Here is an 87,409-nt window from a genome sequence, read left to right on the forward strand (position 1 = left end):
GCCGAGGTGGTGCGGCGTTACCGGCTGATGCTGGTGCGGGGCGCCAGCCGGTTGCGGGCCGTCGAGGCGCCGCCGGTCACGCGGCGGCATCGGGCGACGGCGGGCGATGTGGTGGTTGACCGCTTTCGCCAGCCCTATGCCAATTTCTTCGCCATCGAAGAATACGATCTGCGTTATCGCCGCTTTGACGGTCGCATGAGTGAACAGATCAACCGCGCGGTCTTTGTCTCGGGCGATGCGGTGACGGTGCTGCCCTATGATCCCGTGCGCGACCGGGTGCTGCTGATCGAACAGTTCCGCGCCGGTCCCTACGGGCGGGGCGATCCGCAGCCCTGGCTGCTGGAGGCCATCGCAGGACGCATCGACCCGGACGAGACGCCGGAACAGGCCGCCCGGCGTGAGGCGGTGGAAGAAGCGGGCCTGCATCTGGGCGCGCTGGAGAAAGTGGGCGCCTATTACCCTTCGCCGGGGGCAAAAAGCGAATACCTCTATTCCTATGTTGCGCTTTGCGATCTGCCCGACGGGGTGGAGGGCGTGTTTGGCGTCGAGGGCGAGGCGGAAGATATCCGCGGCCATCTGGTCGGCTTCAAGGAATTCATGGCGCTGGTCACCTCGGGTGAGGTGGACAACGGGCCGCTGCTGGTGACGGCGCTTTGGTTGCAGCGCGAAAGGGCGCGGCTGCGCGGGGCTTAGCCCGGTGGCGGATCAGGGGCCGTAGATGCGCTGCTCGGGCGGGGTTTCCGCCAGAAGTGTATCGAGGATGGCCAGAAACGCCGCCTCGGCCCGGTTCCGTCGTGCGCGCGGGTTGCGGGCCAGATAGACGTCGATGGCGGGCGGATCGTCCTGCGGCGGCAGGCGCCACAGGCGCCCGGCGCGCAGATCCTCCTCCACCACATGCAACGGCAAAGGCCCGATGCCGAGGCCCGCAAGGATCATCCGCCGCACCTCCTCCAGATGGGTGGACTGGCCGACCGGGCCGGAAAGCCCGGCCCGCTGGCGCAGTTCAGTCACGGCGGCCAGCGCATCGCCCATCCGATCGGTCTGGAAACTGACGGCGGTGTGGCCCGCGAGGTCCGCCAGTGTCAGGCCGGACCGGGCATAAAGCGGGTGCGGCGGCCCGCAGAACAGACCGAAGAACTCGCGATAGAACACTTCGGTTTGCAGATCGCTGCGCGGATCGGTCATCAGACAGATGGCAAGGCTGGCCTGGCCCTCGGCCAGTCGTGTCAGCGCCTCGCGTGAGGGCAGGATGTCGATGGACAGCGTGGCCCTGGGGTGGGCCGCGTGAAACCGGCGCAAAGCCGCGTCCAGCAGGGGCGAGACAACATGCGAGGCCAGTGCCAGCGTGACCTCGCCCGCCACTGCGCCCGAGGCTTCTGCCATCGCCTCGGCCCCGCGCAGGATGGCGGCGCGCACGGCCTGCGCCTCGGCCAGCAGGGCCATGCCCTCGGGCGTCAGGGTGAAACTGCCCGCGCTGCGGTCGATCAGCCGGTGGCCGGTGCGTTCCTCCAGCCGTTTCAGCGCCTGGCTGACCGAGGGTTGCTTCAGCCCCAACCTTTCGCCCGCCCGCGTTACCGACCCGGCCTCTGCCAGCGCGAGAAAGACCCGCAGCAGGTTCCAATCGAGGTCACGGGCGAGCTTTTCGGCGGGGCTGAGACGCATGTCATTCACTGTATCAATGATGCGGATTAAAACAATCCATTTGGAGAATGCGGTGCCATGCGCCATCCTCAGGGTGAACCTCGCCCGGAGACTGATGATGAGCCACCTGTTCTACCTTTCCACTGCTGCGCGGCCCGTGCTGGACCGTGCCGAAGGGATCTACATGTGGGATACTTCCGGGCGGCGGTTCATTGACGGATCGTCGGGCGCGATGGTCAGCAATATCGGCCATTCCAACCCTGCCGTTCTGGCTGCGATGCGGGCGCAGATGGACAAATCCACCTTCGGCTACCGGCTGCATTTCGAAACCGAACCGGGTGAGCAACTGGCCGCAAAGGTTGCCGCGCTCAGCCCGGAGGGGATGGAGAAGGTATTCTTCGTCTCCGGCGGGTCGGAGGCTGTGGAAAGCGCGATGAAGCTCGCCCGGCAATATGCGGTGGTCACCGGGGAGGCAAGCCGGTGGAAAGTGATCTCGCGCTTCCCGTCCTATCACGGATCGACGCTGGGGGCGCTGTCGGTGACGGGGTACGATCCGCTGACCGATCCGTTCCGCCCGATGATGGTGGAGATGCCGAAGATCCCCGCGCCGCGCGCCTATCTTGACGGTCTGGACATGGATAACCCCGCCACCGGCGCGCATTACGCGGCGATGCTGGAGGACCGCATTCTGTCCGAGGGGCCAGAGACAGTGCTGGCCTTCATCCACGAACCCGTCGGCGGCGCCTCGACCGGCGCGCTGGTGCCGCCCGCGGGCTATATGCAGGCGGTGCGCGCGATCTGCGACAAATACGGTGTGCTGCTGATCCATGACGAGGTGATGAGCGGCGGCGGCCGCGTCGGCACCTTCCTTGGCGGCGACCTTTGGGGCGTGGCCCCGGATATCATTGCGATTTCAAAGGGTTTCGGTGCGGGCTATGCGCCGCTTGGTGCCATGATCGCGCAGGATCGCATCGTGCAGGCGGTGCAGGATGCGGGCGGTTTCCTGCACGGCCATACCTATGCCGGCAATCCGCTGGCCTGCACGGCGGGCCTTGCCGTGCTGACCGAGATTGAGCGGCAGGATATGATGGGCAACGCGAGCAAGGTGGGGGCTGTTCTGAAACAACGCCTGAAGAACCTGATGCAACGCTATGGCTTCATTGGTGATGTGCGGGGTGAGGGGCTGTTGCTGGCCTTCGAGTTTGTTGCCGGTCGCGAAACAATGGCGCCACTGCCGCGCGAAATGAAGGCCTTCGATGATCTGGTCGAACGTGCCTATGCCGAGGGGCTGATCATCTATTCCCGCCGCACGCGCGGTGGTTATGAGGGTGACCATTTCCTCGTTTGCCCGCCGATGATCACGACCGAGGCACAGGTGGACGAGATCATGGAGAAACTGACCCGTGCGCTGGATGGGTTCGCGGATGCTCATGCGGGAGCATTGGCATGAAGATCATCATCTCCTGCGCTATCACCGGCTCGATCCACACACCCAGCATGTCGCCCTATCTGCCGTTCCGGGCCGAGGATATTGCGGCGGAGGCAATCGGCGCGGCCAAGGCGGGTGCTGCGATCCTGCACCTGCACGCCCGTGACCCCGAGACGGGCCGGCCCTCTGCCTCCCCGGTGCATTGGCAAGGCTTTCTGCCTGCGATTTCAAACGCCTGCGATGCCGTTCTCAACATGACCACCGGCGGCTCGGCAGTCATGACGCTGGATCAGCGGCTGGAAGCGCCACTGACTTTCGCGCCGGAAATGTGCAGTCTCAACATGGGGTCGATGAATTTCGCGCTTTATCCCATGGCTGCGAAACCCCGCGACTGGCGGTTCGACTGGGAAGAGCCGTTCCTGCGCACCTCCGACGATCTGGTGTTCAAGAACACCCCGCGCGACATCGCAGGCGTCTTGCAGCGCATGGGCACCGAACGCGGCGCAAGGTTCGAGTTTGAATGCTATGACGTAAGCCACCTTCACATGCTGCGCCACTTCGTTGACCGCGGGCTGGTTGACGGGCCGATCTTCCTGCAATTTGTCATGGGCGTTCTGGGTGGTATCGCGCCAGAACCCGAGCATCTGATCCACCTGCACCAGACAGCGCAGAAACTGTTTCCGAAGTTCGAATGGTCGGTGCTGGCGGCGGGACGGCGGCAGATGGAATTCGCCGCTATCGCGGCGGCGATGGGCGGGCATGTCCGCGTCGGGTTGGAGGACAACCTTTACCTCTCGAAAGGCGTACTGGCGAAATCCAACGCCGAACAGGTTGAAAAGGTGCGCGGCATTGTCGAGGCGCTGGGCCGCAGTCCCGCCACGCCCGACGAGGCGCGCGCACTGCTGGGCCTGAAGGGACGGCAGGTCTACGCATGATCCGCGCCGCGACGGTTGAAGATGCCGCAAGGGTCATGGCGGGTCTGCAAGCTCTGGCCGCCGACATGGGTGATCCGTTCCGCACGACCGGGGCGCAGGTGGCTACCGCCCTTGCCAGCGGTGCGATCCGTGCCGAGCTGGCCGATCACGGCCTAGCGCTCTGGTCGCCGTTCCTTTCCACCACGCGGGGGCGGATGGGGGCCTATGTCTCTGACCTCTGGGTCGGGGCAGAGGCGCGCGGGCAGGGGCTGGGCCGCCAGTTGCTTGCCGCCGTTCGTAACCGGGCCGAGGCAGAATTCGGGGCCAGCTTCCTGCGCCTTGCCGTCTATGACGATAATCCGCGTGCGCGGGTCTTCTATGACCGGCTGGGGTTCACCCCGAAAGCCGATGAAATCTGGCTGACGCTGGAAGGCGCGGCCCTGGAGGCAGTATGAAAGCGTTTCTCGATGACCGGCAGGTCGGGCATGACCCGCAGATGTTCATGGCAAACGGCACGCGCCTGCCGAACCCGGAAAAGCCCGAACGCATCGCAGTGCTGAAAGCCGGGGCCGAGGCGGCAGGCGCCCGCTTCGCGCCACCGCGCGATTTCGGCATGGGGCCGCTGGCGGCGGTGCATACGGCCGAATACCTCGCCTTCCTGCAAACCATCCACCCGCGCTGGAAACGGATCGAGGGTGCGGCGGACGAGGTCATTCCGAATATCCACCCTGACCGCCGCAGCGCCAATTATCCGAAATCCGCCGTGGGGCAAGCTGGATGGCATCAGGCCGATACCGCCTGTCCCATCGCCGCTGGCACATGGGAGGCGGCCTATTGGTCGGCCCAGACCGCGCTGAGCGGTGCTGAATCCGTGCTCGCAGGTGAAACCACCTATGCGCTCTGCCGCCCGCCGGGGCATCACGCCTTTGCCGATCTGGCGGGGGGCTTTTGTTTCCTCAACAATTCCGGCATTGCCGCTGAATGGCTGCTGCGCAAGGGCCTGCGCCCGGCGATCCTTGATGTTGACGTGCACCACGGCAATGGCACCCAGGGCATGTTCTATCACCGCCGCGACGTGCTGACCGTCAGCCTGCACGCCGACCCTGACCGCTTCTATCCGTTCTTCTGGGGCGCCGCGCAGGAACGCGGCGAAGGCGAGGGGCTGGGCTACAATCTCAACCTTCCGCTTCCGCGCGGCACGGGCGACGCCGATTACCGCGCGGCTCTTGCCACGGCGCTGGCCCGCATCCACGCTTTCGGCGCGGATGTCATCGTTATTGCCCTGGGCCTCGACGGCCATGAGGATGACCCTTTTCAGGGCCTGAAGATCACCACCGAAGGCTTCACCCGCATCGCGGCCGACATCGCCGCCACCGGCCTGCGCCTCCTCGTGGTGCAGGAAGGCGGCTACCTGCAACCGAAGCTGGGCGCCAATCTGACCGCCTTCCTCAAGGGCCTTGCCTGAGCTTTCATCCTGGCGAAAATGTCTCGGGTGTGAGCCTCGCAGGCGGGAGGGGACGGGCAGTCCCCCTGGGCATATTGACACGGTCGTCGGGGCCAGATCCGCGGCAGCCGGCACGAGGGGGCTCGATGCCCCCGAGGGCCGGGCCCCTTGCCGGCAGCGGTCAAATATTGCCGAAAACTTGGGCGATGCGACAGATTTGAATTTCCTGACAGGAAGAATATTTGACACATAGGGCAGAATCTCTTTAGCTATCAGGCAACGAGGGCCAGAGCGGCCCCGCGCACCAGCAAGGAGAGCCATATGTCCAAACGTGTCGCCGTGATCGGAGCCGGGCCTTCGGGTCTTGCCATGCTCCGCGCCTTCCAGTCCGCCAAGGCCAAAGGGGCGGATATCCCCGAAGTCGTCTGTTTCGAGAAGCAGGGCAACTGGGGCGGGCTGTGGAACTACACCTGGCGCACGGGACTTGATGAGCATGGCGAGCCGGTGCATTGCTCGATGTATCGCTACCTCTGGTCGAACGGCCCGAAAGAGGGTCTCGAATTCGCCGACTATTCCTTTGAGGAACATTTCGGCAAGCAGATCGCCAGCTATCCGCCGCGCGCCGTGCTGTTCGACTATATCGAGGGCCGGGTGAAGAAGGCTGGCGTGCGCGACTGGATCCGCTTCAACACCACGATCCGCATGGTGCGCTATGACGAGGCGAAGGGCACCTTCACCGTCACCGCGCATGATCTGGAAAACGACCGGATGTATGACGAGGAATTCGACAATGTGGTCGTGGCCTCAGGCCATTTCTCGGTGCCGAATGTGCCGGAATATCCGGGGTTCGACAAGTTCAACGGCCGCGTTCTGCATGCCCATGACTTCCGCGACGCGCGCGAATTCGCGGGCAAGGATCTTCTGCTGCTGGGGTCGAGCTATTCGGCCGAGGATATCGGTTCGCAATGCTGGAAATATGGTGCGAAGTCGATCACGGTCGCCTATCGCAACGCGCCGATGGGCTTCAAATGGCCCGAAAACTGGAAGGAAGTGCCGAAGCTGGAGCGGGTGGATGAAACCACCGCCTATTTCGCCGATGGCACATCCAGGAAAGTCGATGCGATCATCCTCTGCACCGGCTACAAGCACCACTTCCCGTTCCTGCCGGATGACCTGCGCCTGAAAACCGCGAACCGGCTGGCGGCGGCTGACCTCTACAAGGGCGTGGTCTGGGTGAACAATCCGAAGATGTTCTACGTCGGCATGCAGGACCAGTGGTTCACCTTCAATATGTTCGACGCCCAGGCCTGGTGGGTGCGCGATGCCATCATGGGCCGCATCGCCGTGCCGACCGACAAGGCCACGATGCTGAAGGATGTCGAGGCGCGCGTGGCCGGCGAGGATGCCGGTCAGGATGCGCATGACGCGATCCATTATCAGGGCGATTACGTCAAGGAACTGATCGCCGAGACCGATTACCCGTCCTTTGATGTGGACGGCGCCTGCGAGGCCTTCTTCGAGTGGAAGGACCACAAGAAGGAAGACATCATGGGCTTCCGCAATCACGCCTATCGCTCGGTCATCACCGGCTCCATGGCGCCTGTCCACCATACGCCCTGGAAGGATGCGCTGGAGGACAGCATGGAAAGTTATCTGCGGAACTGAACCCCCTTTCACCCGCAGAACTGGACCCCGGAGGCAGCTCCGGGGTTTTCTTTTGCGCTGTCCTGAAACCGGGTGCCGGCCCACGGGGCATCGAGCCCCGTGGGCCGGCATTGCCATGGCCTGCGGATCCGGCGGTGCGGTAATCCGGCCGGTGTGGTGGTGGGGAGGGAGGCGTTTTGAGTATTTGGGCAAGAAGCAAGGGGCGGGGGCGTCTGGCGGGGCGTTTGGCTGGGCTGTGGAAATGACTGCGGCCCCGGCAGGGTGCCGGGGCCGGAGACAGGTTTTGCGCGGGATCAGACGTCCAGCGTGTTCTCGTGTTCCCAGCGCGAGAAATGCGAGACGAAGCTGTTCCATTCCTGCTGCTTCAGCTTCAGATAGGCGGAAGAAAACTCCTCGCCCATCATCGATTTCAGCGTCTTGTCCTTGTCGTATTCGCGCAGCGCATCGAGCAGGTTCAGTGGCAGTTTCGGCGCGCCTTTCACGGTATGGCCCTGCTGATACATGTCGATGTCGTAGCGACGCCCCGGATCGGCATTGGTGCGCACACCGTCCAGACCGGCGGCAAGGATGATCGCCTGCATCAGATAGGGGTTTGCGGCGCCATCGGGCAGGCGCAGCTCGAACCGGCCGGGGCCGGGGACACGCACCATATGGGTGCGGTTGTTGCCGGTCCAGGTGACGGTGTTCGGCGCCCAGGTCGCGCCCGAGGAGGTGCGCGGCGCGTTGATGCGTTTGTAGCTGTTCACCGTCGGGTTGCAGATCGCGGCCAGCGCCGAGGCGTGCTTCATGATGCCGCCGAGGAAGTGGCGGCCCTGATCGCTGAGGCCCAGTTCCTTGCTGTTATCAGCGAAGGCGTTCTTCTTGCCGTCGAGGCTCCAGACCGAGATATGGGCATGGCAGCCCGAGCCGGTCAGGCCCTTGAAGGGTTTCGGCATGAAGGTGGCGCGCAGACCGTGCTTTTCGGCCACCGATTTCAGCATGAACTTGAAGAAGCTGTGCTTGTCGGCGGTGGCGAGCACGTCATCGTATTTCCAGTTCATCTCGAACTGGCCGATCGCATCCTCGTGGTCGTTCTGGTAGGCTTCCCAGCCGAGTTCCAGCATGTAGTCGCAGACTTCGGCGATCACATCGTAGCGGCGCATGACCGCCTGCTGGTCGTAGCAGGGCTTTTCCGCGGTATCCCACGGGTCCGAGATCTGGTCGCCTTCCGGGGTCAGCAGGAAGAACTCCGGCTCGACCCCGGTCTTGACGCGCAGGCCTTCCTTGGCGGCCTCGTCGACCAGACGGCGCAGCACGTTGCGCGGGGCCTGGGCAAGCGGCTTGCCTTCCATCACGCAATTGGCGGGAACCCAGGCGACTTCGCGCCGCCAGGGCAACTGGATGACCGCCTCGGGGTCGGGGACCGCCATCATGTCGGGATGGGCGGGGGTCAGGTCCAGCCAAGTGGCGAAGCCGGCAAAGCCGGCTCCGTCTTCAGCCATGTCATTGATCGCCTGCGCCGGAACGAGCTTGGCCCGTTGCCCTCCGAAGAGGTCGGTGTAGGAGATCATGAAATACTTGACGCCCTTGTCCTTTGCCCATTTGGCAAGGTCTTTCACCATCATTTAACTCCCTGTTCTATCTTTTTATTCTCAGAAGCCGCCGTTGCGGCCGGGGATCCAGCTGGTCCCGGCCAGCGGCACGCCTGCCATGGCGGCGGATTCGATCGTCAGTGCACAGAGATCCTCGGGTTCGAGGTTGTGCAGATGGTTCTTGCCGCAGGCGCGGGCGATGGTCTGGGCTTCCAGCGTCATCACCTTGAGATAGTTCTTAAGCCGGCGCCCCCCTAGGATCGGGTCGAACCGCTTGAAGAGGTCCGGGTCCTGGGTGGTGATCCCGGCGGGATCCTTGCCCTCGTGCCAGTCGTCATAGGCACCGGCGGTGGTGCCAAGCTTCTGATACTCGGCCTCCAGCGCCGGGTCGTTGTCGCCCAGGGCCACAAGGGCCGCGGTGCCGATGGCGACGGCATCAGCGCCCAGCGCCATGGCTTTGGCCACATCGGCGCCGGTGCGGATGCCGCCGGAGACGATGAGCTGCACTTTGCGGTGCATACCGAGGTCTTGCAGGGCCTTCACCGCCTGCGGGATGCAGGCGAGGATCGGCATGCCGACGTTTTCGATGAACACGTCCTGCGTGGCGGCGGTGCCGCCCTGCATGCCGTCCAGCACCACGACATCGGCCCCGGCCTTCACGGCCAGCGCGGTGTCATAATAAGGGCGGGCGCCGCCGACCTTCACATAGATCGGTTTCTCCCATTCGGTGATCTCGCGGATCTCAAGGATCTTGATCTCCAGATCATCCGGCCCGGTCCAGTCGGGGTGGCGGCAGGCCGAGCGCTGGTCGATGCCCTTGGGCAGGTTGCGCATCATGGCCACGCGGTCGGAGATTTTCTGGCCCAGCAGCATGCCGCCGCCGCCGGGCTTCGCGCCCTGACCCACCACGACCTCGATCGCATCGGCGCGGCGCAGGTCGTCGGGGTTCATGCCATAGCGCGAGGGCAGGTATTGATAAACCAGCGTTTTCGAATGCCCGCGCTCTTCCTCCGTCATGCCACCGTCGCCGGTGGTGGTCGAGGTGCCGGCCTCGCTGGCGCCACGGCCAAGCGCCTCTTTCGCCGGACCCGACAGGGCGCCGAAGCTCATGCCCGCAATGGTGATCGGGATGTCGAGGTGGATCGGCTTCTTGGCGAAACGGGTGCCGAGCCAGATGTCGGTGGCGCATTTCTCGCGGTAGCCTTCCAGCGGATAGCGCGAGATCGAAGCGCCGAGGAACAGCAGGTCGTCGAAATGCGGCAGGCGCCGTTTGGAGCCGCCGCCCCGGATGTCATAGATGCCGGTGGCCGCGGCGCGGCGGATTTCGGCGTTCACATCGTTGGAGAAGGTCCAGCTCTGCTTGGGCGGGGTATGCGGAAAATCGGTCATTCTGGCGCCTCAGTAGGCCGACGCATTGTCGACGTTGAAATTGTAGAGCTTGCGGGCAGAGCCGTAGCGCTTGAACTCTTCGGGTTTGGCCAGATGATCGGCCTCGCCGCGCTTCAGCAGGTCGGCCAGAAGCTCCAGATGTTCGGGGCGCATCTCTTTCTCGATGCAGTCGGCGCCCAGCGATTTCACACTGCCGCGCACGAAAAGACGGGCCTCGTAGAGCGAGTCTCCCAGCGCGTCCCCGGCATCGCCCAGCACGACCAGATTGCCCGATTGCGCCATGAAGCAGGACATGTGGCCGATGTTGCCATGCACCACGATGTCGATGCCTTTCATCGAGATGCCGCAGCGCGAGGCCGCATTGCCCTTGATGACCAGCAGGCCGCCGCGGCCGGTGGCACCGGCATATTGCGAGGCGTCGCCATCCACGATGACGGTGCCCGACATCATGTTTTCGGCAACGCCGGGGCCGACAGAGCCCTTCACCCGCACGGTCGCCTGCTTGTTCATACCGGCACAGTAATAGCCGGTCGAACCTTTCACCGTCACGTCGATGGGGGCATCCAGCCCCACCGCGATGGCATGTGAACCCTTGGGGTTCACGATTTCCCATTCGGTCTGGTTGGTGGTGCCGTTCAGGCCGTGAAGCGTCTGGTTCAGCGCGCGCAGGCCCTGCGCGGCGAGGTCGAATGTCTGCATGTTCAGCGTTCCCAGAAGTAGACGGTGGCGGGTTCCGGTTCCCAGACACGGGCATTGTCGATGCCCGGCAGGTTGACCAGCGCGCGATATTCGGAACCGAAAGCGACATACTGATCGGTTTCGGCCATGACGGCGGGCTTGCAGGCAATCGGGTCGCGCACGACGCCGAAGCCGTCCTTGGTGCCCACGACGAAGGTGAAGAAGCCGTCCAGATCGTCGAGACCCGATTCCAGCGCCTGACCGAGGTTCTGGCCTTCCTTCAGCTTGTGGCTGACATAGGCGGCGGCGACTTCGGTGTCGTTCTGCGTCTCGAAGGTCATGCCCTGGCGGATCAGCTCGCGGCGCAGGCCGTTGTGGTTGGACAGCGAGCCATTGTGCACGAGGCACTGGTCAGACCCGGTCGAGAACGGGTGCGCGCCCATGGTGGTCACGGCCGATTCGGTGGCCATGCGGGTGTGCCCGATGCCATGGGTGCCCTGCATGTGGGCCACGTCGAAGCGGGCGGCCACATCCTTGGGCAGGCCGACTTCCTTGTAGATTTCAATGCCTTCACCGGCGCTCATCACCTTCACATTCGGGGCGATGTCGCGGATTGCATGGCGCGCCGCTTCCAGCCGGTCGGAGGGCAGATCCAGCACCGCATGGGTGTCTTTCTGCGCAAGCCGGACATGGCTTCCGATAGCCTTGCCCAGCTTGTCGGCCAGATCCGCGAAATCGCGGTCGGGATCGGCCGATTGCACGGTGAGTTTGGCATGGCCATCCTTCCCGCGCGAATAGATCGCGATGCCGGCGCTGTCAGGCCCGCGATCCGTCATGGTGATGAGCATATCCGTCAGGAGTTCGCCAAGCCGGGGCTCCAGCTTGGGGTCCTTCAGGAACAGTCCGACAATACCGCACATGGTGTCGACTCCTTGATGGGCGAATTTCCATCACGCTAGCACCGGATTTTTCACCTTTCAACTGGTAAGAAACAAATTTTCATCCGGGGGAATGAAGGGCGGAAATGGCAAGATTGTCGTCGCATTCACCGCCCTGAAATCCAGTGATTGATCAATTTTTGGGCGTTGTTCGCATCTGTCGATGGTTTTCTTGACAGAATGTCGCAGGGAGTGTTTCCTCGTGGAAAAAATAATTGCCGGACAGAAAAGCTCGCCCCGCGCGACCGGCGCTTGAAAGGGGAAAAACAGGGAGGAATTGACGTGTCTGATCTGACGAGACGGATCGAGACCATGCACCGTCGCGACGTGATGGTTGCCTGGGCTTTCGTTCTGGGACTTTGGTTCTCCATCATCTTTGTGGCGCTGGCCACCTGGGCGCTGGCCCCCACGGGCGGTGCGCGTATCACTCTTCTGATCGGCGGTGCCATCGTGCTGCTGTTCAATACCGCTGCCATCCTCGCCATGCTGCGCCATTACCGCGAGGACCGCGATTTCATGTACGGGCTGGACATCAAGTTCCTTGATGCCGCCCGCGATGCGAAGGGGCGTTAAGACATGGCGCGTTATACCCCCCCGACGCAGGGCAAGCTTGGCCAGATCATCGACGTGATCGTGCTGCTGATCATGGCCATCGGTGCGCTTTACATCCCGCTGTGGATGGGGCTGGCCGGATCTGCCGTGACCTCGACGGCAGTCGAGAATCCGACCTGGGAAAGCCTTGGCCAGAACGAGACCATGGTGGCGCAGTGGGAAAAGCTCGGCTTCGCCGATGCCGCCTCTGCCGCCGAGATGATCACCGCACGATTCGACTACAGCTTCTCCGTCGGGGCGCTGCTGGCGATGATCGTGGTCATCGTGGGCTATTACGCGATCCTGCTGCGGTTTTCCGAAAAGGAATACCGCGAGGTGATCGCCGAGAAGTTCGAGGAATAAGCGATGGATCTTTGGGACGTTCTTGAACTTGCAGCCTGGGGCGCCTCGGCGCTGTTCGGGCTGTTCATCGTGATCGACTGGATCAGGACCGACAGTACCTATTCGGAAGACATGCTGACTTCCTCCCGCGAAGGCGAGCTGGAGGCCATGACCGAAGAAAGCCACCGGGGGTAACATGGCACAGACGGATACAACCGAACACGTTGGCCTTGCCCGGGTGCTGGGCCCGGCCCATGTCTGGGCGCTGGGGGTCGGCATCGTTCTCGTCGGCGAATACATGGGCTGGAACTTTGCCGTCGGCAAAGGCGGGGCCTATGCGGCGCTGATGGCCTGCTGGTTCGCGGGCATTCTTTATACCTGTGTCGCCATGATCGATTCGGAGGTGACATCGACCGTCGCCGCCGCCGGCGGGCAGTATACTCAAGCGAAACACATCGTCGGGCCGCTGATGGCCTTCAACGTCGGCCTTTACCTCGTCTTCGCCTATACGATGCTGGAAGCCGCAAATGCGATCACGGTGGGTTTCCTCGTCGATACCGTCGCCACGATGAGCGGGCACGAGGGCGGGCTGGATCAGCGGCCCTTCATCATTCTCGCGATCATGTTCCTTGCATGGCTGAACTATCGCGGCGTGCTGGCGACGCTGACCTTCAACCTTGTCATCACCGCCATCGCCTTCACCGCCATTATCATCCTCTTCCTCAGCACCTCGGGCATTCTGGGTGTGGGCGAGATGAATCACGCGGCGCTGATGTCGGGGCAGGCGGCCATGCCCTATGGCTGGCTTGGCGTGCTGGCGGCGATGCACTTCGGCCTGTGGTATTACCTCGGGATCGAGGGCACCACCCAGGCCGCCGAGGAAGTGCGCAGCCCCGCACGTGCGCTGCCCTTCGGCACGCTGGCGGGGGTGATGACGCTGGCCATCGCCGCCACGCTGACATGGTATGTCTGCGCGGGTCTGATGCCGTGGGAATACCTTGGCCAGTCGGGCGTGCCGCTGTTCGACGCGGCGCGACTGTCGGGGTCGACCTTCCTGATGGTGCTTCTGGGAATCGGCACGCTGTTTGCCACGCTGGCCTCGGCCAACGGCTGCATCAATGATGCCAGCCGCGCATGGTTCGCCATGGGGCGCGACAAGTATCTGCCGGGCTGGTTCGGCGCGGTGCATCCGAAATACCGCACGCCCTATCGCGCGATCATCTTCCTTGTGCCAATCGCCCTGATCTTCGCGCTGGGGGCGCCGCTGGATCAGGTGATCACCTTCTCGATCCTGTCGGGGCTGCTGGAATACACCTTCATGCCGCTGAACATCATCCTGTTCCGCCGCAAATGGCCGCTCGACACCATCAAGCGGGGCTATGAACATCCGTTCCATCCGCTGCCTGCCATGGTGCTGCTGGGGCTTTGCGGTCTGGCCTTCTTTGCAGTGTTCCTTGGCTATGGCACGCAGCTGGTGGCGATGATCGTGTTCTATATCGTCGTGTCGCTGTGGTTCCACTTCTGGCGCTACCGCTTCGTCAACCGGGGGGCGCAGTTCACCATGCCCTGGCCGAAGCCGCGGGGGTACTGATGGCGCTGGGACTTCTGGTTCTGGCACTGGGCGGGGGGCTGGTCTGGCTGGCCCTCCGTCTGCGCGCCGCCGCCTCTGTCCGCGCAGCCACGCGGGCAGGGTATTTCGATGCCGTCCTGCCGGGGCTTGAGGGCGCGCGGCGGGGCAGGGCACCCACCGGCTTTCCCCGTGTAGCAGGCCGGATGGGCGGGCTTGAGCTGGACCTTCAGGTCGTGCCTGACAGCCTGACCTTCCGCAAACTGCCCGCGCTGTGGCTTCTGGTTACCGCGCTGGAGCCGCTGCCGCTGTCGCAGCGCATCCATCTGATGACCCGTCCGCGCGGGGTGGAGCCTTTCTCCAACATCGCGCGCCTTCCGGTGCAGACGGCTCTGCCGCCCGGATTTCCGGCCGATGCCATGCTGAAAAGCGAGGCACCGCTGACTGCGGACGAGGCCGCCCTGCTGCGCCTGCATCTGGATCTGTTCGATGATCCGCGTGTGAAGGAACTGGTTCTCGCGCCGGAGGGGCTGCGGATCGTCTGGCTGGCCGACGAGGCGGAGCGTGGCCGCTATCTGCTGTTCCGCGAGGCCGAACTCGGGCAGGAGCCGCTGGCGCCGCACGCCCTCTCGCCCCTTGTGGCGCGGCTGCGGGCAATCCGGGCCGATATCCTGCGCGAAGGGATGCGGAAATGCGCCTGACCCCGCCGCCGCCCGAGCCGCGCAAGGTGTTGGCCGCCGCCATCGTGCTTCCAGGGGCGGGGCAGGTCTGGAACGGCGAGCCGCAGCGCGGGCTGATTTTTCTGTTCTTCATCTTTCTTCTGGGCGGCTTCACGGCCTTCACCGCCGGACCCGACATCTCCTTTGTCGGCCGCTTTGCCGGCGGTTTTTTCGTCTGGGCCATGGCGATCATGGATGCCTATCGCCGCGCGCGGATTCGATTCGAGATCTGGCGCCATGCCAACCGGCAGGCTACCGCCGCGCGCGCAGGTGCCGAAACCGCATCATAGGACAATCCCGCTGCCGTTTTTTCGGGCGTGCCATTGCTGCGCGCCTCACGCGCTTGGCGAGTCGAAGAAAAAAATTTTCATCTAAAGCAAAAAACGCTTTGTGCGGCGGTCGGGGTGCGACAATCTGTGCAAACCGCGCGGCCGGGCAGGGAGCTGCCCGCCGGATCGGACGAAAGTCGATACCGCCCCGCATCGGGGCGGCTGCTTACAGGAACCGGCCGAAGGATCGCACGCAAGATGCGAGGCGCCGGGGCGAAACAGGGAACAGGGAGTATTCTCATGGCTCAGGAGAAAGGCTCGGGCGAACTCGTTCGGGCACTTGACTGGAAAGGCGCCTTCTGGGTGGCGGCAGGTGTGCCGCCGCTGGTGCTGTTTTCCATCGGCGGGATTGCAGGCGTGGCCGGTAAGGCGGCTTTCGTCGTCTGGATGATCTCGATGGTGATGGGCTTTCTGCAAAGCTTCACCTACGCGGAAATGGCCGGCATGTTCGGCAACAAATCGGGCGGGGCCTCCGTCTACGGGGCAACGGCGTGGCTGCGCTATTCCAAGCTGATTGCGCCCTTGTCGGTGTGGTGCAACTGGTTTGCATGGTCGCCGGTGCTGTCGCTGGGCTGTGCCATCGCGGCAGGCTACATCCTCAACGCGCTGTTCCCCATTCCCGCGGCAGACAGCCAGGTCGTGCTGGACTGGATGGCCGCGAATGCGGGCAAGACGGCGGAGGATGCGGTTGCCGCACTGACGCCTGCGCTCCGCAACTGGGAAGCCTTCAGCATCGGCATTCCGGGGCTGGGCAATCTGCACTTCAACTCGACCTTCGTGATCGGTGTGATCCTCATGCTGATCATCTTCGCGATCCAGCACAAGGGCATCGCCTCGACTGCGAAATCGCAGAAGGTGATGGCGCTGATCGTGCTGATCCCGCTTCTGCTGGTGGGCCTTGTGCCGATCCTGACCGGCGCGATCGACAGCATGAACGTCACCAACATCGTGCCGCCGACCGCCGCCTATTCGGGCGAGGATGGCGCCTGGGATATCGGTGGCTGGACGCTGTTCCTGGGGGCCATGTATATCGCCGCCTGGTCGACCTACGGCTTTGAAACCGCCGTCTGCTACACGGCCGAGTTCAAGGACCCGAGGACCGATACCTTCCGCGCGATCTTCTATTCCGGTCTGCTGTGCATCGTGTTCTTCTTCATGATCCCCTTCGCCTTCCAGGGCGTCCTGGGCACCAGTGGCATGCTGGCACCGGGGATCGTGGATGGCACCGGTATCGGCGAGGCGCTGGGGGGCATGGTCGGCGGGGGCCGCGTGGTGACGCAGATCTTCGTGATCCTGATGATCCTCGCGCTGTTCCTGGCCATCATGACCGCCATGGCGGGGTCTTCGCGGACGCTCTATCAGGGCTCGCGCGATGGCTGGCTGCCGCGCTATCTGGGGCATGTGAACGAGCACGGCGCGCCGACCAGCGCGATGTGGACCGACCTTGGCTTCAACGTCTTCCTTCTGGCGCTGGCCTCGGATGCGACGGGCTATTTCTACGTCCTCGCCATCTCGAACGTAGGCTACATCACCTTCAACTTCCTGAACCTGAACGCGGGCTGGATTCACCGGATCGACTCGGGTCACATGGAACGCCCGTGGAAGGCGCCGACCCTGCTGATCGGGGTGAACACCTGCCTTGCCTTCGTGAACGCGCTGTTCCTTGGGGCCGGGGCGAAGGTCTGGGGCTACTCCAATGCCCTGATCTCGGGTGCCATCTTCGCGGCGCTGATTCTGCCGGTGTTCTGGTTCCGCCATTACGTTCAGGACGGCGGCAAGTTCCCGAAGGAAGCCTACGAGGATCTGGGTCTGGCCGAGGGCGAACTGGGCGAGCGCAAGGCGGGGATACTGCCCTATGTCGCCCTGATCGCCGGGGTCTGCGTGGTGCTGTGGGCCAACTGGTTCTTCCAGCTGCCTGAATAAGCGGCAGGCATGTCTGCGGGAAGGCGGGGCGGTTGCCCCGCCTTTTCCATTTCCGACCTGTTCAGGGGCAGCCGACAGGAAAATTACCTAGCAGGAAAGTTTTTTGCACAAGATTGTTGATTTTGGGGGCGAGTCGGTTTCAACTGTTGCCAACCATCAAGAACAGGCTCTGACAGGAGGACTGCATGACCAATTCGTGGCGTTTCTCGACGCTCGCCGACCGGCACCGCGCGCTCGGCTCCAACCTTGAAGACTGGAGCGGGATGGGCACCGCCTGGTCCTATGAAAAAGGCGACCCGGATGCCGAATACATGGCCATCCGCACCAAGGCCGGACTCATGGATGTGTCGGGCCTGAAGAAGGTCCATATCACCGGCTCGGCAGCCAGCCATGTGATCGAACGCGCGACCACCCGGAACGTCGAAAAGATCATGCCCGGCCGGTCCGTCTATGCGACCATGCTGAACGACGGCGGCAAGTTCGTCGACGACTGCGTGATCTACCGCACCGGCCCGAATGCCTTCATGGTGGTGCATGGCTCCGGTCAGGGGCACGAACAGCTGACCATGGCCGCCACCGGCCGCGATGTCGCGATCCGCTTTGATGACAACCTGCACGACCTGTCGCTGCAGGGCCCGCTGGCGGTGGACTATCTGGAAAAGCATGTGCCGGGTATTCGCCAGCTTGGCTACTTCAGCCATATGCAGACCTCGCTGTTCGGCAAGCCCGCGATGATCTCGCGCACCGGCTACACCGGCGAGCGCGGGTATGAGCTGTTCGTGCGCGGGCAGGATGCGCCGATGGTCTGGGATCGCATTCTGGAAGAAGGCGCCGACATGGGGATCATCCCCTGCCGGTTCACCACGCTGGATATGCTGCGGACCGAAAGCTACCTGCTGTTCTTCCCCTATGACAATTCCGAGATGTATCCGTTCGACGACCAGCCGGGCGGTGATACACTGTGGGAACTGGGGCTGGACTTCACCGTCTCGCCGGGCAAGCAGGGCTTCCGGGGGGCGGAAGAACATTACCGCCTGAAGGGCAAGGAGCGCTTCAAGATCTGGGGTCTGAAGCTGGAAGGCAAGAACGTCCCCGGCAATGGTGCGCCGGTCTATCGTGGCAGCCAGAAGGTTGGTGTCGTGACGCAGGCGATGTATTCGCCGCTGAACGACTGGACGGTGGCCATCGCCCGTCTGCCGGTCGATTGCGCCAATGAAGGGACGAAGCTGACCGTCAACTGCGCCACCCATGGCGAGATCGGGGCGACGACCCATTCGATGCCGTTCTTCGATCCCGACAAGAAGCGCCGCACCGCGAAGGGCTGAACCCCGGTATCCCCCCGGCTCCTCCGGCGTCAGGCGCGAACGGCGCCGGCGGAGCCTCCGGCGGGGATATTTGGCCCAAGGTAAAAGCAGCAGGTGAAGACACACATGAGCAAGACCGATTTCGGACCTTCGATCAAGTCACGCCCCGTCTATGGCGTGCTGTCGCCGCGTCCCGGCTCCAGCCATCTGATCGTGGCGGACGGCGAGGGCGGTGCGGCGGTGGAGGCGCTGTTCGCGCAGGCGCCCGAGATGAAAGCGAAAGCGCATCTGATCTATATCCCCGGCGCCAATGGCACCGACATGAGCACGGCGATGGCCGCCCTGGGCGCCGGACAGTATAACCGCGCGCCGACCTATGCCTCGGTCCGTTCCCGCATCGTCAAGGTGCTGGGCGACGGCCATATGGGCCTGCAGGTCTATGCGACCGGCACCGAAAGCCTGATGGGGCAGGTGCAGCGCGACGCGATGGAGGCCGGGCTGCCGCATGACGCGGTGCAGACCGAACATCGCGGCTCGCTGGCCCGGCGGGTGCAATGCGTGCATTGCAAGGGCATCACCGAGAATGTGACGACCGATCCCTTCGTCTGTTCGCATTGCGGGCTGAACCTTTTCGTGCGCGACCATTACTCGCGCCGTCTGGCCGCCTTTCAGGGCGTGAACATCGACGCGGAAGACCCCGGTGAGGTTCCGCCTGCCGAGGAGCGTTTCAAATGAGTGTGGGGGCAGCGAAAATTCCGGTCGTCGTGACCGAGGTGGTCGAGGTCAACAGCCTGATCAAACGCTTCCGCTTCGTGCGCGAGGACGGCGGGCAGATGCCCGGCTTTTCCGGCGGCGCGCATACGGTGGTGGAAATGGACGATGCCGGAACCCGGCGTCTGAACCCCTATTCGCTGATGTCCGATCCGGGCGACCGTTCGGGCTATGAAATCTCGGTCCGGCGCGACGATACGGGGCGGGGCGGTTCGGCCTATATGCACCGCGAGGTGCGGCCGGGGATGAAGATGCTGATTTCCCCGCCGGTGAACCTGTTCGGGCTGGATCTGCGGGCGAAGAAACATCTGATGATCGCGGGCGGCATCGGTATCACGCCGTTCCTCGCGCAGATGGCGCAGCTTGATGCGATGGGCGCGCGGTTCGAACTGCATTACGCCGCCCGCGACCGCGAGCTGGGCGCCTATATGCCGGAGCTTTCGGCGCGCTATGGCGACCGGGTGCACCGCTATTATGATGCCGAGGGGCAGGCGATTGATCTGACCACATTGCTGGCCGGGCAGCCGCTGGGTACGCATCTTTACGTCTGCGGCCCGAAGGGCATGATCGGCTGGGTTCTGAAAACCGCCGCCGATCTGGGCTGGCCTGCCGGGGCGGTGCATTCCGAGGAATTCCTCGCCCCGCCCGTCGGCGTGCCTTTCACCGTGGAACTGGCGGTCAGCGGCAAGACCATCACCGTCGGCGCCGCGCAATCGCTGCTGGAAGCCATCGAGGCGGCCGGGGTCGATGCACCCTATCTGTGCCGGGGCGGGGCCTGTGGCCAGTGTGAAACCCATGTCATCGCCTGCGAGGGCGAGATCGAGCACAACGACCATTGGCTGACCGATGACCAGAAGGCGGGCTGCCGCCATATCATGCCCTGCGTCTCGCGCTTCAAGGGCGCGAAGCTTGTGCTGGAACGCTAGGAGACCGCGATGAGCCTCGACGATTTCTTCCACGATGAGACCTTCTTCGGCGATTACACCTTCAAGAACTCGCCGCGCGCCATCAAGCGCTTTCCCTTCCCGTTCCCCGAAGACGACTACATGTATTCGGTGAACATGGAGCCGCATGTGCCGGGCCGTCCCGGCTCGGTCTTCGAACATACGTTCGATGTGGACGAGCATTATGTGGCCGAGATGCGCGACCGCGCCCGCGTGTTGCGCGACGATCCGCTGCGCTGCCAGTCGCTGCCGCATATGACGCTGGCGGGCTGGGATCTGCTGGAGCTGATCATGGAAAGCTTCGCGCGGGATTATCCGCAGTGGTTTTCGCTGACGAAGAACGGCAATCAGTGGCACTGGATCAACCGGCCGCTGAACATCGACCAGAAGTTCACCTTCCTCGACGAATCCACGCTGCCCTGTGGGCCGATGGAATACATCACCCGGCAGGCGCAGGGCGATTTCACGCTTCAGGACCAGCGTAACGACAATCTGTGGATCGAGGCGGGCATGGTGACGACCCAGGCCGACTGGAGCCTGGATTTCGACATCGGGATGAGCTTTCACGAATGGCACGCGCCGGTTCCGAAGGCGCATGAGATGGGCGTGTTCGACCGGGCGCTGAAATTCCTGCTGCAACTTCAGCATGGTGCGCCGGTGCGGCGCTTCAACTGGACCATGACGGTCGATCCGCTGCTGGACACCAGCCCCGAGAATTATCCCAAATGGGGGCCGGGCAAGACGACGCTGACGAAGGACAACATCGGCCAGCGTCAGCATCTGCGGGTGGAATTGCAGACGCTGTTCCGGCTGCCGCGCTCGAATGCCATTGCCTTCCCGATCCGCTGCTATCTGTGCAGCTTCGAGGATCTGGTGACGCAGCCGAAATGGGCGCGCCGCCTGCACCGCGTCGTGCGTGACCTGCCGGATGAGCTGGCGACCTACAAGGGCTTCATCCGCAACCGGCCGCTGATGGTGGATTACCTGTCGCAGTTCGACGACGGCGCGCCGACCTCGCCGGGCTGGTGGCCCGACGAGTAAGGCTGCCTCAGGGCTGCGGGTAAGAGATGACCGACAGATAGCGGGCCGGCAGTTTCACCAGAACCTCCGGCCCGTGTGGGGCATCGGCATCGAAGAACAGACTGTCGCCGGGCTGCATGTGGAACAGCTGGTCGCCGTGGCGATACATCACCTCGCCTTCCAGCATGTACAGCAGCTCCACGCCGTCATGCTGGAAAGTGGGGAAGGTGTCGGATTCCTCGGTCAGCGTGATCAGATAGGGTTCGACCAGAACCCCCGAGGAATTGGAGCCGATATGGCCGAGGAGATTGTACTGATGCCCCGCACGGGTGCCGCGCCGCTCGATCTCGATATGGTCGCCGGCCTTCACATGCTGGACCTCGCGGCGTTCCTCGAACCGGCGGAAGAAGCTGGTGATCGGGGTGGAAAAGGCGTGGCTGAGAATTTGCAGCGTGGTCAGAGAGGGCGAGGTGATGCCATTCTCGATCTTCGACAGCATGCCGATGGACAACCCGGTGACCTGAGCCAGATCGGCGACGGTCATCCCCTGCTGGCGGCGGAAGGCGCGGACCTCGCGGCCGATGGCGGCCTCAAGGTTGCGGTCGGCCACTTCGCGCAGACGGTGCGGGTCTTGTTCGAAGGCGGGCTTGAGCCGGGCCAGGGCCGCGGCACCGTTGCTGTCGGGCAGGGCGTGTTCGTCGGGGGTTTCCGTGGAACTGTCAGTCATCAGGCACCTTCTACGAATAACGGCTGGTTTCACTATAGTGAAAAAATCATGGGTTCAACGAAAATAATGAGGGCATGATGGCACAAGCTGCGGTTCCGGCCCGACTGGGCTTTCTGCTGATGGAGGGCTTTCCGATGGCCTGCCTGACCTCGGCCATTGAACCCCTGCGCGCGGCGAATGAAATCACCGGGCGGCGCGAGTTCCAGTGGCGGCTGGTGGGCGAGGACGGCACGCCCGTCCGGTCATCGGCCGAGGTGCGGTTTGATCCCGACATGGCGCTGGCCGATGCCGAGGGCTTAGATTACCTGATGGTGCTGGCAAGCCCCACTTCGCGGTTTGAAAATCCGCGCCGGGCCTACGGGCAGCTGCGCTGGCTGGATCGGTCGGGGATCGTGCTGGGTGGCTTTTCCGGCGGGATCTTTCCGCTGGCAAGATCCGGGTTGATGGAGGGCTACCGCTGTTCGGTCCACTGGTGCTACGAGGCGGCGTTCAAGGCGGAATTCCCCGAGATCACAGCCAGCGGCAGCGCCATCCTGCGCGACCGGCGCCGCTATACCGTATCGGGCGCGGGGGCGGTGTTCGACCTGATGCTGCGGCTGATCGAGGAGCGGCTGGGCCGTGACGCGATGACCGAGGTGGCTTGCTGGTTCCAGCATCCCTTCGTGCGGGACGAGGACGCCAGCCAGAAGGTGCCGGTGGCAAAGCTTGGCGGCACCGATGACATGCTGCCCGGCCCGATCCGGGAGGCGATCCGCATCTTCGCGGAACATATCGAAGACCCGATCCAGATTTCCGATGTGGCTTCGGCGGTGGATCTGTCGGAACGGCATCTGGAGCGTTGCTTCAAACAGGCGACAGGGCAAAGCCCGCTGAAATACTATCGCCTGATGCGGTTGAAGAAGGCGCGGCAGCGGGTGCTTTATTCTACCGATACCATCACCGAGATTGCGCAGAGTGTGGGCTACGCCAGTTCCACCCCCATGGCGCGGCATTATGCGGAGGCTTTCGGGGTGAACCCGCATGACGAGCGGCGCCGGCTGAACGGGCTGCGCGGTCTGGCAGGGGCCATGCCGCCGCGCGACTGAACGTTGTTAAATTGAGCGCGGCCCGGTGGGCCGCGCGCGCCTGCGTCTCGCCGACCGGGCTGCGACCGGATCGGCTCGGGCGTGCCTCCGGCGGGGATATTTATGCCAGGATAAAGGTCACTCTGGGGTGCGGTTGACCAGCGCCGTGGCCGCGCGGCGCAAGGCTGCACGGATGCGGTCCACGCCTGCGCCGCCATGGCCGCAATCGGCAAGGGCGCGGTCCATCAGCGCCAGCCAGTCTTCGGCATCGCCCGCCGTGATCGGCACATGGTCGTGCAAAAGCCGCAGGTTCATGTGGCCGTGCTTTTCCATGTAATGTTTCCGGCCCCCGAGGAAGCCGGACAGGAAGTTCACCTGTTCCTCGCGCACATGTGCAAGGCCATGGCCCTGAAAGTGCATCGACATGATCCGCGCGCCCTGGGGATCGGTTTCGATCAGATCGTAGAAGCGGTTGACGAGGCGCTTGAGCGCCTCCTCTCCGCCAAGATCATCCAGGGGCGTGCGCATCGCCGTCAGCTTTGCGGGCGGGTTTTCTTGGGGTCGTAATGGCTCAGCGGCACGATCACCGCGGGCAGGCGCTTCTGCTGCCCGTCGAGCTTGCCGACCTCGACCTCGGTGCCGACCGCCGCATGAGCGACATCGACGCGGGCGAGGGCGATGTTCTTGCCCAAGAGTGGTGAACGCATGGACGAGGTGACGACACCGACCTGCGCGCGGCCAACATGGATGCAGTCGCCATGGCCGACATCGACATTCGAGTCGATGTCGAGACCGACGAATTTGTGGATCGGGTGCTCCTTGCGGCGGATCAGCGCCTCGCGGCCGATGAAATCATCCTGCTTGGATTTCAGCGGCACGGTGAAGCCGATCCCGGCTTCGAACGGGTCCGTCTGGTCGCTGAAATCATAGCCGGCGAAGATCAGCCCGGCCTCGATGCGCACCATATCCAGCGCGCCAAGGCCCATGGGACGCAGGCCGAGGTCGGCGCCATGTTCCCAGACCGCATCCCAGACGGCGGCGCCGTCTTTCGGGTGGCAGAAGATTTCAAAGCCGAGCTCGCCCGTATAGCCGGTACGCGAAACCACGACCGGGGCGCCGTCGGGGCCGCCGATCCGGGCGACCGTGAAGCGGAACCAGCCGAGTTCCTGCACCGTCGGCTGATGCGGCGGGGTCCAGATGAAGCGGCTGAGGATTTCGCGGCTGTTCGGGCCCTGAACGGCGAGGTTGTGCAACTGGTCGGTTGAGGACCGGATCATGACCTGAAGGCCCAGCTTTTCGGCCTGTTCACGCAGCCAGACCCCACCGTAATCATCGCCGCCGATCCAGCGGAACTGATCGCGGCCCAGACGGAACAGGGTGCCGTCGTCGATCATGCCGCCATGTTCATAGCACATGGCGGAATAGACCACCTGACCGACGCTGAGTTTCTTCACGTCGCGCGTCAGCGTCCACTGCATCAGCGCCTCGGCGTCGGGGCCGGTGACCTCAAACTTGCGGAGCGGCGACAGATCCAGCACCACCGCCTTTTCGCGGCAGGCCCAGTATTCTTCCAGCGTGCCGTTGGACGAGAATACCTGCGGCAGCCAGTAGCCCTTGTATTCGATCATGTGCCGGGTTTTCGCCTCGGTGCGGGCGTGGAAGGCGGTTTCCTTGGTCATGCGCGGCTCCGCGTCGGGGGTCGGTCGATAGGCGATGGCGCGGCTGAACTTTTCCTTGCCGTCATAGGTACGGACATGGATGTCGGTCAGGTTCCAGCCATTTGCGGGGGAGGTATCATCGGGGCAGGCGGACGAGACGCAGACGATATCGGTCAGCGCCCGGAACAGGACGTAGTCGCCCGGACGGCTCCACGGTTCGTCCGAGATCAGCACGCCATGGGCGTCGATCGCGGTGTTGAAGAACAGGTTCACCGCCATCCAGCCGGGGCGCGCCGTCACGCCATAGGGCGAAAGCGCGCCGTTGAAATTGTCAGAGCAGTTCACATGGCCCGGATAGCCGATGTCGTCATAGTATTTCGAGGCGCAGGCCATGGCGAAGGCATCGTGGCGGCCGCAGGTATCCTGCACCACCTCGATCAGCGGCAGCCAGTCCTGATCGTAGTATTTGGCATGCAGGCCGGGCATCGAATAGGCATGGCCCATCAGCGTGCGCGAGGTGGTCACGTCCAGCGCATGTTCCAGCCCCTTGTCGAGCTTGCGGGCCGAAAAGCACTGGAAATCCGTGCATTGGCGGCCATCGACATCAAGGATCTGGATATAGTCGCCTGCCTTCACGAAATAAGCCTGCGCGGTGGCGGATTTCACCCGAAGGTCCAGCACCGGATCGGCCAGCGGATCGGGCAGGTCAAATCCCGGTGCACGTTTCAGGCTGCTGCGGCGCAGGGTGACGACAATGGGCGTCGCGGTATCCTGTTCGCCCGGAACCATCGCGGTGCCAGGGGCTGCGACGATCAGCACACCGTCGGCCTGTGCCGTAAAGGTTTCCTCGGTTCCTGCCGGGGTGTCGGTGCCGAAAAGTTGCACGGCACCGGCTTTCGTCAGGTCGATGCCACGGCGTTCGATCCCCAGACGCAACCCGCCCATACCCGAACCGCTGCCTGTCAGCAGCGCCTTCAGCCCGCGTGCATCAGAATTGGCGGTCGCGCCAATCAGGCCGGCGTCTATGCGGCCCCGGCTGTCAGCGGCCACCAGCTCGGCCACCTGACCGCCCTCGGGGTTCTGAACCGTGATCCTGTCGCCGGTGACGACGGGGATGAGCCAGGCACCCATGCCCGGAATTTCGTGCCGTTCCTCGCCACTTTGCGCCCGCACGTTCAGGGGCGTCAGGATGCGCGAGGGGCGCGGCGGGCCGGGGCGGACTTGCGGATAGGTGTCGAGCATGAGAGCCTCCTGTCTCGCGGGGGCGATTGCCGTTCTGGAAAATAAGTTTATCCTGAGGAAATCTTTTCGCAAGCCTGCAATCTGCCCGTTCGCAGCTTTTTCCACCATAGCCGGAGGCGGGGATGGCGTCACTTCTGTTCGGTCTGGTCGCGGCCCTGTGCTGGGGCCTGCATGATTTTCTGGTCCGCAAGGTCAGCCAGACCGCCCCGGCGACCACGCTTCTGGTGCTGGTTCTGCTGTTTGGCACGCTGTTTCTGGCGCCTTTCGCCATGATCGAGTCGCATCCGGCGGGGGCGATGCGCGGAATGGGCTTTGCCATCGGGTCGGGGGCAGCTTTCGTCATGGCCTCGCTGGGGCTGTATCGTGCCTTTGCCATCGGGCCGGTCGGGCTCGTGGCGCCGATCTGTGGTGCCTATCCTTTGGGCAGTCTGGCGCTGGCCATGGCCGGGGGGCGCACGGTTTCGGGGTCGGAATGGCTGGCGGTACTGCTGGTGGTGGCGGGAATCGCACTGGTGGCAGGGCAGGGCGGCAGTCATGGCGCGGCTGCGGCAGGCGGGCGGAGGCAGGCGATTCTCTGGGCGCTGATGGGGGCGGCCGGATTCGCGCTGACCTTTCATCTGGGCCAGACCGCCGCGCGCGTGATGGGGGAACTGAGTGCGACGCTGATCGCGCGTATCGTGGCGCTGGTGCTGGTGTCGGCGGCGCTGGTCGTGCGGGGCCAGAGCCTCGCGCCCGCCTTGCCGAAATGGCGTGTCCTGGCCCTGATGGGCGCGCTGGATGTGGCGGCGCTGGGGCTGGTGCTGGCGTCGGGCGGCCTGACACATCCTGAATATGCGGCGGTGTCCTCGTCGCTGTTCGGGGTGGTCACCATTCTGCTGGCCTGGCGCTTCCTCGGGGAAAGGCTTGGCCCGGTGCAGGGCGCAGGGGTGGCGGTGGTCTTCGCCGGAATAGCCCTTTTGGGGGCGGGGTGATCGCCTGTCTATTCTGAAAGGGCCGATGTCGGAAACGGATGAGGTATTCGGCGCGTGCGGCGCGATAGTTGCGGCAGGCACCAAGGAGATCCCAATGTTCGGAACAGGGCGCTATTCGGGCTGGCGCGTGGTGAAAGAAGCCTTGACGGGTCACAAGGGTTGGGGGCCGGCATGGCGCGACCCGGAACCGCAGGCCGCATATGACTACATCATCATCGGCGGCGGCGGGCATGGCCTTGCCACAGCCTATTATCTGGCCAAGGAGTTCCGGCAGGCGCGCATTGCCGTGCTGGAAAAGGGCTATCTGGGCGGCGGCAACGTCGGGCGGAACACCACGATCATCCGGTCGAATTATCTGCTGGACGGCAACGAACCCTTCTATGAGTTCAGCCTGAAACTGTGGGAGGGGCTGGAGCAGGACTTCAACTTCAACGCCATGGTCAGCCAGCGCGGGATCATCAACCTGATCCACACCGATGCGCAGCGCGATGCCTTCACCCGGCGCGGCAATGCGATGATCCTGAACGGCGCCGATGCGGAGCTGCTGGACCGCGAACAGGTCCGCGCCATGTATCCGTTCCTGAATTTCAACAATGCCCGCTTCCCCATCAAGGGTGCGCTGATGCAGCGCCGGGGCGGCACGGTGCGCCATGACGCGGTCGCCTGGGGCTATGCCCGCGGGGCGGATTCATGCGGCGTCGACCTCATCCAGAACTGCGAGGTCACCGGCATCCGCACCGAACATGGCCGCGTCACCGGCGTCGACACCACCCGCGGCTTCATTGGCGCGAAAAAGGTGGGTGTGGCGGTTGCCGGCAATTCCTCGCGCGTGATGGCGCATGTGGGGATGCGGCTGCCGATGGAAAGCCATGTGCTGCAGGCCTTCGTGTCAGAGGGGCTGAAGCCGCTCATCGACGGGGTGATGACCTATGGCGCCGGGCATTTCTATGTCAGCCAGTCCGACAAGGGCGGTCTTGTTTTCGGCGGCGACATCGATGGCTACAACACCTATGCGCAGCGCGGCAACATGCCCGTGGTGGAGGATGTGGCCGAAGGCGGCATGAGCCTGATCCCGATGATCGGCCGGGCGCGGCTGTTGCGCACCTGGGGTGGCATCATGGACATGTCGATGGACGGCTCGCCCATCATCGACAAGACCGACATCGAGGGGCTCTATTTCAACGGTGGCTGGTGCTACGGCGGCTTCAAGGCCACGCCGGCCTCGGGCTGGTGCTTCGCGCATCTGCTGGCAACCGACCGCCCGCATGAAACCGCCACGGCCTATCGGTTTGATCGCTTCCGCAAGGGGCTGATGATCGACGAAAAGGGCCAGGGCGCCCAGCCGAACCTGCACTGAGGACCGATCCATGATCATCAACCATCCGATCCTCGGGCCACGCGACTCGCAGGAATTCGTCTATCTGGGGGATGCGGCGCTGATCGACCGGCCTGATGGGCTGGCCGAAGGCGCGCTGGATACCTTCCACGACTATCTTTACCTGCGCGACAACCCGGCAGGGCTGCACCGTGAGCTTTGGTATCACGAACAGGGCGACCGTTCGTGGCTTGTGGTCACGCGCAACACGCTGACGCATGAGATCACGCAAGTGGAACTGGCCCGCGATGTGGCCCGCGCGCGGGGGCGCAGCAAATGACCCAATCGAACCGCATTCCCGGCGGTCAGATCGACCGCTCGCGCAGCCTGAGCTTCACCTTCGACGGCGTGACCTATCAGGGCCACCCCGGCGACACGCTGGCCTCGGCCCTGCTGGCCAATGGCCAGCGCCTGATGGGGCGCAGCTTCAAATATCACCGTCCGCGCGGTCCCATCTCGGCCGGTTCCGAAGAGCCCAACGCGCTGGTGGAACTGCGCGGCGGTGCCCGGCGCGAGCCGAACACCCGCGCCACGGTGGTGGAACTGTTCGACGGCCTGAGTGCCGAGAGCCAGAACCGCTGGCCCAGCCTGAAATTCGACGCCATGGCGGTGAATGACCGGCTGTCGAATTTCTTCACCGCCGGGTTCTATTACAAGACCTTCATGTGGCCCAAGGCGTTCTGGGAAAAGCTTTACGAGCCGATCATCCGCCGTGCCGCCGGTCTGGGCAGTCTGTCGCGTGAGGAAGACCCTGATCAATATGACAAGGGCTTCCTGCATTGCGATCTGCTGATCATCGGTGCCGGGCCTGCCGGTCTGATGGCCGCGCTGACCGCCGGTCGCGCAGGCGCGCGGGTTATCCTTGCGGATGAGGATTTCCGCATGGGCGGCCGCCTGAATGCCGAAACGCATGAGGTTGGCGGGCTTACGGGTGCCGACTGGGCCGCGCAGGCGGTGGCGGAACTGCGCAGCATGGCGAATGTGCGCATGATGCCGCGCACCACGATCATCGGCGCCATGGACCACGGTATCTATGCGGCGGTGGAACGCGTGTCGGATCACCTGCCCGTGCCGCTGCCAGGCAAGCCGCGCCAGATCCTTTGGCGGATCTATTCGCGTCGCGCCATTCTTGCAGGCGGCGCCACCGAACGCCCCATCGCGTTTGAGAATAACGACCGCCCCGGCATCCTGCTGGCCGGATCGCTGCGCGCTTATGCGAACCGCTGGGGTGTCGCCGTCGGGCGCCGGGTCGCTGTCTTCACCAACAATGATGACGGGCTGCGCACGGCCTCTGACCTCAAGGCCAAGGGGATGGAGGTCCGCGTGATCGACGCCCGCAAGGGCGAAGAGGTGGTCGATACCGCCGGTCGTCTGGGGCTTTCCTCGGTCACTATCCGCAGCGGCGGGAGGACCGAAACCTTCGCCTGCGAGGCGCTGGCGGTTTCGGGGGGCTGGAACCCCAACGTCAACATCGCTTCGCACCATCGCGGTCGCCCGGTCTGGAATGACACCATCGCGGCCTTCGTGCCGGGGCAGGGCGATATTCCGGGGCTGGAGGCGGCAGGCGCCGCCGCAGGCCGCTTCTCGACCCGCGCGGCGCTGGAAACCGGCGCAGCGGCGGCCGAAGGCGCGCTGGCCGATCTGGGCCGCAGCGCCCCCGCCCGTGATTTGCCGACGGCCGAGGACGGCCCCTATGCCATCACGCCGAAATGGTATGTCGGCGGTGGCAAGGGCCGGGCCTGGATCGACCAGCAGAACGACGTGACGCTGAAAGATGTGAAGCTCGCGCATCAGGAAAACTACACCTCGGTCGAGCATCTGAAGCGCTACACCACGCTGGGCATGGCGACCGATCAGGGCAAGACCGGCAATGTGCTGGGCCTTGCGGTGATGGCGAGCCTCACCGGCAAGTCGATCCCGCAGACCGGGACCACGGTCTATCGCCCACCCTATACGCCGGTTGCCATGGGCACGCTGGCGGGCCGCTCTCGCGGGCAGGAGTTCAAGCCCAAGCGTCTGACCCCCAGCCACAAATGGGCCAGCGAACAGGGCGCGGTCTTTGTCGAGGTCGGCCAATGGCTGCGCGCGCAATGGCTGCCGCGTGCAGGCGAAACCCAATGGCGCGAAAGCGTGGACCGCGAGGTTCTGGCGACGCGCAAATCGGTCGGCATCTGCGACGTGACCACGCTCGGCAAGATCGACATTCAGGGCACCGATGCCGGGGCCTTTCTCGACAAGGTCTATGCCAATACCTTCAGCACGCTGGCCGTCGGCAAATGTCGCTATGGGCTGATGCTGCGCGAGGATGGCATCGTCTATGACGACGGCACCACGGCGCGGCTGGGGCAGAATGAATATGTGATGACCACCACCACCGCCAATGCGGTTCTGGTGTTCCGCAATCTCGAATATGCCCGGCAGTGCCTCTATCCCGACATGGATGTGCAGCTGATTTCCACCACCGAGGCCTGGGCGCAGTTCTCGGTCGCCGGGCCGAATGCGCGCAAGCTGCTGCAAAAGCTGGTGGATCAGGACATCTCGGATGCGGAACTGCCCTATATGGGGTGCCGCGAGATCACGGTTTGCGGCGGGCTGCGGGCGCGGATCTTCCGCATCAGCTTCTCCGGGGAACTGGCCTATGAAATCGCGGTGCCGACCCGTTATGGCGATGCGCTGATCCGCGAGCTGGTGGAACAGGGCCGCGAATTCGACGCCGTTGTCTATGGCACCGAGGCGCTCGGTGTCATGCGGGTCGAAAAGGGCCACGTCGCAGGGAACGAGCTGAACGGCCAGTCCACCGCGCTGAACATGGGTCTGGGCAAGATGGTGTCGAAGAAGAAAGACAGCATCGGCATGGTGCTGAGCCAGCGCGAGGGCATGAATGACCCGAACGGCTATCGTCTGGTTGGTGTGAAGCCCGTCGATCCGGCGCAGAAGCTGACCGCTGGCAGCCATTTCCTCGAGAAAGGCGCCGCGCCGGTGATTGCCAATGATCTGGGCTGGCTGACGTCAGTGGTTTATTCGCCGCATCTGGGCTGTTCCATCGCGCTTGGCTACCTGAAGAAGGGCGACGAGCGGCGCGGCCAGCGCCTGCGCGCGGCCAACCTGCTGGCAGGGGCCGAGGTCGAGGTCGAAATCGTGAGCCCGCATTTCTTTGACCCGGAAGGAGAGCGTCTCCGTGGCTGAGCATCGTCTGAAACCCCTCTGCCCGCTGGGGGGCACCAGCCCGGCGCGGGCCGTCTTCGGCCCGGTCACGCTGGCCGAGGTTGTGGATGTGGCGCTGGCATCGGTTTCGGCCCGTCAGGGGCGGTCTGCCGAAGTTGCCGCCGCCGCTGCGGGGGCCGGCATCCCGCTGCCCGGCCCCGGCCGCTTCGAGGCCCGTGCGCCTTTCGCCGCCTTCTGGCTGTCGCCCGAAAGCTGGATGATCGAGGCGCCCTTCGCCACGCATGAGGATAGTCGCGCGGCCCTGCTGCCGGTGTTCGGCGATGCGGCCTCGATCACCGAACAGACCGATGCCTGGGTGCGTATCGACGTGACCGGCGAGGATCTGCCCGCGCTGTTCGAGCGGTTGTGCAATGTCGATCTGGCCACCGCGCCGGATGGCGCCGCGACCCGCGCCATGCTGGAGCATATGGGGGTCTATGTGGTGAAGCGCGGGGCCGCGCAGGTCAGCGTGATCGGGGCGCGATCCTCGGCCGCCGCCCTGTGGCACGCGCTGGACACCGCCGCGCATTCGGTGTTCTGAACGGCTTCGCGGCCCCTCCGGGGGCCGCGCGCAAATCTTTTGTGGAAAAGATTTGCAAATTTCTTCAGGAAGAAATTTGCGCCTGGCCCCGGCGGCGCAGCAGGTAAATATCCATGATCCAGCCATGTGCGGCGCGGGCTTCGGCGCGGGCGGCAATGATGCGTGGGCCAGCGTCAGCCAGCGGGCCGCTGTCGGTGATCTGGATGTGCATACCCGCATAGCCCGCCCACCAGATCTGTATGCCTTCCGGCGGCAGGCTCTGGAAGGAACATTCGCCGTCCAGCATCACCACACAGGTATCGACGCCGGCCGGAAAGCCGGTTTCGCGCAATTGGCGCCCGGTGGTGATGGTGACGGGGCCGTCGATCTCGTTCAGCGGGATGGCCTGGGCGGCGGTCAGCGCCTGGATTGAGGTAATGCCGGGGATGACCTCGATGTCCGGGCGCGGGTTCAGCCGGGTGGCGATGCGCAGGGTGCTGTCGTAAAGCGAGGGGTCACCCCAGACCAGCAGCGCGACGCGCGTCGCGCCGGGGTGGGCCGCGATACTGTCCACCCAGCGGGCGGCGATGGCATCATGCCAGTCTTCGACCCTTTGGCGGTAATCGGCAGTTGCGGCGTCTCGCGTCGGATAGTCGAATTCGGCAATGCGGGTCGCGGGGTTTTCCAGCACCTCGGCGAGGATCTCGCGCCGGAGGTCGGCCAGATCGGCCTTCGCGCTGCCCTTGCGCGGCAAGAGGATCAGATCAGCGCGGTTCAGCGCGCGGATGGCTTGGCGCGTCAGGTGGTCGGGATTGCCGCTGCCAATTCCGACGAGGCTGAGGTGAAGGGTCATGGTCGCTCGGTCAAAGAGGCCGCCGCCCGGCTTTGGGCGGCGGCAGAAAGATCAGGCGGCGGCGTGCAGGCGTTGGGTCACAAGGCCGGAACCCGCAAGGCCCTTGATGGCCTTGGCGGCTGCCAGAACAGCCAGATCCACCAGCGGTTCCACCGCGACGACCAGCATGTAGGCGGCCCCGAAGGTCGAGACCTGCGCCATGGCCTCGGCGCTGAAGCCCATGCCGTAGAAAGCCCAGAAGGCGACCCAGGCGACGATGCCCGCCTGATAGGCGGTCGACAGCGCCAGCGCCTGCCCGTAGCGCAGATCGACATAGGCAGTGCCGGGGGCGATGACGCGCCGCGCCAGTGCCTGAAGGCCGAACAGTGGCACCAGCAGGGTGGTGACGTTCATCCCGTATTGCGGCAGGTCGAAGGGGGCGAAGAACATCCCCTGGATCAGCAGGCCAAGCGCCAGCCCGATGGCCGCCGGAGCGGCGCCGAACAGCAGGAACAGGGTCGATCCAAGGATGAGATGCACCTCGGATACGCCGACGGGCACATGGGGAAGCACCTCGAAGAAGGTGAAGGTGGCGGCGGTGGCCAGCACGCTGCGCGCCAGCAGTGACACTGCACCCTGTTCGCGGATCGCGGCAAAAGCGATTTTCAGCGTGTAAAGCCCGGCGGTGGCGGCGGTGGCGGCACCAAGCATCAGCTTGGCCCCGGAAACGAGGCCCGGTTCGATATGCATGATCTGTCTCCTCTGGCCGTCACACCCGACGGCCGTGGTTTCGGTTCATGCAAGGCCGGTCTCCTGGCTTGCGGGTCGTGGCGCGTCCCGGCCTTCCCGGTGCCGCAGGGACACCAGTGGCGGATGGGGGCGCTCTCCGCTCACAGTCGCGGGGGCGGCCGGGGCTTTGGGCGCCTGACTGGGTTCGCCCTTCCCCGTTCCCGATTGAGTCCGGTGCTTGGCACCTGATGGACACCTTGCCGCCTCGTTCTGTGGCGAAAGGGCGCTTGCGTCAAGCGGGCTTTGCGACGGTCTGGCGCGCTTTGCGACGGGCGGGCGGGGCCGGGGCGGTTGCGGGCCGCGCGGGCTTGGGGCAAAACGGGGGCATGGACCTGTTCGAAGACCCCCAGCCCCAGCAGGGCAACCAGCCCGAATATACCGTGTCGGAGCTTTCCGGCGCAGTGAAACGCATGATTGAAGGCGAATTTGGCCTTGTCCGCGTGCGGGGCGAGATCGGGCGAGTCTCGCGCCCGTCCTCGGGGCATATGTATTTCGACCTGAAGGATGACCGTTCGGTCATTGCCGCCGTCTCCTGGAAGGGGCAGGTGGCACGGATGCAGGTGCGCCCTGAAGAGGGGATGGAGGTCGTGGCCACCGGCCGGATGACCACCTTTCCGGGCCAGTCGAAATACCAGCTGATTGTCGAGGATGTGGCCCCCGCAGGGGCCGGTGCCCTGATGGCCATGCTGGAAAAGCGCCGCGCCGCCTTGCAGGCCGAGGGGCTGTTTGACCCCGCGCGCAAAAAGCCTGTCCCTTATCTGCCCGGCGTGATCGGGGTGGTCACATCGCCCTCGGGTGCGGTGATCCGCGACATCCTGCACCGGCTGCGCGACCGCTTTCCCCGCCATGTCCTGATCTGGCCGGTGGCGGTCCAGGGGGAGAAATGCGCAGCCGAGGTGGCGGCGGCCATTCGTGGCTTCAACGCGATCGAACCCGGCGGCCCGGTGCCGCGGCCCGATCTGCTGATCGTGGCGCGGGGCGGTGGCTCTCTGGAGGATCTGTGGGGATTCAACGAGGAAATCGTGGTGCGGGCGGCGGCGGCCAGCCGCATTCCGCTGATTTCCGCCGTGGGGCACGAAACCGACACCACGCTGATCGACTTCGCGGCTGACCGCCGGGCGCCAACGCCGACCGCCGCCGCAGAGATGGCGGTGCCGGTGCGGCTGGACCTGCTGGCCGCTGTCGATGGCTTCGGGGCGCGTCTCAGCCGGGCGATGGCGCAGGAGGCCGAGCGGCGGCGGGTGCGGCTGTCCGATCTGGGCCGGGCGCTGCCCCGGCTCGACATGCTGCTGGGCGGGCCGGGCCAGCGATTCGACGCGGTGGTGCAACGGCTGGGCGGTGCGCTGGGGCTGATGGTCACCCGCAAGCGGGGCGCCTACGAGGCGCGTGCCGGGCGCCTGCGTCCCGAGGCGCTGCGCGCCCTGATCTCGGGCCGGGCCGAGCGGCTGCAGGTGCTGACTGCCCGCGCGGATACGGCAATGGAGCGGCGGCAGGAGCGTAGCCATGCGGGCCTCGATAAATGGGCCTCACGGCTCGCGCCCGCGCTGGCGCGTCTGCTGTCCGGAGCCAAAACCCAGATTGCCCGCGACCGGGATCGTCTGGGCGTTCTGGCAAGCCGGCTGGAAACCGCACCTGCACAACGGTTGGCCCGCGCCACAGAACGGCTGGACGGGCTGGAGCGGATGCGGAAGACGCTGGGCTATCAGGCGACACTGGCGCGGGGCTATGCCGTCGTACGGGCCGGAGGCGCCGTCATCACCAGTGCCGAACTTGCCCGCGAGGCCGCCGCGCTGGAGATCGAGTTCCGCGATGGCCGCGTCACGACCGGCCCCGGCACCTCCGTGGCGCCATCCGCCGAAGGCCCCCTGCGCACCCCCCGCAAGCCCCGTTCCCGCGAGGAGGGGCCGGATCAGGGCAGCCTGTTCTGACGCACAGCTCGCCGGACGGCCCCGGCAACCCCCGGGCCGATGGGCGCAGGGAGGACTCCGGAGCATCTTGCGCGAGGGGCCGGAGGCTGGAGGCGCGTACAGCCGCATCTGACGGCGCAGATGATGTGACCGCGCCCGACGGCATCAATCCTGCTGGCCTGGCACCGCAGGCCCTTAAGCCTAACTTCCGCAGACTTCAGAGCCACAAAAGCCTCCTTGCGGGGGCTTTGTATGTAGCTGAAATCCTAGGGATTTTTGGCTCCGGCGGTAGGGATCGAACCTACGACCAATTGATTAACAGTATCCAGCAGCGCGACCCGACGCAGCCCTATGCAGCCTGACGCAGCCCTACAGCTTGCGGAAAAATAAGCGATTTCAGTTGCTTGGCCGATGTGATAAGCCCTAAGCAGCATTTCGCAGGACGACCGCTGGTGCTGTTGATCTGCTTATGAGGAGCTGCCGACATGCCCGATCCGACCCGCAAACACCCGCCCCTGAAGCTCACGAAGGGGTATATCGACAAAGTCACGCCCGGACCCGCTGACGAACTGCACTGGGACACGGACGTGAAGGGCTTTGGCCTTCGCGTGACCCCCACACGCAAGCTGACGTTCATCGTGCAGGGGCGCGTCGGAGGTGTGGGGACCGCTGCCCGCATCACCATCGGGCCTTACGGCGTCTTCACTGTGGACCAAGCCCGCGAGGTGGCGCGCGAACACCTGCGGTCGATGCGCATGGGGGTTGACCCTCGCGAGGTGAAGAAGCAGCAGGAGGCAGAGCGCCAGCAGAAGGTGACCGAGGGGGTCACGTTGAAGCAGGTCTATGACAGCTATGTTACCTGCGCCCGCGTCACGTCATCTCGCAGGCACAGCTTCGAGGGATGTTCTGATGATCGTGAACGCGTGCCTGCTGTCGGCCTTGGTGATCGTCGCCCCGTTCTCCGCCGTCGCCCTGTTCATGGGCTGGCGACTGTATCAGCGCCTCGACGCTGCTGCGTCAGCACTGGCGAAACTCGCATCGCGCGACACGTGACACGTCGGAGCGGTACCGCGCGTCTCCGACGCGGAGAGAGCGCTATACCGATGCGATAAGCGCATCCACAAATGCCGATTTGACCGCGAGGAAGGGGATTGTCCGGTCATCATCATTTGGTCCCCTGACGATTACGCCAACGACCTTTCCCGAAAACAGCACCGGGCCGCCACTCATTCCTTCGTAGGTGCCCGACAGCAAGGCGATCACGTTGTCAGATGTGGCGGGCGTGCCGTCGAAGGTTTGCCGCGAGAACCCGGTTACCTCAGTGTCGCGGATCGTCAGGGACGAGCTGTCCAGATTCGAAGGATAGCCCGCAGCCTGCACCGCAGATCGGATGCCGAGCGCGGTAGCTTCGGCTGTAGAGGCCATTTGCAGAGTGGCTGCGGGATTGAATGCGGGCAACCGAGTTCGTAGCCGAATTAGCGCAAGGTCGTTGTGATCGTCGCGGGCAACCGCGTCCGCTTCCATTGCGAACGCCGGGCTTTGTCGCGGGAAGATGCGCAGATTTGGTCCGAGGCAATGTGCGCAGGTCACAAACAGGTTCTCGGCGACGGCGAAGCAAGTGCCCACTGATCCACCATCTGTTTCATTTTCGAGATACCAAACGGCAGCATTTAGAACGTCACTATCCTCGACTAAGGGGATCGAAAATTGTTGGCCCGAACACAATGCGTTGAACCTCGCGGCTAGGCCACGGAAGACCTGATCGGTTGATCCTTTTACCTGCCGAATGAACTCAATTTTTCCTCGGACCACCCACTCGAAGTTCGTAGCCTCCTGTTCCGGCAACCGACCCCTATCTGGGCGCTTCTCGTTGAAGTGCCGAGCCGATGCCGCCGCGTAGCCATTGAACTCCCAGTCATGAAGCATCGCCCTGACATCGCGAACAAACTTGCGCTTGACGTTGACTTTCTCATTCACAACCAGACCTGTGACTTCCTGTTGAAAGGCGAGGCCCAGCAGGCGCGTCTTTGCGTGGTTAATTCTAAATCCGTTATCCTCAATCATCTGCTGACAGGTGTCGGACAGAATAAACTCGTCATGGCTGTCGGGGTTTGCAAGACGTCCGATTGGCGCGGGAAAGGTCCTGCGATTGGATGAGATGGTGATGTCGTCGGCGTATCGCGTGTAAGTGCATCCAAGTTGCCTGCAAAACCTAGCCAACTCAGCATCGAGTTTGTCTGAAACGATGTTTGCAAGTATTGGCGATAGCGCGGCTCCCGGCATCAGGACATGTGTTGTTCGAAGACTGCCGTCGACCTCCTTTTCAGTTTGAAAGCAAGCGATGTGAGCGATGAACTGAGCAATCTCCTCTGGGTAGTTATACGGCGGAGCCATCAAGCGCCCGCGAACGCGCCCGAAGTGAATGGTCTCGAAGTAGTCTTCTAGGTCAATGTTTAGGACCCAACGCTTGCCGACGTGTTGTCGGGCATTGCTCACGATGCTACGTTGATGCCCGCCGACAAAACCGTGGACGTGGGCACGGGGACGATAGTCGCTTTCGACAAGGCGCAGGATGTCACGCTGCAACTTGAGAAGCGCAATACGCGGTGCGCAAATACGTCGTGTCCCGCCGCTCTTCTTCGGTATGGTGAATTCTTTGTATCGCGCACCCGGGGCAAGGCCGTAAGCGATGTAGACAAATCTTCTCCGATAATTCCGACGAAGCGCAAAGGCTATTTGTCTAAGGTTGGCAAAAGGCTTTAATGACATGGGTGCATCAACGACCTACAATCTCGCATTCCCAACATCGCGGGAATTTCGCAATTCCGTAACAGCATGTAGCGGGGCGAGTTGAAAGTAACCTTCTCGCAGGTGTCGCAGGTAACACAACACTTGGTTGATTGCAGGCCGCTGATGCTCCGTTGGGCTTACACGCATAGATTGCCGACGGCAACATCATTGCGATTGCACGAAGGCAGGAACGCCCGCGACGATGCGCGGGCGCTCGTGATCGTGTTGCGTTCGGATCAGCCGAGGATGCATTCCTCAAGCTTCATGCCTTTCGGCAGCGTGACGAAGTATTTGTCGCCGTCGACCCGCGTGCCGTAGCCAAGCTGCCGCCAGAACACGCGACGCGCTGCCGACGCAGCCGACTTCGACCACGCAGTTTCATCTTCGCGACGGCACAGCGCGTCGATCTCGTCGGCGGTCGCGCCTGCGACGAGGGCGATCAGGAGTTTGGCGCGCTTCGTGCCCGCCTTCACCTTTTTCACCTCGCGCTTCGGCGAGTGGATCGTATCCTTTGGCGCACGCTTCCGCTTTGGCGCAACGACGGCGCTCTGCGCTCTGCGCATCAGCGCTGTGAGCCTGCACGTCGACGACAACCGCATCAACCGTCGCGGCAAGGTCGGACTTGGTTAGGTTCATAGTCATGTCGTTCTCCGTTGATCAGCGCGCGGCGACTCCCGCCGCCCTGTGTCGACATGGCAGCACCCACCCAAATGGATGTCCCGAAGAGAAGGGCATCATGAGCACGGCAAACCCGTTCGACTCCCGGAATTCCGCGCAGTAGGGTTCCCGAAACGATTTGTTGAGGGAGAACAGCGGGATGGCGCTACACGATGAAGTCGCGAAATTGAGGGCGCAGCGCGGTGGTATGCCGAACGCATTGCAGGGTGTGACGAAGGACAAGATCAGGGCCGTGCTGCAATACCTTGATCTCGGCACGAACAATGATCTGGTCGACGGCGTCTTTGCGCTGCTCGACGACGAAACGGATAGCTGGTTCGCGAAGCCGCCTGCTGGGGCGAAGATTGCTGACGGCGCGACCACGGCGCACCTCGGCTGCCACGTCGGAATCCTGCAACGCGGCGCTGGGAAACTTGACCGCGAAGGCCGCGACTACTGGATCAAGCCGCTTCGCGATCTGGGCGGCATCGAAGCGATCACGTTGCAGGACGGCGAGTTCGTTGCGGGCCATGTGAAAGCGAAGTCGCCAAACTCGAGTTACCGCCTGAACGAGGCGCTGAAGGCGATCCTGAAGGCACCGGATGGCCAATGGCAGGGGATGTTGGCTGAATGGGCGCGGGACGATGTTGCGCGTGAGCGTCGCGCGTTCCAAGCCGAAATGGCGGAGGCCGCCAGAGCCTTGATCGACTCGGGCCACGGCCACCTGATCAAAGCCAGCGTCGAGAACTACGCGCCGCGCTTCCTGCCCGGATACCAACTGCTCTACGTCGACGATGCGGACGGCGACCGAATCTCGGACGCCGAGCGCGCGAAGATGGCGGCTGCGGGCGTCGACCTAACCTTGGGCGACGCGATGCCCGACGCGCTGTTCTGGCACCCGCAGACGGACCATCTGTGGGTGATCGAGGCGGTGACGAGCGACGGCGAGGTGGACGCGCACAAGGTCGTGCAGTTGACTGGGCTGGCCGAACGCTACGGCAAATCCGGCGTTGGCTTCACGACGACCTATCGCACGTGGAAGGAGGCGGCTGCGCGCCAAGGAAAGCACAAGAACGTCGCCTACGACACGTTCATCTGGATTCAGGAAGACCCAGCGAAGCAGTTCAAGGTGACGGGCTAGAACAGGTCCTCGACCGTTGTCTCGCCGCGTCCGAGCGCTTCGAGTTGCTCACGGTTCGGGTAGTGCAGGTTGCGCAGGTCGGTCGCGTTGACCTGCGTATGCCCTGAGAAGATGCGGAAATACTGATCGACCGCTTCCGAGTTCAGGAACGCCGCGAGGCCGCGAGCGAGGTCGATGGACAAGCCTGCGCCGTTCTCGTGGAAGTAGTTCAGGTGGTTCTCGAAGCCCGCTCTGCCGCCGTCGTAGATCGACGCGACGAGGCGACGCTTTTCTTCCTTTGCCGAGAAGCGCTTCGTCAGGACGTAAATTCCTGCGGGCGTGATCAGGCTCTCCGTATCGGCGCAGTCGGCCAGCGCGTTGTGCTTTCGGAAGTCGGGAATGGGCCAGCGGATTCCGCCGTCGTGGAAGTGCTGCGGGTAGATCAGCGGCACGGTGTCGTCACCGGGATCCTTTCGCAGGTGTTCGGTCGCGCGGAAATCGACGACGCGTCCGGTCGACACCTTGATCCGAAGATCAGCGAGGGTGCAGGGCAGCGCCTGGACGCGTGCCGCAAGGCCGTCGCCGACAACAGGCAGTCGGATGAAGGCATGACGATCATTCGGGCGCACGATCTCCGTGAAGGGGACGACACGCGCCTCGGTCTGATCGGTCGAGAGCAGAACATCGTCCTGCGTCCCGCCTTTGCGCACGCGGAAGATCATGTTCTCCTGCAACACGTCGTCGTCCTTGAAGGATGAGCGCCTAGACTCGAACACATGCAGTGCCGATATTGCCGAACCGGCGAGAAGCAGGCGGCGGAACGGTTCGTAATAGGACCCGTTGCAGAAGGAGCGCGGCGTGATGGCGACGAGTTCGCCGCCGTCCTCCATCTGGCCCAGCGCGACGGCGACGAAGGCGGTGTAGAGGTTCACCGTTTCGATCCCGAGCGACCTCAGCGCCAGACGCCATTCAGACGCCTGATTGATCTTGCCATAGGGCGGATTCAGGATGGCGCAATTGAAGGTTCTATTCTGGTGCAGCAGCGGTTCGGCTGAGTGCAGCACGTAATCGTCGCGGATCACCTCGCTGGTGAACTTCACGCCTTCGGCGGCGCATCGTTCGGCGCAGGCGGCGAGCGTTTCGTCGAGGATCGTGGCAAGCTGATCGTCGACTTCGTAGCACGTCACATCAATCGACTTGGGCTTCGCATTGCGCGAAAGCGCCTTTGTGACGAACGCCGCTGTCAGCGCGCCCATGCCCGCACCTGCGTCCAGCAGGCGAACGTGCTCGGGCAACTCGTCGAACATGTCGCCCATAAAGGACGCGATCCGGCCCGGCGTCATGAATTGCCCGAGTTTCGACCGACGCTTCGGATCGAGTGTCGGTGAGATTTCGAGGCGGGTCTGGTCGATGGATTCGATGAGCACGAGTTCTTCCTTTGTTTCGCTCATCATTGCATCGACACGGCGAAGTGCCAAGCGTTCGCAGCAGAGCGCGGAGCGCCGCGCTCGCTGTCGTCTTGCGCGTGCAGGGTGCGCGCGGCGTCAGGCTGTCAGAGACGACGCGGAAGGAAGACGACGAGGGCGGGTTCACCGACAACCGCAAGCTGACGGTCGCCGACATTGTGCGCAATAAGTTGGTGGAGATGGTTCACGCGGGGCAAGACTCGTTCATCAGCCGATCAGGTCGCCGTCGGAATCCGGCGTCACGGTCACGAGGCCCTTTTTCACGAGCGAGGCGAGAACGCCCTTTTTCTGCGCGGTCGTCATGTCGCCCACCTTGCGGTCGTCGAGCCAGACCCAAGTGGACAGGTCGGACGGCTGCTGCGCCTGCATCGGCGCGCCGTTCAGTGGCGTGTTCTCGCAGTGGGCGAAGGCAACCAGCAGGTGGTGTTCGGCGGCGGTGATCTTCTTGGTGTCGGTCATCTGTGTCACTCCGTTGATGCGTCAGTGCTTCTGACCTTCATTCATCTCGCATCCGTTCCCGGCGGCGATCAACCGGGGATGCGTGGGGTGAGATGTTGTTTGTTTGAGACACCTTAGCAGGTTGACTCGGTGGTCGCCCGATAGGAGAACAAGGCTGTCGCATTTCTGAGGGGCAACATGACGAAGTATCTTGCTGGCATTGAAAACCCGAACTCGATCATCACCCCCATTCTGTCTGCCGTTCGATTTCCCGAGGTTTTGGCGGATTGCCACGCTAAATACGCGGACGATATTGCGCTCTTTCAGAAGCTGATTGCGGGATCAGAAAGCAGCGCCCACTTGCTCGATCAGATCAGATCCAGCAGCATTCCCGGCCCAAACCGCATGTCGCTTCTAAAGATGTTCCGGCGCTGCGTTTCGCCCGTGCTGGATACCGAAATGACAAAAAAGATCAGCAAGGTTTCGACCGCCGATCTCGTTGCGGCCTACGGGGCGACTTTTAAACCCATCGAAAAGCTGAAAGAGCAGTTCGCGCATCTGCCTCCAGAACACCTTGCGACACTTGCGGCTTTGGTGGGGGAGTATGACACGCGCGGGCAGTCAGGTTATGAACTGACGGAGTTGTTCTTCGACTGGTTTGACGAAGCCTTCAAGGGCGTCCTGACAATTGAAGGTCCGCGTCGTGCAGGGCGCGATGTTGAATTAAGCACGGTCTTTACTGACTTCGTCGGCAACTATCCCTGTGACTTCGTCATTCGGACGGTCGAGGATAAGCCCCTTGTGCTTGCCGTTGGGTTTGCGCGCTACGACGCGACACGGGGCGGAGCGCAATCGGATGACCGAACAGGCGGGAATCTCTACAAGGTCGCCAAAGCCAAAGAGTATTCGGCGGCGTCTGGGAACACTTTTCGGGTAATCTTCTTGGCCGACGGTCCCGGCCTCGTCCACAAAGATACATGGGAGGAAGCCTGCGCAATCGACGGCGAGTGGGATGGTGCGGTTCGGGTGACGACGCTCAAACTTGCCGCCGAGCGCGTCACCCATGCCTGGCTGTCGGGTGTGACAGGGGCGGAACCATCAGCCGTTGGCGAAGCTCTGAGCCTCTAGAAGACCATCTTCCGAAAGTTCGGCATCCGCAAAAACCGTGAACTGGCTGCGTTCACGGGCCTTCGGGGGAGGCGCAGGCTCATCGGTGAACAAGGACGCCTGCGGGGTATCGCTCTTGCGGGCGACATAGTCACCCATTCGCTCTGACCCGTGGCGCAGCCGCTTCGTTGCGGCGGCAAGGGCGACAAAGGACTCGTCCATGCCGAGCCAGCGGCGGCCTAGTTGGTCAGCCGCGTCTAGGGTAGTTCCCGAGCCACAGAACGGATCGACGACCAAATCGCCGGGGTTGCTGCTTGCCCCCACGATCATCTTGAGCATGTCGAGATTCTTCTCGGTCGGATAGCCCGTGACTTCAATACTTTGGTGGTGTGCATCCCGAAAGCTGTCCCAGTTGTCAGTGTAGGGAATGGCTTTGTCGCTGGTGAAGTAAACCTTGCGGCGCGGGTTTCCCGTCTTCGACCAGTGAATGAAGCCGTCCTTGTCCAACTGTTCGAGTTTTGCAGGTGCGTACTGCCAATGTTTGCCCGGAGGTGGGTTCATGTCGCGCCATGGCTGACCTGTTTCGCCATTCCGTGTCCCGGGAGCGTGGACGGGGACGAGCTTGTATCGCCCTCGTGCATCGAACCTGGGATATTCCTTGTCGATCCATTCGCCACTTGGTTGTTGTCCCGGCTGATTCCAGACGTAGGCGGCCGACTTCGTATAAAACAACAGGTAGTCGTGAAGGTTGGCATATTGGTTGGTTGTGAAGTTTTTTGAACTGCACTTGCGCCGAGAAATAATGTTTCGGAAGTTTCGCTCTCCGAATATCTCGTCCATCACAACTTTCAGGTGCGCAAGCATTTGGTGGCCGATGTGGAGGTAGATCGAACCATCTTCGGTCAGGCACTCGCGCGCGAGGATTAGCCGCCGCCGCATAAACTCAACGTATGTGGCGGTCGAGCGGTCGTCTTTGTAGGCGTGCTGTAGGCCGCGCGATTGGAAGTCGAGTCCCGTGTTGTAGGGTGGGTCCAAATAGATCAGCCGCGCGCGGTGAGACGATGCGGCGAGCGCGGCAAGGCCGCCGAGGTTGTCGCAAAGCGCGATTCCGTTCGGTTCGATGTGCGTTGCCTGCCACCCACCATTCCGCCAGCATACCAGCGGTGCAGGGTGCAGGGCGCGAACCTGATCGACTTGGGCGCGCCCCTCGTAAGAGAAACCGATTGCGGCGGTAGCGGACGGCATCGGGAGTTCGCTGCGATGAGGCACGGATGCGGTCTGTGCCTCTGGGCTTAAGCGTTCGCTTGCGTTGATCCCTGTTGCCACTTGGATTCTCCATTTTTTTGGTAACCAGACTACAACATGTAGCGCCGCCCGATGCGTTCGTAAACTATCCATTCGAGGGCAACAGGAACGCATCAAGGGATACCCGTGTTTAAACGGCGAGGCGTCTGCGTTGCAAAAGCGTTGCAAAATGCCCTGAAAACGACAAAAGCCGCCCTGCGAGGCGGCCTTTATCGTGTTGTAATCTCTACGAGATTTTGGCTCCGGCGGTAGGGATCGAACCTACGACCAATTGATTAACAGGCATCGAAAACGTCCCTTTCCGATAGCTTCCGAAAGCTGCAAAAAGCCTCATAAGTATCTGATAAAAAATATAAAACCCATATTGCGGTTGCCCTGCTTCTCCCCCATATTCGTCGGTAACACCCCCAGTTTTGCCTACTAAAATCCTACTTGCTCGGGGCACCGATGCCGAAGCTGACCGCCCAGTTTGTCCGAGACCTCCCCCTGTCCGATGCGGGTCAGGTGCTGGTGATCGACGACGCGTTGCCCGGCTTCGGCGTCAGGGTCGGGGCGCTGTCCAAGTCCTATTTCGCTGAGGGTCGGGTGAAGGGGCGAACCCGCCGCGTGACCCTTGGGCGGGCGGATACCATCACTTTAAACGAGGCCCGCAAGCTGGCGATGAAGGCCCTTGCCGAGATGGCCGATGGCAAGGACCGCAACGCCGAACTCAAGCTGCAACGTGCGAAACTGATCACGCTCGGGCAGGCGGTGAAGGGCTGGCTCTCCGACCCGTGCAGGCAACCCGGCGCTGGCATTTGAGACCTTGGCTGAGGCTGGGGTCGCGCCGACACTGCTTGCCATCGTGCGGGAGAACTTCACTAAGACGGTGACGATGCTCGCCCCCTTTGTCGCGCTCCTGTCGCTGGAAAACGGTGTGGTCGCAACCGGGGTTGCCGATGATCCGACCCCGGTTGAAACCCGGATCGACGGGGTGCCATCTTGGGCCTTCGACATGTATACGCGCCCCGGTCGCGCAGCCCTTGGGCGGCTGATCCTGCGAAATGCAGGCTTGGTGACATGGGCCGGGGCCTTCCTGCCCCGCACCGACCGGGTGAGGGCGGCAGGCGAATTGCTGTTCCGCCTCGAAGGCCAGTGCCTGCACCGCCATGCCAGCGGCCCGCTGTCTGCATCCTTGCGCCAGCGGTGGGAAACCGAATGCGCGGGGATGACCCCGGAAGCCCTCGCCTTCGGCATGGTCGCCCTCAGGGATGCGATGCCCGAACTGAACGCGATCCGGGCGCAGGTCGTGGCGGAGGGCGTGAAATGAACGGCCTGATCCTCACCCGGCATAATCCCTTCTTATCCCGGCCCACAAAGGCCGAGATTGCCCCCGCCGAGGCCGATGCAGCGGTCGAGCATTTCATCCGCGAAAGCCTGTCGGAGAACACGCGGGCGGCCTATCGCGCTGATCTGGCCCACTTCACCGGATGGGGCGGGGAACTGCCCGCCACGGCTGATCTGGTCGCCCGCTATCTGGCCGATCATGCAGACACGCTGGCCCCCGCCAGCCTTGCGCGGCGTGTGGCGACGCTCAGCAAGGTTCACGCGGCGAACGATTGGCCCAACCCTTGCCAAAGCGAGGTGGTCCGCGCCACGCTGCGGGGGATCAGGCGGGTGAAAGGCACCGCCCAAGACCAAGCCCGCCCTCTACTGCGTGAAGACCTGTTCCTGATCCTCGACGCCTTGGATGACGATGCCCGCGCCCAGCGTGACCGGGCGCTGCTGCTGATCGGCTGGGCCGGGGGCTTTCGGTCGTCGGAACTGGTGGGGCTGGACTGGTCCGATGTCGAAGAGGTCCGCGAGGGGCTGGTCCTTAACCTGCGGCGATCCAAGACCGACCAGATGGGCCATGGCCGCAAGATCGGCGTCCCCCTTGGCCGCACCCGACACTGCCCGGTTGCCGCCCTTGCCGCATGGCTCAAGGCCAGCGGTGGCGATGACGGCCCGCTCTTCCGGCCTGTGGATCGCCACGGCCATATCCAGCCCGACCGCCTGCGCAGCGATGCCGTCTCCACCATCCTGCGCGACCGCCTCACCGTGGCAGGGATCGACCCCGAGGGCTACTCGGGCCACAGCCTGCGCGCAGGCCTCGCCACCAGCGCGATCAAGGCTGGGGTGCCAACCTACAAGGTCCGAGCACAGACCGGTCATGCCTCGGACCTGATGCTAGCCCGCTATCTAAGGGATGCGGGGATGTTCGACGGCAACGCGGCGGGGGCGTTGTTGTGATTGCCACCTGCGTGTCGCCACACGAAAAGCCAAAGTTGCGGTGCGTTTGGTCTGGAAGTTGTGTTGGACTTGCCGATAGACTGGGGGAGTTGCGAGAATTCGAAGTAGGGGGCAGGTTTGGCGAGCAAGGAGGCTACAGCCAGGATCAAGATCAATCGTCTGCTCGATGATGCTGGATGGCGCTTTTTTGACAATGCCAACGGCCCTGCCAACATTGTTCTGGAACCGAATGTCAAGATTTCGCAGCGTGATCTTGATGCGCTTGGCGCGGACCTTGAAAAAACCACGAACGGATTTGTCGATTTCCTGCTTCTCGATGGGCGCGGCAAGCCGCTGATTGTGTTGGAAGCCAAGTCGGAAGATAAAAATCCGCTGTCCGCCAAAGAACAGGCGCGGAAGTATGCCCGATCACAGAACGCTCGCTTCGTCATTCTGAGCAACGGGAACATCCATTACCTTTGGGATTTGGAGCAAGGAAATCCTGTAGTGATCTCCAAGTTCCCAAGCCCCAAGGAAATTGGGAACCATTATGCCTTTACGCCAAACGCGGAACGTCTGGCGGGTGAACAGGTAGGGCTTGACTACATCGCGCTCACCCAGATGCCTTCCTACACGCAAGAAGCCGCATGGAAGGTCGAAGCGGAGCGCCCTTCGTTCATTGAAAAGAATAAGTTGCGGTTTCTGCGGCGCTATCAGCAGCGCGCAATTGAGCGGGTTCAAGAGGATGCCTTGAAGGGCTCGACCCGCTTTCTGTTCGAAATGGCAACGGGCACCGGAAAGACGCTGACCTCGGCAGCGCTTATCAAGCTGTTTCTAAAGACCGGGAACGCGAAGCGTGTTTTGTTTCTCGTGGATCGTCTGGAATTGGAAGTTCAGGCTGATAAGGCATTCAAGGCCTATCTCAAGAACGATTTCACTTCGGTCGTCTACAAGGAACAGAAGGACGATTGGCGAAAGGCTGATATCGTCGTTACCACCGTTCAGTCGCTGTTGTTCAATGACAAGTATCGCCGCCTCTTTGCGCCCTCTGATTTCGATTTGGTGATTTCAGACGAGGCCCACCGTTCGATTGGCGGCAATGCGCGAGCAGTGTTTGAGTATTTCATCGGCTACAAGCTTGGCCTGACGGCGACCCCTAAGGATTATCTCAAGCAATCCAGCAGCCAAGCATCTGAACGCGATCCGCGAGAAACAGAGCGGCGCATGATGCTGGACACTTACAAGACCTTCGGCTGCACATCTGGCGAACCCACCTATCGCTATTCGCTGATTGACGGCGTGCGAGATGGGTTCCTGATCAACCCCTATGTCGTGGATGCCCGCACGACCGTTACCACGCAGCTTTTGTCAGATCAGGGTTTTGTCATCACCACGACCGACGCTGACGGTAACGAGCTTGAAGAAGCCTTTGCAGGGCGTGATTTCGAAAAGAAGTTCTTTGCCGAACCGACGAACCGGGCATTCTGCAAGACCCTTCTGCAACATGGGCTGCGCGATCCGATCTCGGGCGAGTTTGGCAAGACCATCGCATTCGCCGTCAGCCAGAACCACGCGGCCAAGGTCGCCCAAATCCTGAACGAGATGGCCGATCAGCTCTGGCCGGGTCGTTACAAGTCAGATTTCGCCATGCAGGTGACAATCCATGTCGCCGACGCGCAGAAGATGACTGTGAATTTCGCCAACAATAACCTCGGCGGGCATAGCGGTTTTGTCGAGAACTACCGGACCAGCAGGGCGCGTGTCTGCGTCACCGTTGGCATGATGACCACAGGCTATGACGCGCCGGACATCCTGAACCTCGCCCTCATGCGCCCGATCTTTTCGCCGTCCGACTTCGTGCAGATCAAGGGGCGGGGCACCCGAAAGCACAACTTCACCGAAGAAATGTTCGACCCAGCGCAAAAGGCCGCGCTGGGGGAGGTCAAGAAGACCGCCTTCCGCCTCTTCGACTTTTTCGCCAACTGCGAATATTTCGAAGAGACCTTCGACTACGACGAGGAAATCAGTCTGCCCGCACCGCCCACCATGCCCTTGTCCACGGGCGGTGACGGCGGGGATGGGCAAACGACCGTCACGGGCGGGATCGGCACCTACGAGCATTTCGACCCCGATGATGTGGTCAGCCAGGTAGAGACCCAGATCGGCAAAGACGGGATGCGGATCGACCGCGAACTGTTCCGCAAGTTTGAAGACGCTGCCCGTTCTGATACGACGCTGGCCGATCTCGTTGCCGCCCAGAACTGGGAGGCCGCAGCCCGCCACGTCATCGAAGAAATCTTCGACAAGCCGAGCGAGTTCTACACCCTTGAAAAGCTGCGCCGCGCTGCGGGGGTGGATCGCCGCATCTCGGTGCGCGAACTGATCGATAAAGCGTTTGGCTTCATCCCCGGCTTCAAGAGCAAGGCGGAGCTGATCGAAGACGAGTTTCAGAAATTCCTCGCCGATCAGAAGCCCGAAGAGGCCGACCGCATCCGCGAAATGCGGTATTTCTTCGAGGCCTACATCCGCGACGCCAATGTCCGCGCCAAGATCGACGCTGGTCACTTCGCCGATCTGAACGTAAATCCCACCTTCACAACCCGCGACCTCAAAGAGGTTCCCGCGCCGTGGCGCAAGCGTATCCCCGAATACATCAAGGACTACGTGTCCCTGAACCCGTTCCTTTGAAAGTCCCCCATGCTCGACACTGACACCAAGCGCCGCATCGACACCTGCCGGGATATCCTTGTGGGCAAGGTTCCCGACCCGAAAAGCCAGGTCGAACAGATCACCATCGCGCTGATCTACAAGTTCATGGACGACATGGACCTTGAGGCGGAAGAACTCGGCGGCGAGCGGCGGTTTTTCACGAAGGATTACGAGCGGTATCGCTGGGCGAAACTCGTCGCCCCCGGCGTGTCAGGCCAAGACATGCTCAACACCTATTCGGAAGCCCTGACCAAAATGGTCGAGAACGAGGGGCTGCCGAAGCTCTTCCGCGATATCTTCCGCAACGCCTATCTTCCCTACCGTGACCCCGAAACGCTCCGGGCCTTCCTGCGCGAGATCAACAGCTTCACCTATGACCACAGCGAAAAGCTGGGCGACGCCTTCGAATACCTGCTTTCCGTGCTGGGCAGCCAAGGCGACGCGGGCCAGTTCCGCACACCCCGCCACATCATCGACTTCATGGTGGAAATCATCGACCCGCAGAAGACCGAGGTCATCATGGACCCCGCCTGTGGCACGGCAGGCTTCCTGATCTCGGCTTACAAGCACATCCTGAAACAGAACTCGACCGGGGTGGTGAACAGCAACGGCACGGCGACCGAGGGCGACGCCGCCGAGCAGGCGCTTGAAAGCCCCATGCGCTATCCGGGCGATCTGTTGCAGCCTGACGACCGCGCCCGCCTTGCCCGCAACATCAAGGGCTATGACATCTCGCCCGACATGGTGCGCCTGTCGCTGGTGAACCTTTACCTGCACGGCTTTGCTGACCCGAAGGTCGAGGAATACGACACCCTGACATCCGAAGACAAATGGACCGAAATGGCCGATGTCATCCTCGCCAACCCGCCTTTCATGTCGCCAAAAGGCGGGATCAAACCGCATACCCGCTTTCAGGTGCAGTCGAAACGCAGCGAAGTGCTGTTTGTCGATTACATCGCCGAACACCTGACGCCGAACGGTCGCGCCGCCATCGTCGTGCCCGAGGGCATCATCTTCCAAAGCCAAAGCGCTTATGTGGCCCTGCGCAAGATGCTGGTGGAAAATCACCTTGCCGCCGTCATCTCGCTGCCCGCAGGCGTGTTCAACCCCTACTCCGGCGTGAAGACCTCGATCCTGATCCTTGATCGGGCCGTGGCGAAGGCCAGCCAGCATGTTGCCTTCTTCAAGATTGAGAACGATGGCTTCGCTCTTGGCGCGCAGCGCAAGGCGGTGAAAGGCTCGCAACTGGCGCAGGTGAAGGCCGAGCTTGGGGCTTGGTTGCAGGCCGCACGGGCGGGGTTTGGTGAGGGGCTGGAAAGCAGCCTCGGCAGCGCGGTGGAGCGGTCCGAAATCCGTAGGGATGCAGACTACAACTTATCCGCCGAGCGCTACCGAAAGGTGACGAAGTCTGAAACAGCATTCCCGCTAACCCCCCTAGGTGAACTGTGCGAACTTGTGAGGGGAGTTGTCTTTTCACGCGAGGATGAAGTCGCCTCTGGCGGCGTTGCCGTTCTGCGAGCCAACAATATCGACAGGGCTACTCAGTCGATTATCTTGGATGATGTTAAGCTGGTTCAGCCCAAAGCTGATTTCTCCGAACAAAGGAAGCTCAGAGCTGGTGACATTTTCATATGCTTGGCCAGCGGAAGCAAAGACCACATCGGGAAGGTGGCGTTCGTCGAAGCTGACACGGAGTATTACTTCGGCGGCTTCATGGGTGCTGTTCGTTGCAATGCCGAAAAGCTTCTTCCGCAGTATTTGTATCGGTTGCTGACTGATGGTCGATTTAACAGCTTTCTCGGCCAACAGATCGCCGGGGCGAATATCAATAACCTCGGAAGCGGTTTGCTGTATCGTTACGAAATCCCCCTCCCGCCGCTTGAGGTGCAGCGCGAGATTGTGGCCGAGGTCGAGGGCTATCAGCGCGTCATCGACGGTGCCCACGCCGTCCTCGACAACTACCGCCCCCACATCCCGGTTGATGCTGAATGGCCGGTGGTCGAAATGGGCGGGATTGCCGAGTTCAAGAATGGATTGAACTTCACGCGAAGCGAGGACGGTGAACCCTTGCGCATCGTGGGCGTCAGCGATTTTCAATCCAACTGGCTGGTTCAGAGCGACAGCCTGTCATCGGTCCAACTCGATGCTCCGGTCGGGCCTGATTACCTTTTGCGACCTGGGGACGTGGTGTTCGTTCGTTCAAACGGAAATCCCGATCTTGTTGGCAGGTCAATGCTCGTGCCCGATGACATCGGGCGGGCGTCGTTCTCGGGCTTCACGATCCGTGCCCGGTTCGACACAACACAAGCAAACCCGCGCTACCTTGCCCATTTCTTCAAGACGCCGGTTTTCGCAGACCACATGAAGACAACCGGGCAGGGCGCAAGCATTAGGAACCTGTCACAAGGCATTCTTGCCGAGTTGAAGGTTCCGCTGCCCGATCTTGAGACCCAAGCCGCTATCGCCGCAGAAATCGAAGCCGAGCAAGCCCTCGTGGGCGGCAACCGCGAGCTGATCGCCCGCTTCGAGAAAAAGATCGACGCCGCCATCGCCCGCGTCTGGGGCGAGGCCAAGGGCGAGGGTTGAACCTGATGGACGAGGCACTGGAACTTGGCACTTATTTGCCGCAGTCCTTTGCGAGTGCGGACGAACAGAAATACCTAGATTTCCTATGGTCGGCTTTTCAGACCAACTACGAGGCCGAACGCTACGAGTTCGCCAGCCTCGCCTTTCATCTGCTCTATATGAGCTTCGTCAGCTTCTCGATCTGGCAGATCAGGTTGGCCCGGCCACAGCAGTTCGCCATGGCGATGGTCGGTTTTCGGTCCGAAGACGAAGGGAAGTTGATGGAGTGCGAGAACCCCTTCAAGTTCTACGACAAGTTGAAGGAAAGCCAAATATTCCGGTTTCTGAAACTGATTGGCTGCACGAATGAACAAGTCGGTGAGTTCTCCAAGTTCGTGAAGCGCCGCAACAAGATCGCTCACCCTACCGGCAACGTCTTCTTCAACGACCAAGCCGCCATCGACGCCGAGATCGCGGAGATGATGAAGGAAGTGCGCAACATCGAGGCCCACATGGAGCCGGTCATCGTGGAGCTTTATCGCCGCTTCTTGGCTGACAGCGCAGACGCTGAGACAAGGGAATACGCAGAACCGGGTGACGAGGTCACTGCAAACCTTGTTCATGCGAACTATATGTCTGCCGCCGATCTCGTGTTTTGCCGGGGCTTCGATATCGAGACTTTGAGCGATGAGCCGGGTTTCGAAGAGATGCAGGCACTCCACGCAGCCCTAGTCGAGACATATTCAGACGAGGAGGCCGAGGCCGCATGACATCCCTATATGCCATCGCTGACGGCAAGCTGCGCCCAGCGGTTCGCCGCGCTCTGAGCAAGGAAAGCATGATCGAGGATTGGGTCGCCGCTGATCCCGCGCTTCTCGGTCTCGACGCGCTGGTCATCGGGCGGCAGGTGCCTACCGATCATGGGAAGTTCATCGACCTGCTGGCGATGGATGCCACGGGCGGGCTGGTGATTATCGAACTGAAGAAGGACCGCACCCCACGCGAGATCGTGGCGCAGGTGCTTGATTATGCCTCGTGGGTCCGCACCCTGACGACCCCCGAGATTTATGAACGTGCCGAAAAGTATCTGGGCACCCGGCTGGTCACAGCCTTCCGGGAACGGTTCGGCGAGGGCATCCCGGAACGGCTGAACGCCAGCCATTCCATGCTGATCGTTGCCAGCGAGCTTGATCCCGCATCGCGCCGGATCGTCGAGTATCTATCGGAAGAGCACGGCGTGGCGATCAACACGGTCTTCTTTAACGTATTTGAAGCAGACGGGCGCGAATGGCTGACCACCGATTTTCTGCTAGATCAGGAAGCAGTCGAAGAGCGATCCGAGCGCAAGGTCCGCGCCCCGTGGTCGGGCTATTTTTTCGTCAATGCTGGCCTTGGTGAACACCGCTCATGGACCGACATGCGCCGCTATGGCTTTGTTTCAGCCGGTGGAGGGGAGTTCTATACGAAGCGGTTGCAGCAATTGAGCGTCGGCGACGAGGTGTTCGTTTACAACAAGGGCAACGGCTATATCGGCCACGGTGTCGTCACGAGCGAGGCGGTGCCCGCATCTGAGTTCATGACAGCGGACGGCCCCCTTTTCGATCAACCGCTGGCCGAACCCCGGTTCAAAAGGGCAGGTGAACCAGCGGAACAAGCGGAGCACGCGGTCGGGATCGAATGGCGCAAAACTGTCGAGATCAATCAAGCCAAGTGGTTCAAGGGTGGGTTTGCCAATCAGAACATCGTTTGCAAGCTGCGTGACGAGGCAACTGTGGATTTTCTGTTGGCGGAGTTCGGAGTTGAAAAGCGGGCATGAATTTCGGCGCGGTGACGGTTTGGACTGGGAAACGGAGCTTCTAGGCGCACGAAATTGACGCAATTTTTTGGCGACTATGTTGGAAGAGGCGACCGCCGCCGTCTTAAGCCGCCTCCTTTTGTACGATATGGTGCCCGATCTGCTCCGCTGTATTGAACTGCCGCAGGATTAGCTTCAATTCGTCGGCTTGCTGCAAAAGGCCCTTGTACTCGGTTTCAAGGTTTTCATATTGTTTGTCAGTGACCTGGGGATCATCCGGTCGCGGCACTTGTATCATCAATTCATGGGAGCGCCCAGCTTGAGCAGCGTCGCGCTCTCTGTCGATTTTGAGGTCCCAAAGTCGCTGTTTGATGTTTCCAACCGCAGGGGCAAGGCGACCCGCTGTCAGCGTTGCAAAGTTGGCTACAAGTCTGCGCCCCTTGTAGTCAATTTCTACTTCGTGGGCCGCAGAGCGTCTGCGTCTTTTTTTGCCTGCGGCAATTCGTGCATTGAAGTACTGGGCTATTTCCAAGTTTTTGCTCGAAACGTGCTTTAGGACTAGCTGCGGCAAGCGATCTTCTGATTTCCCAGATTTTTGGGATGCGGCAACCATAAGATCGGGTTTTGCGACAACCTCGAACGAAGCGTCGGCATCGTAGAGCGAAGAAAGTACCCTCATCCAATCTCTCGCGATCTCTGATAGGCTCGAACCTTCAGCCTCGCGCAGTTCTCCAAGAGCGACGCCACTCAGCAAGCCTTTGGGCTGCAATAGGGCTTCAATGCCACGCTCTACGAGGTCGTGCTTAAGGGCTTTCTCGGCAAGCTCCACCGCAAATAGCACTCCGTCAGCTCGGGATGAATATAGGCAACCCAATCTGTTCAAAGCATTTGCCATTTCTAGATGATAGCCATCTTCGTTCGCTACGGCACAGCCAATTACCAACCGCTCATAGGAACCTGAAATTGGGGCAAGCAATACCGGAGACCATTTCGCAAACACATGCTGCGAAAAGGATGGGAACGTTTCTGTATCGAGTTCAATACTCATCATGGTATCAATACCGGCACGCCAAGGGCGTCCCTCGCGTGTTTTGGTACATGCTGCACGCGTTTCATCAAGAAGTCCTTAAGTGCTTGGGCCGCAGAAGGGGATAGCAATTTGTCCACAGCGCCATCAACGACCGCTTGATCGACGGGCACCGCGGCAATCTTTGTGGCGAATAGTGCTGCATCGCGCCCTTTTTCACTCTTTTGTGTAGGGCTAAGTTTACCAGTAAGCCACTCTGACAACCGGTGTCTGTATGCCCGGATGGGGTCTAAGTCCTGAGGTTGCCAAAGCGGCCCAGTGAACGCATGGCCATGGTCTATCAGCCAGATGTTCGCAGGTCCGTCAATCAGAAGGTTGCCTTGATGTCGATCAGTGTTGGCGATCCAAGCATCGAAAGCATATAGATTTCCGAGGCTTATCCAGTCCTTAAGAACGTTCACCAAAATCGCCTCAACCAGCCCGCCCCCTGCGTTCACCTGCTGAGCAAGATTTGGCGTACCTACATCCTCACTGACAAACAGGAGGTGGCCTGTACCATTTGCCAGCGGGCACATCTTAGCGGACAGCGTCCCGAGTGGGGCAAATCCAAGATAGGGTGTTGGCACCGGCAGGCCCAACTCACGCCCAAGAGCTGCCGCCAATAGTTCGTTCACAAGTTGCTGAATGTTGAGGTCCTTTAGCACCCCATGACGTCGAGACTGGTCCGGCAGCAGGAACATGCCTCTGTAGGTCTCGTTAACGTTATTGGCCGAAAAAGGTACTGCGCCTTGGAGTATGCGAACTTGGCCGATGGCTGGCATGGATACCGAAAATTTGATGCTACAGTTCAAGGTACGACGAAATTTCTGTTCTATCAACAGTTGAGAACGGCGCTCATGATGCGCGGTCCTCGCTTGCTGGCTGTGTTTCTTGGCAAAGTGTACCTCCTCCACTGCCCACTAGTGACATCACGCGCACAAGGGGCAGTCAGCGGCGGTGGCGGGCTTCCCTACACAATCCTTCACGAACTGGCCAAGCCCGCTGTCGGGGCGTCCTTTGGCGTCTTCTGCTTTTCAGATGACCTGCGGCGAGGTGGCAGCGTCAGGACAACCGAGCGGGATCGCACCTTGGCAGTCTCACTTCGGCCCGGTTTGGCACTCGACCGCTGTGTGAGCCTTCAGGCAAATCGGGGCAGGTTGCCTACTATCTGCCTATTCGCGCCAAACGCCCCAAGGGCCACCCTCGCAGGATGGCTGGCAACTTCTTGCTTTTCTTGGGATTTTTGGCTCCAGCGGTAGGGATCGAACCTACGACCAATTGATTAACAGTCAATATTCATGGACTAACGGGGCCTCACGATCAAAAACTATCGCACCTTCATAGATGCCTTGTTTTGCAAGGAAAAATGCCTCATGTTAGGGCAAGTTCCTAACGCGGGGTAACGGGCCTTATCGGGCAAATCTGTTACCCCGGCGTTACCCCGGAGGACAAATTGACCATGGCAAAGGCACTGACACCCAAGGGCGTTGAAGCGGCGAAACCGGACCCGGACAAGCGGCGCGAGATGGCCGACCCGGCTTTGTCCGGCCTCTATCTTGTGATCCAGCCGAGTGGCGCGAAGTCCTGGGCGCTGCGCTATCGGTTCGGTGGTAAGCCTGCCAAGCTGACCCTCGGGCGCTGGCCGCTGATGGGGCTGGCCGAGGCGCGGGCGGCGGCATCCGAGGCAATCGACAAGATCGAGCGGGGAAAGAACCCGGCGATTGAGAAGAAAGAGACCAAGGCGGCAAAGCTGGAGGCGCAGTTATCCGACCGGGACAAGATCAAGACCTTGATCGGCCAGTTCGACAAGCGGCACCTGTCCAGCCTGAAAAGCGGGCGCGTGGTGCGGCGCGAGCTGGACAGGCATGTTGTCAGTGAGTGGGGCGAGCGGGACATTCACGAAATCACCAAGCGCGACGTGATCGACCTCTTGGACGGCATCGCGGATAGCGGGCGCGTGGTGACGGCGAACCGGGTTCGGGCCTATCTCAACAAGTTCCTGAATTGGGTGGTGGAGCGGGATATCCTGCCCCTGTCACCGGCAACGGGCGTCAAGCCGGTGGCGAAAGAGTCCAGCCGCGACCGGGTGTTGACGGATGATGAAATCCGCTGGTTCTGGCAGGCTTGCGAGGCCGAGGGCTTCCCGTGGGGGCCTCTCGGCAAGGTGCTACTGCTGACCGGGCAGCGGTTGAACGAGGCGGCGCAAATCACCGAGGGCGAAATCCGGGGCGATCTGTGGCACCTGTCGGCGGATCGGACAAAGAACGGGCGGGCGCATGACGTGCCCCTGTCGGATGCGGTGCGAGCGGTTCTCGGCGCGGTGGAGCGGATCGAGGGGAAGCCGGGCTTCATCTTCACGACGACCGGCACGACCCCGGTTAGTGGGTTCTTCAAGGCGCGGGCACATCTGGCCGAGGCGATGGAGCGGCTTGCGGCAGAGGAACGCGGCGAGGCGGTGGAAATCCCGCGCTGGACCTTTCACGATCTGCGCAGGACGGCGGCAACCGGCATGGCCCGGCTCGGCATCCCCGTGCGCATCACAGAGGCGGTGCTCAACCATGTGAGCGGCACCGGCGGCGGTATCGTCGCGGTATATCAGCGGCACGACTATGCGGACGAAAAGCGGCAGGCGCTCGAGGCTTGGGGTCGGTTCGTGCTGTCGCTGGTGGAAGGCCAGCCCGACAACGTGGTGCGGCTGGAAGGGGTGCGGTGATGCACGACGATCCGGCCTTTGACGTGATTATGCGGCATTTGAACCTCAACGAAGATCAGGCTTATGTTTGGGTGGACTACATTGCGAAGCTGACCTACGGCGACGATCCGCGAATCTTCGATCTGAAACGTGATATTGAAAATCTGGAAAACCTTGATCGAGCGTTGAACGCGGTTCTTGCGGCATTGGATTTTTCGGCAATGACCCAAGCGGCCCGTGACACATTAGGTTTTCGGATGATCTGGGGGCCGTTTTCCGACGAGCTGATTGCACGATCAGGGCAGAAATCCGAAACCTTTAGCGAGGAATTTCACTCATACCCCGAAAGAGTCGGGAAAAAGGCCAGCGGTGCTTTGCAAGCCTTGGAGGACAATATTCAGCCAATTCGGGATGCGATCCAGTCCACCAAACGACACATTGAGAAATCGTCGCGCGCTCGGAAAGGGACGGGACGTATCAACTTCAAGGGTATCCAGCTTGTCAACTCTGCCCGCGATGTCTGGCGTCTTTCGACTGGAAACGATGCGCCGAGAAAGTCGCTGAATCCAGCTTCCCGCTTCGGAAAGTTTCTGTGCGATCTGTTCGAGGCGTTCGAGATTGAAGGCGACCCTAGAGCGGCGTTCCGGGCATGGGCTGCTACGCAATGAAGGGATCGACGTGCACACTTGCACCGGAAAAAGCCGATCAAGTGTGCACGACCTGAAAGCCGATCTGTGAATATTGGGTATCACGTTCTAACAAGAGGCGTGATGCTATGGAAAACAAGCTGATATCCGCAAATGCGGTGCGCGACCTGTGCGGCGGCGTGTCTGACATGACCCTGTGGCGCTGGCTCAATGACCCCTATCTGGCCTTCCCGAAGGCGGTTTACATCGGCAAGCGGCGCTATTTCCGCGAGGCTGAAATCTCTGCATGGATCGAGGCGCAGGCCGAGGCATCGCGGGGTGCCGCATAATGACCTCGGAAAGCGAAACCCCCGGCGCGGCTGGCACCGCGACCGAGGGCGAATTTGAAACCGGGCAGGTTCCGCCGATAGAATACCGTATCCGCAAGGAATGGGCAAACGCGGCGTGGTTCGCGCTCGACCATTGCGACCCGCAAGACGTGGCCCATATCTGCGCGACCTGCCTTGCCGAGCTGGAAACCGGCGGGCCTGTCATGGGCGATTTGTTGGGCACCGTGACGGGGGATGCGTTGTTCTGGGCCGATTGTGCCCCGGCGCATGAGCTGGTGGCCTATGGCACGGCGGCGCTTGACCGGCTGCGCGGCCTGGCGCTCGGGCTGGATACCCGCAAGCGGCTGTTTGCCCGGCTTTGGGGAACCTTCGATCCGAAGGACCGGCAAGCCTTCCTGACGCGCGTTGATGCCGAGGGCCGGTTCCTGCGCAGGGGGGCGGCATGAACGTTCATCACGACCCCTTTGCCGATCTGCCCCCGGCGGATGACATGCCCCCGGATGATCGGTTCGGCCCGCCGCATAACCCTTTCCTCGAGGATGCCGTGCCCCGTGCATCGCGCTTCTTCCCGGCCTCGGAATGGTCAGGCAAGCCGGTTCCCCCGCGCGAATGGCTGGTGCGCGATCTGGTGCCTTTGCGCACCGTGACCCTTCTCGGCGGTGACGGCGGCACCGGGAAATCGCTTCTGGCGCTGCAACTGGCCTATGCGGTGGCGACCGGCGGCGCATGGCTCGGGCGTGGCGTGGCGGGCGGCGGCGCGCTGTTCATCTCTGCCGAGGATGACGAGGCCGAGCTTCACCGGCGGCTTGCCGATGTGGTGCAGGCCAGTGGCGGCAGCTTTGACGAGCTGGACCGGCTGACCCTGCGCAGCCTTGCGGGCGAGGATGCCTTGCTTGCCATGCTGGACCGATCCGGCGGGGTGCTGCTGGCCTCGGCGCTGTTCCATGAAATCGAAAAGCGCATAGCCGAGGAAAACCCGGCGCTGGTGGTGCTGGACACCCTGGCCGATCTGTTCCCCGGCAATGAAAACGACCGGGCGCAGGCGCGGCAATTTGTCGGGCTGTTGCGCGGGCTGGCGATCAAGCATGAGTGCGCCTTGTTGCTGCTGTCGCACCCGTCACTCTCGGGCTTGAATAGCGGCAGCGGCACAAGCGGCTCGACCGCCTGGAACAACTCTGTTCGCTCTCGGCTCTATCTCGAGCGTGTCATTCAGGACGGATACGAGGCCAACCCGGATGCTCGGTTGCTCTCGACAAAGAAATCCAACTACGGGCGCAACGGCGGCGAAATCAGCGTGACATGGCAAGGCGGTGTTTTCGTGGCCGATGCCCCGGAAACCGGCCTCGACCGCATGGCAGCGGGTGCCAAGGCCGAGCGGGTGTTCCTCAAGCTGCTGGGCCTTCTGGCAGCGCAAGGGCGGCGCGTGAACACCGGGGGTGGGCAGACCTATGCGCCAACCGTGTTTTCAAATCACCCCGAGGCCGAGGGCGTGAACAAGCGTGGCTTTCGTTCTGCGATGGAAACCTTGCTGGCAGCGGGCAAGATCAGGCTGGCCGAGGATGGCCCGCCCTCGAAACGGCGGCAATTTCTGGAAGCGGTTGAATGACGTTCCGACCGCTTCCAACCCCTTTCCAACCCCCTTCCAACCCCTGTTCCTTCCAACCCCCATACCCCTATGCGCTGTCGCACCCGCTTGACGCGGGGCTGCGCACTCCATGCGCGTTAGGTGAAGTGATAAAGTGATATAGTTATCAATTGTTTGCGCCTGATTTATCATGCGGCGCATGGATGTGTTCGACCTTCTTTCCGATGCCAAGGCTCATGCGCGTGTCGATCATCACGACGACGACGCGGGCATTGTGCTGATGCTCTCGGCGGCGGCGGCTGATGTGGCAGCGGCGGCAGAGTATGACTTGCCCGAGGATGCGAACGACCTTCCCGCCGATCTGCGCTTTGCGATCATCGACCAAGTGGCCTTGCTCTATGATGCGCGCGGCGGTGACACTGACCGGCCCGTGGGCCTGTCGCTGGCCGCAAGCCGGATCGTCGCTCGATATCGCGGGGTGCGCATGTGTCCTGCCAATCCGTGACCGGCCTCGGGCATCGCATGATGCAGACAGACCTTTTCGGTTCTGGTCCCAATGCCCCCGGTTCAGGGTGGCAGGGGACCGGCGGTCGGACTGTTGCTTTCTCTCTCCTGGAAAAAATCCGGGGGAAAACTGCGGCAGATCGGGCGATGGCCTTCCTCGAGCTGTTGCACATTCCCGAGGGCAAGAAAGCGGGCACCCCTCTGCGGCTGGCCGAGTTTCAGCGCAAATTCGTTCGCGGCGCTCTGGCCGATGGCGTCATGGTGGCCTGTCTGTCGATCGGGCGCGGCAATGCGAAAACGGCGCTCTCGGCGGGGCTGGCGCTCGGCGCGCTGGTCGGTGTCTGGGACGATCAGCCCAAGCGGGAAATCCTGTTCGCAGCCCGGAACCGGGATCAGGCGAAAACCGCCTTCGGGTTCCTTGTCGGTTTCATCGAGGGCTTGCCCGAGGAAGATCGGGCGCAATTCACGATCCGGCGCGGCTCCAAGCTCGAGGTGGAGTTTGAAGGCAACGGCGGCGGGCTGGCCCGCGTCATTGCGGCGGATGGCAAGTCGGTTCTGGGTGGTGCCCCGACACTGGCCTTGATGGATGAACGGGCGGCATGGGAACGCGACAAGGGCGACAACCTGGAAAACGCGATCCTCTCGGGCCTCGGCAAGCGCGATGGCCGCGCGCTGATTATCTCGACCTCGGCACCGGATGACGCGAACACCTTTTCCCGATGGCTGGATGAACCCCCGCCGGGAACGTATGTGCAGGAACACCGGCCCGCGTTCGGGCTTCCCGCCGATGATCTGGCATCGCTACTCGAGGCCAATCCCGGCGCGACCGAAGGCATCGGCGCGACCCCTGACTGGCTGGTGGCGCAGGCTCGGCGCGCGATTGCGCGGGGCGGTTCGGCGCTCTCGAGCTTTCGCAACCTGAATCGGAATGAGCGGATCAGCTCCGAAGATCGTTCGGTGCTGGTGACGGTTGACGAATGGCTGTCGGCAGAGGTTTCCCCCGATCAGCTTCCCGAGCGGGCCGGGCCTTGTGTCCTGGGTGTTGACCTCGGCGGTTCCCGTTCCATGAGTGCCGCGGCCTTCTATTGGCCCGACACTGGCAGGCTCGAGGCGCTGGGCACATTCCCGGCAATCCCTTCTCTTGCGGATCGTGGCGCGGCGGATGGCGTCTCCGACCGCTATGTGCAGATGAACGACCGGGGCGAGCTTTCGGTGATGGGCGAGGCAACCGTGCCCCCCGGCCCGTGGCTGGCCGAGATCGTGCGGCACCTGGACGGGGCCGAGGTGGCTTGCATCGTGGGCGACCGATTCCGCCATGCCGAGTTTTCCGAGGCGATGCAGGCGGCGGGCCTTGCGCGGGTTCCGTTCGTTTGGCGCGGGTTCGGGTGGAAGGACGGTTCCGAGGATATCGAGCGGTTCCGGCGGGCCTTGTTCGACGGCGAGATTGTCGTTGCCCCTTCCATGCTTCTGCGCTCGGCGTTTTCGGATGCGATCACGCTGGTTGACCCTGCGGGCAATCACAAGCTGGCGAAGGCGCGTTCGCTGGGCCGGATCGACGCGGCGGCGGCAACCGTGCTGGCCGTTGCGCAGGGTGCCCGGATGAAGGCGGCACCGGCCCGAAAGGTCAGGATGGCATGGCTATGAGCGGCGCAGCCAAACTTGACCGGCGGGTGCAATTCCAGCGGCAGATTATCGGGGATGATGGCTTCGGCAATGTCATCGTGGGATGGGCCGATCACGGTTCCCCCGTCTCGGCATCGCGCACCGATGTTTCGGACACGGAAAAGGCGACGGCGGGCAGCATAGAGGCCAGTCTGTTGTCGCGGTGCGTGGTGCGCTCGACCGGCCTCACCCGCGATCTGGACCCGAAAGACCGCCTGACCCAAGGCGGGCTGACCTGGAACATTCTCGGGATCAAGGAAGCCAAGGACGGGCGGCACCGCTTTCTCGAAATCACGGCGAGGGCGCGCACCGATGGCTAGAACCCGCAAGGACTTTGCCCGCTATTCGCGGCCCGTGCTGAAAACCCGGCGCTGGCAAGTGCTGCGGCACCAAATCCTCGAGCGTGACGGCTGGAAATGCCGGTGCTGCGGCGAACGGCGGCGGCTCGAGGTGGATCACGTCCAGCCGGTGCGCAATGCCCCGGAACGGGCGTTCGATCCGGCGAACCTGCAAGTTCTTTGCGCGGGCTGTCACACCCGCAAAACCCGTATCGAGTGCGGGCACAAGCCCCCCGATCCAAAGCGCCAAGCGTGGCGCGAAGCTGTTGCCGATCTGGCGGCGGAAACCGAAACCCCGGCGATGGAGTAAGACATGCTGGACTCTGTGAAGATTGCCAAACGGCAAAGCGAAATCCGCCAAGGGCTTGCGGCTCTGGCGGGCAAGGACAAACCGACCGAGGATGAAGTGCGCCAGATGGGCGACCTTGACCGGGAATATCAGACCAATGAAACCCGCTATCGCGCGGCGCTGGTGGCCGAGGATGGCGAGCGGCGCGAGGCGGGCCGGGATCTGGAAACCCGCTCCGATGTGCAATGGCGCGAGCTGGTGCAGGGCTTCGAGCTGCGGCAAGCGGTGCTGTCGCTGGACGAGGGCAAGGCGCTGTCGGGCAAGACCGCCGAAGTGGTGCAGGAATTGCGCAACGCGGGCGGATATCGTGGCATCCCGGTTCCGCTTCTGGCGCTCGAGCAACGGGCGGGCGAAACGATTGCCTCGGGCACCCCGGACCCGCTGCAAACCCGCCCGATCATTGATCGGCTGTTCCCGGCCTCTGTCGCGGCGCAGATGGGCGTTCAGCTCATCACCGTGGGCAGCGGGGCGATTGAATGGCCGGTGACGACCTCGGCGGTGACGGCGGGCTGGGCCGATGGCGAGCTTGCCAATGTGGCCGGGCCGACCGTCTATGCGACGACCGACAAGGCGCTGAAACCGGAACAAACCCTCGGCATCCATATGCGGATCAGCCGCAAGGCCATGATGCAGTCGGGCGATGCTCTGGAATCTGCAATCCGGCGCGACATGGCCGGGACCATGCAAGCCGAGCTGGACAAGGCGATTTTCCTCGGCACCGGGGCGAACGGGCAACCCCTCGGCGTCATTCCGGGCGCTGCGACCTACGGCATCACCTCGACCGATGCGGCGGGTTCCGCGTCCTGGGCGGCTCTGCGGGCGGCTGTGGTGCGGTTCATGACCGCCAATGCGGCGGCAGGGCCGGGCGCGGTGCGCGCACTGATCCGGCCCGAGCTGTGGAGCTTCCTTGACGGCGTGGAAGCCTTTACCGGCTCGGGCGTGACGGAATGGGACCGCGTGAAAGCGCAGATCGGCAGCGTGGTGCAGACGACAAATGCGCTTGCGGCACCGGCTGGTGGCCCGCCGCTGGAAACCCAAGTGCTGCTGACGACCAATGCGGGCGGCGTTGCCCCGGCCTTCGTCGGCATCTGGGGGGCGTTCGATCTGATCCGCGACCCGTATTCCGATGCGCAATCCGGCGGGCTTCGGCTCACGGCATTGACGACCGCTGACGTGACTGTGGCGCGCGGTTCGCAGCTCGAGCTTGTAACCGGGCTGGAGCTGGGCTGATGCTCTGGGGCGGCAACCTTGGCGCTCTGGACGTTCGCAGCGAGGGCGGGGAAACCCGCCTTCGCGCGAGCTTCCCCTATGGTGCGCAAACCGAGCTGGCACCGGGGCGGCATGAGGTTATCGCCCCTCGGGCCTTCGCAGACCGGATCGACGCGGGCGAGGATATTCACCTGCTGTTCGGCCATAGCTTTGACAAGCCTCTTGCCTCACGGGCGGCGGGCACCCTGACCTTGGCCGACACTGACGCGGCGCTTGTCCTGGAAGCCCGGATCGACGGCGGCACGTCCTGGGCGCGCGATTTTTTGGCGGCTCATGCAAGTGGCCTGATCCGGGGCTTGTCGCCTGGGTTCCGCGTCCAGCCGGGCGGGGAACGGATCGAGCGGCGCGGCGCGGACTATCTGCGCACCGTCATGCGCGCGGCGCTGTTCGAGCTTTCGGCAGTCACCCGGCCCGCCTATCCGCAAGCGCAGATCGAAGCGCGGGCATGGGAAACGCACCAAGACCGGCAACCCCTGTGCGGTGCGCAGTATGCCTTGAATCGGTGGAGGGCATGACATGGGGCTGATCGACCTTTTCCGGCGCAAGCCGGTGGAAACCCGCTCGAGCGGCACCGGCTACACGGCGCAGATCATGGCGGCGCGGCAATCCTTCATCACCGGGGCCTCTGGCCTTGGCGAATTGACCTCGGCGGTTCAATCCTGCGTCACCCTCTGGGAAGGCGGCTTGTCGCTGGCCGATGTGAAGGGCACCGACCTGTTGACCCGGCGGGCACTGGCAATCACGGCCCGCGCTCTGGCCTTGCGGGGCGAGGCGGTGTTCCTGATCCGCGACAAGCTCATTGCGGCCTCTGACTGGGATGTGACGACCCGCAACGGCGATCCGCGATCCTACCGGCTGCAAATCTCCGAGGCGGGCGGCGGGCGATCCGAAATCGCGCTGGCCGGTGAAGTGCTGCACTTTCGTATCGGCACCGATGCCGTGATGCCTTGGGCGGGTTCTGCCCCCCTGCGGCGTTCGCAACTCTCGGCGCAATTGCTGGCCGAAGTGGAAACGGCGATCCGCGATGTGTTCCGCGATGCGCCCCTCGGCAGTCAGATCGTTCCCGTTCCCGAAGGCTCGGCGGATGACATGGACGGCTTGCGGCGTTCATTCATCGGGCGGCGCGGCTCGGCAATCGTGATCGAGGGCGTGGCGCAGGCTGTCGGCGCGGGGATGCACCCGCAACTCGGCAAGGGACCGGATCAGCTTTCACCCGATCTGTCGCGCACCCTGGCCGACAAGTTCCTGACCGAAGCCAAGGGCGCGATTTATTCCGCTTTCGGCATCCTGCCCGGCCTGCAAAACCCCGCGACAACCGGGCCGATGGTGCGCGAGGCGCAGCGGCATCTTGCGCAGCTCATTTTGCAGCCGATTGCCGGGCAGATGGCCGAGGAAGCCTCGGAAAAGCTCGGCGGGCCTGTCCAGATCGACGTTGTGCGACCGATGCAGGCTTTCGACGCGGGCGGCAAGGCGCGGGCGCTGGCAACGATGGTGGCGGCACTGGCGCAGGCAAAGGAAGCCGGGATCGAGGGCGCGACCCTGCAAGACGCGCTGGCCTTCATTGATTGGGCGGATGAATGACCATGACCAAGGATGACCTGAAACCCGGCGATCTGGTGCAGCTCAAGAGCGGCGGGCCGGTGATGACCTATGAGGGGGAAGCCCTATACGGGGATGCGCTTTGCTGCTGGTTCGACGGCGGAAAGCGGATGCGCGAAGGCTTCACCTATGCGGCCTTGAAGCGGGCCGAGTAGCCCGATTCATCTGCGGCGCTGGGCGTGTTTTCCCGGCTTCGATCCGTTACCCCAAATGTTACCCCGGACCAAACGAGAAAAGCCCCCTTGCGGGGGCTTGCTCGTAAATCTCTGTATTGTCAGGGATTTTTGGCTCCGGCGGTAGGGATCGAACCTACGACCAATTGATTAACAGTCAACTGCTCTACCGCTGAGCTACGCCGGAACACGAGGCGGTGTATAGCTTCGGGTTTCGGGGGTCGCAAGAGGGGTATTGCAGAAAAATGACGGGGTTGGAGCAGAAAGTTTTTCGGGGCCGATGTGTGGCGTTCTCGGATGGGTCAGGCGCTGGTCAGGAGCGGGTGAAGGTCGCGGAATGCAGCGTGGGCCGGTCGGCTGTGATCTGCTTTCTGTGAGACAGATCAATGAGATGCGCCAGAAGGTTGCGGCGGGCTGCGGGCTGGAGGGCGGGGGATACGTCGCTGTAGACCCGTGCCGTCAGCGCATCGAGGCCGGCGGGACCCTGGGTCAGGGCCTCCAGAATGGCGGTTTCGCGGGCGCGGCGATGGGTGGTCAGTTCGGAAAGGCGCGCGGCGGGGGTCTCGACGGGCAGCCCATGCGCCGACAGAAACCGCCGCCAGGGCCGCGCGGCCAGACGGTCGAGCGAAGCCATGTAATCGGTCATATCGCCTTCGGGGGGCGAGACCAGCGAGGGCGCCCAACCCATGACGTGATCGCCGGTGAACAGCAGCGCGTCCAGCGCGAAGGCCAGGTGGCCCGCCATATGGCCGGGCGTATGCAGAACCTCCAGCTGCCAGTCTCCACCCGGGATGAAGTCACCATCCGCCAGTTGCACGTCGGGGGTAAAGCCGGTGTCGATGCCCTCGCCGCCGCCCAATCCGGTGATTCCCGCCATGCGGGGCGACAGGCCGGTGCCAGCCGGGCCGAATCCCAGCACCGGGGCGCCTGTCGCCTCGGCCAGCGGCCGCGCCAGCGGCGAATGGTCAAGGTGCGGATGGGTCACGAGGATATGGCTGACCCGCTCGCCGGGGGCGAGGGCGGCCAGAATCGCCGTCAGATGTTCGGGCAGGGCGGGGCCGGGGTCGATCACCGCCACCGCGCCCTCACCGATAATGTAGGTATTGGTTCCCCAATGCGTCATGGGCGAGGGGTTGGGGGCCAGCACCATCCTGACCCCGGCCTCGGGGCGGATTACCTCGCCGGGTGTCCATGGCTGCATTGTCGCTCTCCTCTTTCGCGGGGCGCGGGCTGCGGCTAGGCTGGGCGGCATGAGCTTTCGCCTGAAATCCATCCTGCCCCGTGGCCTTTACGGCCGCACGCTGCTGATCCTGATCGTGCCCATCGTCACGATCCAGCTTGTCGTGTCCATAGCCTTCATCCAGCGGCATTTCGAACGGGTGACTTTGCAGATGACCGGCGGGATCGCCGTGGAGCTGCGTCTGGTGCTGGACCGGATGGCCGCAGGTGACCGGGCCGGGGCCGAAATGGTGGCGTCGGAACTGGGGTTTGGTCTGGGTCCGGCGGCACCGCCGCTGGAGGGGCTGCGCTACGATGCGCTGGATCTTTCCGGGCGCGTGGTGGCCGAAACCCTGCGTGATGAGGTGCCGGGGTTTCTGGGCGCCGATCTGACGCGCGAAAGCGGCCGCGTGATCGCAGATTTAGCCACGCCTGACGGGCCGGTGCGGGTGGTGATCGACCGGCGCCGCACCTCGGCCACCAATCCGCATCAGCTTCTGGTGCTGATGATCGTCACCTCGGCTGTGATGACACTGATTTCCTATCTGTTCCTGCGCAACCAGATCGCACCGATCAAGCGGCTGGCGCAGGCGGCTGAGGCGTTCGGCAAGGGCCAGCACATCCCCTATCGTCCGCGCGGGGCGACCGAGGTGCGGGCGGCGGGGGCGGCGTTTCTGGATATGCGGGCGCGGATCGAACGCTCGATCGAAAGCCGGACGCGGATGCTGTCGGGGGTCAGCCACGACCTGCGCACGCCGCTTACGCGGCTGAAGCTGGGCCTGTCGATGCTCCCCGAAGATGACGAGACCGATGCGCTGCTGGGCGATGTGGCCGAGATGCAGCGGCTGGTGGATGAGTTTCTGGCCTTCGCGCGGGGCGATGCCACCGAAGAGACCGAGGCGGTTGACCTGCCGGCCCTGCTGCGGCGTGTGGCCGACAATGCTGAACGCGGCGGGCAGCGGGTGGAACTGCGGGGATGCGACGGCTCGCTGACGCTTCGGCTGCGGCCGCAGGCGGTGACGCGGGCTATCGAGAACCTGTTGAGCAATGCCGCCCGCTTTGGCACCCGTGCGCGGCTGAGCCTGCTTGTTGGCGAGCGCAGCGCGCGCATCGTGGTCGAGGATGACGGGCCGGGCATTCCGATGGAGCGGCGTGACGAGGCGGTGCAGCCCTTCGCCCGGCTGGACGGCGCGCGCGACCCCAATCGCGGCGGCGGCGTGGGTCTTGGCCTGTCGATTGCCGCCGATGTCGCGCGCAGCCATGGCGGCGCGCTGCGTCTGGGAGAAAGCGAGGATCTGGGCGGGCTGAAGGCCGAACTCGCGCTGGCGCGCTGAGGCTCAGCGCGGCAGGGCAAGCTCCAGCACCCAGGCCGAACGTGTGCCCTGCGCCAGCCCCAAAGCGGCCTCGGTCACGCGCGGGTCCAGCAGATTGGCGCGATGGCCGGGCGAGTTCATCCAGAAGGCCACCAGCCGGTCGGGCGCCTCATCAAAGCCGTAGCCGGTATTTTCCGATGCGCGCCGCGGTGCATAGCCATAGCGGTGCAGCCGGGTCTGAAGCGTCGCGCCATCCGATCCGGTATGCGAATAGCTTCCACGCGCGGCATTGTCACAGGCATGGGCCTGCGCGACCTGCCGCAGCCGGGAGGAAGGCTTCAGACGGCCCAGACCACGCGCCGCGCGCAGGGCATTGACCTGCGCCAGAATCCGCGCCTCGTCGGCAGTGGCGCCCTGTGGTCGGGGACAACTGGCGCTGGCCGGGGCAGGGCCTGCCACGACAGTTGTCTTCCCGCGGGAGGCGGGGACCGGAATCACCACGCAGCCCGCGAGCAGGGCAGCGGCCAGCACGGCCAGGGCGGGGCGGAGAGGGGTCTGTGTCATATCGGCTCCGTCAACGCATTCGCTGCCTTGGTTAGCCTGCCGGGAAGGCGCGGTCCATCCACCCGCCCACCACATCCTGTTTACCCTTGCGCCCTTGCAGCCCCCGGCGCGCGACACTAAGACTCGGGTAACTGGACGACGATATTGCTCGGAACATAGACAACAGGCAGGCGAAGATGAGAGACCCGATCGACACCTACATGAATACCCTTGTCCCCATGGTCGTCGAACAGACCAGCCGGGGCGAACGTGCCTACGACATCTATTCGCGCCTGCTGAAAGAGCGCATCATTTTCCTGTCCGGCCCGGTGCATGACGGCATGTCGAGCCTGATCTGCGCCCAGCTGCTGTTCCTTGAGGCGGAAAACCCGTCGAAGGAAATCAGCATGTATATCAACAGCCCCGGTGGCGTCGTGACCTCGGGCCTGTCGATCTACGACACGATGCAATACATCAAGCCCAAGGTCTCGACCCTCGTGGTCGGCCAGGCGGCCTCGATGGGTTCGCTCCTGCTGACCGCCGGTCATCCGGGGATGCGTTTCTCGCTGCCCAACAGCCGCGTGATGGTGCACCAGCCCTCGGGCGGCTATCAGGGGCAGGCGACGGACATCATGATTCACGCCCGCGAGACCGAGAAGCTGAAACGCCGGCTGAACGAAATCTACGTCCGTCACACCGGCAACGATTACGAAACCGTCGAAGCCGCGCTGGAGCGCGACAATTTCATGTCCGCCGAGGATGCGAAGGCGTGGGGCCTGATCGACGCGATTCTGGAAAATCGCGGCAAGGCCGAACCGGAAGACAAGTGATCTGCGGCCCCCGGCGGCTCGACCGTCGGGGGCGTTTTCGGATTGTGAAGGCGAAAGGCTTGGCCTAAGCTTTCCAGATTGCGCCGCAAGGCGCGCACGGCAGAGGACGACAATGGCGACGAATTCCGGCAGCGACAGCAAGAACACCCTCTACTGCTCGTTCTGCGGCAAGAGCCAGCACGAGGTGCGCAAGCTGATTGCGGGCCCGACCGTGTTCATCTGCGACGAATGCGTCGAGCTGTGCATGGATATCATCCGCGAGGAAACCAAATCCTCGGGGCTGAAAAGCTCCGATGGTGTTCCCACCCCGCGCGAGATCTGCAAGGTGCTGGACGATTATGTCATCGGCCAGGAGCATGCCAAGCGCGTGCTTTCGGTCGCGGTGCACAACCATTACAAGCGGCTCAACCATTCCTCGAAGCAGGATATTGAACTTGCGAAATCGAACATCCTGCTGATCGGCCCCACCGGCTGCGGCAAGACGCTGCTGGCGCAGACGCTGGCGCGGATTCTGGATGTGCCCTTCACGATGGCTGATGCGACCACGCTGACCGAGGCGGGCTATGTCGGCGAGGATGTGGAGAATATCATCCTCAAGCTGCTTCAGGCTTCGGAATACAACGTCGAACGGGCGCAGCGCGGCATCGTCTATATCGACGAGGTCGACAAGATCACGCGCAAGTCCGACAACCCCTCGATCACCCGCGACGTGTCGGGCGAGGGCGTGCAGCAGGCGCTTCTGAAGATCATGGAGGGCACCGTGGCCTCCGTGCCGCCTCAGGGCGGGCGCAAGCATCCGCAGCAGGAATTCCTGCAAGTGGATACGACGAACATCCTGTTCATCTGTGGCGGCGCTTTTGCGGGGCTGGAGCGCATCATCGCGCAGCGCAACAAGGGCACGGCCATGGGCTTTGGCGCTGCGGTGCAGGGGCCGGACGAACGCAGCGTGGGCGAGCTGTTCAAGGAACTGGAACCCGAGGATCTGCTGAAATTCGGCCTGATCCCCGAGTTTGTCGGCCGTCTGCCGGTCATTGCCACGCTGACCGATCTGGACGAGCCTGCGCTGGTCACCATCCTGACCGAGCCGAAGAACGCGCTGGTCAAGCAGTACCAGCGGTTGTTTGACATCGAGGGCGTGAAGCTGACCTTCACCGATGAGGCGCTGACCGCCATCGCCAAACGCGCGATCAAGCGCAAGACCGGCGCGCGCGGCCTGCGGTCCATCATGGAAGACATCCTGCTGGACACGATGTTCGAACTGCCGGGCATGGGCGATGTCTCCGAGGTAGTGGTGAAGGACGAGGCGGTGAACGCCGGGGCGAAACCCCTGCTGGTCCATACCGACGCCAAGAAGAAAGAGCCGGCGGCGGCGGGTTGACCGCCCCGCAAACGGCTGTGAAAGGCGGGCATTCGCCCGCCTTTTTCTTTTGCGGAACTTGGCACTGGACGCCGGAAGGCCCTTGGTACATATGAAGGCAAACACCTTCGGAGATCGGCCCATGGAATTCCTCAAGCGTCTCGTCACCTGGTGGAACAGCCAGACGCTCGGCACCCAGATTTTCACCGCGCGCAAGGGCGTGAAGGTGGGCGAGGACGATCAGGGCAACATTTACTACGAAACCCGTGACGGCAAGCGCCGCTGGGTGATCTTCAACGGTGAGGCCGAGGCCAGCCGCGTGTCGCCCGACTGGCATGGCTGGCTGCATTTCACCTGGGATCAGCCGCCGACCAGGGCGCCGCTGACCCACAAGACCTGGGAAAAGCCGCATCAGGAAAACCTGACCGGTACGCTGGCCGCCTATGCGCCCGCAGGTTCCATTCGCCGCGCCGCGCCGGTCGAACGGCGCGATTACGAGGCGTGGCAACCCGAATAAGGGGCGCGATATCATGGCCGAAAGCACCACCGAAGTCATCGCGGGCGGCGCCGTTCTGGCCGTCGCTATCGGGTTCCTGATCTATGCCGCGCAGGGCACGGGCTTTGCCCGCACCGGCGGCAGCTATGACCTGCGCGCCTCGTTCCAGTCGGCCGAAGGCATCTCTGTCGGCACCGATGTGCGGCTGGCGGGCGTGAAGGTTGGCACTGTCTCGAAGCTCGACCTGAATCCGCAGACTTTCTATGCCGATGCGGTGTTCAGCATCCGCAACGGGGTTGACCTGCCGACGGATTCCGCGGCGCTGGTGTCCTCCGAAGGGCTGCTGGGCGGTAATTTCATCGAACTGCGCCCCGGTGGCCTGCCCGACAATCTGGCGGCGGGGGACGAGATCGAGGATACGCAAGGCTCGGTCAGTCTCGTCGGCCTGCTGATGAAGTTTGTCGGAAAAAGCGCCAGTGACGCCATGTCGGGTGATGCCGGGGCGACCGAATGAAGTGGCTTCTTGCCCTCGCACTGGCGGCGACGCCCGTCGCGGCGGAAGAGGTGACTTCGGCGCCCGGGGGCATTCTGCGCTGGCTCGACAAGATGACCGGCGAAACGGCGGATATTGAACTCAGCCGGGGGCAGGCCGCGGTTTCCGGGCGGCTGACCATCCAGCTTGATGAGTGCCGCTATCCTTCGGCGAACCCCGCCTCCGACGCCTATGCCCATCTGACCATCATGGAAAAGGGGCGCGAGACGCCTGTGTTTTCCGGCTGGATGCTGGCCTCCAGCCCGGCGCTGTCGGCGCTGGAACATCCGCGCTATGATGTCTGGGTGCTGCGCTGCGTCATCCCGGGCCAGCAGCCGCTGGACCTCGGGCCGGAGCCGACGCCGGACGATCAGCCCGACGACGAGTTGCAAGAGGCACCGCAAGAGGGCTAGAACCGGCCCTCGCGCTCCAGCGCTTCGGCCAGCCGCGCGTGATATTCCGCGCGGCTGATCTCGATGCCGCCAAGGCTTGCCAGATGCGGTGTCAGGAACTGGGTGTCGCACAACGTGAAGCCGCCGTCCCGCAGCCGCGCCACAAGATGCGCCAGCACGATCTTCGAGGCAGAGCGGCGGCGCGAGAACATGCTTTCGGCAAAAAAGGCGGCCCCCAGCACCACGCCATAGGTGCCGCCGACCAGCGCGCCATTTTCCCACATCTCAAGGCTGTGGGCATGGCCCATGCGGTGCAGATCAAGATACAGCGCGAAGATGTCGGCGTTGATCCAGGTGGTTTCCCGGTCGGCGCAGCCCGCCACGACGCCCGCGAAATCGCGATCGGCGCAGATCTCGAACCCGCCGCGCCGGATGTCCTTTGCCAGACTGCGCGAGATGTGAAACCCGTCCAGCGGCAGGATGCCCCGCCTGCGCGGATCGACCCAATGGATCGCATCGCTTTCCGCGCTTTCGGCCATCGGAAACACCCCGGCCGCATAGGCACGCAACAAAAGCTCGGGCGTAATCATGCGTATGATCCCGCTCCCGGCGTCTGGCTTGTATCCTGGCAGAAACATCGCAAAGGGGTCCGGGAGTGAGAAACCCCCGGATACCCCGTCAACAAAAGGCCGCGACAGTGCCTCAGGCGAATTGCTCCGCCAGCCATTTTTCCAGCCAGTGAATGTTGTATTCGCCGTTCTGGATGTCCGGCTCGGCCAGCAGCATGTGGAACAGCGGGACCGAGGTTTCCACCCCGTCGATGATCAGCTCGCTCAGCGCGCGTTTCAGCCGGGCCAGCGCTTCGGGCCGGTCGCGGCCGTGAACGATCAGCTTGCCGATCAGGCTGTCGTAATAGGGCGGAATGGAATAGCCGCCATACAGCGCCGAATCCATCCGCACACCCAGACCGCCCGGCGCGTGGAACACCTTCACCTTGCCGGGGCAGGGCGCGAAATTCGGCAGGCGTTCGGCGTTGATCCGCACCTCGATGCAGTGGCCGTTGATCTCCAGATCGCTTTGCGTGAAGGACATCGGCAGGCCCGCTGCAACGCGGATCTGTTCGCGCACGAGGTCCACGCCGAAGATGCCTTCGGTCACCGGATGTTCGACCTGAAGCCGGGTGTTCATTTCGATGAAATAGAACTCGCCGTCCTCATAAAGGAATTCGATCGTGCCCGCGCCGATGTATTTCAGCTTGCGCATGGCGGCAGCGCAAACCTCGCCGATTTCGGCGCGCAGTTTGGGGGTGATGCAGGGGCCGGGGGCTTCCTCGAAAACCTTCTGGTGGCGGCGCTGCAAGGAACAGTCGCGTTCGCCCAGATGCACGGCATTGCCCTTGCCGTCGCCGAAGACCTGGATTTCGATATGCCGCGGCTTCTGGAGGTATTTCTCGATATAGACCTCGTCATTGCCGAAAGCGGCCTTCGCCTCGCTGCGGGCGGTGCGGAAGGCGATCTCCAGCTCCTCGGCGCTGCGGGCGACCTTCATGCCACGCCCGCCGCCACCTGCGGTGGCCTTGATGATGACCGGATAGACGATCTCTTCGGCCACTTTCAGCGCGGTTTCCAGATCGGGCACGCCGCCGTCAGAGCCCGGAACCACCGGAATCCCCAGCGCCTTCGCGGTCTCTTTCGCGGTGATCTTGTCACCCATGATGCGGATATGATCCGCGGTCGGCCCGATGAAGGTGAGCCCGTGATCTTCCAGCGCCTGCGCGAAACCCGCGTTTTCCGACAGGAAGCCATAGCCCGGATGCACCGCCTGCGCGCCGGTGATCTCGCAGGCCGAGATGATGGCCGCCTTGTTCAGGTAGCTCTGCCCCGAGGGCGCCGGGCCGATGCAGACGCTCTCATCGGCCATGCGGACGTGCATCGCATCGGAATCGGCGGTGGAATGCACCGCAACCGATTTGATGCCGATTTCGCGGCAGGCGCGGATGACGCGCAGCGCGATCTCGCCCCGGTTGGCGATCAGGATTTTCTCGAACATCTGGGTCACCGGGCGGACCTCACTCGACGATCATCAGCGGCGCGCCGAATTCGACGGGAGTGCCATCGGCGACCAGAATGCGCTTCACCGTGCCGGCTTTCGGCGCGGGGATGTGGTTCATGGTTTTCATCGCCTCGATGATGAGCACGGTCTGGCCTTCGGTGACGGTGGCGCCCACGGTCACGAAGGGCGCGGCGCCCGGCTCGGCGGCCAGATAGGCGGTGCCGACCATGGGCGAGGTCACGGCACCCGGATGCTGGGCCGGATCTTCCGGCGCGGCGGCCGGGGCAGCAGCAGCAGCAGCGGGTGCGGCTGCCGGGGCGGCCATGGCCATCGGTGCGGCGGCGACCGTGGTGGTCACGATATTCGCCTGTTTCACCACGCGCACGTCAAGGCTGTCATCCTCGCCATATTCGCGTTTCACCGAAAGCTCGGTCAGTTCGTTCTTGTTCAGAAGCTCTGCCAGGGCCTGGATGAAGGCAACGTCGGCGTCGGGGGAATGTTTGCTCATGCCATCCTCGTTTGTTCTGTCGGCGGGCGATGAGCGGCGCGTGATAGCGCAAGCAGCCCTGCCGTGGCTGACGCGGTTATACGCGAGGCGGGCAGGGGTGAAAAGCCTTCGCGTAACCTGGGCAGGCGCCGTGAGCGGCGGGGGCGTCGCTTCGGGCGGGGGCAAGGGGAAGCTGGCGCCCATTTTCCCCGCAGTTCCCCCGGATCGCGCCTGCCTTGCGGGCAGCCGGGAAAAATCGACGCCGCGCTAAAATTTACCGATTGATAAAATTTTTGCCTGTGGCAGAGTGAGGTCAATCAATAAAACAACGGGAGGTTTGCGCCTTGTCCAACAGCCAGCTTACGCCCGGCATCGTGCCCGCGCGTCTGCCCGCCGCCAGCTATGAGGCGAATTTCGCCGACCATACGCCGCCGCTTGACCGGCATGAGGCGCAGGTGGCCGCCGACCGCTGCTATTTCTGCCATGACGCGCCCTGCATGACGGCGTGCCCGACCTCGATCGACATTCCGCTGTTCATCCGCCAGATCGCCACCGGCACGCCGGATGCGGCGGCGAAGACGATCCTCAGTCAGAACATCATGGGGGGCATGTGCGCCCGCGTCTGTCCGACCGAGACGCTCTGTGAAGAGGTCTGCGTGCGCGAGGTGGCCGAGGGCAAGCCGGTGGAGATCGGCCGGTTGCAGCGCTTTGCGACCGATACGCTGATGGCGAAGGGCCTGCATCCCTTCACCCGCGCAGCGGCGACTGGCAAGCGTGTGGCCGTGGTGGGCGCCGGGCCTGCGGGTCTGGCCTGCGCGCATCGTCTGGCGATGAAGGGCCATGAGGTGACGGTGTTTGAACGCCGTCCCAAGGCCGGGGGCCTCAACGAATATGGCATCGCCACCTACAAATCGACCCATGATTTCGCGGCGCGCGAGGTGGACTGGCTGCTGAAGATCGGTGGTATCACCCTGAAAACCGGGGTGACGCTGGGCAAAGATATCGCGCTGGCTGATCTGCTGGCCGATTATGACGCGGTATTCCTGGGGATCGGGCTTGCGGGGGTGAATGCCCTGCGCGCGGCGGGCGAGGATCTGCCGGGGGTGGAGAATGCGGTCGATTTCATCGCCGGGCTGCGGCAGGCGGCGGACCGTTCCGGCGTCGCTGTCGGGCGCGACGTGGTGGTGATCGGCGGTGGCATGACGGCTGTGGATGCCGCCGTGCAATCGAAGCTGCTGGGCGCCGAGAATGTGACCATCGTCTATCGCCGCGGCAAGGAGAAGATGAGCGCTTCGGGTTACGAGCAGGAACATGCCACGCAGACCGGCGTCCGCATCATCTACGGTGCCGCGCCGGTGAAGGTGACGGGCGGCGCGCGGGCCGAGGCGGTGGAGTTTGCCTATACCCAGGACAGCCCCGAGGGGCTGAAATTGCTGGGGGAGGGCTTCACGCTCAAGGCCGATCAGGTGTTCAAGGCCATCGGCCAGACCCTTGCGGGTGTGCCGGAGGGCCTCACCGTGGCGGCGGGCAAGCTGCCGAAACGCGCCGGTGACAAGCTCTGGTGCGGGGGCGACTGTGCGCTGGGGGGCGAGGATCTGACGGTCGCCGCCGTGGCCGAGGGCCGCGACGCCGCCGAGGAAATCCATGCCGCACTGACGGGGGCGGCGGGCTGAACGCCCGCATCAGGAGACAAGCATATGGCCAATCTCGCATCGAATTTCATCGGCATCAAATCCCCCAACCCGTTCTGGCTGGCCTCGGCCCCGCCCACCGACAAGAAGGTGAATGTGGAACGCGCCTATGAGGCGGGCTGGGGCGGTGTGGTCTGGAAGACGCTGGGCTCCGAAGGGCCGCCGGTCGTCAATGTCAACGGCCCGCGCTATGGCGCGATCTGGGGCGCCGACCGCCGCCTGCTGGGGCTGAACAATATCGAGCTGATCACCGACCGCCCGCTGGAGGTGAATCTGCAAGAGATCAAGGAGGTCAAGCGCAAGTGGCGCGACCGCGCCCTGATCATCAGCCTGATGGTGCCCTGTGACGAGGAATCCTGGAAGGATATCCTCAAACGCATCGAGGATACCGAGGCGGACGGGGTGGAGCTGAACTTCGGCTGCCCGCATGGCATGGCTGAACGTGGGATGGGCAGCGCCGTGGGGCAGGTGCCGGAATATATCGAGATGGTCACGCGCTGGGTGAAGCAATATTCCCGCATGCCCTGCATCGTGAAGCTGACCCCCAACATCACCGACATCCGCAAACCGGCCGAGGCGGCGAAGCGCGGCGGGGCGGATGCGGTGAGCCTGATCAACACCATCAACTCGATCACATCGGTCGACCTCGACGATTTCGCACCGGAGCCGACAATTGACGGCAAGGGCACCCATGGCGGCTATTGCGGCCCGGCGGTGAAGCCCATCGCGCTGAACATGGTGGCGGAAATCGCGCGCTCGCGCGAAACCGCCGGTATCCCCATCAGCGGCATCGGTGGCGTCACGACCTGGCGCGATGCGGCAGAGTTCATGGCTCTGGGCGCGGGCAATGTGCAGGTCTGCACCGCCGCCATGACCTATGGCTTCAAGGTGGTGCAGGAGATGATCTCGGGCCTGTCGGATTACATGGACCGCAAGGGGTTCACCGATACGACGGAGCTGGTGGGCCGCGCGGTGCCGAATGTCACCGACTGGCAGTTCCTGAACCTGAACTATGTCACCAAGGCGCATATCAGCCAGGACGACTGCATCAAATGCGGCCGCTGCTATATCGCCTGCGAGGATACCAGCCATCAGGCCATCGAAATGGGCGCGGACCGCACCTTCACGGTGAAGGACGAGGAATGCGTGGCCTGCAACCTGTGTGTCAATGTCTGCCCGGTGGAGAATTGCATCACCATGGTGCAACTGCCGAAAGGTCAGGTGGACCCGCGCACCGGGGCGACAGTGGGGGATTACGCCAACTGGACGCAACACCCCAACAACCCTTCGGTGCGCGCGGCAGAATGATCGCGGCTCAGCCGCCGCGCAGGATGCGCAGACTGTGTTGCCATGAGATCACGGCAGGCTGCGCATCTTCCGGCGGCATCGGGGCAGCCGGGGTTGGCCCCGCCTCGGGGTCAGCCGTATCCTGCGGCGGGCCCGGCCTTTCCCAGTCATCGACCAGAATGCTTTCGTCTCCGGGCTGCGGCACGTTGTCGAACGTGTCAGGGTCGGGCCTGCCCGCGCATTGCAGCACCACGGTCACGCTGGCGGCGGCGGGTTGCACCGCGGCGGCCAGTTCCGTGGGGGCGACCCGCAGGCTGGCGGGCGGCTCGGAGGGCTGGCTGCCGCGTGCAGAGGGTATGCCGGGGTCAGGCTGGGGCAGGGCGCGCGCAAGCTGCGCGCCAATGGTGGACACGAATGTCATCGTCTCTTCCCTTTCGGTCAGAACGCCCCCATCGTATCGTACCACGCAGCCGCCGCGTCGGGGCGGGGCGAATGCGTGGCATTTGAACGATCCGTCAGACCGCCAGCATCCGCCGGTAGAGCGTCTCCAGAAACGCCCCGGCCTCGGCAAAAGGATCATGGCCGGGGCCCAGCACGGCGCGGACCTGCACGTCGAAATCGGCGTAATGCTGGGTTGTGGCCCAGATCGAGAAGATCAGATGGTAAGGGTCCACCGGTGCCAGGCGCCCCTCGGCCACCCAGGCCGCGATTACCGCCGCCTTGTCATCGACCAGAGGTTTCAGCTCGCCCTGAAGCGCCGCGTCGATACGCGGCGCGCCTTGCAGCACCTCATTGGCGAACAGCCGGCTTTCGCGGGGGAAATCGCGGCTCAGTTCCAGCTTGCGGCGGACATAGCCCAGAATCTCGGCCACCGGATCGCCGCCCGCGTCCAGCGCCCGCAACGGATCGAGCCAGACCTTCAGAAGCCCGGCGATCAGCTCGGCATGAATCGCCTCTTTCGAGGGGAAATAATACAGCAGGTTGGGCTTCGAAAGCCCGGCGCGATCCGCGATCTGGTCCAGCGTCGCGCCACGAAAACCGGCCTGCGAAAACACCTCCAGCGCGGCCTCCAGGATGGCCTCGGAGTTCTTTTGCTGGATGCGGGTCTTCGGCTTGGCACGGGTCATCGGACCTCCCGGGTGAAACATTTGATCAAAGTGTCGGAAATGTGCCGCGGGAACGGCCAAACCCGATTGAGCGGCGGTGGCAAACCCGTCAATATGCCGACAGCCACGCCCGGTCTTCCGGGTGCTGTCGCGTTGAATTTTGACCTCGGGGTCAAGGAAACTCAAGCCGTCGCGCGAAGTCTCGTGACGGATAAATGCGGAGATGATCATGGCGCTTGACCGTAAGCCGACGCCGAACGACCTGAATGCCTTCTGGATGCCCTTCACGGCGAACCGGCAGTTCAAGAAGACGCCGCGCATGTTCGTGGCGTCGAAGGACATGCATTACACCACCTCGGACGGTCGGCAGGTGCTGGATGGCACCGCAGGCCTGTGGTGCTGCAACGCCGGTCACTGCCGCCCGAAAATCACCGAAGCGATCCAGAAGCAGGCGGCCGAGCTGGATTACGCGCCTGCCTTCCAGATGGGACATCCGGTGGCCTTTGAACTGGCCAACCGTCTGGTCGATATCGCCCCCAAGGGGATCGAGCATGTGTTCTATACCAACTCGGGATCCGAGTCGGTGGAAACCGCGCTGAAGATTGCCATTGCCTATCACCGGGCACGGGGCGAGGGCGCGCGCACCCGTCTGATCGGGCGCGAGCGTGGCTATCATGGCGTGAACTTCGGCGGCATCTCGGTCGGCGGTATCGTCAACAACCGCAAGATGTTCGGCACCCTGCTGGGCGGTGTTGATCACCTGCCGCATACCCATCTGCCGGGTCAGAACGCCTTTACCCGTGGCCAGCCGGAGCATGGCGCCAACCTCGCCGATGATCTGGAACGTATTGTTGCGCTGCATGGCGCCGAAACCATCGCGGCGGTGATCGTGGAGCCGATGGCGGGTTCGACCGGCGTTCTGATGCCGCCGAAGGGCTATCTGGAAAAGCTGCGGGCGATCACGAAGAAACACGGCATCCTGCTGATCTTCGACGAGGTGATCACCGGCTTCGGGCGGCTTGGATCGGCCTTCGCGGCGCAGCATTTCGACGTGCTGCCCGACATGATGACCACCGCCAAGGGCCTGACCAACGGCGTGATCCCGATGGGCGCGGTGCTGACCACGGCCGAGGTGCATGATGCCTTCATGCAGGGCCCGGAACATATGATCGAACTGTTCCATGGCTACACCTATTCCGGCAACCCGATCGCCAGCGCCGCCGGCATCGCCACGCTGGACACCTACAAGGAGGAGGGGCTGTTCGAACGTGCGAACGACCTTGCTCCCTACTGGGAGGATGCGCTCCACAGCCTCAAGGGCCTGCCGCATGTCATCGACATCCGCAACATGGGCCTGATCGGTGCGGTGGAGCTGGAGCCGATGGCGGGTGAACCCACCAAACGCGCCTTCACGGCCTTCCTGAATGCTTATGAAAAGGGCATCCTGATCCGCACCACCGGCGACATCATTGCCATGTCGCCGCCGCTGATCATCTCGAAGGCGGAAATCGACGAACTGATCGGCAAGCTGGCCGAAGTGCTGAAAACGCTGCCGTAAGGCGGCCCGGACGCGGGGGTGCCCCCCGCGTCCCTGCTTTTGGGGGAAGCGGGATGACGGAAGGTGCGATGCGGCTTCAGGCCATGGCCACGCTGCTGATGGAAAACGACCGCGTTCGGGTCTGGCGATATGATTTCGAACCGGGTGCCGAAACCGGCTGGCATGTTCACGGCCATGAATATGTCATCACCACGCTGACCGATTGCGCGCTGGTGCTGGAGCTGCCGGATGGCGAGCGGCGCGAAAGCTTCATTCCCTCGGGCAGCGCCTATTCCCGTCCGAAGGGAACCGAACACAATGTCATCAATGGCGGTCCGGCGCCGATGAGCTTCGTCGAGGTGGAGCTGAAAGACGCCTGACTTGCGCCCCGGCGCTGTCTGCCGCAGACTGGCCCTGTCCAGACGGAGCCCCGCATGACCCTGATGACCCGCGTTCTGAGCGTTGCCGCGCTGATCTGCGCCACGACCCCTGCGGTTGCCGATGAATTTGTCACGGCGACCAGCGAGGAGGCATTCGAGGATGTGACCTTCGCGGTCGAAAGCGCCATTGTCGGGCGCGGGCTGGTGATCGACAGCCACACCCATACCGGCGACATGCTGGAACGCACACGCGCCGATGTCGGGTCGGACGTTGTGCTGTTCGACGGGGCCGAGATCTTCCTGTTCTGCTCGGCCGAGGTGTCGCGCAAGGTGATGGAGGCGGACCCGACCAACATCCGGTATTGCCCCTACGCCATCACCGTCTACCAGCGGCCGGGCGAGGCGGTGACAGTCGGCTTCATGCACCGGGACGAGCCGACGATGGCCCCTGTGAATGATCTGCTGCAAGGGCTGGTGGCGGACGCTCTGGCAGGCTGAGGTTGTGCCGCAAGCCACCCGTACACGCTGATTGACAGGTTGTCGGGCCAGGCGCACAGTGATTGGGCTTTCTGCTTCATCATTGTGCAAAATCGGACTCTGACATGCGTATCCTGCAAGAGATTCGGGACGTGTCGCCCCTGGTTTCGGCGACATTTGAAGGCGATGTGTTCACGATTTCCGCCACCTACCAGACCGATGGCTGGCTGATCGAGGAAACCGGCTACTACCAGTATGACGGCGGTTTTCTGGTGCTGGAAATCGGCGGGCTGGAATTTTACGATTCGGCGGGCGGCGATGATGACGGGTGGATTTTCGTCACGGCGCCGCTTCAGGTTGCCGCCGGGGAAATCGCCGGCTTCTCGGTGCTGTTCGGGCTGGACAATATTGATGCCTCTGGCTGGCGCTTCGCATTTTCCGCAGGCTGGCTTGCCACCTCGGGCAGTCTGACCGGGGGGGAGGGCATTGACCTGCTGATCGGATCTGGCGAGGCCGATACGCTTTCCGGTGGTCTGGGCGACGATCTGCTGCGCGGCGGCACGGGCGATGATGTGATCGACGGTGGCGCCGGGGCGGACCGGATGTTCGGCGGGGCTGGGGATGACATCTTTGTCGTCGATGATGCCGGGGACCGGGTATTCGCGGGTGGCCTGTCCGGCGGGGTCGATACGGTGCGGACGCATCTGGATTTCCGCCTCTCCGGCCCGCAGGCTAGGGGCGGGGTGGAGCGCCTGGAACTGACAGGCAGCGCCGATGTGGTCGGGGTCGGCAACCGTTTTGCCAACAGCATGCTCGGGAACGAGGGCCACAACCTGCTGGAAGGCCGGCGCGGCGCGGATACGCTGGCGGGCGGCGCGGGGAACGATACGCTCAGCGGCGGGGCGGGGCAGGATCGTTTCGTCTTCGACCTGGCACCGGAATTGGGCGGCACCGACCTGATTGTCGATTTCAGCCGGGGCAAGGACCGCATCCAGCTTTCGGCATCGGCTTTCGGCGGCCTCGTCGCCACGGCAGACGGGGCGCTGCCGGTCACGGCTTTCGCCGCGAATGCCGGGGGCGTGGCGCGGGATGCCGATGATCGTATCCTGTTCGACACCACGACGGGGCGGCTGCTTTACGATGCGGACGGCAGCGGTGAGGGCGAAGCGGTGGTCTTTGCGCGGCTGATCTCGGTTCAGACGCTGGGGGCCGCCGATTTCGAGGTGATCTGACGCCTCACAGCACCCCGATCCCGCGCAGGATGATCTGTTTCACATTGGTCTTGGCGGCATTCCACTGAGTTTCGGACAGCGGTTTGCCGCCGTTCAGCGTTTCGATCTGGTGGCTGAAATCGGCATAGTGCTGGGTCGTGGCCCAGAGCATGTAAAGCAGGTGCTGCGGATCGACGGGGGCCATCCTGCCCTCGTCGATCCAGCGCTGGATCAGCGCGGCCCGCCCCGCCGTCCAGTCGCGCAACGTGGTTTCCAGATAATCCTGGATCACCGGCGCGCCATGCATCACCTCTGATGCCCAGACTTTCGAGCCTTCCGGGTGGCGGCGGGAAATATCCATCTTGGCGTCGATATAGGCGCCGATGCCTTCCGCCGGGGTTTCGGCGCCATCCATGCTGTCGGCGGCATGCAGCCAGATTTCAAAGATATTCTGCACCACGCGGCGGTACAGCTCTTCCTTCGTTGCGAAATAATAGTGCAGATTGGCTTTCGGCAGCCCCGCCAGATCGGCGATCAGCTGCATGGTCGCACCACCAAACCCCGCCTCGGCAAAGACTTTTTCCGCTGCCTGAAGAATGAGCGTTTCATTCATCGCGCGGATCTCGTTGCGGCGCATCGGGCGGGGCGTTTCGTTCATCGGGCCTCGGATCGCAGGGGGCTGGCGGGGAACTGAGATTTTCGTTGACCGGATAGTCAGCTTCTATAGCCTGCAATCTGACCATACGGTCAGGAAGAGATTCGCCGCAAGCCCGCAGCAGACGGGCGGCAGACAGGGAGAGCAAGCTGATGCCAGCACCCGGAGAGAACCTTCGCATCAATTCGGCGCGGCTGTGGGACAGCCTGAACGAGATGGCCCTGATCGGCCCCGGCGTGGCGGGCGGCTGCAACCGGCAGACACTGACCGATGCCGATGGCGAGGGCCGCCACCTGTTCAAGCGCTGGTGCGAGGCGGCGGGCATGACCATGGGTGTCGATACCATGGGCAACATGTTCGCGACGCGGCCTGGCACCGACCCCGATGCGCTGCCGGTCTATATGGGCAGCCATCTCGATACCCAGCCGACGGGCGGCCGATATGATGGTGTGCTGGGCGTTCTGGGCGCGCTTGAGGTGGTGCGCACGATCAATGACATGGGGCTGAAGACGAAGCACCCGATCGTCGTGACCAACTGGACCAACGAGGAGGGCGCGCGGTTCGCACCGGCCATGCTGGCCTCTGGCGTGTTCGCTGGCATCCATACGCAGGATTATGCCTATAATCGCACCGACCCCGAGGGCAAACGCTTTGGCGAGGAACTCGCCCGCATCGGCTGGATCGGGGACGAGGTTGTCGGCGCGCGCAAGATGAAGGCGATGTTCGAACTGCATATCGAACAGGGGCCGATCCTTGAGGCGGAAGGAAAAAGCATCGGCGTCGTCACCCACGGGCAAGGCCTGTGGTGGCTTGAAATCACCCTGACGGGCAAGGATGCGCATACCGGCTCGACCCCCATGGCGATGCGGGTGAATGCCGGCCTCGGCATGGCGCGGATTACCGAGCGCGTGCATCAGATCGCCATGAGCCACCAGCCCAATGCCGTGGGCGCGGTCGGGCAGGTTTTCGTGCATCCGAATTCGCGCAACGTGATCCCTGGCAAGGTGGTGTTCACCGTGGACATCCGCAGCCCGGAACAGGCCAAGCTCGACGCCATGCGCGCCGAGGTGGAGCGCGCGGCGCATGCGGTTGCGGCCGAACTGGGCCTTGGATGCAGCATCGAGCCGGTCGGCCATTTCGACCCGGTGACCTTTGACCCCGAACTGGTGGGCATCGTGCGGGCGAGTGCGGAAAAGCTGGGCTACAGCCACATGGATATCGTTTCCGGCGCCGGACATGATGCCTGCTGGATCAACCGCGTGGCGCCGACCACCATGGTCATGTGCCCCTGTGTGGATGGGTTGAGCCATAACGAGGCCGAGGAAATCAGCCCCGAATGGGCGGCGGCGGGCACCGATGTGCTGCTGCATGCGGTGTTGCAGGTGGCCGAAGTCGTCGAATGACGGGAAGGCCGGGGGCGCTGCCCCCGGACCCCCGGAGTATTTGGACAAGAAGCAAAAGCGGATCGGGAGAGAGCGGCATGGCATCGACGGTGATCAAGGGCGGGACGGTTGTCACGGCGGATCTGTCCTATGAGGCGGATGTCCGCATCGAGGGTGGGGTGGTCACCGAAATCGGTACCGGGCTTAAGGGCGACACGGTGCTGGATGCCGCAGGCTGCTACATCATGCCGGGCGGGATCGACCCGCATACCCATCTGGAAATGCCCTTCATGGGCACCTATTCCGCCGATGATTTCGAAAGCGGCACGCGGGCGGCGCTGGCGGGCGGCACCACGATGGTGGTGGATTTCGTGCTGCCGGGGCAGGGGCAGGGGCTGATGGATGCCGCACAGATGTGGCACAATAAATCGGGCCGGGCGAATTGCGATTACTCCTATCACATGGCGATCACCTGGTGGGGTGAGAAAGTATGGGAGGGGATGGAAGACAGCGTGAAGGCGGGCATCACCTCCTTCAAGCATTTCATGGCCTACAAGGGCGCGCTGATGGTGAATGATGACGAGTTGTTCGCGTCATTCCGCCGGGTGGGCGATCTGGGCGGGCTTGCCATGGTTCATGCCGAAAACGGCGATGTGGTGGCCGAACTGACGGCGAAGCTGCTGGCCGAGGGTAATTCCGGCCCCGAGGCGCATGCCTATTCCCGCCCGCCGCAGGTGGAGGGCGAGGCCACGAACCGCGCCATCATGATCGCCGATATGGCAGGGGTGCCGCTTTATGTGGTGCATACCTCTTGTGAAGAGGCGCATGAAGCGATCCGCCGGGCACGGCAGGCCGGCAAAAGGGTCTGGGGCGAGCCGCTGATCCAGCATCTGACGCTGGATGAGCGCGAATATTTCAACCCCGATTGGGACCATGCCGCGCGGCGGGTCATGTCGCCGCCCTTCCGCAACAAGGCGCATCAGGCGAGCCTTTGGGCAGGGTTGCAGGCGGGCAGCCTGTCCTGCGTGGCGACCGACCATTGTGCCTTTACGACCGAGCAAAAACGGTTCGGGGTGGGCGATTTCTCGAAGATCCCCAATGGCACCGGCGGGCTGGAGGACCGGCTGCCGATGCTCTGGACCCATGGGGTGAACACGGGGCGGCTGACGCCGAACGAGTTTGTCGCGGTGACCTCGACCAATATCGCCAAGATCCTGAACCTTTACCCGAAGAAGGGGGCGGTTCTGGTTGGTGCCGATGCCGATCTGGTGGTCTGGGACCCGGCGAAGGAAAAGGTGATCTCGGCGGGCAGCCAGCAGTCGAGCATTGATTACAACGTGTTCGAGGGGCAGGCAGTGAAAGGCCTGCCGCGGTTCACCCTGTCGCGCGGCAAGGTCGTGGTGCATGACGGCGAGATGCGGACCGAGGAAGGCCATGGCCAGTTTGTCGGTCGCGCGCCGCGCCCGGCGGTGAACCGGGCGCTGAGCGCGTGGAAAGAGCTGACCGCGCCGCGGCCGGTTCAGCGTTCAGGCGTGCCTGCGACGGGGGTCTGAGGCGGTATCGGGTCCGGCGGTGGCGGCGGGGCGAAGGTCAGGACCGGAGGGGCGAAGAAATACTCCTCCAGATCCTCCTCCGTCGGTGCGAAGGCGAGCGTTGTGATCATGGTATCCTCCCTGAATGTCCGAGCATGCGGGGAATCGGTAAACGGAACATGAACCGGCACGGAGTGGCCGGATGCGGGGATGGATGAAGGACAGGGCAGAGAACGCGGGGCCGGTGATCGAGGCGCGGGGGCTGGATCTGGTGTTCCAGACCGCCGACGGGCCGGTGCAGGCCTTGAAGGATGTCAACCTGACCATCGACAAGGGCGATTTCGTCAGCTTCATCGGCCCTTCGGGCTGCGGCAAGACCACCTTCCTGCGCTGCATCGCAGCGCTGGAGCATCCCACCGGCGGCAGCCTGACGGTGAACGGCATGACGCCGGACGAGGCGCGGCGCAAACGCGCCTATGGCTATGTGTTTCAGGCAGCGGGGCTTTACCCCTGGCGCACCATCGCAGGCAATATCCGCCTGCCGCTGGAGATCATGGGATTTGCGCGGGATGAACAGAACCGGCGCGTGAAGGACGTGCTGCAACTGGTTGACCTGGAAGGGTTTGGAGGCAAGTTTCCCTGGCAGCTTTCTGGCGGCATGCAGCAGCGCGCGAGCATTGCGCGCGCGCTGGCTTTCGATGCTGACATCCTGCTGATGGACGAACCCTTCGGCGCGCTAGACGAGATCGTCCGCGACCGGCTGAACGAGGAATTGCTGAAGCTCTGGGCGCGGACCGGCAAGACCATCGGGTTCGTCACCCATTCCATCCCCGAGGCGGTTTATCTTTCCACGAAGATCGTGGTGATGAGTCCGCGTCCGGGGCGCATTACCGATGTGATCGAAAGCCCCTTGCCGAGGGAGCGACCGCTGGACATCCGTGACAGCCGCGCGTTCATCGAGATCGCCCATCGTGTGCGCGAGGGCCTCAGGGCGGGGCATGGCGATGAGGTGTGAGGGCGCGAAAGGCAGGGGGGCTGTCTGCCCCCC

At 63.2% G+C, this 87,409-nt stretch carries 87 protein-coding genes, 1 tRNA gene, 2 pseudogenes and 1 riboswitch; of the genes and pseudogenes, 63 read left to right on the forward strand and 27 right to left on the reverse strand.

What is annotated here, in order from left to right:
• Positions 1-693 (forward strand): annotated as a pseudogene (trgB, locus tag AO684_RS01570) (tellurite resistance ADP-ribose pyrophosphatase TrgB); the annotation flags it as partial.
• Positions 694-705: 12 nt separating this feature from the next.
• Here trgB and AO684_RS01575 read toward each other — a convergent pair.
• Complete coding sequence (locus tag AO684_RS01575) at positions 706-1,662, reverse strand: LysR family transcriptional regulator (RefSeq protein ID WP_054301067.1); 957 nt, start codon at positions 1,660-1,662, stop codon at positions 706-708.
• A gap of 97 nt (positions 1,663-1,759) precedes the next feature.
• Between AO684_RS01575 and AO684_RS01580 the strand changes: the two genes are divergently transcribed.
• The 5 genes from AO684_RS01580 (at position 1,760) to AO684_RS01600 (ending at position 7,093) form a co-directional block, all read left to right on the forward strand.
• Positions 1,760-3,091 carry an aspartate aminotransferase family protein gene (locus AO684_RS01580; RefSeq protein WP_054300997.1) on the forward strand — a complete coding sequence of 444 codons (1,332 nt, stop codon included), beginning with the start codon at positions 1,760-1,762 and terminating at the stop codon, positions 3,089-3,091.
• The gene (locus AO684_RS01585) at positions 3,088-4,005 is read left to right on the forward strand and encodes a 3-keto-5-aminohexanoate cleavage protein (protein WP_054300998.1); all 918 of its coding nucleotides are present in this window, start codon (positions 3,088-3,090) and stop codon (positions 4,003-4,005) included. Before AO684_RS01580 ends, AO684_RS01585 begins: the two co-directional genes overlap by 4 nt.
• Positions 4,002-4,439 (forward strand): GNAT family N-acetyltransferase, encoded by a 438-nt coding sequence (locus AO684_RS01590; RefSeq protein WP_054300999.1) that lies wholly within the window; start codon positions 4,002-4,004, stop codon positions 4,437-4,439. The genes AO684_RS01585 and AO684_RS01590 overlap by 4 nt, the downstream gene beginning before the upstream one ends.
• Complete coding sequence (locus AO684_RS01595) at positions 4,436-5,449, forward strand: histone deacetylase family protein (protein ID WP_054301000.1); 1,014 nt, start codon at positions 4,436-4,438, stop codon at positions 5,447-5,449. The genes AO684_RS01590 and AO684_RS01595 overlap by 4 nt, the downstream gene beginning before the upstream one ends.
• A gap of 300 nt (positions 5,450-5,749) precedes the next feature.
• Entirely contained in the window at positions 5,750-7,093 is a 1,344-nt protein-coding gene (locus tag AO684_RS01600) for an NAD(P)-binding domain-containing protein (RefSeq protein ID WP_054301001.1), read from the forward strand.
• Between the two features lie 293 nt (positions 7,094-7,386).
• Here the strand turns inward: AO684_RS01600 and glnT are convergent, their stop codons facing one another.
• The 4 genes from glnT to AO684_RS01620 are packed head-to-tail and all read right to left on the reverse strand — an operon-like array spanning position 7,387 to position 11,651.
• On the reverse strand, positions 7,387-8,694 hold the full coding sequence (glnT, locus tag AO684_RS01605; protein ID WP_054301068.1) for a type III glutamate--ammonia ligase: 1,308 nt from the start codon (positions 8,692-8,694) through the stop codon (positions 7,387-7,389).
• A gap of 30 nt (positions 8,695-8,724) precedes the next feature.
• A complete protein-coding gene (locus AO684_RS01610; RefSeq protein WP_054301002.1) occupies positions 8,725-10,053 on the reverse strand; it encodes an FMN-binding glutamate synthase family protein in 1,329 nt (442 codons plus the stop codon).
• A gap of 9 nt (positions 10,054-10,062) precedes the next feature.
• Positions 10,063-10,752: a GXGXG domain-containing protein gene (locus AO684_RS01615; RefSeq protein WP_054301003.1), complete on the reverse strand. Its 690-nt coding sequence runs from the start codon at positions 10,750-10,752 to the stop codon at positions 10,063-10,065.
• Between the two features lie 2 nt (positions 10,753-10,754).
• Positions 10,755-11,651 (reverse strand): glutamine amidotransferase family protein, encoded by an 897-nt coding sequence (locus AO684_RS01620; RefSeq protein WP_054301004.1) that lies wholly within the window; start codon positions 11,649-11,651, stop codon positions 10,755-10,757.
• A 300-nt stretch (positions 11,652-11,951) separates the two neighbouring features.
• Here AO684_RS01620 and AO684_RS01625 point away from each other — a divergent pair, with 300 nt between their 5' ends.
• The 11 genes from AO684_RS01625 to AO684_RS01670 all read left to right on the forward strand — a co-directional run bounded on the left by AO684_RS01625 (position 11,952) and on the right by AO684_RS01670 (position 21,200).
• On the forward strand, positions 11,952-12,242 hold the full coding sequence (locus AO684_RS01625) for a hypothetical protein (protein ID WP_082400635.1): 291 nt from the start codon (positions 11,952-11,954) through the stop codon (positions 12,240-12,242).
• Positions 12,243-12,245: 3 nt separating this feature from the next.
• Complete coding sequence (locus AO684_RS01630; protein WP_054301006.1) at positions 12,246-12,623, forward strand: hypothetical protein; 378 nt, start codon at positions 12,246-12,248, stop codon at positions 12,621-12,623.
• A 3-nt stretch (positions 12,624-12,626) separates the two neighbouring features.
• Positions 12,627-12,797 (forward strand): hypothetical protein, encoded by a 171-nt coding sequence (locus AO684_RS21960; protein ID WP_170120537.1) that lies wholly within the window; start codon positions 12,627-12,629, stop codon positions 12,795-12,797.
• Between the two features lies 1 nt (position 12,798).
• The gene (locus AO684_RS01635; protein ID WP_054301007.1) at positions 12,799-14,193 is read left to right on the forward strand and encodes an APC family permease; all 1,395 of its coding nucleotides are present in this window, start codon (positions 12,799-12,801) and stop codon (positions 14,191-14,193) included.
• On the forward strand, positions 14,193-14,870 hold the full coding sequence (locus tag AO684_RS01640; RefSeq protein WP_054301008.1) for a hypothetical protein: 678 nt from the start codon (positions 14,193-14,195) through the stop codon (positions 14,868-14,870). Before AO684_RS01635 ends, AO684_RS01640 begins: the two co-directional genes overlap by 1 nt.
• Complete coding sequence (locus AO684_RS01645) at positions 14,861-15,178, forward strand: hypothetical protein (protein WP_054301009.1); 318 nt, start codon at positions 14,861-14,863, stop codon at positions 15,176-15,178. The genes AO684_RS01640 and AO684_RS01645 overlap by 10 nt, the downstream gene beginning before the upstream one ends.
• A 279-nt stretch (positions 15,179-15,457) precedes the next feature.
• Positions 15,458-17,140, forward strand: a complete 1,683-nt coding sequence (locus tag AO684_RS01650) for an APC family permease (protein WP_054301010.1) — start codon at positions 15,458-15,460, stop codon at positions 17,138-17,140.
• A gap of 185 nt (positions 17,141-17,325) precedes the next feature.
• On the forward strand, positions 17,326-18,465 hold the full coding sequence (locus AO684_RS01655) for an aminomethyltransferase family protein (RefSeq protein ID WP_054301011.1): 1,140 nt from the start codon (positions 17,326-17,328) through the stop codon (positions 18,463-18,465).
• Between the two features lie 105 nt (positions 18,466-18,570).
• Entirely contained in the window at positions 18,571-19,179 is a 609-nt protein-coding gene (locus tag AO684_RS01660) for a dimethylamine monooxygenase subunit DmmA family protein (RefSeq protein ID WP_054301012.1), read from the forward strand.
• Entirely contained in the window at positions 19,176-20,141 is a 966-nt protein-coding gene (locus AO684_RS01665) for a PDR/VanB family oxidoreductase (protein ID WP_054301013.1), read from the forward strand. The genes AO684_RS01660 and AO684_RS01665 overlap by 4 nt, the downstream gene beginning before the upstream one ends.
• Positions 20,142-20,150: 9 nt before the next feature.
• Entirely contained in the window at positions 20,151-21,200 is a 1,050-nt protein-coding gene (locus AO684_RS01670) for a DUF3445 domain-containing protein (protein WP_054301014.1), read from the forward strand.
• Positions 21,201-21,207: 7 nt separating this feature from the next.
• On the opposite strand, the gene AO684_RS01675 is transcribed toward AO684_RS01670, so the two are convergent.
• Positions 21,208-21,906, reverse strand: a complete 699-nt coding sequence (locus tag AO684_RS01675; protein ID WP_082400637.1) for a helix-turn-helix domain-containing protein — start codon at positions 21,904-21,906, stop codon at positions 21,208-21,210.
• 77 nt (positions 21,907-21,983) lie between these two features.
• On the opposite strand from AO684_RS01675, the gene AO684_RS01680 reads away from it, so the two are divergent.
• The gene (locus AO684_RS01680; protein WP_054301070.1) at positions 21,984-22,991 is read left to right on the forward strand and encodes a GlxA family transcriptional regulator; all 1,008 of its coding nucleotides are present in this window, start codon (positions 21,984-21,986) and stop codon (positions 22,989-22,991) included.
• Positions 22,992-23,108: 117 nt separating this feature from the next.
• Here AO684_RS01680 and AO684_RS01685 read toward each other — a convergent pair whose 3' ends face one another.
• Positions 23,109-23,498, reverse strand: coding sequence for a cyanoglobin (locus AO684_RS01685; protein ID WP_054301015.1), 390 nt, complete (start codon positions 23,496-23,498; stop codon positions 23,109-23,111).
• 5 nt (positions 23,499-23,503) lie between these two features.
• Positions 23,504-25,870, reverse strand: a complete 2,367-nt coding sequence (locus tag AO684_RS01690) for a DUF1989 domain-containing protein (RefSeq protein ID WP_054301016.1) — start codon at positions 25,868-25,870, stop codon at positions 23,504-23,506.
• A 122-nt stretch (positions 25,871-25,992) separates the two neighbouring features.
• Here AO684_RS01690 and AO684_RS01695 point away from each other — a divergent pair, with 122 nt between their 5' ends.
• The 5 genes from AO684_RS01695 (at position 25,993) to AO684_RS01715 (ending at position 31,961) form a co-directional block, all read left to right on the forward strand.
• Positions 25,993-26,841, forward strand: a complete 849-nt coding sequence (locus tag AO684_RS01695; protein WP_054301017.1) for a DMT family transporter — start codon at positions 25,993-25,995, stop codon at positions 26,839-26,841.
• Positions 26,842-26,935: 94 nt separating this feature from the next.
• The gene (locus AO684_RS01700; protein ID WP_054301018.1) at positions 26,936-28,198 is read left to right on the forward strand and encodes a sarcosine oxidase subunit beta family protein; all 1,263 of its coding nucleotides are present in this window, start codon (positions 26,936-26,938) and stop codon (positions 28,196-28,198) included.
• 10 nt (positions 28,199-28,208) lie between these two features.
• Positions 28,209-28,496, forward strand: coding sequence for a sarcosine oxidase subunit delta (locus AO684_RS01705; RefSeq protein ID WP_054301019.1), 288 nt, complete (start codon positions 28,209-28,211; stop codon positions 28,494-28,496).
• Positions 28,493-31,402, forward strand: a complete 2,910-nt coding sequence (locus tag AO684_RS01710) for a sarcosine oxidase subunit alpha family protein (RefSeq protein WP_054301020.1) — start codon at positions 28,493-28,495, stop codon at positions 31,400-31,402. The genes AO684_RS01705 and AO684_RS01710 overlap by 4 nt, the downstream gene beginning before the upstream one ends.
• A complete protein-coding gene (locus AO684_RS01715) occupies positions 31,395-31,961 on the forward strand; it encodes a sarcosine oxidase subunit gamma (RefSeq protein WP_235451188.1) in 567 nt (188 codons plus the stop codon). The genes AO684_RS01710 and AO684_RS01715 overlap by 8 nt, the downstream gene beginning before the upstream one ends.
• Before the next feature lie 64 nt (positions 31,962-32,025).
• On the opposite strand, the gene cobF is transcribed toward AO684_RS01715, so the two are convergent.
• Complete coding sequence (gene cobF / locus AO684_RS01720; protein WP_054301021.1) at positions 32,026-32,793, reverse strand: precorrin-6A synthase (deacetylating); 768 nt, start codon at positions 32,791-32,793, stop codon at positions 32,026-32,028.
• Positions 32,794-32,844: 51 nt separating this feature from the next.
• Complete coding sequence (locus AO684_RS01725; RefSeq protein WP_054301022.1) at positions 32,845-33,522, reverse strand: energy-coupling factor ABC transporter permease; 678 nt, start codon at positions 33,520-33,522, stop codon at positions 32,845-32,847.
• A 35-nt stretch (positions 33,523-33,557) separates the two neighbouring features.
• Positions 33,558-33,776, reverse strand: a riboswitch (cobalamin riboswitch).
• 111 nt (positions 33,777-33,887) lie between these two features.
• Between AO684_RS01725 and xseA the strand changes: the two genes are divergently transcribed.
• The 3 genes and pseudogenes from xseA (at position 33,888) to AO684_RS22130 (ending at position 36,521) form a co-directional block, all read left to right on the forward strand.
• A complete protein-coding gene (gene xseA / locus AO684_RS01730; RefSeq protein WP_054301023.1) occupies positions 33,888-35,489 on the forward strand; it encodes an exodeoxyribonuclease VII large subunit in 1,602 nt (533 codons plus the stop codon).
• A gap of 464 nt (positions 35,490-35,953) precedes the next feature.
• A pseudogene (locus AO684_RS22555) lies at positions 35,954-36,247 on the forward strand (Arm DNA-binding domain-containing protein); the annotation flags it as partial.
• Positions 36,248-36,377: 130 nt separating this feature from the next.
• A complete protein-coding gene (locus tag AO684_RS22130) occupies positions 36,378-36,521 on the forward strand; it encodes a hypothetical protein (protein WP_235451189.1) in 144 nt (47 codons plus the stop codon).
• Positions 36,522-36,563: 42 nt separating this feature from the next.
• On the opposite strand, the gene AO684_RS01735 is transcribed toward AO684_RS22130, so the two are convergent.
• Both AO684_RS01735 and AO684_RS01740 read right to left on the reverse strand, forming a co-directional pair.
• Positions 36,564-38,237, reverse strand: coding sequence for a reverse transcriptase domain-containing protein (locus AO684_RS01735; protein WP_082400641.1), 1,674 nt, complete (start codon positions 38,235-38,237; stop codon positions 36,564-36,566).
• A gap of 257 nt (positions 38,238-38,494) precedes the next feature.
• Positions 38,495-38,821 (reverse strand): hypothetical protein, encoded by a 327-nt coding sequence (locus AO684_RS01740; protein WP_152968317.1) that lies wholly within the window; start codon positions 38,819-38,821, stop codon positions 38,495-38,497.
• Positions 38,822-39,075: 254 nt separating this feature from the next.
• Here AO684_RS01740 and AO684_RS01745 point away from each other — a divergent pair, with 254 nt between their 5' ends.
• Entirely contained in the window at positions 39,076-40,056 is a 981-nt protein-coding gene (locus tag AO684_RS01745; protein WP_054301026.1) for a BsuBI/PstI family type II restriction endonuclease, read from the forward strand.
• Here AO684_RS01745 and AO684_RS01750 read toward each other — a convergent pair.
• Complete coding sequence (locus AO684_RS01750; protein ID WP_161805973.1) at positions 40,053-41,486, reverse strand: Eco57I restriction-modification methylase domain-containing protein; 1,434 nt, start codon at positions 41,484-41,486, stop codon at positions 40,053-40,055. The genes AO684_RS01745 and AO684_RS01750 overlap by 4 nt on opposite strands.
• Before the next feature lie 222 nt (positions 41,487-41,708).
• Positions 41,709-41,960, reverse strand: coding sequence for a hypothetical protein (locus AO684_RS01755; RefSeq protein ID WP_054301028.1), 252 nt, complete (start codon positions 41,958-41,960; stop codon positions 41,709-41,711).
• Between the two features lie 177 nt (positions 41,961-42,137).
• Between AO684_RS01755 and AO684_RS01760 the strand changes: the two genes are divergently transcribed.
• Positions 42,138-43,067, forward strand: coding sequence for a hypothetical protein (locus tag AO684_RS01760; protein WP_054301029.1), 930 nt, complete (start codon positions 42,138-42,140; stop codon positions 43,065-43,067).
• Here AO684_RS01760 and AO684_RS01765 read toward each other — a convergent pair.
• Positions 43,038-44,372 (reverse strand): site-specific DNA-methyltransferase, encoded by a 1,335-nt coding sequence (locus AO684_RS01765; protein ID WP_200907780.1) that lies wholly within the window; start codon positions 44,370-44,372, stop codon positions 43,038-43,040. The genes AO684_RS01760 and AO684_RS01765 overlap by 30 nt on opposite strands.
• A 426-nt stretch (positions 44,373-44,798) precedes the next feature.
• Between AO684_RS01765 and AO684_RS01770 the strand changes: the two genes are divergently transcribed.
• The 7 genes from AO684_RS01770 to AO684_RS01800 all read left to right on the forward strand — a co-directional run bounded on the left by AO684_RS01770 (position 44,799) and on the right by AO684_RS01800 (position 53,691).
• Entirely contained in the window at positions 44,799-45,152 is a 354-nt protein-coding gene (locus AO684_RS01770) for an Arm DNA-binding domain-containing protein (protein WP_054301031.1), read from the forward strand.
• Between the two features lie 4 nt (positions 45,153-45,156).
• Positions 45,157-45,660 carry a hypothetical protein gene (locus AO684_RS01775; RefSeq protein WP_235451190.1) on the forward strand — a complete coding sequence of 168 codons (504 nt, stop codon included), beginning with the start codon at positions 45,157-45,159 and terminating at the stop codon, positions 45,658-45,660.
• Positions 45,657-46,622: a site-specific integrase gene (locus AO684_RS01780; RefSeq protein WP_054301032.1), complete on the forward strand. Its 966-nt coding sequence runs from the start codon at positions 45,657-45,659 to the stop codon at positions 46,620-46,622. The genes AO684_RS01775 and AO684_RS01780 overlap by 4 nt, the downstream gene beginning before the upstream one ends.
• Before the next feature lie 117 nt (positions 46,623-46,739).
• Positions 46,740-49,289, forward strand: a complete 2,550-nt coding sequence (locus AO684_RS01785; protein ID WP_054301033.1) for a DEAD/DEAH box helicase family protein — start codon at positions 46,740-46,742, stop codon at positions 49,287-49,289.
• Positions 49,290-49,298: 9 nt separating this feature from the next.
• Positions 49,299-51,896 (forward strand): N-6 DNA methylase, encoded by a 2,598-nt coding sequence (locus AO684_RS01790; protein ID WP_054301034.1) that lies wholly within the window; start codon positions 49,299-49,301, stop codon positions 51,894-51,896.
• Positions 51,897-51,901: 5 nt separating this feature from the next.
• Positions 51,902-52,645 (forward strand): hypothetical protein, encoded by a 744-nt coding sequence (locus AO684_RS01795; RefSeq protein WP_054301035.1) that lies wholly within the window; start codon positions 51,902-51,904, stop codon positions 52,643-52,645.
• The gene (locus AO684_RS01800) at positions 52,642-53,691 is read left to right on the forward strand and encodes a hypothetical protein (RefSeq protein WP_054301036.1); all 1,050 of its coding nucleotides are present in this window, start codon (positions 52,642-52,644) and stop codon (positions 53,689-53,691) included. Before AO684_RS01795 ends, AO684_RS01800 begins: the two co-directional genes overlap by 4 nt.
• A gap of 103 nt (positions 53,692-53,794) precedes the next feature.
• On the opposite strand, the gene AO684_RS01805 is transcribed toward AO684_RS01800, so the two are convergent.
• Together AO684_RS01805 and AO684_RS01810 are read right to left on the reverse strand one after the other, a co-directional pair.
• Positions 53,795-54,718, reverse strand: coding sequence for a hypothetical protein (locus AO684_RS01805; RefSeq protein WP_152968318.1), 924 nt, complete (start codon positions 54,716-54,718; stop codon positions 53,795-53,797).
• Positions 54,718-55,437, reverse strand: coding sequence for a HipA family kinase (locus AO684_RS01810; protein WP_054301038.1), 720 nt, complete (start codon positions 55,435-55,437; stop codon positions 54,718-54,720). The genes AO684_RS01805 and AO684_RS01810 overlap by 1 nt, the downstream gene beginning before the upstream one ends.
• 758 nt (positions 55,438-56,195) lie before the next feature.
• On the opposite strand from AO684_RS01810, the gene AO684_RS01815 reads away from it, so the two are divergent.
• The 13 genes from AO684_RS01815 (at position 56,196) to AO684_RS21170 (ending at position 65,865) form a co-directional block, all read left to right on the forward strand.
• Positions 56,196-57,449, forward strand: a complete 1,254-nt coding sequence (locus AO684_RS01815) for a site-specific integrase (protein ID WP_054301039.1) — start codon at positions 56,196-56,198, stop codon at positions 57,447-57,449.
• Entirely contained in the window at positions 57,449-58,096 is a 648-nt protein-coding gene (locus AO684_RS01820; RefSeq protein ID WP_054301040.1) for a hypothetical protein, read from the forward strand. Before AO684_RS01815 ends, AO684_RS01820 begins: the two co-directional genes overlap by 1 nt.
• Before the next feature lie 107 nt (positions 58,097-58,203).
• A complete protein-coding gene (locus AO684_RS01825) occupies positions 58,204-58,404 on the forward strand; it encodes an AlpA family transcriptional regulator (RefSeq protein ID WP_054301041.1) in 201 nt (66 codons plus the stop codon).
• A complete protein-coding gene (locus tag AO684_RS01830; protein ID WP_054301042.1) occupies positions 58,404-58,850 on the forward strand; it encodes a hypothetical protein in 447 nt (148 codons plus the stop codon). Before AO684_RS01825 ends, AO684_RS01830 begins: the two co-directional genes overlap by 1 nt.
• On the forward strand, positions 58,847-60,010 hold the full coding sequence (locus AO684_RS01835; RefSeq protein WP_235451191.1) for an AAA family ATPase: 1,164 nt from the start codon (positions 58,847-58,849) through the stop codon (positions 60,008-60,010). The genes AO684_RS01830 and AO684_RS01835 overlap by 4 nt, the downstream gene beginning before the upstream one ends.
• Before the next feature lie 169 nt (positions 60,011-60,179).
• Positions 60,180-60,494 carry a head-tail connector protein gene (locus tag AO684_RS01840; RefSeq protein WP_235451192.1) on the forward strand — a complete coding sequence of 105 codons (315 nt, stop codon included), beginning with the start codon at positions 60,180-60,182 and terminating at the stop codon, positions 60,492-60,494.
• Positions 60,495-60,640: 146 nt separating this feature from the next.
• Positions 60,641-62,137: a terminase large subunit domain-containing protein gene (locus tag AO684_RS01845; protein WP_235451193.1), complete on the forward strand. Its 1,497-nt coding sequence runs from the start codon at positions 60,641-60,643 to the stop codon at positions 62,135-62,137.
• Positions 62,134-62,475 (forward strand): head-tail adaptor protein, encoded by a 342-nt coding sequence (locus AO684_RS01850; protein ID WP_054301043.1) that lies wholly within the window; start codon positions 62,134-62,136, stop codon positions 62,473-62,475. The genes AO684_RS01845 and AO684_RS01850 overlap by 4 nt, the downstream gene beginning before the upstream one ends.
• Positions 62,468-62,803: an HNH endonuclease gene (locus AO684_RS01855; RefSeq protein WP_054301044.1), complete on the forward strand. Its 336-nt coding sequence runs from the start codon at positions 62,468-62,470 to the stop codon at positions 62,801-62,803. The genes AO684_RS01850 and AO684_RS01855 overlap by 8 nt, the downstream gene beginning before the upstream one ends.
• A 3-nt stretch (positions 62,804-62,806) precedes the next feature.
• The gene (locus AO684_RS01860) at positions 62,807-64,072 is read left to right on the forward strand and encodes a phage major capsid protein (RefSeq protein WP_054301045.1); all 1,266 of its coding nucleotides are present in this window, start codon (positions 62,807-62,809) and stop codon (positions 64,070-64,072) included.
• A complete protein-coding gene (locus tag AO684_RS01865) occupies positions 64,072-64,626 on the forward strand; it encodes an HK97 family phage prohead protease (protein WP_054301046.1) in 555 nt (184 codons plus the stop codon). The genes AO684_RS01860 and AO684_RS01865 overlap by 1 nt, the downstream gene beginning before the upstream one ends.
• A 1-nt stretch (position 64,627) precedes the next feature.
• Positions 64,628-65,692, forward strand: a complete 1,065-nt coding sequence (locus AO684_RS01870; RefSeq protein ID WP_054301047.1) for a hypothetical protein — start codon at positions 64,628-64,630, stop codon at positions 65,690-65,692.
• 2 nt (positions 65,693-65,694) lie between these two features.
• Complete coding sequence (locus AO684_RS21170) at positions 65,695-65,865, forward strand: YodC family protein (protein ID WP_161805974.1); 171 nt, start codon at positions 65,695-65,697, stop codon at positions 65,863-65,865.
• A 130-nt stretch (positions 65,866-65,995) separates the two neighbouring features.
• On the opposite strand, the gene AO684_RS01875 is transcribed toward AO684_RS21170, so the two are convergent.
• Positions 65,996-66,070 (reverse strand) — tRNA-Asn (locus AO684_RS01875).
• A 126-nt stretch (positions 66,071-66,196) separates the two neighbouring features.
• Positions 66,197-67,084 carry an MBL fold metallo-hydrolase gene (locus AO684_RS01880; RefSeq protein WP_054301048.1) on the reverse strand — a complete coding sequence of 296 codons (888 nt, stop codon included), beginning with the start codon at positions 67,082-67,084 and terminating at the stop codon, positions 66,197-66,199.
• 49 nt (positions 67,085-67,133) lie between these two features.
• On the opposite strand from AO684_RS01880, the gene AO684_RS01885 reads away from it, so the two are divergent.
• A complete protein-coding gene (locus tag AO684_RS01885; RefSeq protein ID WP_054301049.1) occupies positions 67,134-68,435 on the forward strand; it encodes an ATP-binding protein in 1,302 nt (433 codons plus the stop codon).
• 3 nt (positions 68,436-68,438) lie between these two features.
• Here the strand turns inward: AO684_RS01885 and AO684_RS01890 are convergent, their stop codons facing one another.
• Positions 68,439-68,978, reverse strand: coding sequence for a CAP domain-containing protein (locus tag AO684_RS01890; protein ID WP_054301050.1), 540 nt, complete (start codon positions 68,976-68,978; stop codon positions 68,439-68,441).
• Positions 68,979-69,154: 176 nt separating this feature from the next.
• Between AO684_RS01890 and AO684_RS01895 the strand changes: the two genes are divergently transcribed.
• The 5 genes from AO684_RS01895 (at position 69,155) to AO684_RS01915 (ending at position 72,585) form a co-directional block, all read left to right on the forward strand.
• Positions 69,155-69,787 carry an ATP-dependent Clp protease proteolytic subunit gene (locus AO684_RS01895; RefSeq protein ID WP_054301051.1) on the forward strand — a complete coding sequence of 211 codons (633 nt, stop codon included), beginning with the start codon at positions 69,155-69,157 and terminating at the stop codon, positions 69,785-69,787.
• Between the two features lie 112 nt (positions 69,788-69,899).
• A complete protein-coding gene (gene clpX / locus AO684_RS01900; RefSeq protein WP_054301052.1) occupies positions 69,900-71,165 on the forward strand; it encodes an ATP-dependent Clp protease ATP-binding subunit ClpX in 1,266 nt (421 codons plus the stop codon).
• Positions 71,166-71,286: 121 nt separating this feature from the next.
• Positions 71,287-71,661 carry an NADH:ubiquinone oxidoreductase subunit NDUFA12 gene (locus AO684_RS01905; protein WP_054301075.1) on the forward strand — a complete coding sequence of 125 codons (375 nt, stop codon included), beginning with the start codon at positions 71,287-71,289 and terminating at the stop codon, positions 71,659-71,661.
• 13 nt (positions 71,662-71,674) lie between these two features.
• Positions 71,675-72,154, forward strand: a complete 480-nt coding sequence (mlaD, locus tag AO684_RS01910) for an outer membrane lipid asymmetry maintenance protein MlaD (protein WP_054301053.1) — start codon at positions 71,675-71,677, stop codon at positions 72,152-72,154.
• A complete protein-coding gene (locus AO684_RS01915) occupies positions 72,151-72,585 on the forward strand; it encodes a DUF2155 domain-containing protein (RefSeq protein ID WP_082400649.1) in 435 nt (144 codons plus the stop codon). Before mlaD ends, AO684_RS01915 begins: the two co-directional genes overlap by 4 nt.
• On the opposite strand, the gene aat is transcribed toward AO684_RS01915, so the two are convergent.
• From aat to accB, 3 genes are all read right to left on the reverse strand, one after another.
• Entirely contained in the window at positions 72,582-73,154 is a 573-nt protein-coding gene (aat, locus tag AO684_RS01920; RefSeq protein WP_054301054.1) for a leucyl/phenylalanyl-tRNA--protein transferase, read from the reverse strand. The two genes, AO684_RS01915 and aat, sit on opposite strands and share 4 nt — an antisense overlap.
• A gap of 112 nt (positions 73,155-73,266) precedes the next feature.
• Positions 73,267-74,613, reverse strand: coding sequence for an acetyl-CoA carboxylase biotin carboxylase subunit (gene accC, locus AO684_RS01925; RefSeq protein ID WP_054301055.1), 1,347 nt, complete (start codon positions 74,611-74,613; stop codon positions 73,267-73,269).
• A 19-nt stretch (positions 74,614-74,632) separates the two neighbouring features.
• Positions 74,633-75,124, reverse strand: coding sequence for an acetyl-CoA carboxylase biotin carboxyl carrier protein (gene accB, locus AO684_RS01930; RefSeq protein WP_054301056.1), 492 nt, complete (start codon positions 75,122-75,124; stop codon positions 74,633-74,635).
• Positions 75,125-75,447: 323 nt separating this feature from the next.
• Between accB and AO684_RS01935 the strand changes: the two genes are divergently transcribed.
• Entirely contained in the window at positions 75,448-76,776 is a 1,329-nt protein-coding gene (locus tag AO684_RS01935; RefSeq protein WP_054301057.1) for an NAD(P)-dependent oxidoreductase, read from the forward strand.
• A 24-nt stretch (positions 76,777-76,800) separates the two neighbouring features.
• Positions 76,801-78,102, forward strand: a complete 1,302-nt coding sequence (gene preA / locus AO684_RS01940) for an NAD-dependent dihydropyrimidine dehydrogenase subunit PreA (protein ID WP_054301058.1) — start codon at positions 76,801-76,803, stop codon at positions 78,100-78,102.
• Positions 78,103-78,109: 7 nt separating this feature from the next.
• On the opposite strand, the gene AO684_RS01945 is transcribed toward preA, so the two are convergent.
• The gene (locus AO684_RS01945) at positions 78,110-78,502 is read right to left on the reverse strand and encodes a hypothetical protein (protein ID WP_054301059.1); all 393 of its coding nucleotides are present in this window, start codon (positions 78,500-78,502) and stop codon (positions 78,110-78,112) included.
• A 94-nt stretch (positions 78,503-78,596) separates the two neighbouring features.
• Complete coding sequence (locus AO684_RS01950; protein WP_054301060.1) at positions 78,597-79,208, reverse strand: TetR family transcriptional regulator C-terminal domain-containing protein; 612 nt, start codon at positions 79,206-79,208, stop codon at positions 78,597-78,599.
• A gap of 208 nt (positions 79,209-79,416) precedes the next feature.
• Between AO684_RS01950 and AO684_RS01955 the strand changes: the two genes are divergently transcribed.
• From AO684_RS01955 to AO684_RS01970, 4 genes are all read left to right on the forward strand, one after another.
• On the forward strand, positions 79,417-80,745 hold the full coding sequence (locus AO684_RS01955; RefSeq protein WP_054301076.1) for an aspartate aminotransferase family protein: 1,329 nt from the start codon (positions 79,417-79,419) through the stop codon (positions 80,743-80,745).
• 53 nt (positions 80,746-80,798) lie between these two features.
• A complete protein-coding gene (locus AO684_RS01960; RefSeq protein ID WP_054301061.1) occupies positions 80,799-81,104 on the forward strand; it encodes a cupin domain-containing protein in 306 nt (101 codons plus the stop codon).
• 54 nt (positions 81,105-81,158) lie between these two features.
• Positions 81,159-81,602: a DUF302 domain-containing protein gene (locus tag AO684_RS01965; protein ID WP_152968319.1), complete on the forward strand. Its 444-nt coding sequence runs from the start codon at positions 81,159-81,161 to the stop codon at positions 81,600-81,602.
• Between the two features lie 104 nt (positions 81,603-81,706).
• Positions 81,707-82,813 carry a calcium-binding protein gene (locus AO684_RS01970; protein WP_054301062.1) on the forward strand — a complete coding sequence of 369 codons (1,107 nt, stop codon included), beginning with the start codon at positions 81,707-81,709 and terminating at the stop codon, positions 82,811-82,813.
• 4 nt (positions 82,814-82,817) lie between these two features.
• Here the strand turns inward: AO684_RS01970 and AO684_RS01975 are convergent, their stop codons facing one another.
• Positions 82,818-83,450, reverse strand: a complete 633-nt coding sequence (locus AO684_RS01975; RefSeq protein WP_054301063.1) for a TetR/AcrR family transcriptional regulator — start codon at positions 83,448-83,450, stop codon at positions 82,818-82,820.
• A 149-nt stretch (positions 83,451-83,599) separates the two neighbouring features.
• Between AO684_RS01975 and AO684_RS01980 the strand changes: the two genes are divergently transcribed.
• Positions 83,600-84,850 carry a Zn-dependent hydrolase gene (locus AO684_RS01980; protein ID WP_054301064.1) on the forward strand — a complete coding sequence of 417 codons (1,251 nt, stop codon included), beginning with the start codon at positions 83,600-83,602 and terminating at the stop codon, positions 84,848-84,850.
• Positions 84,851-84,927: 77 nt separating this feature from the next.
• Positions 84,928-86,382, forward strand: coding sequence for a dihydropyrimidinase (gene hydA / locus AO684_RS01985; protein ID WP_054301065.1), 1,455 nt, complete (start codon positions 84,928-84,930; stop codon positions 86,380-86,382).
• Here the strand turns inward: hydA and AO684_RS21710 are convergent.
• Positions 86,349-86,492 carry a hypothetical protein gene (locus tag AO684_RS21710; protein WP_161805975.1) on the reverse strand — a complete coding sequence of 48 codons (144 nt, stop codon included), beginning with the start codon at positions 86,490-86,492 and terminating at the stop codon, positions 86,349-86,351. The genes hydA and AO684_RS21710 overlap by 34 nt on opposite strands.
• Before the next feature lie 71 nt (positions 86,493-86,563).
• Here AO684_RS21710 and AO684_RS01990 point away from each other — a divergent pair, with 71 nt between their 5' ends.
• The gene (locus AO684_RS01990; RefSeq protein ID WP_235451194.1) at positions 86,564-87,376 is read left to right on the forward strand and encodes an ABC transporter ATP-binding protein; all 813 of its coding nucleotides are present in this window, start codon (positions 86,564-86,566) and stop codon (positions 87,374-87,376) included.
• Positions 87,377-87,409 lie beyond the last annotated feature (33 nt).

Origin of the sequence: Gemmobacter sp. LW-1 (genome assembly GCF_001303875.1) — a bacterium.
GTDB lineage: Bacteria > Pseudomonadota > Alphaproteobacteria > Rhodobacterales > Rhodobacteraceae > Gemmobacter > Gemmobacter caeni.

What these genes read in the sequence shown, in the direction of transcription:
- mlaD (WP_054301053.1), top strand. Translation starts at nt 71,675, where the DNA reads ATGGCCGAAAGCACCACCGAAGTCATCGCGGGCGGCGCCGTTCTGGCC.
- AO684_RS01825 (WP_054301041.1), top strand. Translation starts at nt 58,204, where the DNA reads ATGGAAAACAAGCTGATATCCGCAAATGCGGTGCGCGACCTGTGCGGC.
- accC (WP_054301055.1), bottom strand. Translation starts at nt 74,613, where the DNA reads ATGTTCGAGAAAATCCTGATCGCCAACCGGGGCGAGATCGCGCTGCGC.
- AO684_RS01850 (WP_054301043.1), top strand. Translation starts at nt 62,134, where the DNA reads ATGAGCGGCGCAGCCAAACTTGACCGGCGGGTGCAATTCCAGCGGCAG.
- AO684_RS01580 (WP_054300997.1), top strand. Translation starts at nt 1,760, where the DNA reads ATGAGCCACCTGTTCTACCTTTCCACTGCTGCGCGGCCCGTGCTGGAC.
- AO684_RS01640 (WP_054301008.1), top strand. Translation starts at nt 14,193, where the DNA reads ATGGCGCTGGGACTTCTGGTTCTGGCACTGGGCGGGGGGCTGGTCTGG.
- AO684_RS21710 (WP_161805975.1), bottom strand. Translation starts at nt 86,492, where the DNA reads ATGATCACAACGCTCGCCTTCGCACCGACGGAGGAGGATCTGGAGGAG.
- AO684_RS01665 (WP_054301013.1), top strand. Translation starts at nt 19,176, where the DNA reads ATGAGTGTGGGGGCAGCGAAAATTCCGGTCGTCGTGACCGAGGTGGTC.
- AO684_RS01830 (WP_054301042.1), top strand. Translation starts at nt 58,404, where the DNA reads ATGACCTCGGAAAGCGAAACCCCCGGCGCGGCTGGCACCGCGACCGAG.
- AO684_RS01840 (WP_235451192.1), top strand. Translation starts at nt 60,180, where the DNA reads ATGCGGCGCATGGATGTGTTCGACCTTCTTTCCGATGCCAAGGCTCAT.
- AO684_RS01845 (WP_235451193.1), top strand. Translation starts at nt 60,641, where the DNA reads ATGGCCTTCCTCGAGCTGTTGCACATTCCCGAGGGCAAGAAAGCGGGC.
- AO684_RS22130 (WP_235451189.1), top strand. Translation starts at nt 36,378, where the DNA reads ATGATCGTGAACGCGTGCCTGCTGTCGGCCTTGGTGATCGTCGCCCCG.
- AO684_RS01670 (WP_054301014.1), top strand. Translation starts at nt 20,151, where the DNA reads ATGAGCCTCGACGATTTCTTCCACGATGAGACCTTCTTCGGCGATTAC.
- AO684_RS01755 (WP_054301028.1), bottom strand. Translation starts at nt 41,960, where the DNA reads ATGACCGACACCAAGAAGATCACCGCCGCCGAACACCACCTGCTGGTT.
- AO684_RS01895 (WP_054301051.1), top strand. Translation starts at nt 69,155, where the DNA reads ATGAGAGACCCGATCGACACCTACATGAATACCCTTGTCCCCATGGTC.
- AO684_RS01675 (WP_082400637.1), bottom strand. Translation starts at nt 21,906, where the DNA reads ATGACTGACAGTTCCACGGAAACCCCCGACGAACACGCCCTGCCCGAC.
- AO684_RS01820 (WP_054301040.1), top strand. Translation starts at nt 57,449, where the DNA reads ATGCACGACGATCCGGCCTTTGACGTGATTATGCGGCATTTGAACCTC.
- AO684_RS01695 (WP_054301017.1), top strand. Translation starts at nt 25,993, where the DNA reads ATGGCGTCACTTCTGTTCGGTCTGGTCGCGGCCCTGTGCTGGGGCCTG.
- accB (WP_054301056.1), bottom strand. Translation starts at nt 75,124, where the DNA reads ATGAGCAAACATTCCCCCGACGCCGACGTTGCCTTCATCCAGGCCCTG.
- hydA (WP_054301065.1), top strand. Translation starts at nt 84,928, where the DNA reads ATGGCATCGACGGTGATCAAGGGCGGGACGGTTGTCACGGCGGATCTG.
- AO684_RS01780 (WP_054301032.1), top strand. Translation starts at nt 45,657, where the DNA reads ATGAACGGCCTGATCCTCACCCGGCATAATCCCTTCTTATCCCGGCCC.
- AO684_RS01870 (WP_054301047.1), top strand. Translation starts at nt 64,628, where the DNA reads ATGGGGCTGATCGACCTTTTCCGGCGCAAGCCGGTGGAAACCCGCTCG.
- AO684_RS01620 (WP_054301004.1), bottom strand. Translation starts at nt 11,651, where the DNA reads ATGTGCGGTATTGTCGGACTGTTCCTGAAGGACCCCAAGCTGGAGCCC.
- AO684_RS01635 (WP_054301007.1), top strand. Translation starts at nt 12,799, where the DNA reads ATGGCACAGACGGATACAACCGAACACGTTGGCCTTGCCCGGGTGCTG.
- AO684_RS01835 (WP_235451191.1), top strand. Translation starts at nt 58,847, where the DNA reads ATGAACGTTCATCACGACCCCTTTGCCGATCTGCCCCCGGCGGATGAC.
- AO684_RS01805 (WP_152968318.1), bottom strand. Translation starts at nt 54,718, where the DNA reads ATGAGTATTGAACTCGATACAGAAACGTTCCCATCCTTTTCGCAGCAT.
- AO684_RS01680 (WP_054301070.1), top strand. Translation starts at nt 21,984, where the DNA reads ATGGCACAAGCTGCGGTTCCGGCCCGACTGGGCTTTCTGCTGATGGAG.
- AO684_RS01710 (WP_054301020.1), top strand. Translation starts at nt 28,493, where the DNA reads ATGACCCAATCGAACCGCATTCCCGGCGGTCAGATCGACCGCTCGCGC.
- preA (WP_054301058.1), top strand. Translation starts at nt 76,801, where the DNA reads ATGGCCAATCTCGCATCGAATTTCATCGGCATCAAATCCCCCAACCCG.
- AO684_RS01980 (WP_054301064.1), top strand. Translation starts at nt 83,600, where the DNA reads ATGCCAGCACCCGGAGAGAACCTTCGCATCAATTCGGCGCGGCTGTGG.
- AO684_RS01575 (WP_054301067.1), bottom strand. Translation starts at nt 1,662, where the DNA reads ATGCGTCTCAGCCCCGCCGAAAAGCTCGCCCGTGACCTCGATTGGAAC.
- AO684_RS01705 (WP_054301019.1), top strand. Translation starts at nt 28,209, where the DNA reads ATGATCATCAACCATCCGATCCTCGGGCCACGCGACTCGCAGGAATTC.
- AO684_RS01810 (WP_054301038.1), bottom strand. Translation starts at nt 55,437, where the DNA reads ATGTTCCTGCTGCCGGACCAGTCTCGACGTCATGGGGTGCTAAAGGAC.
- AO684_RS01885 (WP_054301049.1), top strand. Translation starts at nt 67,134, where the DNA reads ATGAGCTTTCGCCTGAAATCCATCCTGCCCCGTGGCCTTTACGGCCGC.
- AO684_RS01770 (WP_054301031.1), top strand. Translation starts at nt 44,799, where the DNA reads ATGCCGAAGCTGACCGCCCAGTTTGTCCGAGACCTCCCCCTGTCCGAT.
- AO684_RS01855 (WP_054301044.1), top strand. Translation starts at nt 62,468, where the DNA reads ATGGCTAGAACCCGCAAGGACTTTGCCCGCTATTCGCGGCCCGTGCTG.
- AO684_RS01890 (WP_054301050.1), bottom strand. Translation starts at nt 68,978, where the DNA reads ATGACACAGACCCCTCTCCGCCCCGCCCTGGCCGTGCTGGCCGCTGCC.
- AO684_RS01655 (WP_054301011.1), top strand. Translation starts at nt 17,326, where the DNA reads ATGACCAATTCGTGGCGTTTCTCGACGCTCGCCGACCGGCACCGCGCG.
- AO684_RS01790 (WP_054301034.1), top strand. Translation starts at nt 49,299, where the DNA reads ATGCTCGACACTGACACCAAGCGCCGCATCGACACCTGCCGGGATATC.
- clpX (WP_054301052.1), top strand. Translation starts at nt 69,900, where the DNA reads ATGGCGACGAATTCCGGCAGCGACAGCAAGAACACCCTCTACTGCTCG.
- AO684_RS01590 (WP_054300999.1), top strand. Translation starts at nt 4,002, where the DNA reads ATGATCCGCGCCGCGACGGTTGAAGATGCCGCAAGGGTCATGGCGGGT.
- AO684_RS01650 (WP_054301010.1), top strand. Translation starts at nt 15,458, where the DNA reads ATGGCTCAGGAGAAAGGCTCGGGCGAACTCGTTCGGGCACTTGACTGG.
- AO684_RS01630 (WP_054301006.1), top strand. Translation starts at nt 12,246, where the DNA reads ATGGCGCGTTATACCCCCCCGACGCAGGGCAAGCTTGGCCAGATCATC.
- AO684_RS01735 (WP_082400641.1), bottom strand. Translation starts at nt 38,237, where the DNA reads ATGTCATTAAAGCCTTTTGCCAACCTTAGACAAATAGCCTTTGCGCTT.
- AO684_RS01795 (WP_054301035.1), top strand. Translation starts at nt 51,902, where the DNA reads ATGGACGAGGCACTGGAACTTGGCACTTATTTGCCGCAGTCCTTTGCG.
- AO684_RS21170 (WP_161805974.1), top strand. Translation starts at nt 65,695, where the DNA reads ATGACCAAGGATGACCTGAAACCCGGCGATCTGGTGCAGCTCAAGAGC.
- AO684_RS01945 (WP_054301059.1), bottom strand. Translation starts at nt 78,502, where the DNA reads ATGACATTCGTGTCCACCATTGGCGCGCAGCTTGCGCGCGCCCTGCCC.
- AO684_RS01615 (WP_054301003.1), bottom strand. Translation starts at nt 10,752, where the DNA reads ATGCAGACATTCGACCTCGCCGCGCAGGGCCTGCGCGCGCTGAACCAG.
- AO684_RS01750 (WP_161805973.1), bottom strand. Translation starts at nt 41,486, where the DNA reads ATGAGCGAAACAAAGGAAGAACTCGTGCTCATCGAATCCATCGACCAG.
- AO684_RS21960 (WP_170120537.1), top strand. Translation starts at nt 12,627, where the DNA reads ATGGATCTTTGGGACGTTCTTGAACTTGCAGCCTGGGGCGCCTCGGCG.
- AO684_RS01740 (WP_152968317.1), bottom strand. Translation starts at nt 38,821, where the DNA reads ATGCGCAGAGCGCAGAGCGCCGTCGTTGCGCCAAAGCGGAAGCGTGCG.
- AO684_RS01950 (WP_054301060.1), bottom strand. Translation starts at nt 79,208, where the DNA reads ATGACCCGTGCCAAGCCGAAGACCCGCATCCAGCAAAAGAACTCCGAG.
- AO684_RS01905 (WP_054301075.1), top strand. Translation starts at nt 71,287, where the DNA reads ATGGAATTCCTCAAGCGTCTCGTCACCTGGTGGAACAGCCAGACGCTC.
- AO684_RS01955 (WP_054301076.1), top strand. Translation starts at nt 79,417, where the DNA reads ATGGCGCTTGACCGTAAGCCGACGCCGAACGACCTGAATGCCTTCTGG.
- AO684_RS01800 (WP_054301036.1), top strand. Translation starts at nt 52,642, where the DNA reads ATGACATCCCTATATGCCATCGCTGACGGCAAGCTGCGCCCAGCGGTT.
- AO684_RS01990 (WP_235451194.1), top strand. Translation starts at nt 86,564, where the DNA reads ATGCGGGGATGGATGAAGGACAGGGCAGAGAACGCGGGGCCGGTGATC.
- AO684_RS01725 (WP_054301022.1), bottom strand. Translation starts at nt 33,522, where the DNA reads ATGCATATCGAACCGGGCCTCGTTTCCGGGGCCAAGCTGATGCTTGGT.
- xseA (WP_054301023.1), top strand. Translation starts at nt 33,888, where the DNA reads ATGGACCTGTTCGAAGACCCCCAGCCCCAGCAGGGCAACCAGCCCGAA.
- AO684_RS01760 (WP_054301029.1), top strand. Translation starts at nt 42,138, where the DNA reads ATGACGAAGTATCTTGCTGGCATTGAAAACCCGAACTCGATCATCACC.
- AO684_RS01975 (WP_054301063.1), bottom strand. Translation starts at nt 83,450, where the DNA reads ATGAACGAAACGCCCCGCCCGATGCGCCGCAACGAGATCCGCGCGATG.
- AO684_RS01595 (WP_054301000.1), top strand. Translation starts at nt 4,436, where the DNA reads ATGAAAGCGTTTCTCGATGACCGGCAGGTCGGGCATGACCCGCAGATG.
- cobF (WP_054301021.1), bottom strand. Translation starts at nt 32,793, where the DNA reads ATGACCCTTCACCTCAGCCTCGTCGGAATTGGCAGCGGCAATCCCGAC.
- AO684_RS01915 (WP_082400649.1), top strand. Translation starts at nt 72,151, where the DNA reads ATGAAGTGGCTTCTTGCCCTCGCACTGGCGGCGACGCCCGTCGCGGCG.
- glnT (WP_054301068.1), bottom strand. Translation starts at nt 8,694, where the DNA reads ATGGTGAAAGACCTTGCCAAATGGGCAAAGGACAAGGGCGTCAAGTAT.
- AO684_RS01880 (WP_054301048.1), bottom strand. Translation starts at nt 67,084, where the DNA reads ATGCAGCCATGGACACCCGGCGAGGTAATCCGCCCCGAGGCCGGGGTC.
- AO684_RS01610 (WP_054301002.1), bottom strand. Translation starts at nt 10,053, where the DNA reads ATGACCGATTTTCCGCATACCCCGCCCAAGCAGAGCTGGACCTTCTCC.
- AO684_RS01690 (WP_054301016.1), bottom strand. Translation starts at nt 25,870, where the DNA reads ATGCTCGACACCTATCCGCAAGTCCGCCCCGGCCCGCCGCGCCCCTCG.
- AO684_RS01865 (WP_054301046.1), top strand. Translation starts at nt 64,072, where the DNA reads ATGCTCTGGGGCGGCAACCTTGGCGCTCTGGACGTTCGCAGCGAGGGC.
- AO684_RS01660 (WP_054301012.1), top strand. Translation starts at nt 18,571, where the DNA reads ATGAGCAAGACCGATTTCGGACCTTCGATCAAGTCACGCCCCGTCTAT.
- AO684_RS01685 (WP_054301015.1), bottom strand. Translation starts at nt 23,498, where the DNA reads ATGCGCACGCCCCTGGATGATCTTGGCGGAGAGGAGGCGCTCAAGCGC.
- AO684_RS01860 (WP_054301045.1), top strand. Translation starts at nt 62,807, where the DNA reads ATGCTGGACTCTGTGAAGATTGCCAAACGGCAAAGCGAAATCCGCCAA.
- AO684_RS01745 (WP_054301026.1), top strand. Translation starts at nt 39,076, where the DNA reads ATGGCGCTACACGATGAAGTCGCGAAATTGAGGGCGCAGCGCGGTGGT.
- AO684_RS01815 (WP_054301039.1), top strand. Translation starts at nt 56,196, where the DNA reads ATGGCAAAGGCACTGACACCCAAGGGCGTTGAAGCGGCGAAACCGGAC.
- AO684_RS01585 (WP_054300998.1), top strand. Translation starts at nt 3,088, where the DNA reads ATGAAGATCATCATCTCCTGCGCTATCACCGGCTCGATCCACACACCC.
- AO684_RS01970 (WP_054301062.1), top strand. Translation starts at nt 81,707, where the DNA reads ATGCGTATCCTGCAAGAGATTCGGGACGTGTCGCCCCTGGTTTCGGCG.
- AO684_RS01645 (WP_054301009.1), top strand. Translation starts at nt 14,861, where the DNA reads ATGCGCCTGACCCCGCCGCCGCCCGAGCCGCGCAAGGTGTTGGCCGCC.
- aat (WP_054301054.1), bottom strand. Translation starts at nt 73,154, where the DNA reads ATGATTACGCCCGAGCTTTTGTTGCGTGCCTATGCGGCCGGGGTGTTT.
- AO684_RS01960 (WP_054301061.1), top strand. Translation starts at nt 80,799, where the DNA reads ATGACGGAAGGTGCGATGCGGCTTCAGGCCATGGCCACGCTGCTGATG.
- AO684_RS01965 (WP_152968319.1), top strand. Translation starts at nt 81,159, where the DNA reads ATGACCCTGATGACCCGCGTTCTGAGCGTTGCCGCGCTGATCTGCGCC.
- AO684_RS01700 (WP_054301018.1), top strand. Translation starts at nt 26,936, where the DNA reads ATGTTCGGAACAGGGCGCTATTCGGGCTGGCGCGTGGTGAAAGAAGCC.
- AO684_RS01600 (WP_054301001.1), top strand. Translation starts at nt 5,750, where the DNA reads ATGTCCAAACGTGTCGCCGTGATCGGAGCCGGGCCTTCGGGTCTTGCC.